The sequence below is a fragment of the Pelagibius sp. CAU 1746 genome (assembly GCF_039839785.1).
Classification (GTDB): Bacteria; Pseudomonadota; Alphaproteobacteria; order Kiloniellales; family Kiloniellaceae; genus Pelagibius.
In genome coordinates this window covers 1-112,224 of the sequence record NZ_JBDOQT010000001.1, presented here as the reverse complement: position 1 = coordinate 112,224, position 112,224 = coordinate 1, and the positions used below count along the sequence as shown (strand labels likewise).

Annotated in this window: 100 protein-coding genes, 1 tRNA gene and 1 pseudogene (1 of these 102 only partly in view); 57 read left to right on the top strand and 45 right to left on the bottom strand. The window is 68.2% G+C overall.

The genetic code is table 11. The features are described 5' to 3' along the window. The 7 genes from AAFN88_RS00510 to AAFN88_RS00480 all read right to left on the bottom strand — a co-directional run. Positions 1–21: the start of an ABC transporter permease subunit gene (locus AAFN88_RS00510; protein ID WP_347517540.1), read on the bottom strand. The gene continues 1,677 nt to the left of window position 1, outside the view; only the first 21 of its 1,698 coding nucleotides appear in the window; it begins with the start codon at positions 19–21; the stop codon falls past the left edge of the window. A 25-nt stretch (positions 22–46) separates the two neighbouring features. Further along, complete coding sequence (locus tag AAFN88_RS00505) at positions 47–1,276, bottom strand: ABC transporter substrate-binding protein (protein WP_347517539.1); 1,230 nt, start codon at positions 1,274–1,276, stop codon at positions 47–49. A 103-nt stretch (positions 1,277–1,379) separates the two neighbouring features. Next, entirely contained in the window at positions 1,380–2,768 is a 1,389-nt protein-coding gene (locus AAFN88_RS00500; RefSeq protein ID WP_347517538.1) for an ATP-binding protein, read from the bottom strand. Between the two features lie 17 nt (positions 2,769–2,785). Further along, entirely contained in the window at positions 2,786–3,463 is a 678-nt protein-coding gene (locus AAFN88_RS00495) for a response regulator transcription factor (RefSeq protein WP_347517537.1), read from the bottom strand. A 212-nt stretch (positions 3,464–3,675) separates the two neighbouring features. Further along, positions 3,676–5,181: a DegQ family serine endoprotease gene (locus tag AAFN88_RS00490; RefSeq protein WP_347517536.1), complete on the bottom strand. Its 1,506-nt coding sequence runs from the start codon at positions 5,179–5,181 to the stop codon at positions 3,676–3,678. A 131-nt stretch (positions 5,182–5,312) separates the two neighbouring features. Further along, entirely contained in the window at positions 5,313–5,930 is a 618-nt protein-coding gene (locus AAFN88_RS00485; RefSeq protein ID WP_347517535.1) for a cytochrome c, read from the bottom strand. Positions 5,931–6,035: 105 nt separating this feature from the next. Then, positions 6,036–7,004, bottom strand: coding sequence for an AEC family transporter (locus tag AAFN88_RS00480; RefSeq protein ID WP_347517534.1), 969 nt, complete (start codon positions 7,002–7,004; stop codon positions 6,036–6,038). A gap of 110 nt (positions 7,005–7,114) precedes the next feature. Between AAFN88_RS00480 and AAFN88_RS00475 the strand changes: the two genes are divergently transcribed. From AAFN88_RS00475 to AAFN88_RS00465, 3 genes are all read left to right on the top strand, one after another. Beyond that, a tRNA-Gly gene (locus AAFN88_RS00475) sits at positions 7,115–7,188 on the top strand. 189 nt (positions 7,189–7,377) lie between these two features. Further along, positions 7,378–10,890: a pyruvate carboxylase gene (locus AAFN88_RS00470; RefSeq protein ID WP_347517533.1), complete on the top strand. Its 3,513-nt coding sequence runs from the start codon at positions 7,378–7,380 to the stop codon at positions 10,888–10,890. Between the two features lie 294 nt (positions 10,891–11,184). After that, entirely contained in the window at positions 11,185–11,625 is a 441-nt protein-coding gene (locus tag AAFN88_RS00465) for a hypothetical protein (RefSeq protein ID WP_347517532.1), read from the top strand. 9 nt (positions 11,626–11,634) lie between these two features. Here AAFN88_RS00465 and AAFN88_RS00460 read toward each other — a convergent pair whose 3' ends face one another. The 4 genes from AAFN88_RS00460 to AAFN88_RS00445 form a co-directional block, all read right to left on the bottom strand. Next, positions 11,635–12,729 carry a GTP-binding protein gene (locus AAFN88_RS00460; RefSeq protein ID WP_347517531.1) on the bottom strand — a complete coding sequence of 365 codons (1,095 nt, stop codon included), beginning with the start codon at positions 12,727–12,729 and terminating at the stop codon, positions 11,635–11,637. Positions 12,730–12,733: 4 nt separating this feature from the next. Beyond that, positions 12,734–13,807: a COX15/CtaA family protein gene (locus AAFN88_RS00455; protein ID WP_347517530.1), complete on the bottom strand. Its 1,074-nt coding sequence runs from the start codon at positions 13,805–13,807 to the stop codon at positions 12,734–12,736. A 184-nt stretch (positions 13,808–13,991) separates the two neighbouring features. Next, a complete protein-coding gene (locus AAFN88_RS00450; protein ID WP_347517529.1) occupies positions 13,992–14,255 on the bottom strand; it encodes a Usg family protein in 264 nt (87 codons plus the stop codon). A 204-nt stretch (positions 14,256–14,459) separates the two neighbouring features. After that, complete coding sequence (locus AAFN88_RS00445) at positions 14,460–14,864, bottom strand: tellurite resistance TerB family protein (protein ID WP_347517528.1); 405 nt, start codon at positions 14,862–14,864, stop codon at positions 14,460–14,462. A 167-nt stretch (positions 14,865–15,031) separates the two neighbouring features. Between AAFN88_RS00445 and AAFN88_RS00440 the strand changes: the two genes are divergently transcribed. After that, the gene (locus AAFN88_RS00440) at positions 15,032–16,012 is read left to right on the top strand and encodes an AEC family transporter (protein WP_347517527.1); all 981 of its coding nucleotides are present in this window, start codon (positions 15,032–15,034) and stop codon (positions 16,010–16,012) included. Positions 16,013–16,073: 61 nt separating this feature from the next. Here the strand turns inward: AAFN88_RS00440 and AAFN88_RS00435 are convergent, their stop codons facing one another. Together AAFN88_RS00435 and AAFN88_RS00430 are read right to left on the bottom strand one after the other, a co-directional pair. Then, complete coding sequence (locus AAFN88_RS00435; protein WP_347517526.1) at positions 16,074–16,613, bottom strand: cytochrome b/b6 domain-containing protein; 540 nt, start codon at positions 16,611–16,613, stop codon at positions 16,074–16,076. A gap of 19 nt (positions 16,614–16,632) precedes the next feature. Continuing rightward, complete coding sequence (locus AAFN88_RS00430; protein ID WP_347517525.1) at positions 16,633–16,905, bottom strand: PepSY domain-containing protein; 273 nt, start codon at positions 16,903–16,905, stop codon at positions 16,633–16,635. A 220-nt stretch (positions 16,906–17,125) separates the two neighbouring features. Here AAFN88_RS00430 and AAFN88_RS00425 point away from each other — a divergent pair, with 220 nt between their 5' ends. Together AAFN88_RS00425 and AAFN88_RS00420 are read left to right on the top strand one after the other, a co-directional pair. Further along, on the top strand, positions 17,126–17,785 hold the full coding sequence (locus tag AAFN88_RS00425; RefSeq protein ID WP_347517524.1) for a response regulator: 660 nt from the start codon (positions 17,126–17,128) through the stop codon (positions 17,783–17,785). Continuing rightward, positions 17,785–19,224, top strand: coding sequence for a HAMP domain-containing sensor histidine kinase (locus AAFN88_RS00420; protein WP_347517523.1), 1,440 nt, complete (start codon positions 17,785–17,787; stop codon positions 19,222–19,224). The genes AAFN88_RS00425 and AAFN88_RS00420 overlap by 1 nt, the downstream gene beginning before the upstream one ends. Here the strand turns inward: AAFN88_RS00420 and AAFN88_RS00415 are convergent. Beyond that, on the bottom strand, positions 19,138–19,854 hold the full coding sequence (locus tag AAFN88_RS00415) for a helix-turn-helix domain-containing protein (RefSeq protein WP_347517522.1): 717 nt from the start codon (positions 19,852–19,854) through the stop codon (positions 19,138–19,140). The two genes, AAFN88_RS00420 and AAFN88_RS00415, sit on opposite strands and share 87 nt — an antisense overlap. A gap of 140 nt (positions 19,855–19,994) precedes the next feature. Between AAFN88_RS00415 and AAFN88_RS00410 the strand changes: the two genes are divergently transcribed. Further along, a complete protein-coding gene (locus AAFN88_RS00410; protein ID WP_347517521.1) occupies positions 19,995–20,795 on the top strand; it encodes a methyltransferase domain-containing protein in 801 nt (266 codons plus the stop codon). Between the two features lie 144 nt (positions 20,796–20,939). Here AAFN88_RS00410 and AAFN88_RS00405 read toward each other — a convergent pair whose 3' ends face one another. Then, positions 20,940–23,753 carry an ATP-dependent DNA helicase gene (locus AAFN88_RS00405; RefSeq protein ID WP_347517520.1) on the bottom strand — a complete coding sequence of 938 codons (2,814 nt, stop codon included), beginning with the start codon at positions 23,751–23,753 and terminating at the stop codon, positions 20,940–20,942. Between the two features lie 141 nt (positions 23,754–23,894). Here AAFN88_RS00405 and AAFN88_RS00400 point away from each other — a divergent pair, with 141 nt between their 5' ends. The 5 genes from AAFN88_RS00400 (at position 23,895) to AAFN88_RS00380 (ending at position 28,448) form a co-directional block, all read left to right on the top strand. Continuing rightward, a complete protein-coding gene (locus tag AAFN88_RS00400; protein WP_347517519.1) occupies positions 23,895–24,476 on the top strand; it encodes a sigma-70 family RNA polymerase sigma factor in 582 nt (193 codons plus the stop codon). Between the two features lie 64 nt (positions 24,477–24,540). Beyond that, the gene (locus AAFN88_RS00395; RefSeq protein ID WP_347517518.1) at positions 24,541–25,101 is read left to right on the top strand and encodes a hypothetical protein; all 561 of its coding nucleotides are present in this window, start codon (positions 24,541–24,543) and stop codon (positions 25,099–25,101) included. 22 nt (positions 25,102–25,123) lie between these two features. After that, complete coding sequence (locus AAFN88_RS00390) at positions 25,124–25,600, top strand: periplasmic heavy metal sensor (protein WP_347517517.1); 477 nt, start codon at positions 25,124–25,126, stop codon at positions 25,598–25,600. A 392-nt stretch (positions 25,601–25,992) separates the two neighbouring features. Beyond that, a complete protein-coding gene (locus AAFN88_RS00385) occupies positions 25,993–27,579 on the top strand; it encodes a lysine--tRNA ligase (protein WP_347517516.1) in 1,587 nt (528 codons plus the stop codon). A 263-nt stretch (positions 27,580–27,842) separates the two neighbouring features. After that, entirely contained in the window at positions 27,843–28,448 is a 606-nt protein-coding gene (locus tag AAFN88_RS00380) for an aspartyl/asparaginyl beta-hydroxylase domain-containing protein (protein ID WP_347517515.1), read from the top strand. 7 nt (positions 28,449–28,455) lie between these two features. Here the strand turns inward: AAFN88_RS00380 and AAFN88_RS00375 are convergent, their stop codons facing one another. Both AAFN88_RS00375 and AAFN88_RS00370 read right to left on the bottom strand, forming a co-directional pair. After that, the gene (locus AAFN88_RS00375; protein WP_347517514.1) at positions 28,456–29,298 is read right to left on the bottom strand and encodes a branched-chain amino acid aminotransferase; all 843 of its coding nucleotides are present in this window, start codon (positions 29,296–29,298) and stop codon (positions 28,456–28,458) included. A gap of 151 nt (positions 29,299–29,449) precedes the next feature. Next, positions 29,450–30,082, bottom strand: a complete 633-nt coding sequence (locus tag AAFN88_RS00370; RefSeq protein WP_347517513.1) for a helix-turn-helix transcriptional regulator — start codon at positions 30,080–30,082, stop codon at positions 29,450–29,452. 150 nt (positions 30,083–30,232) lie between these two features. Between AAFN88_RS00370 and AAFN88_RS00365 the strand changes: the two genes are divergently transcribed. Both AAFN88_RS00365 and AAFN88_RS00360 read left to right on the top strand, forming a co-directional pair. Beyond that, entirely contained in the window at positions 30,233–30,586 is a 354-nt protein-coding gene (locus tag AAFN88_RS00365; RefSeq protein WP_347517512.1) for a DUF952 domain-containing protein, read from the top strand. 9 nt (positions 30,587–30,595) lie between these two features. Next, on the top strand, positions 30,596–31,672 hold the full coding sequence (locus AAFN88_RS00360) for a quinone-dependent dihydroorotate dehydrogenase (RefSeq protein WP_347517511.1): 1,077 nt from the start codon (positions 30,596–30,598) through the stop codon (positions 31,670–31,672). 121 nt (positions 31,673–31,793) lie between these two features. Here AAFN88_RS00360 and arsC read toward each other — a convergent pair whose 3' ends face one another. Next, complete coding sequence (arsC, locus tag AAFN88_RS00355) at positions 31,794–32,141, bottom strand: arsenate reductase (glutaredoxin) (RefSeq protein WP_347517510.1); 348 nt, start codon at positions 32,139–32,141, stop codon at positions 31,794–31,796. Between the two features lie 162 nt (positions 32,142–32,303). Between arsC and AAFN88_RS00350 the strand changes: the two genes are divergently transcribed. Further along, positions 32,304–33,629, top strand: a complete 1,326-nt coding sequence (locus AAFN88_RS00350) for an EAL domain-containing protein (protein WP_347517509.1) — start codon at positions 32,304–32,306, stop codon at positions 33,627–33,629. A 27-nt stretch (positions 33,630–33,656) separates the two neighbouring features. Here the strand turns inward: AAFN88_RS00350 and AAFN88_RS00345 are convergent, their stop codons facing one another. Continuing rightward, positions 33,657–34,367: a DUF2927 domain-containing protein gene (locus AAFN88_RS00345; RefSeq protein ID WP_347517508.1), complete on the bottom strand. Its 711-nt coding sequence runs from the start codon at positions 34,365–34,367 to the stop codon at positions 33,657–33,659. 257 nt (positions 34,368–34,624) lie between these two features. On the opposite strand from AAFN88_RS00345, the gene AAFN88_RS00340 reads away from it, so the two are divergent. The 4 genes from AAFN88_RS00340 to AAFN88_RS00325 all read left to right on the top strand — a co-directional run bounded on the left by AAFN88_RS00340 (position 34,625) and on the right by AAFN88_RS00325 (position 39,335). After that, positions 34,625–35,521: a TIGR01459 family HAD-type hydrolase gene (locus tag AAFN88_RS00340; RefSeq protein ID WP_347517507.1), complete on the top strand. Its 897-nt coding sequence runs from the start codon at positions 34,625–34,627 to the stop codon at positions 35,519–35,521. A gap of 45 nt (positions 35,522–35,566) precedes the next feature. Further along, positions 35,567–37,363, top strand: a complete 1,797-nt coding sequence (locus AAFN88_RS00335) for an adenylate/guanylate cyclase domain-containing protein (RefSeq protein ID WP_347517506.1) — start codon at positions 35,567–35,569, stop codon at positions 37,361–37,363. Between the two features lie 96 nt (positions 37,364–37,459). Continuing rightward, positions 37,460–38,053 carry a histidine phosphatase family protein gene (locus AAFN88_RS00330; RefSeq protein ID WP_347517505.1) on the top strand — a complete coding sequence of 198 codons (594 nt, stop codon included), beginning with the start codon at positions 37,460–37,462 and terminating at the stop codon, positions 38,051–38,053. 76 nt (positions 38,054–38,129) lie between these two features. Then, positions 38,130–39,335: a YbfB/YjiJ family MFS transporter gene (locus AAFN88_RS00325; protein ID WP_347517504.1), complete on the top strand. Its 1,206-nt coding sequence runs from the start codon at positions 38,130–38,132 to the stop codon at positions 39,333–39,335. A gap of 111 nt (positions 39,336–39,446) precedes the next feature. Here AAFN88_RS00325 and AAFN88_RS00320 read toward each other — a convergent pair whose 3' ends face one another. From AAFN88_RS00320 to AAFN88_RS00305, 4 genes are all read right to left on the bottom strand, one after another. Continuing rightward, a complete protein-coding gene (locus tag AAFN88_RS00320; RefSeq protein WP_347517503.1) occupies positions 39,447–39,851 on the bottom strand; it encodes a hypothetical protein in 405 nt (134 codons plus the stop codon). A 142-nt stretch (positions 39,852–39,993) separates the two neighbouring features. Further along, complete coding sequence (locus AAFN88_RS00315; RefSeq protein WP_347517502.1) at positions 39,994–40,872, bottom strand: AraC family transcriptional regulator; 879 nt, start codon at positions 40,870–40,872, stop codon at positions 39,994–39,996. Between the two features lie 91 nt (positions 40,873–40,963). After that, on the bottom strand, positions 40,964–42,379 hold the full coding sequence (locus AAFN88_RS00310) for a HAMP domain-containing sensor histidine kinase (RefSeq protein ID WP_347517501.1): 1,416 nt from the start codon (positions 42,377–42,379) through the stop codon (positions 40,964–40,966). A gap of 187 nt (positions 42,380–42,566) precedes the next feature. Further along, on the bottom strand, positions 42,567–43,994 hold the full coding sequence (locus tag AAFN88_RS00305) for a HAMP domain-containing sensor histidine kinase (RefSeq protein WP_347517500.1): 1,428 nt from the start codon (positions 43,992–43,994) through the stop codon (positions 42,567–42,569). A gap of 319 nt (positions 43,995–44,313) precedes the next feature. Here AAFN88_RS00305 and scpA point away from each other — a divergent pair, with 319 nt between their 5' ends. Together scpA and AAFN88_RS00295 are read left to right on the top strand one after the other, a co-directional pair. Further along, positions 44,314–46,467, top strand: a complete 2,154-nt coding sequence (gene scpA / locus AAFN88_RS00300; RefSeq protein ID WP_347517499.1) for a methylmalonyl-CoA mutase — start codon at positions 44,314–44,316, stop codon at positions 46,465–46,467. Between the two features lie 419 nt (positions 46,468–46,886). Then, entirely contained in the window at positions 46,887–48,770 is a 1,884-nt protein-coding gene (locus AAFN88_RS00295) for an ABC transporter ATP-binding protein/permease (RefSeq protein WP_347517498.1), read from the top strand. Between the two features lie 283 nt (positions 48,771–49,053). Here the strand turns inward: AAFN88_RS00295 and AAFN88_RS00290 are convergent, their stop codons facing one another. Both AAFN88_RS00290 and AAFN88_RS00285 read right to left on the bottom strand, forming a co-directional pair. Then, positions 49,054–49,647: a LysE family transporter gene (locus tag AAFN88_RS00290; protein ID WP_347517497.1), complete on the bottom strand. Its 594-nt coding sequence runs from the start codon at positions 49,645–49,647 to the stop codon at positions 49,054–49,056. Then, complete coding sequence (locus AAFN88_RS00285; protein ID WP_347517496.1) at positions 49,644–50,027, bottom strand: hypothetical protein; 384 nt, start codon at positions 50,025–50,027, stop codon at positions 49,644–49,646. The genes AAFN88_RS00290 and AAFN88_RS00285 overlap by 4 nt, the downstream gene beginning before the upstream one ends. A gap of 155 nt (positions 50,028–50,182) precedes the next feature. Between AAFN88_RS00285 and AAFN88_RS00280 the strand changes: the two genes are divergently transcribed. The 4 genes from AAFN88_RS00280 to AAFN88_RS00265 all read left to right on the top strand — a co-directional run bounded on the left by AAFN88_RS00280 (position 50,183) and on the right by AAFN88_RS00265 (position 52,897). Continuing rightward, positions 50,183–50,614, top strand: a complete 432-nt coding sequence (locus AAFN88_RS00280) for a VOC family protein (protein ID WP_347517495.1) — start codon at positions 50,183–50,185, stop codon at positions 50,612–50,614. 216 nt (positions 50,615–50,830) lie between these two features. Continuing rightward, the gene (meaB, locus tag AAFN88_RS00275; protein WP_347517494.1) at positions 50,831–51,823 is read left to right on the top strand and encodes a methylmalonyl Co-A mutase-associated GTPase MeaB; all 993 of its coding nucleotides are present in this window, start codon (positions 50,831–50,833) and stop codon (positions 51,821–51,823) included. Between the two features lie 205 nt (positions 51,824–52,028). After that, a complete protein-coding gene (gene rpmB / locus AAFN88_RS00270) occupies positions 52,029–52,328 on the top strand; it encodes a 50S ribosomal protein L28 (protein WP_347517493.1) in 300 nt (99 codons plus the stop codon). A 200-nt stretch (positions 52,329–52,528) separates the two neighbouring features. Further along, positions 52,529–52,897, top strand: coding sequence for a nuclear transport factor 2 family protein (locus AAFN88_RS00265; protein ID WP_347517492.1), 369 nt, complete (start codon positions 52,529–52,531; stop codon positions 52,895–52,897). A 166-nt stretch (positions 52,898–53,063) separates the two neighbouring features. On the opposite strand, the gene AAFN88_RS00260 is transcribed toward AAFN88_RS00265, so the two are convergent. The 6 genes from AAFN88_RS00260 to AAFN88_RS00235 form a co-directional block, all read right to left on the bottom strand. Beyond that, positions 53,064–53,642, bottom strand: coding sequence for a cysteine dioxygenase family protein (locus AAFN88_RS00260; protein ID WP_347517491.1), 579 nt, complete (start codon positions 53,640–53,642; stop codon positions 53,064–53,066). A gap of 131 nt (positions 53,643–53,773) precedes the next feature. Then, the gene (locus AAFN88_RS00255) at positions 53,774–54,766 is read right to left on the bottom strand and encodes an esterase-like activity of phytase family protein (protein WP_347517490.1); all 993 of its coding nucleotides are present in this window, start codon (positions 54,764–54,766) and stop codon (positions 53,774–53,776) included. Positions 54,767–54,768: 2 nt separating this feature from the next. Continuing rightward, positions 54,769–56,640, bottom strand: a complete 1,872-nt coding sequence (gene cobT, locus AAFN88_RS00250; RefSeq protein WP_347517489.1) for a cobaltochelatase subunit CobT — start codon at positions 56,638–56,640, stop codon at positions 54,769–54,771. A gap of 17 nt (positions 56,641–56,657) precedes the next feature. Then, the gene (cobS, locus tag AAFN88_RS00245; protein WP_347517488.1) at positions 56,658–57,662 is read right to left on the bottom strand and encodes a cobaltochelatase subunit CobS; all 1,005 of its coding nucleotides are present in this window, start codon (positions 57,660–57,662) and stop codon (positions 56,658–56,660) included. A gap of 71 nt (positions 57,663–57,733) precedes the next feature. Next, positions 57,734–58,336: a DnaJ domain-containing protein gene (locus tag AAFN88_RS00240; RefSeq protein WP_347517487.1), complete on the bottom strand. Its 603-nt coding sequence runs from the start codon at positions 58,334–58,336 to the stop codon at positions 57,734–57,736. A 101-nt stretch (positions 58,337–58,437) separates the two neighbouring features. Continuing rightward, positions 58,438–59,394: a DMT family transporter gene (locus tag AAFN88_RS00235; protein WP_347517486.1), complete on the bottom strand. Its 957-nt coding sequence runs from the start codon at positions 59,392–59,394 to the stop codon at positions 58,438–58,440. Between the two features lie 149 nt (positions 59,395–59,543). On the opposite strand from AAFN88_RS00235, the gene AAFN88_RS00230 reads away from it, so the two are divergent. Next, complete coding sequence (locus tag AAFN88_RS00230; RefSeq protein WP_347517485.1) at positions 59,544–59,825, top strand: BolA family protein; 282 nt, start codon at positions 59,544–59,546, stop codon at positions 59,823–59,825. 85 nt (positions 59,826–59,910) lie between these two features. Further along, positions 59,911–60,582 (top strand): NnrU family protein, encoded by a 672-nt coding sequence (locus AAFN88_RS00225; protein WP_347517484.1) that lies wholly within the window; start codon positions 59,911–59,913, stop codon positions 60,580–60,582. Between the two features lie 33 nt (positions 60,583–60,615). Here the strand turns inward: AAFN88_RS00225 and AAFN88_RS00220 are convergent, their stop codons facing one another. From AAFN88_RS00220 to AAFN88_RS00200, 5 genes and pseudogenes are all read right to left on the bottom strand, one after another. Then, positions 60,616–61,167, bottom strand: coding sequence for a DUF2889 domain-containing protein (locus AAFN88_RS00220; RefSeq protein ID WP_347517483.1), 552 nt, complete (start codon positions 61,165–61,167; stop codon positions 60,616–60,618). Positions 61,168–61,303: 136 nt separating this feature from the next. Continuing rightward, positions 61,304–61,750 (bottom strand): CBS domain-containing protein, encoded by a 447-nt coding sequence (locus AAFN88_RS00215; protein ID WP_347517482.1) that lies wholly within the window; start codon positions 61,748–61,750, stop codon positions 61,304–61,306. 213 nt (positions 61,751–61,963) lie between these two features. Further along, positions 61,964–63,274: an HlyC/CorC family transporter gene (locus tag AAFN88_RS00210; protein ID WP_347517481.1), complete on the bottom strand. Its 1,311-nt coding sequence runs from the start codon at positions 63,272–63,274 to the stop codon at positions 61,964–61,966. 190 nt (positions 63,275–63,464) lie between these two features. After that, positions 63,465–64,538: pseudogene (gene aroB / locus AAFN88_RS00205) on the bottom strand (3-dehydroquinate synthase); the annotation flags it as partial. Then, complete coding sequence (locus AAFN88_RS00200) at positions 64,535–65,134, bottom strand: shikimate kinase (protein ID WP_347517480.1); 600 nt, start codon at positions 65,132–65,134, stop codon at positions 64,535–64,537. The gene AAFN88_RS00200 and the pseudogene aroB, both read right to left, overlap by 4 nt. 203 nt (positions 65,135–65,337) lie before the next feature. Between AAFN88_RS00200 and AAFN88_RS00195 the strand changes: the two genes are divergently transcribed. The 10 genes from AAFN88_RS00195 (at position 65,338) to AAFN88_RS00150 (ending at position 76,487) form a co-directional block, all read left to right on the top strand. Then, positions 65,338–65,478 (top strand): hypothetical protein, encoded by a 141-nt coding sequence (locus AAFN88_RS00195; RefSeq protein ID WP_347517479.1) that lies wholly within the window; start codon positions 65,338–65,340, stop codon positions 65,476–65,478. Then, positions 65,459–67,318: a hypothetical protein gene (locus AAFN88_RS00190; protein WP_347517478.1), complete on the top strand. Its 1,860-nt coding sequence runs from the start codon at positions 65,459–65,461 to the stop codon at positions 67,316–67,318. Before AAFN88_RS00195 ends, AAFN88_RS00190 begins: the two co-directional genes overlap by 20 nt. 9 nt (positions 67,319–67,327) lie before the next feature. After that, positions 67,328–68,287 carry a site-specific tyrosine recombinase XerD gene (xerD, locus tag AAFN88_RS00185; protein ID WP_347517477.1) on the top strand — a complete coding sequence of 320 codons (960 nt, stop codon included), beginning with the start codon at positions 67,328–67,330 and terminating at the stop codon, positions 68,285–68,287. Positions 68,288–68,499: 212 nt separating this feature from the next. Beyond that, the gene (locus AAFN88_RS00180) at positions 68,500–69,477 is read left to right on the top strand and encodes a CoA ester lyase (protein ID WP_347517476.1); all 978 of its coding nucleotides are present in this window, start codon (positions 68,500–68,502) and stop codon (positions 69,475–69,477) included. Positions 69,478–69,682: 205 nt separating this feature from the next. Then, entirely contained in the window at positions 69,683–70,639 is a 957-nt protein-coding gene (locus AAFN88_RS00175) for an acetyl-CoA carboxylase carboxyltransferase subunit alpha (protein WP_347517475.1), read from the top strand. Positions 70,640–70,936: 297 nt separating this feature from the next. After that, positions 70,937–72,520 (top strand): peptide ABC transporter substrate-binding protein, encoded by a 1,584-nt coding sequence (locus tag AAFN88_RS00170; RefSeq protein ID WP_347517474.1) that lies wholly within the window; start codon positions 70,937–70,939, stop codon positions 72,518–72,520. Between the two features lie 58 nt (positions 72,521–72,578). After that, entirely contained in the window at positions 72,579–73,502 is a 924-nt protein-coding gene (oppB, locus tag AAFN88_RS00165) for an oligopeptide ABC transporter permease OppB (RefSeq protein WP_347517473.1), read from the top strand. After that, positions 73,502–74,401: an ABC transporter permease subunit gene (locus AAFN88_RS00160; RefSeq protein WP_347517472.1), complete on the top strand. Its 900-nt coding sequence runs from the start codon at positions 73,502–73,504 to the stop codon at positions 74,399–74,401. Before oppB ends, AAFN88_RS00160 begins: the two co-directional genes overlap by 1 nt. Positions 74,402–74,517: 116 nt before the next feature. Continuing rightward, positions 74,518–75,501 (top strand): oligopeptide/dipeptide ABC transporter ATP-binding protein, encoded by a 984-nt coding sequence (locus AAFN88_RS00155; RefSeq protein ID WP_347517471.1) that lies wholly within the window; start codon positions 74,518–74,520, stop codon positions 75,499–75,501. Then, positions 75,498–76,487: a dipeptide ABC transporter ATP-binding protein gene (locus AAFN88_RS00150; protein ID WP_347517470.1), complete on the top strand. Its 990-nt coding sequence runs from the start codon at positions 75,498–75,500 to the stop codon at positions 76,485–76,487. The genes AAFN88_RS00155 and AAFN88_RS00150 overlap by 4 nt, the downstream gene beginning before the upstream one ends. A gap of 9 nt (positions 76,488–76,496) precedes the next feature. Here the strand turns inward: AAFN88_RS00150 and AAFN88_RS00145 are convergent, their stop codons facing one another. Beyond that, complete coding sequence (locus AAFN88_RS00145) at positions 76,497–76,838, bottom strand: GYD domain-containing protein (RefSeq protein WP_347517469.1); 342 nt, start codon at positions 76,836–76,838, stop codon at positions 76,497–76,499. Between the two features lie 197 nt (positions 76,839–77,035). Here AAFN88_RS00145 and acdA point away from each other — a divergent pair, with 197 nt between their 5' ends. Then, positions 77,036–78,244: a 3-sulfinopropanoyl-CoA desulfinase gene (acdA, locus tag AAFN88_RS00140; protein WP_347517468.1), complete on the top strand. Its 1,209-nt coding sequence runs from the start codon at positions 77,036–77,038 to the stop codon at positions 78,242–78,244. Positions 78,245–78,381: 137 nt separating this feature from the next. Here the strand turns inward: acdA and secA are convergent, their stop codons facing one another. Next, complete coding sequence (secA, locus tag AAFN88_RS00135; protein ID WP_347517467.1) at positions 78,382–81,117, bottom strand: preprotein translocase subunit SecA; 2,736 nt, start codon at positions 81,115–81,117, stop codon at positions 78,382–78,384. Positions 81,118–81,429: 312 nt separating this feature from the next. On the opposite strand from secA, the gene AAFN88_RS00130 reads away from it, so the two are divergent. The 5 genes from AAFN88_RS00130 (at position 81,430) to AAFN88_RS00110 (ending at position 85,701) form a co-directional block, all read left to right on the top strand. Further along, positions 81,430–82,404, top strand: coding sequence for a peptidylprolyl isomerase (locus AAFN88_RS00130; RefSeq protein WP_347517466.1), 975 nt, complete (start codon positions 81,430–81,432; stop codon positions 82,402–82,404). Positions 82,405–82,526: 122 nt separating this feature from the next. Further along, positions 82,527–83,486 (top strand): peptidylprolyl isomerase, encoded by a 960-nt coding sequence (locus AAFN88_RS00125; protein ID WP_347517465.1) that lies wholly within the window; start codon positions 82,527–82,529, stop codon positions 83,484–83,486. 116 nt (positions 83,487–83,602) lie between these two features. Further along, entirely contained in the window at positions 83,603–84,835 is a 1,233-nt protein-coding gene (gene argJ, locus AAFN88_RS00120) for a bifunctional glutamate N-acetyltransferase/amino-acid acetyltransferase ArgJ (protein WP_347517464.1), read from the top strand. A 5-nt stretch (positions 84,836–84,840) separates the two neighbouring features. Then, on the top strand, positions 84,841–85,299 hold the full coding sequence (gene mutT, locus AAFN88_RS00115; RefSeq protein WP_347517463.1) for an 8-oxo-dGTP diphosphatase MutT: 459 nt from the start codon (positions 84,841–84,843) through the stop codon (positions 85,297–85,299). Positions 85,300–85,419: 120 nt separating this feature from the next. Further along, positions 85,420–85,701 (top strand): ribbon-helix-helix domain-containing protein, encoded by a 282-nt coding sequence (locus tag AAFN88_RS00110; protein ID WP_347517462.1) that lies wholly within the window; start codon positions 85,420–85,422, stop codon positions 85,699–85,701. Between the two features lie 36 nt (positions 85,702–85,737). Here AAFN88_RS00110 and AAFN88_RS00105 read toward each other — a convergent pair whose 3' ends face one another. Further along, complete coding sequence (locus tag AAFN88_RS00105; RefSeq protein WP_347517461.1) at positions 85,738–86,682, bottom strand: methyltransferase domain-containing protein; 945 nt, start codon at positions 86,680–86,682, stop codon at positions 85,738–85,740. A gap of 144 nt (positions 86,683–86,826) precedes the next feature. Between AAFN88_RS00105 and AAFN88_RS00100 the strand changes: the two genes are divergently transcribed. Further along, positions 86,827–87,630, top strand: coding sequence for a ComF family protein (locus AAFN88_RS00100; protein WP_347517460.1), 804 nt, complete (start codon positions 86,827–86,829; stop codon positions 87,628–87,630). Positions 87,631–87,730: 100 nt separating this feature from the next. Continuing rightward, positions 87,731–87,994, top strand: coding sequence for a glutaredoxin 3 (gene grxC, locus AAFN88_RS00095; protein WP_347517459.1), 264 nt, complete (start codon positions 87,731–87,733; stop codon positions 87,992–87,994). A 9-nt stretch (positions 87,995–88,003) separates the two neighbouring features. Here the strand turns inward: grxC and AAFN88_RS00090 are convergent, their stop codons facing one another. After that, entirely contained in the window at positions 88,004–88,579 is a 576-nt protein-coding gene (locus AAFN88_RS00090; protein ID WP_347517458.1) for an SAM-dependent methyltransferase, read from the bottom strand. A 71-nt stretch (positions 88,580–88,650) separates the two neighbouring features. On the opposite strand from AAFN88_RS00090, the gene AAFN88_RS00085 reads away from it, so the two are divergent. Further along, positions 88,651–89,139 carry a DUF1178 family protein gene (locus AAFN88_RS00085; protein ID WP_347517457.1) on the top strand — a complete coding sequence of 163 codons (489 nt, stop codon included), beginning with the start codon at positions 88,651–88,653 and terminating at the stop codon, positions 89,137–89,139. Positions 89,140–89,175: 36 nt separating this feature from the next. Here the strand turns inward: AAFN88_RS00085 and ubiG are convergent, their stop codons facing one another. Further along, a complete protein-coding gene (gene ubiG, locus AAFN88_RS00080) occupies positions 89,176–89,970 on the bottom strand; it encodes a bifunctional 2-polyprenyl-6-hydroxyphenol methylase/3-demethylubiquinol 3-O-methyltransferase UbiG (RefSeq protein ID WP_347517456.1) in 795 nt (264 codons plus the stop codon). 233 nt (positions 89,971–90,203) lie between these two features. On the opposite strand from ubiG, the gene AAFN88_RS00075 reads away from it, so the two are divergent. The 9 genes from AAFN88_RS00075 (at position 90,204) to AAFN88_RS00035 (ending at position 102,185) form a co-directional block, all read left to right on the top strand. After that, entirely contained in the window at positions 90,204–91,424 is a 1,221-nt protein-coding gene (locus AAFN88_RS00075; RefSeq protein WP_347517455.1) for an aspartate kinase, read from the top strand. A 42-nt stretch (positions 91,425–91,466) separates the two neighbouring features. Beyond that, entirely contained in the window at positions 91,467–93,749 is a 2,283-nt protein-coding gene (ptsP, locus tag AAFN88_RS00070) for a phosphoenolpyruvate--protein phosphotransferase (protein WP_347517454.1), read from the top strand. 261 nt (positions 93,750–94,010) lie between these two features. Beyond that, positions 94,011–95,342, top strand: coding sequence for a RodZ domain-containing protein (locus AAFN88_RS00065; protein ID WP_347517453.1), 1,332 nt, complete (start codon positions 94,011–94,013; stop codon positions 95,340–95,342). A gap of 198 nt (positions 95,343–95,540) precedes the next feature. Continuing rightward, a complete protein-coding gene (ispG, locus tag AAFN88_RS00060; RefSeq protein ID WP_347517452.1) occupies positions 95,541–96,698 on the top strand; it encodes a flavodoxin-dependent (E)-4-hydroxy-3-methylbut-2-enyl-diphosphate synthase in 1,158 nt (385 codons plus the stop codon). A 20-nt stretch (positions 96,699–96,718) separates the two neighbouring features. Then, positions 96,719–97,990 (top strand): histidine--tRNA ligase, encoded by a 1,272-nt coding sequence (gene hisS / locus AAFN88_RS00055; RefSeq protein ID WP_347517451.1) that lies wholly within the window; start codon positions 96,719–96,721, stop codon positions 97,988–97,990. An 11-nt stretch (positions 97,991–98,001) separates the two neighbouring features. Next, positions 98,002–99,300, top strand: a complete 1,299-nt coding sequence (gene hemA, locus AAFN88_RS00050; RefSeq protein ID WP_347517450.1) for a glutamyl-tRNA reductase — start codon at positions 98,002–98,004, stop codon at positions 99,298–99,300. A gap of 10 nt (positions 99,301–99,310) precedes the next feature. After that, complete coding sequence (prfA, locus tag AAFN88_RS00045; protein WP_347517449.1) at positions 99,311–100,387, top strand: peptide chain release factor 1; 1,077 nt, start codon at positions 99,311–99,313, stop codon at positions 100,385–100,387. Between the two features lie 40 nt (positions 100,388–100,427). Next, the gene (gene prmC, locus AAFN88_RS00040) at positions 100,428–101,345 is read left to right on the top strand and encodes a peptide chain release factor N(5)-glutamine methyltransferase (protein ID WP_347517448.1); all 918 of its coding nucleotides are present in this window, start codon (positions 100,428–100,430) and stop codon (positions 101,343–101,345) included. Between the two features lie 195 nt (positions 101,346–101,540). Next, positions 101,541–102,185, top strand: a complete 645-nt coding sequence (locus tag AAFN88_RS00035; protein WP_347517447.1) for a DUF4167 domain-containing protein — start codon at positions 101,541–101,543, stop codon at positions 102,183–102,185. Positions 102,186–102,282: 97 nt separating this feature from the next. Here the strand turns inward: AAFN88_RS00035 and AAFN88_RS00030 are convergent, their stop codons facing one another. Next, entirely contained in the window at positions 102,283–103,017 is a 735-nt protein-coding gene (locus AAFN88_RS00030) for an MOSC domain-containing protein (protein ID WP_347517446.1), read from the bottom strand. A 579-nt stretch (positions 103,018–103,596) separates the two neighbouring features. Here AAFN88_RS00030 and clpB point away from each other — a divergent pair. Together clpB and AAFN88_RS00020 are read left to right on the top strand one after the other, a co-directional pair. Further along, positions 103,597–106,188, top strand: a complete 2,592-nt coding sequence (clpB, locus tag AAFN88_RS00025; RefSeq protein WP_347517445.1) for an ATP-dependent chaperone ClpB — start codon at positions 103,597–103,599, stop codon at positions 106,186–106,188. Between the two features lie 24 nt (positions 106,189–106,212). Next, complete coding sequence (locus AAFN88_RS00020; protein WP_347517444.1) at positions 106,213–106,869, top strand: flavin reductase family protein; 657 nt, start codon at positions 106,213–106,215, stop codon at positions 106,867–106,869. A gap of 39 nt (positions 106,870–106,908) precedes the next feature. Here the strand turns inward: AAFN88_RS00020 and AAFN88_RS00015 are convergent, their stop codons facing one another. The 3 genes from AAFN88_RS00015 to AAFN88_RS00005 all read right to left on the bottom strand — a co-directional run bounded on the left by AAFN88_RS00015 (position 106,909) and on the right by AAFN88_RS00005 (position 111,813). Continuing rightward, positions 106,909–109,182 carry a HAMP domain-containing methyl-accepting chemotaxis protein gene (locus AAFN88_RS00015; RefSeq protein ID WP_347517443.1) on the bottom strand — a complete coding sequence of 758 codons (2,274 nt, stop codon included), beginning with the start codon at positions 109,180–109,182 and terminating at the stop codon, positions 106,909–106,911. Positions 109,183–109,513: 331 nt separating this feature from the next. Next, the gene (locus AAFN88_RS00010) at positions 109,514–110,155 is read right to left on the bottom strand and encodes a LysE/ArgO family amino acid transporter (RefSeq protein ID WP_347517442.1); all 642 of its coding nucleotides are present in this window, start codon (positions 110,153–110,155) and stop codon (positions 109,514–109,516) included. A 122-nt stretch (positions 110,156–110,277) separates the two neighbouring features. Then, complete coding sequence (locus tag AAFN88_RS00005; protein WP_347517441.1) at positions 110,278–111,813, bottom strand: M23 family metallopeptidase; 1,536 nt, start codon at positions 111,811–111,813, stop codon at positions 110,278–110,280. Positions 111,814–112,224 lie beyond the last annotated feature (411 nt).

Genomic DNA, 112,224 nt, shown 5'->3' with positions numbered 1-112,224 from the left:
CAGCAGGCCGCGTCGGCGCATGGGCGGCAGTCCTCTCGGCCGGCGCTCAGCGCGCGTAGCGTTTCTGCCACTCGGCCTCGATGCGCGTCATCCAGGAGGGATGGGGCTCCAGCAGCGTCGGGCCGAGGTCTTCCGGCGACAGCGTGGCGAGGCCCAGCGGCAGGGTTTCGAAGAGATGGCGCTGGCCGTCGGAGAGTTTCGACATGGCCAGGACCGTCGGGTCGCCCCAGGCCTCCGGGTTCTGCTTCACTGCCTGGGCCTTGGGACTCATCAGAAAGTTGGCGACCACCATGGCGCCCTCGGCGGCCTTGGCGTTGAAGGGAATGGCGACGAAGTGGGTGTTGCCGATGGTGCCCTTGTCCAGGACGAAGGTGCGCACGGTTTCCGGCAGCAGTTTGTTGGCGATGGCCGAGGAGGCTTCTGCGGGGTTGAAGGAGAGGCTGATGTCGATCTCGCCGTCGTCGAGCAACTGGCGCTGCGCCGGGCCGCCGGAGGGGAAGGTTTCGCCGCCGCGCCAGAGATTGGGGTGCAGCCTGTCCAGGTATTCCCACAGCGGCCGGGTGAGCTGCTCGACCTGGGCGTCGTTCGCCACCGGCTGCTGCAGGAAAGCCGGGTCGGGCGCCAGCTCGATCAGCGCCTGCTTCAGGAAGGTGGAGCCCAGGAAGGCCGGCGGCGCCGGATAGGTGAAGCGCCCGGGGTGGGCTTCGGCCCAGTCGAGGAACTCGGGGATCGATCTCGGCGGGTTTTCCACGCGGGCGGAATCGTACGGGAAGTTCAGCTTGGCCATGCCCCAGGGAGCTTCTAGCCCGTCGGCCGGCACTGTGAAGTCCACCAGGGTGGAGGGTTTGTTCTCGAAGTCGACGAGGCGGAAGTTGGGCAGTGCCTGCGTGAAGGGGCCATAGAGCAGGTGCTGCTTCTTCATGGCGGCGAAGTTCTCGCCGTTGATCCAGATGAGGTCGACGGAGCCGTCTTCCTTCTTGCCCGCCGTGCGCTCGGCCAGCACCCGCGAGACCGCGTCGGCGGTATCGGCCAGCTTCACGTGCTTCAGGGTGACGTCGTATTCCTCGCGCATGTAGTCGCCGACCCAGGCGATGTAGGCGTTGATGCGCTCGTCGCCGCCCCAGGCGTTCCAGTAGACCGTCTGGCCCTTGGCGGCGGTGACGATCTCCTGCCAGGTCCGGGTCTCGGTGCCGCCCTCGGCCGGGCCGCTCAGCCCCAAAGCCGTGGCCAGGGCGGCGAGCAGCATGGAAAACAGCGGTAAGCGGCGGCGGATCATCTGCGGCAATCTCCAATGGGTCCCGGGTCCTTCGGGGACGGGAAAGAGCCTACAAGGCGCCCGGCGGGCTGTCACCCGCGGGCGGCGGCGGATCACGTGGTGTTTATTGCGGTTTTCGGCCGCCCGCCGGCAACCGCAGCCCTACGCGCAGGCCGGGATCGTTGTCCTCCAGCGTCAGTGCGCCGCCGTGCAGCTTGGCGACCGCGGCGACCAGGCTCAATCCCAGGCCGCTGCCCGGGGTGCCGCGGCTGGCGTCCAGGCGCACGAAGCGCTGCAGCACGCGCGCGCGGTCTTCGGCCGGGATGCCGGCGCCGCTGTCGGCGACGCTGAGCTCCGTGGCGCCGTCCTCCCTCTTCGCGAGACCGACGCGAATATGCCCGCCGGCCGGGCTGTACTTGACGGCGTTGTCCAGCAGGTTCGACAGGGCCTGGCCCAAGAGCTGCCGGTGACCCTTCACGGTGACGTCCGGTGCGATCGCGCCGTCCAGCTCCAGTCCCGCGTCCTCGGCGATGGGCTGGTAGACCTCCAGCAGGTCGCCGGCCAGGGCCGAGAGGTCGAGCGCTTCCAGGGTGAGGCGGTTGAGGCCCGCCTCGGCCTGGGCGATGTTGATGAGCGAGTCGAAGGTATGCTGGATGGTCTCCAGCTCTCCGGCGGTCTGCTCCAGGGCTTCGCGGTAGGCCTCGGCGTCCCCGCCGCGCTTGCGCAGCGCCGTCTCGATGGCGCTCTTTGCCCGGGTCAGCGGGCTGCGCAGGTCGTGCGCCAGGCTGTCGGTGACCAGGCGCATGCCGCCCATCAGCGTTTCGATGCGCTCCAGCATTTCGTTGATGGTGGCGGCCAGGCGGTCGAACTCGTCGCCGCTGCCGGTCAGCGGCACGCGGCGCGAGAGATCGCCGCTGACGATGTCCTGTCCCGTGGCGCGCACCGCGTCGACGCGCTTCAGGCTGTAGCGGCCGATGAGGGCGCCGCCGAGAAGGCCCAGCACCAGCGCCGGCAGCAGCGCCCAGGTCAAGGCCCCCAGGACGATGCCGCGGAAGTCGGCGCGCTCTACGGTGTCGCGGCCGACGAAGAGGTGATAGCCGCCGGCCAGGGTGAAGGCGCGCCCGCGCACGATGTGCTGGGCGCCGCTGGGGTCGTCGCGGCGGCCCAACGCCACCTCCACCCAGCCGTCTTCGTCGGTGACCTGTGCGGGCCAGGCGGAGAGGTTGCCGGCCAGGGGCTGCAGGCGCGGGCCGGTCAGCAGGTAGACGTTCTCCTCGCTGCCTTGCGGGCCGCTGCGCTCGCCGATCACTTCCATCAGGCGCGGCAGGCCCTCGTCGCGGTACTGCTCCGCCAGGCCGCGGATCTCCGCCTCCATGGTCTCCTCGGCCTGGCGCTCGATGAGCTGGGCGGTCGACCAGTAGACGAAGCCCATGAGCGCGCCCAGGGTGACGCCCAGCAGCAGCAGGTACAGCAGGGCGATGCGGAAGATCGAGGTGTGGAACAGTCTATCCATGCCCGCGGGATCGGCCCTCAGGGATCGGGGCTGATGCAATAGCCGCCGCCGCGGTGGGTGTGGATCAGCGGCTTGTCGAAACCCTTGTCGACCTTCTGGCGCAGGCGGCTGATGTGGACGTCGACCACGTTGGTCTGGGGATCGAAGTGGAAATCCCAGACACCTTCGAAGAGCATGGTGCGGGTCACCACCTTGCCGGAATGGCGCATCAGGTACTCCAGCAGCTTGAACTCCTGAGGGCGCAGGTCGATGGGCCGGCCGGCGCGGCTCACCTTGCGGGTCAGCAGGTCCATTTTCAGGTCGTCGACCTGCAACTCGGTCTGTTGGGCGATGTTGTGCGGCCGCCGCAGCAGCGCCTCCAGGCGCGCCAGCAGTTCGGAAAAGGCGAAGGGCTTGGAGAGGTAGTCGTCGCCGCCGGCGCGCAGGCCCGTCACCCGCTCGTCGACATGAGCCAGCGCGCTGAGGATCAGCACCGGCACCGGCAGTTCGGCGGCGCGCAGCGCCTTGACGATGGCCAGGCCGTCCAGCCCCGGCAGCATGCGGTCGACGATGATGGCGTCGTACTTGCCGCTGGTGGCCTGGTGCAGGCCGTCGCGGCCGTCCTCCGCCCAGTCGGTGGTGTAGCCGCACTCGGCCAGGCCCTTCAGGATGTAGTCGGCGGTCTTCTTGTCGTCCTCGATGACCAGAATACGCATCGCTTCGCTGCTCGCTGGGCGGTTCCGGGCGGCTGGCCGTGCGCGCTGCGCGGTTTGCCGCCGGTATCCCGCCCTATATGGGACTTCCCGCTGCTTCGGCAACAGACCGATTTTCCTCCCGGGGGTTCGCGAAAACAAGCGCAGGGCCGTCCGAAGCGCGCCGGACGGCCCTGCTCCCGGCATTTTCGGGTCCGGGCAGGAAGAACTCCGCCCTATGCGATGCCGAGCTTCAGGCCCAGGTAGAGGTCCTGGCCGTTGCGCTTGACGAGCATCAGCACCGCCTTCCGGTCCGCGGCCTTGGCCGCCTCGACCTTACTCTCGACTTGCTGAGGCTCGGTCACCGCGGCGCCGTCGATCTGTTGGATGACATCGCCGGAGCGCAGGCTCTGCTGGAAGACCGAGCCCTCCTCGATGTCGAGCACCAGGACGCCGCGCAGGCTCTTGTCCAGGCCGTACCTGGCGCGGAGCGCTGGCGTCAGGGCGGCGAGCCGTGCATCCAGCGCGGGCGCATGATAGCTGCCGTCCGGGGCCGCTTCGCCGTCCGCCGCGGCCATCTGCCGCCGGTCGGGCTGCAGGCCGGTCACGACGGCCAGGGTCTCCTCCGAACCCTTGCGCCAGATCTTCATCTCGGCCTCCGTTCCCGCCGGGTGCTGGGCGACGGTGCGGGCCAGGTCGCGGGTGCCGTCGATCTTCTCGCCGGCGAAGCTCAGGATTACGTCGCCGGACTTGAGGCCGGCCTTCTGCGCCGGGCTGTCCGGGGTGACCTCGGCGACGATGGCGCCGGTGGGCCCGCTCAGGCCCAGCGCCTCGGCCAGGTCCGGCGTCACCTTCTGGATCTGCACGCCCAGCCAGCCGCGCTCCACGCTGCCCTTCTCGCGCAGCTGGGCGACCACCGACTTCACCATGTTGGAGGGAATGGCGAAGCCGATGCCGACGCTGCCGCCGTTGGGCGAATAGATGGCGGTGTTCACGCCGACGACGTTGCCGTCCAGATCGAACAGCGGGCCGCCGGAGTTGCCGCGGTTGATGGAGGCGTCGATCTGCAGGAAGTCGTCATAGGGGCCGGCTTGGATGTTGCGGCCGCGCGCCGAGATGATGCCGGCGGTCACGGTGCCGCCCAGGCCGAAGGGGTTGCCCACGGCCATGACCCAGTCGCCGACCTCGGCCTGGTCGGAATCGCCCAGGGTCAGAGCGGGCAGCGGCTTGCCGGCGTCGATTTTCAGCAGCGCCAGGTCGGTCTGCGGATCGACGCCGATGACCTTGGCGGGATAGACGCTCTCGTCGGTCAGGCGGATGGTCACCTCGCTGGCGTGGTCGACCACGTGGTTGTTGGTCACCACGTAGCCGGCCGGATCGACGATGAAGCCGGAGCCCAGCGCGGTGGCGTGCCGCGGGGCCGCCTGCGGTTGGCCGTGCTCACCGAACTGTTGGCGGAACTGCTTGAAGAAGTCCTCGAAGGGCGAACCGGGGAAGTCGAAGGGCATGCCCTGCATGTTGCCTTCCGGCGCCTGGATCTCCTGGGTCGAGGCGATGTTGACCACCGCCGGACTGACCTTCTTGGCCAGGTCGGCGAAGCTCTCCGGCGCCTGGGCCGCGGCGGCGATGCCGCTCCACACGATGATGGAGGCTGCGACTGAGGTTGCGGCCAGTCCGGCGCCCCGGCATCGAAGGGGCCGCCCAGGGCCTGCGGGCCCGCGTGCGACTGCGATCTGCGACATGGTTGGGTTCTCCCTTGGCTGTGCAAATCCGCTGGGCGCGGAATGCTGCCCGCGCCTTTGCATGCAAGATGGGGAGACGCCGCTGACCGCGCGACTACAGGCGGATTAACTTGCTGTCATCGTCCGGGAAATCAGGGCTGGGCCGGCGGCAATCCGGCGCGCAGGTAGGAGATCACCTGCCAGGTCTGGTCCTCGTTGAGGCGGTCCTTGAAGGCCGGCATGGCGGTGCCGAACGGCTGGCCGCCCTCGGCGACGGTCCACAGCAGGTACTCGTCGGCGGCGCCCTGGTCCTTGCTCAGCTCGGTCAGCAGCGCCGGCGAGGGGATGAGGTCGAGCCCGGCGTCGCCGTCGCCCCGGCCGCGCGGGCCGTGGCAGGACTTGCAGTTGGCTTCGTAGACCTCGCGTCCGGCATCGATGGCCTTGGTCACGTTGGGATAGGGGTTGCGCTGGCTGCGGTATTCGACGGGCACGCCGGCCTGGAGGAACTCGATGTGGCGCTGGCCGCGGGCCTTCAACTGCGGCGGGGCATTGCGCGGGTCCCATTTGGGGCCGCCGCGGATTTCCACGTTCCAGGGGTCGAGCCCCGGCATGCGCGGCTCCACGTCGTCCTGCGCCTGGGCCACCTCCTCTGCCGGCGCCGGGCCTGCCAGCCACGACAGCGCCGCCAGCGCGAGGCCGCCGGCCAGCGCCATGCGGCACAGGCTCGCGGCAGGGCGGGGCCCGGCCTTTTGGTGGGTCGTCGCTTTCATGGCCAGGCTTCCTCCCGATATCGCTCGCGCCCGGCGCCGCCGGGGCTTCAGGCTTAGGGCCGCAGGGTCGCAGGGACCATGAGGTAAATCAAGGTGCCGGGGCGTTCAGCCCAGGAAATGGGCGGCCAGGGCCATGGTGAGCGGCAGGGTGACGAAGGCGAGGCCGGTCTGCAGCGTGACGATGGCGGCCATCAGCGGCGCATCGCCGCCCAGTTGGCGGGCCAGGGTGTAGGCGGAAGAGGCCGTGGGCACCGCACCGAACAGCAGGGCCACCAGGGTCTCGGTCTGGCTCAGGTCCATGACCTGGGCCAGGGCGACGATGGCCAGCGGGAAGACCGCCAGCTTGCCGAGGCTGGAGAGCAGCAGCGGCAGGGCCGAGGCGGCCATGGCGCGGATGTGGATGTTGGCGCCGACGCAGAGCAGCACCACCGGCAGGGCGGCGCCGCCCAGCAGGCGCGTTACGTCGTGGACCACCGGGATCGGGCCGTTTCCGAGGATGTTCCAGGCGACCCCCAGGCCGACCGAGAGGATGAGCGGATTGCGCGCCAGGTCGCGCAGGATGGAAGTGAGGATGCGCTTTTCGTCCGGCCCGCGCACCAGGCTGACCATGAGGGTCACCATGGTGACGTTGGTGGTGGGGATCAGCAGCGAGGTGGCCACGGCGGCGATGGCCAGGCCCTCGGTGCCGTACAGCCGCTCGGCCACCGCCAGGGCGATGAAGGTGTTGTGCCGCGCCGCGCCCTGCAGGATCGAGGAGGCGACCGGCCCCGGCAGCCCGGCGGCCTTGGAGGCCAGCAGGCCGAAAACCGTGGCCGCCGCGAAGGCGCCCAGGATCACCACCGCGTAGGCGCCGACGACCGAGGGCGCCAGCACGATGGTCGAGGTCTTGTTGAACAGCAGCGCCGGCATCAGCACCCAGTAGACCAGCCGGTCGTTCAGGTTCCAGAACTCCAGGCTGGGAATGCCGCCGCGCCGCAGCAGGTGCCCCAGCACGATCAGCACGAAGATCGGGGCGATGGACAGCAGGATGTGCAGCACGGGGCGGTGTCCGGGAGGGCGGCGGCGGAGCGTCATCTTGGGGCGCGCCGGGCAGCTTGAAAACCCCCTTGCATCGGGCGGGGACGCTGACTAATCCTAACGCCAGCGCAAGGCGGCCCCGGCTGCGTCTTGGGGCCGCGCCTTGGGCGGGTATGATGTAATGGTAGCCTGTCAGCTTCCCAAGCTGAACGCGCGGGTTCGATTCCCGCTACCCGCTCCAACGCCGTCTCCCCGATATCGCTGATTATGGCTGCGGCCGCCGGGCCTAAGCCCTTGAAGTGGCACGCTTTGCAGACCGCGCTGGCGCCCGCGCGGCCCCGAAGTCGAGTATGGCCGTGGGGCTCCCCTTCATCTATACTGCAATGCAACAAACAAGATTGCTTCACGCAAAATCTGGGGGAACAACGACTTGAGTCCGATTCAAGCCGGCGGCCGCCTTACGCGTTCGGGGACGCCGCCCTTCCGCAAGCTGCTGGTCGCCAACCGCAGCGAGATCGCCATCCGCGTGCTGCGCGCCGCCAGCGAGCTGGGTATCCGCACCGTGGCGATCTTCTCCCACGAGGACCGCTTCGCGCTGCACCGCTTCAAGGCGGACCAGTCCTTCCTGGTCGGCAAGGGCAAGGAGCCGGTGGCGGCCTACCTGGACATCGACGACATCCTGCGCGTGGCCCACGACGCAAAGGTCGACGCCATCCATCCCGGCTACGGTTTCCTTTCCGAGAACCCGGACTTCGCGGAGGCCTGCGCCAAGGCCGGCATCACCTTCATCGGGCCGAAGCCGGAGACCATGCGCGGCTTCGGCTCCAAGGTCGCGGCGCGCGCCCTGGCCGAGCAGGCGGGTATCCCGGTCATGCCGGCGACCGGCGCGCTGCCTTACGACGAAAAGGAAGTCGAGGCGCTGGCCGAGCAGGTCGGCTATCCGATCATGGCCAAGGCGAGCTGGGGCGGCGGCGGGCGCGGCATGCGCGTCATCGAGGGGCCGGAGGAACTGCACGAGCAGATCGCCGCCGGGCGGCGCGAGTCCAAGGCCGCCTTCGGCAACGACGAGATCTTCCTGGAGAAACTGGTGCGCCAGGCGCGCCACGTCGAGGTGCAGGTCCTGGGCGACAGCCACGGCAACGTCATCCACCTCTTCGAGCGCGACTGCTCCATGCAGCGGCGCAACCAGAAGATCGTCGAGCGCGCGCCCGCGCCCTACCTCAGCGAGGCCAAGCGCGCCGAGCTCTGCGACGCCGCCGTGCGCCTGGCGCAGACCGCGAAGTACGAATGCGCCGGCACGGTCGAGTTCCTCATGGATGCCGAGACCGACAAGATCTACTTCATCGAGGTGAACCCGCGCATCCAGGTGGAGCACACGGTGACCGAGGAGGTGACCGGCGTCGACCTGGTGAAGGCGCAGATCCGCATCGCCGCGGGGGCGCGCATCGGCGAGCCGGAGAGCGGCGTGCCGCCGCAGCATCAACTGCAGCTGCGCGGCCATGCCCTGCAGTGCCGCATCACCACCGAAGACCCGCTGAACAAGTTCATCCCCGACTACGGGCGCATCACCGCCTACCGCGGCGCCACCGGCTTCGGGATCAGGCTGGACGGCGGCACCGCCTATTCCGGCGCCCTCATCACGCCCTTCTACGATTCTCTGCTGGAGAAGGTGACGGCCTGGGGCGCGACGCCGGAGGAGGCCATCGCGCGCATGGACCGCGCGCTGCGCGAGTTCCGCATTCGCGGCGTGGCGACGAACCTCTGGTTCCTGGAGGCGGTCATCGGCCATCCCAAGTTCCAGAGCGGCGAGGCGACCACCCGCTTCATCGACGAGACGCCGGAGCTCTTCCAGTTCCACCGCCGCCGCGACCGCGCCACGCGCCTGCTGACCTACATCGGCGACGTCATCGTCAACGGCAACCCCGAGGTCGAGGGGCGGCCTGATCCCGGGCCCCAGGTGCGCCAGGGAGTGCCGGCCGCCGTGCTGCCGGACATTCCAGCCGCCGCGATGGCCAAGGACCCGCCGCCGGGCACGAAGCAGAAACTCGACGAACTGGGGCCGGAGAAGTTCGCCCGGTGGATGCTGGAGCGCAAGGAACTGCTGCTCACCGACACCACCATGCGCGACGCACATCAGTCGCTCTTCGCCACGCGCATGCGCAGCTACGACATCACCGCCGTCGCGCCTCACTACGCGCGCCTGCTGCCCAACCTCTTCTCGCTGGAGTGCTGGGGCGGGGCCACTTTCGACGTCTCCATGCGGTTTCTCATGGAAGACCCCTGGGAGCGCCTGGCGACGCTGCGCGAAGCGCTGCCCAACGTGCTGCTGCAGATGCTGACGCGCGGCTCCAACGGCGTCGGCTATTCGAACTATCCGGACAACGTGGTGAAGCACTTCATCGCCCAGGCCGCGGCGGCGGGCATGGACATCTTCCGCGTCTTCGATTCGCTGAACTGGATGGAGAACATGCGCGTCTCCATCGACGCCATCCGCGAGGCGGGCAAGCTCTGCGAGGCGGCGATCTGCTACACCGGCGACCTCTCCAGCCCGCATGAGACGAAGTACACGCTGAAGTACTACGTGGATCTGGCCAAGGAGATGGAGGCCGCCGGTGCTCACATCCTGGGCATCAAGGACATGGGCGGTCTCTGCAAGCCCGCCGCCGCGCGCCTGCTGGTGGAAACGCTGAAGCAGGAAATCGGCCTGCCGATCCACTTCCACACCCATGACACCTCGGGCATCTCCGCGGCCTCGGTGCTGGCGGCGGCGGAAGCCGGGGTCGATGCCGCCGACGCGGCCATGGACGCCATGAGCGGCCTCACCTCGCAGCCCAACCTGGGCTCCATCGCCGCGGCCTTGGAGGGAAGCGAGCGCGACCCGGGCCTGGACCATGCGAATCTGCGCCAGATCTCCACTTACTGGGAGGGCGCGCGGCGCTACTACCGTGCTTTCGAGAGCGAGATGCGCTCGGGCGCTTCCTCGGTCTACGACCACGGCATGCCCGGCGGCCAGTTCACCAACCTGCAGGAGCAGGCGCGCTCCCTGGGTCTCGCTCAGCGGTGGCCGGAGGTGGAGAAGGCCTATGCCCAGGTGAACAGGCTGTTCGGCGACATCGTCAAGGTGACGCCGACATCGAAGGTGGTGGGCGACCTGGCGCTCTACATGGTCTCCAACGGTCTGACGCCGGAGGACATCGAGGATCCCAAGAAGGAGATCGCCTTCCCCGCCTCGGTCATCGCCCTCTTCAGGGGCGAGGTGGGCCAGCCCTACGGCGGTTTCCCCGAAGCCCTGCAGAAGAAGATCCTGAAGGGCGAGGCGCCCTTGACCGAACGGCGCGGCGCGCTGCTGCCGCCGGCCGACCTGGCGGCGGCGCGCAAGGAGGCCGAGAAAAAGGCCCGCCGCCACATCAGCGAGACGGAGCTGTCCTCCTACCTCATGTATCCGGAAGTCTTCGTCGACTACGCGACCCACCGCCGCGCCTACTCGAACACCGCGGTGCTGCCGACGCCGGTCTACTTCTACGGCATGGAGCCGGGCCAGGAGGTGGCGGTGGAGATCGAGCGGGGCAAGACCCTGATCATCACCTTCCTGGCCACGAGCGATCCCGACGACGAGGGCCAGCGCACGGTCTTCTTCGAGCTGAACGGCCAGCCGCGCACCGTGAAGGTGCTGGACAAGGCCCTGGCCGCCTCCGGCAAGGTGCGCCGCAAGGCCGACGACGCCGACCCGGCCCAGGTCGGCGCGCCCATGCCGGGGATGATCGTCAACGTCTGCGACGCCGGCAGCAAGGTGAAGCAGGGCGACCGCCTCTTCACCATCGAGGCCATGAAGATGGAGACCGCGGTCTACGCCGACATGGACGGCAAGGTCGCCGAGGTGGTTGCCCACACCGGCCAGCGCGTCGAACCCCACGACCTGGTGGTGGTGCTGGAGCCGGTTTAGGGGCGGCACAGCAAGTGATCGCCGGGTCCGCGTCTGTGGCCCCACCTCCCTCCTGACCTCCCCCCATCAAGGGGGGAGGGATATCAATCGGCGTTTCAGTAAAGAAGTTCCCTCCCCCTTGGATGGGGGAGGGTTAGGATGGGGGTGACGCTCTTTCCGCGGCAAGCCGGCCACCGGGATCAGCGATTTTGCTCTCTTGCCCAATCGCATTTCCCTCAAATCCCGGATTTAAATTTTCCTAAAGGCGCGACCGCTATTCGATATGCCGGTGTGGTGTATACGAGGTGTGTGACCATGCGTGCAAAGGCTGCTTCTGCCGCTTTGGCGCTGCTTTTCCCTGTGGTTTTCGCCGGCCCCGCCGGGGCCGCTTCGCCGCTGGCCGAGGACCAACAGGCCACGGCGCGCGCGCAGATCGCGCACATCACCACTGAGGGTTTCGAGGCGATGCTGGCCGCCTCGGTGGAGGACCAGGGCGGCATCGAGACCGAAGAGGGCGATACCCTGCGCGTGGAGCTGCGCGACGAGGCCAAGGTGCTGTTCTTCACCCGGCCCGGCCACCGCGCCCACCCGGGCGTCGTCGAGGTCAGGATCGTCGAGGAGGAAAACGGCCCCGGCGTCGACACCGCCGGCTGGTGGGCCGGCGACGGCCAGGCCTTCGAAGCCTGGTTCCGCGTCTTCAAGCGCCGCAACGACCGCCTCCGCCGCCAGTGGCAGATGGAGGCGGGCCCCTTCTGAGGATTCCCGTCAGGCTGAGGCCAGCGGCGCCGAGGAGTCTTCATTGAAGGCCTTCAGGGTGTGCTCGAACATCTCCGGCTTCAGGTCGCGCACGATGAAGACGATGCGCGAGGCGCGCTGCTCGTCAGGCCAGGCTTCCAGGCGCACCGGCGGGTGGAAGACGTGCTGCACGCCGTGGATGACGATCGGCTCATCCGCGCCCTCGACGTTCAGGATGCCCTTGATGCGCAGGATGTCGGCGCCGTAGAGAGTGATCAGCATCTCGACCCAGGAATTGAAACGGTCCCAGTCCAGCGGCCGGTCGTAGGTCAGGCAGAAGGCGCGGATCGACGCGTCGTGCCGGTTCGGGTCGTGCGCGTGGTGGTGGCCGTGATGGCTATGACCGTGGTGGTGATCGCCATGCTCTTCGTAGGCCTCGGCCTTGAGCCAGCGCTGCACGTCGGTGGTCTTGGTCGTGGGGTCGTAGAGCCCGGCGTTGAACAGTTCGGCCGGTGCGATCTCGCCCTGCACCACGCGCAGGATCGGCGCCGCCGGGTTCAGTTCGCGCAGGCGCTCTTCCAGGGTTTCCAGGGTCCCGGGTTCCGCCAGGTCGCTCTTGGTGACGAGGATGCGGTCGGCGACGGCGGCCTGCTTCACCGATTCGATGTGGCGGTCCAGCGTCGCCCCGCCGTTGACGGCATCGACCGTGGCGATGACCCCGTCCAGACGGAAGCGCTCCGACAGCAGCGGATCGCTCATGACGGTCTGCAGGATGGGCGCCGGGTCGGCCAGGCCGGTGGTCTCGATGACGAGGCGTTGGAAGGGCGGCACCTCGCGCTTCACCCGCCGCCTGAAGAGGTCGCGCATGCCGGTGACGAGGTCGCCGCGCACGGTGCAGCACAGACAGCCGCTGTTCAGCAGCACGGTGTCCTCGGTGGCCTTCTCGATCAGATGGTGGTCCAGGCCGATCTCGCCGAACTCGTTGACGATGACCGCCGTCTCCTCCATGCCCGGATGTGCGAGCAGGTGGCGCAGCAGCGTGGTCTTGCCGCTGCCCAGGAAGCCGGTGAGGATGGAGGCCGCCAGCGGCTCCTCGGGGATGGCGAGGTCGTCCTCTGCGGTCATCGGATCACAGTCCCCGCCGGCAGCGCAGGTGGTAGAAGGTCCAGAGCGTCGCCGTCAGCACCAGGATGGCGCCGGCCTGATGCAGCGCGCCGAGCGCCACCGGCACCACCAGCAGCAGGGTGATGATGCCCAGGGCCAGTTGGATGAGGGCCAGGATGGCCAGGGCGGCGAAACCGCCATGGGCGGCCGGTGCGATGTCGCGGCTCAGCGACCAGAACCACAGGGCCAGCGCCAGCGCCACCGTGGTCACGGCCAGCAGACGATGATTGAACTGCACCGCGGCGATGTTCTCGAAGAGGTTCGCGATCCAGGGCGAGAGGTCGCCGTACCCCAGGGGAATCAGCTCGCCGTCCATCAGCGGGAAGGTGTTGTAGCTGAGCCCGGCATTGAGCCCGGCGACGAAGCCGCCGGAGGCGATGGTGAGGGCGACCAGGGCGATCAGCGCCAGCAGGGCGCGGCGCAGTGTTGCGACGGCAGGGTCGTGGCTGCGCTCCGGCCGCGGCCAGAGCACGCCCAGCGCCAGCCAGAAGAGGTAGCCGTAGATGACCAGCGCCAGGGCCAGGTGGGCGGTCAGGCGGTACTGGCTGACGTCGGTCCGGTCGGCGAAGCCCGAGGCCACCATGAACCAGCCGAGCCCGCCCTGGGCCGCGCCCAGCGCCAGGGCGATCAGCAACTGTTTTCCCAGCGCCCGGTCGATGCGTCCGCGCCACCAGAACCAGGCCAGCGGCAGGGCGAAGACCACGCCGATGAGCCGGCCCCAGAGGCGGTGGATGTATTCCCACCAGAAGATGGTCTTGAACTCCGCCAGGCTCATGCCGGCGTTGACCTGTTGATACTCGGGGATCTGCCTGTAGAGCGCGAAGACGCGTTCCCACTCGGCCTGGCTCAGCGGCGGCAGGGCGCCGGTGAGCGGGGCCCATTCCATGATCGAGAGGCCGGATTCGGTCAGGCGCGTGATGGCGCCGATGACGGCCATGGCCAGGACCATGGCGGCGCAGCCCAGCAGCCAGATGCCGACGGCCAGCCGGGGGCTGGAATCGGTCTCGCTGTTGAAGCTTCCTGAGGTGGTGGCGGACATGAAGGAGCCCAGGTTTCGGTCGCTGCCCCGCTTGGGGGACTGCCGACAACCTACTGGGCGCAAAGGGGCCCGCCAAGCCCCTGCGACATCGTGGCCGCCGCGGCGTCTCCGGCGCCCGGCGGCGAGATCCCTGCGCGACGGACCGGGACCTGCCCGGCGGCGCTTCGCCGGCGGGCGGCCGGCCTCAGTGCAGCGTCAGATAGGCGTCCGCGAAGCGGGTTTCGGCCGGCTTGATGATGGGAATGTTGGCCACCTTCACCGAATGCAGCGGGCCGTCCAGGTGCTTTTCCCAGAAATCCAGGAACTTGCGCAGCTCGGGATAGCGCGGGGCCAGGTCGTATTCCTGCCAGATATAGCTTTGCAGCAGCGCGGGATGATCCGGCAGGTGGTAGAGAATCTCGGCCGTGGTCAGCCGGTAATCGTTCAACTGACGAACAAAATCGCTCATCGTCCCTCCTCTCCATCCGTCCCAGGGCCGCGAAAGACCCTTTGGACCCCGATAGGGACCAAGATTGCCCACCTGTTGGAAAAATCTCAACAGGATAAGCTTAATAAAACAATAACTTAGCAGCCTATGTCTGGGAGTGCTGCCAATCTTCGCGGGCCCTCGAGAAGGCCCGCTCCGGGAGAGGAGGGAACGGAAGGGCGGCGCTCAGAGCCGGGTGTAGCGGGCCCGCGCGCCGCGTTCGATGGCGGCGGCCGGCAGGCGGCCGACAGCCAGGCGGTGGCGCAGCATCTCCAGCAGGCGCAGCTCTTCCTGGCTGGCCTTGCCGTCGGCGGCGGCCACGTCCAGGGCGACCGCGTAGGCGGTTTCCTTCAGTTTTTCCGGCAGGCCGGCGACGATCTGGCTCAGCACCTTCTCCAGGCCGTTGTCCTCGGAAATCAGCTCGGCGCAGGCCTGGGCCTCCTTGGGCAGCTTTTCCAGGTCGTAGTCGGCGAAAACCGGCAGGTGCGAGACGATCTCGCCGATGGTCTTCAACTCGGCGTCGGTCATGTCGCGGTCGGCCGCGGAAACCAGGACCATGGTGTGGACGAGGGCCGTGTGATGCTGGGACATTGCGTCTTGCTTCTCGCTGTACAGGTTGGGGCGGGCACGATGGGCCCTCAATGGACTGCCCGGGGGCGGCAGAGACTAGTCAGGCCGCGCCCGCAAGGTCAAGGCCCGGCGGCCCCGCGTGCGTCTCGCGCAGCCCCTTGCACGGAACGCAGAGGGGCCTGCGGTCTTTGCGCTCGACAGCCGCCTGCCCGGTGGGCAATGTCCGCGCCATGGGCCCGATCCTCAACGTCGTCTTCCCGATCTTCGCCATCATGGCGGCGGGCTACGCCGCCGGCTATTTCCGCATTCTCGGCGCGGCGAGCAGCGAGGCGCTGAACCGCTTCGTCTATTTCATCGCGCTGCCGGCGCTGTTCTTCGTTTCCATGGCGCGGGTCTCGCTGCAGGACGTCTTCAACCTGCCCTTTCTCGGCGCCTACGGCGGCGGCGCGGCGGCGACCTTCCTGCTCGCCGTGGCGGTGGCGAAGTTCGCCTTTCCCAACCGCCTCGGCGCGCTGGGCCTGGCCGGGCTCTCGGCCAACTTCGCCAACACCGGCTATATGGGCATCCCGCTGCTGATGCTGGCCTTCGGCGAGGCGGGGATGCTGCCGGCCATCATCTCGACCATCCTCAACGGCGCCGTCATCATGGCCTTCGGCATCGTGCTGCTGGAACTGGACGTGCACCGGGGCAAGGGCGGCCTGGTGGTGGTGAAGAGCGCGCTGCGCGGCGTCGCGCGCTCGCCACTGGTGCTCTCCGCCGCCGGCGGCCTGCTGGTCTCCGGCCTCGGCATTCCGCTGCCCCAGGCGATCGCCGCTTTCTGCGACATCCTCGGCGCCTCGGCAGGCCCCTGCGCGCTCTTCGCCATCGGCCTCTTCATGGTCGGCAAGTCGCCCACCGCCGGCATGACCGAAGTGTCCTGGCTGGTTTTCCTGAAGCTGCTGTTCCAGCCGCTGGTCACCTGGTGGCTGGCCTTCCACGTTTTCACCATGGAGCCGATCTGGGCCGCCGGCGCCCTCATCCAGTCGGCGCTGCCGACCGGCGCGCTGGTCTTCGTGCTGGCCCAGCAGTACGACATCTACGTACAGCGCTCGACCGCCGTCATCCTGCTGTCGACGGTGGCCTCGCTGGTCACGCTCTCGGCGCTCTTCGTCTGGTTGGGGATCGGCTGAGGCTTGGGGAGGAAGATGCCGGCGGGCGCAAGGGGTCGCCCGCCGGCCGGCCCAGGCGCCTTTAGGCTTCGTCGCCTGCCGCTGGGGCTCTCTTGCGGCCGGTGAACATAGCCCGCACCAGGTTCTCGTGGTGCTTCAGGCTGGCCAGGGCCACGCCGGCCACATGCAGGCCGACGAGAACCAATAGAACGTTGGCCAGGACCTCGTGGACTTCCTCGACCCAGTCATCGCCCCAAAACATGTCCAGGGTGGTCATCCAGCCCGTCAGGCAGAGCGCCGCAAGGCTGAGGATGAGAGCCAGGATCATTGCCCCGCCGGCCGGATTGTGGCCGAGGTAGCGGCGCTCCCGGCCGCTCATCAGGTCCCTCAGGTAGGCGGCGACGGTTCCGGGCGCGCGCAGGAACTGGGTGAAGCGGGCGTAACGCGGCCCGACAAGCCCCCAGGCCAGGCGGAAGGCGATGAGCGCCGCCGCCGTGTAGCCCGCCCAGATGTGCAGGTCATCCCACTCGTCGGCCGTGATCCAGGCCACCGCGAAGGAGGCGACCAGGGACCAGTGGAAGATCCGGACCAGGGGGTCCCAGACTTTAACCGTCTCCGCCATGGTCTCGGCTCCCGCGATCTCAGCTCTTGGTCTTCACGACCGCGAAGGTCTTGGGATCGAAGTAGACCTCCATCCGCTTGCCCTCGGCATCGGTGCCGTAGACCTCGTAGCAGCCGTCGTCGACCTTGACCTTCTTCACCTTCCAGCCCTCGCCTTCCAGCTTCTGCTGCAGGGCCTCCTGCGGCTGCCAGTCGGCCTTCGGCACGCTGCACTTGTCGCTGGCGACGGCGGCGCCGGAAGCCAGCGTGGCGACGGCGGCGGCCAGCGCGGCGGAGATAACCATGGACTTCATCGCAATACCTCGTGATGGATTGGGGTTCGGGGTTTGAACGGCGTCAGTTCTGGCCCGCCGCGCTGACGGGAAACTGAAGTGGACGGAAAGAGTTGTTCAGCTTGGCGTAAGCTTGCTATGGGAAGTCCGCAGAACCCCTGGGCCGGCCCCTACTTGGTCCTTTTTTTGGCCGTTCTTTGCCCCTGCCGGCGGGTGGCCGGCGCAGCAATGCAGGCAGTCGATGCGCGTTCTCTTGATCGAAGACGAGCCGGTTCTCGGCCAGGCGGTGCAGGAACAGGTCGCCGCCGACGGACATGCCGTCGACTGGGTGACCCGCCTGGACGAGGCCGACGCCGCCCTGCGCGCGGTCGATTACGGTCTGGTGCTGCTGGATCTGCATCTGCCCGACGGGCGCGGTCTGGACCTGCTGAAAACCCTGCGGCGCGGCGGCGACCGGCGCCCCGTCATCATCCTCACCGCGCGCGACCAGATCAGCGACCGTATCGAGGGGTTGAACGCCGGCGCCGACGACTATCTGGTGAAGCCCTTCGACCTGGACGAGCTCAGCGCGCGGGTCATGGCCGTCTCGCGGCGCTACGCCGGCAATCCCAATCCGCTGGTCGCCGTCGGCGAGCTGAAGATCGACAAGGCGGCACGGCGCGTGTGGCGCGGCGAGGAGGCCATCGATCTCACCAAGCGGGAGTGGGCGATTCTCGATCTGCTGACCCAGCGGGCGACGGCGGTGATCTCCAAGGAGCAGATGGAAGAGGCGCTCTACGACTTCGGATCGGAGATCGAGAGCAACACCGTGGAGGTGCACATCAGCCGCCTGCGCAAGAAGCTCGGGCGCGACGCCATTCATACCGTGCGCGGCGTCGGCTATCGCCTGGGCAGCGATTGATGGGCGGCACCCCAAGGCGGTGGAGCATCTCGCGGCGGCTGATTTCCAGCCTGACCGCGGCGTTGAGTCTGCTCTGGCTGCTTGCCGCCGGGGTGGCCGCCGGCATCGTCAACCACGAGGTCAACGAGGTCTTCGACAGCGCCCTGCAGGAAACCGCGCAGCGCCTGGCGCCGCTGGTGGTCAACGGCTTCACGCTGCGAGGGAACGAAGACGATGACGACGACGATGATGATGACGACGACGACGACAAAGACAAAGACGACGACTCCTATGAAGCCCGCGTGATCTCGGAGAGCCTGGAGTTCGCCGCGCACGAGGAATACCTGGTCTATCAGGTCCGCGACGCCCGTGGCCGCGTCCTGCTGCGTTCTCACGATGCGCCGGTGGAAGCCTTCCCCGTGGCGTTGCAGCGCGGCCACGCGGAGGTCGAAGGCTGGCGCTTCTTCACCGAGCGCGTGCCGAAGGAGGGGATCTTCATCACCGTCGGCGAGTTGATGGCCCACCGCCGTGAAGCGGTTTACGAAACCCTGGGGGGCGTGGCGGCGCCGCTGGGCGTGCTCATCCCCCTGGCGGGCTTCGTCATCTTCTGGACCGTGCGCCGCGGCCTGGCGCCGGTGGCCGAAGTGCGCTCCGCCCTGGCTGCCCGCGGCGGCGGCGATCTGTCGCCGATCCCCTACGAGGCCATGCCGGAGGAGCTGGCGCCCATCATCGAGGACGTCAACGGCCTGCTGGCACGCCTTGGACGGGTGCTGGAGAGCGAACGCGCCTTCGCCGCCAACTCGGCCCACGAATTGCGCACGCCGGTGGCCGCGGCCCTGGCCCAGACCCAGCGCCTGGCGGTCGAACTGCGCGGCGCGCCGCAGCAGGCGCGCATCGACCAGATCGCCGCGACCCTGCATCGCCTCGGCGACCTAGTGGAGAAACTCCTGCAACTCGCCCGCGCCGAGTCGGGCATCGCCCTCAGTCGCGCTCCCGTGGACGTCATGCCGGCCTTCCGCCTGGTGGTGGAGGAGTTCATGCGGCGCGGCGGCAGTGCCGGGCGGCTGCACTTCGATGACGGCGGCCGGTCGCGGCTGGTGGCGCGCATCGACATCGACGCCTTCGCCATCGTCCTGCGCAACCTCATCGACAACGCCCTGCATCACGGCCGCGAGGGCGGGCCGGTGGTGGTCCATATCGAAAGCGACGGTTCCATTCACGTGGTCAACGGCGGGCCGCTGGTGCCGCCGCAGCGCCTCGCCACCCTGACCCGCCGGTTCGAGCGCGGCGCGGCCGAGACGCCGGGCGCCGGCCTGGGCCTCGCCATCGTCGAGACCATCCTCGCCCAGTCCGGCGGCAGCCTGGAACTGCTGTCACCGGCGCGCGGGCGCAGCGACGGCTTCGAGGCGGTTCTGCGGCTTGACCTTCGTGAGGGGGCCGAGGTTCAGCCAGGCGCGTAGCGCGCGGCGGGCCCGCGCGCTGCCGATCGCTTCCAGCCGCCCGCAGTTGAGTGCCTTCGTCAAAGGCAGGTCGCCGCGCACGATGTAGATCATGTCCGGCAAGGTGCAGGCGAGGTAGAGATCGACCTCGAAGCCCGGGTCCTCCAGGCAGAGTTCGCAGTTGTCCTCCCGGTTGATGAACCACCAGAGGCGCTTGTCCCTGGGCTGGTCGGTGAACTCCACCTGCACCAGGGACTGGCGCTTGCCGAAGGCGGTGGCGTCGGCGCCGCGCTCCAGCGACCAGACCAGCAGACCCAGGTCGATCTCGCCCTCCACCAATTGACGGCGCGACCAGCGCTGGCCCCAGGTGCCCAGTGCGACCACCAGGGGGATGAACTCGCGCCCCGGCGCGGTCAGGTGGTAGGTCTTGCCGCGCCCGCCCTTTTGCGGGCGGGTCTCGACGATGCCTTCGGCCTCCAATTGCTTCAGGCGCTTCGACAGCAGGGTCGGCGACATCAGCGGTACGCCGCGCTGCAGCTCGGAAAATCGCGTCGCGCCGGCCGCCAGGTCGCGCACGATCAGCGGCGTCCAGCGCTCGCAGAACAGCTCGGAGGCTTTGGCGACGGGGCAGAACTGGCCGTAGCTCTTCATGGCTTCCTCCTTTGTGCCCGGCGCGAAGCTTAACACCCCCTTTTTGACCCGGCGAACTACACTTTGTGGACTATCCCGGCGGCGGCTTGCCCTGCCAGCCTTCTCGCAGTGATCCGCGACGAAAACATTGGAGGTCGATGATGCAGGCAAGCCAAGCCATGGAAAGCGGCCAGCTCACCAAGACGGCGGCCGAGGTCTACGAGGAGTTCTTCGTCCCCGCCCTTTTCGGCGAATGGGCGTCGCGGACCTGCGAAGCCGCCGGGATCGCCGCAGGGCGTCGCCTGCTCGACGTCGCCTGCGGCACCGGTTGCGTCGCCCGCGAGGCGGCGCGGCGCGGCGCGGATGTCACCGGACTGGACCCCAATGAAGGCATGTTGGCGGTGGCCCGGCGTCTCGCCCCAAAAATCGACTGGCGTGAGGGCGCCGCCGAAGCGCTTCCCTTTGGCGACGGCGCTTTCGACGCCGTCACCTGCCAGTTCGGCCTCATGTTCTTCGAGGACCGGGTGATGGCGCTGGCGGAAATGTGGCGCGTCGTGAAGCCCGGCGGCCGCCTCGTCGTCGCCACCTGGGACGCGCTGGAGCGCACGCCGGGCTATGCCGCCATGGTCGCGCTGCTGCAGCGGCTCTTCGGCGACGAGGTTGCGGATGGCTTGCGAGCACCCTTCGTGCTGGGCGATCCGGCGGAGCTGCTGGGTCTCTTCGAGGCCGCCGGCATTCCCGGCGCGACGCTCGACATCCAGGTCGGCACCGCGCGCTTTCCCTCCCTCGCCGACTGGGTCCACACCGACGTGAAGGGCTGGACGCTGGCCGACGTCCTCGACGACGCGCAGTACGAGCTGTTGCAGGAGGAAGCGCAGCAGGAACTGAAGCGCTTCGCCACGGCGGAGGGAACCGTGCGCTTCGACTCGCCCGCGCACATCGTCACGGCGGTGAAGGGGTGAGCTCGTCTCTCCCCGTATCCTCCCTCGTCACCCTCGGGACAAGCCCGAGCATGACAATAGAGGGATTGCGACCGCGCCGGCTCACTCCTTCCCCTCTCCCCTGAGTGGGAGAGAGAGGGTGAGGGGGATAAGCGCAGCGGCGCTTCAGTCCCTTCCCACAAACTCCCGCACCGCCGCCACGGCATCGGCCAGGCCCACGCGCTCGGCCGTCACTTCCGGCGGGAAGGCGTCGAGCAGGCGGGAGGGCAGGGGGTCGAGCAGCACGAAGACGCCGCGGTCGTCGGCGCGGCGGATGAGGCGGCCGTAGGCCTGGCGCAGTTTCAGGCGGGTCAGGCGCTCGTCGTAGGCGCGGCCCCCGAAGACCTCGCGCCTGGCCTTGTGGATGATGTCGGGGCGCGGCCAGGGCACGCGGTCGAAGGCGATGAGGCGCAGGGCGCGGCCCGGCACGTCGACGCCGTCGCGCACCGCATCGGTGCCCAAGAGGCAGGAGTCCTCCTCGGCGCGAAAGATGTCGACCAGGGTGCCGGTGTCGAGGCCGTCGACATGCTGGCTGTAGAGCGTCAACCCTTCGTCGGCCAGCGGTTGGGCGATCTGTCTCTGCACCGCGCGCAGCCGGGCGATGGCGGTGAAGAGGCCGAGCCCGCCGCCGCCCGCGGCCAGGAACAGCTCGCGGTAGGCGCTGGCGAGCTGGCTGAGATCGCCGCGCTTCAGGTCGTGGACGATGAGGATGCGCGTCTGCTGCGCGTAGTCGAAAGGCGAGGGCAGGGAGAGGCGCGCCACGTTCGCCATGAGGTGGTTGATGCCGAGGCGCGCTTCGGCCGCCTGCCAGGCATCGGCGGAGTGCACATCTTCGCCGTTGGCATGCTTCCCGCTGTCGTCGGTCAGCGTCGCCGAGGTGATGAGCAGGCCGTGGGCGCTCTGGCCCAGGCTGGCGGCGAAGGGGCGGCTGGGGTCGACCCAGTGGCGGTAGAGCCCGACGTCGATGTCGCGGCCCTCGATGCGCTCCACGGCGAACCAGTCGCAGAATTCCGGCGGCGTCTCCTCCTCCAGCGCCTTCAGCATCTCGCGCCAGGCGGCGATGGGCCCGATCGCGCGGGTCTCCAGGCCGCGCACCGCCGCCTCGACGCGCCGCCGGCTGTCGCTGTCCAGGCTGTCGGCCTCGTCGTCCAGGCGCAGCACCAGCAGCTTGCGCAGCTTGGCCAAGGGGCTGGCCAGGGCCCCCAGGTCGTCGGCCAGGACTTCGGCCGCCTCCAGCAGACCCTCGACCGGCGGGTGGGCCGGGGCCTCCAGGCTGTAGGGCTGGTCCTGTCCGCCGGCGCGGGCGTAGACCTGGCGCCCGGCGAGCAGCAGGAAGCCTTCGGTGGCGCCTTCGGGGCGGCCTTCCTCGACGCGCTGGCGCCAGCCCTCGCCGGCCAGCACCTTGGCCGCCTTCAGGGTCTCTTCCAGGGCCTCCAGCGCCTGCGCATCGTCGCCGATCAGGTCCTCCAGGCGGCGCTGCAGGCCGCGCATCCGGCTGGTTCCGCGCCGTCCGCCCTCGGCCCCCAGGATCCAGCGGCGCAGCTCGCGGGACTCCAGGCCGCTCAGGTGCGCGGCGAAGGCGCTGTCGGCGGCGTCGAAGAGCTGGTGGCCCTCGTCGAAGACGTAGCGCGTCGGCAACTGGCCGTCGTCGCCGCCGCCCATGGCCGCCTGGATCAGCACCAGGGCGTGGTTGGCGATGACGATCTCCGCCTGGCGGGCCGAGCGCACCGAGCGCTCGATGAAGCACTTCTTGTAGTGCTGGCAGGCTGAGTAGATGCACTCGCCGCGGCGGTCGGCGAGGCCCAGGGTGCGCAGGGGGCCGAAGAGATCGGGGAACCAGCCGGGGAAGTCGCCGCCCACCATGTCGCCGTTCCTCGTGCGCGCCGCCCAGCGCGCCATGAGGCCCAGGACCACGCCGTCCTGCGGGCGCGCCTGGGCCACGGCTTCGGCGAGGTTCAAGAGGCAGAGGTAGTTCTCCCGCCCCTTGCGGATCACCACCTTGCGGGCGCGCTCGCCCGGTTCGGGAAGAAGCCGCGCCAGCTCGTCGTCGACCTGGCCCTGCAGGTTGCGGGTGTAGGTCGAGATCCAGACGGCGGCCTTGTTGCGCTCGGCCCAGAGCGAAGCCGGAGCGAGGTAGCCCAGGGTCTTGCCGGTGCCGGTGCCGGCCTCGGCCAGCACCACCTGCGGTTCGCCCTCGTTCTCCCGCGGGGCGAAGGCGGCGGCCGCCGCCGCGGCGTAGTCGGCCTGCTGCGGGCGCGGCTCCGCATCCTCGTCAAGCAGGTCGGAGAGGCGGCGGCGGGCCTCCTCGGCGTTCACCGGTGCCGTGCCGGGGGCGCCGCGCGGCGGGCGCTCCTCCCACTCCGGCAGGCGCTCCCAGACCCGGAAGCCCAGGCTGCGCTTGGGCAGCGGGGCGCCGCCGTCGCCGAAACCGAGCGCCGCCACCACGTAGGGTCCCCAGAGCCAGCCGGCCTGGGCCATGAGCCAGGCGATCCCTGGGGCGTCGCGGTCGCCACCCAGTTCCGAGGCCCCCCGCGCCGCCAGCTCGGTCAGCAGGGCCTGGGCGAGGCCGGGCAGGGCGATGGCGGCGGCCTCCCGGTCTTCCGGCTTGGGTCGGCCCAGGGCCTGGGCCAGGCCGTGCGGCGTCGGCGCGCAGAAGCTGGCCGGACGCACGAAGGCGAAGAGCTCCAGCAGGTCGAAGGCCGGGAAGGGGTCGCTTTCCAGGCGCCGCGCAGTGGCCTTCGCGTGGCACAGCAGCGGCGCGCTCTGCCGGGCCCGCCGGGCCGCCTCGGCGGGCTTCAGGCTCAGGACCTCGCCTTCCTCCGGGTCGATCCACACCGCCCGGCCGATGCCGGCCAGCAGCACCGGGGCCGCCGGCAGGCGCAGGCCGGGGGCGGTGACGGCGGGTGGGGATATTTCCGAAGGAAGCGACGTAGAACTCATCGCTGGACTATAACGGGAACAACTGGGCCGCGCATGTGGATATGCCGGTGGTCTGGCACTCCCGGGGTGGAATCGGTCTATGCTGGCGGGCCGGCGGGGCGAAAGCTCCGGCGCCGGCAGAGGTCCGGTCGAAGGAGTGGGATGAGTTTTGCCGTTGCGGTGGAAGGCGAGACCGTGAGCGGGGGCGATGCCGATCTGGCTGCCCTGCTGGACGGGAACAAGGCGGCCTGGGATCGCTTCGTGGCGCGCCACGCGGCGGTAATCTTTGCCGCGGTGCGCCGCCGGCTGGTGCCGGCCGGGCGTACCTCGGACGCGGAGGATGTGGTGCAGGACGTCTTCGTAAAGCTGTGCCAGCACGATTTCAGGCTGCTGCGCGGCTACGACGAATCGCGGGCCAAGATCACGACCTGGCTAACGGTGGTGGCCAATTCGGCGGCGATCGACCACCTGCGGCGCCTGCGCCGGCGTACCGAGGACATCGAGGCGCAGCCGGAGGCGGTGCTGGCGGTCGATCCGGTGATCCCGGAGAAGGTGAAGATCCCCGACGGTCTGCTCTCCCCGCGCCAGGCCCTGGTGCTGGAGCTGCTGTACCGGCGCGACATGACACCGGGCGAGGCGGCGGAGGTGATCGGCATCGACCCGCAGACCGTGCGCTCCATGCATCACAAGGCGCTGGTGAAGCTGCGCGGGCATTTTCAGGCGGAAATGGGGGAAGACCGCTAGGCGCGGGGATATTTCCCGCCCTGGCGGCGTAAGACGGTTCAAGGGGTTAGAGGTTGAGAGAGACATGAGGGAAGACAAGACCAAGACGAAAGAGGGCGCGGCCCTCTGGCGCCGGGCCCGCGAGGCCGGGGCGCCTCCGGGAACGCTCCGGGACGCGGAGCGTGGGGCGCCCGAGGCGCTGTGGCTGGCCGCCTACCTGGACGGCAGCCTGGCGGAGGACGAGGCGGCGCGCCTGGAGGCGCGGCTGGCCGGCGACCCGGCCCTGCTGGACGAAGTCCTGGCCCTGCGCGAGACGCTGGCGGCCGGGCCCGAGGCGGCTCCGGCTGCGGTGGTGACGCGCGCCCAGGCCCTGCGGCCGCGGCCGCAGGACGCCCGGCGGTTCCCGCAAGAGGCCTGGCGGGCGGCGCCGGAGGGGAGAGGCGCCTGGATTGGGCACCTCCTTGCCGGCTGGCTGCGCCCGGCGGTGCCGGCCTTCGCCACGGTGGCCCTGGTGCTGGCCTGTGCCGGCGCCTTCGAACTGGGCCGCTATCAGGGCGAACAGCTGGACGTCGCCCAGTCCGCCCAGTCCGCCGAGGTTGCCGGCGGCGACCTGCCGGTCGACCTGCTGCTGGAAGACCTGATCTAGTTTTTTGGAAAGCAAGACTGCGATGCGTAGCAAACTTCCCTGGCTCCTGCTGGCGGCTTCCGTGGCGTTGAACGTCTTCTTCGTCGCAGGAGTGATTTTCCCCCGCTTCATGGGTGATCCGGCACCGCCGTCCAGACCGGACCCGGTTGTCGCGGCGGTGCAGGATTTCAATCTCGACGACCGCCAAGCCGCCGCCCTGGAGGCCCTGCGCCAGAGGATCGCCGAGCGCCGCGCGGAGGGCCGCGAAAACCGGCAGAGCTTCCGCGCCATCATCATCGACGCCCTGGAGCAGCCGGCTTTCGATCGGGCCGCGCTGGCTCTCGCGCTGCAGGCGCGCCGCGAGAGCGGTGGGAACATGGTTCTGGACATGGCGGAGGATCTCCACAGCTTCCTCGCCGGGCTGCCGGAGGAAACCAAGGCCGCCTTTCTGGCACGCGCCTCCGCGGACCGCGACTTCCTGCGCCGCCTGCTGTTTCCCCCCCGCCGCGACCGCGATTGAGCCCTGCCGCGGCCGCCGGTTCGGCGCGATTGACGCCCCGCCGCGCTGGGCCGAGAGCCTTGTCCGGCTAGTATGAACCACTCTGCCGGAGCAGAATTGTGCCAAGTTCAAGGGGTTTGGCGCAGGCCATAGTGGTGATATGGCCAAGCCGAAGCCTGCCGAAGCTGGTGCAAAGTTGCCCGGCCCGAGGGGTTTTCGAGCGGCGGGCGCCCGGGGAGTCGTAAGGCTTGCCCGATGCCCCGCATCGCGCTGGCCTTCCTCCTGCCGGTCGCCTCTCCGTTCGAAAACGGAATTGCTTCAAACCAGCCGGACAATGCTCTAGTGTCCGCCCCACTTGAACGGGGCGGCAGGAGGCCGTGCCCGGGGATCTATCCCGTCGGACGAGCGGAACCATGAGCAACGAGAGAGACCTGGCCGAGGGCGCGCGCGCCTGGCCCTTCGAAGAGGCAAGACGAGTCGTAAAGCGCATCGCCGGGAAAACCCCGGAGAAAGGCTATGTCCTCTTCGAAACGGGCTACGGCCCCTCGGGGCTGCCGCACATCGGCACCTTCGGCGAGGTGGCGCGCACGACCATGGTGCGCCAGGCCTTCCAGCGCCTCTCCGACGTGCCGACGCGCCTCTTCTGCTTCTCCGACGACATGGACGGCCTGCGCAAGGTGCCGGACAACATCCCGAACAAGGAGATGGTGGCCGAGCATCTCGGCAAGCCGCTGACGCAGATCCCCGATCCTTTCGAGACGCACGAGAGCTTCGGGCATCACAACAACGCGCGCCTGCGCGGTTTCCTCGACACTTTCGGCTTCGAGTACGAGTTCCAGTCGGCGACCGACTGGTACACCTCGGGCCGCTTCGACGAGGCGCTGTTGCAGGTGCTGCGCCACTACGACGAGGTGAAGAACGTGGTGCTGCCGACCCTCGGGCCGGAGCGCCGCGAGACCTACAGCCCCTTCCTGCCGCTCTGCCCCAAGACGGGCCGCGTGCTGCAGGTGCCGGTACTGGAGGTGAACGCCGAGGCCGGCACCATCGTCTACGAGGACGAGGACGGCGCCAAGGTCGAGGTGCCGGTCACCGGCGGCCAGTGCAAGCTGCAGTGGAAGGCGGACTGGGCCATGCGCTGGTACGCGCTGGGCGTCGACTACGAGATGTCGGGCAAGGACCTCATCGACTCGGTGAAGCTCGGCTCGCAGATCTGCAAGATCCTCGGCGGCCGCCCGCCGGAGGGCTTCAACTACGAGCTCTTCCTGGACGAGGAGGCCAAGAAGATCTCCAAGTCCAAGGGCAACGGCCTCAGCGCCGAGGAGTGGCTGACCTACGGTCCGACCGAGAGTCTTTCGCTCTTCATGTTCCAGAAGCCCAAGGCGGCCAAGCGGCTCTACTTCGACGTGATCCCGCGGGCGGTGGACGACTACCTCTCGCACCTCGCGGCTTATGACGGGCAGGACGAGAAGCGCCTGGAGAACCCCGTGTGGCACATCCACGGCGGCCAGCCGCCGGTGCCGGGCACCAAGCTCTCCTTCGCCATGCTGCTGAACCTGGCGTCCGTGTGCAACACGGAGGACAAGGCGGTGCTGTGGGGTTTCATCTCGCGCTACGCGCCGGAAGCCTCGCCGGAAAGCGATCCCTTCCTCGACCGCCTGGTCGGCTTCGCCCTGCGCTACTACCAGGATTTCGTGAAGCCGAAGAAGTCCTACCGCGCGCCGAGCGACAAGGAGCGCGCGGCGCTGGAGGATCTGGCCGCACGGCTGCGCGCCCTGCCGCAGGATGCCGACGGCGAGACCATCCAGAACGAGGTCTACGCGGTCGGCAAGGAGCACGGCTTCGAGAACCTGCGCGACTGGTTCAAGGCGCTCTACGAGACCCTGCTGGGCCAGGACCAGGGCCCGCGCATGGGCTCCTTCATGGCGCTCTACGGCCTGGAGGAGAGCCTCGCCCTCATCGACTCCGTGCTGGCTGGCGAGAGCCTGCAGGCGTCTTCCTGATCAAGGCTGCTCCTGTCACCCTCGGGCCTGCCTGCGCGAAGCCGAAGCGGCTTTGCTTCGGCGAAGGCAGGCTTGTCCCGAGGGTGCAGGGTTGCCAGGCCGTCGCCTGCCCTGGACGCTCGGAACAAGTCCGAGCATGACGGTGGCGCGGCGGCGGTGCCCAAGCACGCCTTTCTCGGCCCAAAGCTAATCTTAATCAAACGGTCAGATTTGTCGGGCAGTCATATAGGCTCGCTGGACTGTCTGAGTTGGAGGGGATCGCCGTGCAGTTCTTCCGCCGCATTAAAGCGGGCATCGACCCGCAGCCCTTCCTTGACGAGATCGCGTCGAACGAGGGGGCCTGGGAGGCCGCGACAGGCCGTCAGGCCAAGATCGCGGTGCAGCGCGAGGCCCTGGCGATCCCGCTGCGCGGCCTGCGTAAGTCGGCCATCGGCGAGCGCAAGCGCCGCGACGTGCACGAAAGCCGCTGGACCACGGGCTCCAAGCTCTATCCCGCCGCACGGCGTTTCTTGAAGGATGTCGCGCGCGAGCAGGGCGCTCTGCTGAGCCGGGCCAAGATCGTCTGCCTGCGGGCGGGCCGGCGCGTCTATCCGCACGTCGACCGCGGCGAGTACTACGCGGTCCGCGACCGCTACCACATGGTGCTCCGCTCGGCCCAGGGCTCCTGGCTGAAGTCCGGCGACGAAGAAGTGCGGATGCGCGAAGGCGAGCTCTGGTGGTTCGACAACAAGCAGATGCACGAGGCCTTCAACGACGGCGGCCAGGACCGCATCCACATGATCTTCGACCTGCTGCCGCGTGAGCGGGCGGTCGACGTCTTCGGCGAGAATGTGAAACTCGGCCGCTATACCGTGCGCGCCGGCGCGTGACGTTACCTCAGCCGTGCGCCCAGTCCCAGTAGGCTTCGCGGGCGGTGGTGTAGACCGGACCGGGCTGCAGGTTGCGGTCCTCGACCTTGGTGATCGGCACCACCTTGCCGTAGTTGCCGGTGGAGAAGACCTCGTCGGCCTCCAGCACGTCCTGCCAGGTGACGCGGCCCTCGTGCACCCTTATTCCCCTTTCCTGGAGAAGCTGCATGATCCTCTGGCGGGTGACGCCGTTCAGGAAGGTGCCGTTGGGCACCGGGGTGATGGCGGCGCCGTCCTTGGCGATCCAGATGTTGGCGGTGGCCAGCTCGGCGACGTTGCCGATGGCGTCCAGCACCACCGCGTTGTCGAAGCCGCGCTGCCCGGCCTCGGTCAGCGCGCGCGCCGAGTTGGGATAGAGGCAGGAGGCCTTGGCGTCGGTCGGCGCCATGTTCGGCGCCGGGCGGCGATAGCTGGACAGGCAGACGGAAAAGCCATCGGCGGGCGGCAGCGGCGCCTCGTAGAGGGTGAAGCAGAAGCGCGTCGACTCCGGGTCGGCGGCGACGAAGCCGCTCTCCGCGAAGAACATGGGCCTGAGATACAGCGCCGCGTCGTCGTCGAAATGCCTCAGGCCGTCCTGGGCGATCTCCAGCATCTCGCCGGCGGAATGGAGCGCCTTCAGGCCGAAGGTATTGGCGGAGTTGACCAGGCGCTCGCAGTGCCTGTCCAGGTCCGGCGTGACGCCCTCGAAGGCGCGCGCGCCGTCGAAGACGACCGAGGCCATCCAGGCGGCGTGGGTCATGGGACCCATGATCGGCGGGTTGCCTTCGACCCACTCACCATCCAGGAAATGCACGGCCTTGGGAGCTGTCATGACGGTGTCTCTCTAGCTGCTGTTGCGGCGCCGGAAAGAGCCTAGCCGGTCGCCCGGATCAGGGAAAGCTTGCCCGCGCGCAGAATCGCCGGGCGCTGCGCTGGGCAGCTATGCGTTGGAATTGTAGCGGTGACAATCGCCGGGCGGCGTCTCAGTGCCCGGACCAGGAGATTCGCGACACCCATTGCACCTGGGCCAGCGGCAGCTCGCGCACCACGTGCTCGCGGCTGAAAGCCTTGAGGCGCAGCACCCCGCCGCTGTTCTCCAGCAGTTCGGCGATCAGCAGTTCGCCTTGCTGGCTGCGCAGCAGCACGCGGTCGCCCGCGCGCACCTCGGCGCTGGGCGAGACGACCACCAGATCGCCGTTGCGGTAGACCGGCAGCAGGCCGTCGCCGGAAATCTCCAGGGCGAAGGCATGGGGGTCGGGCACGCCGGGGAAGGGGGCTTCCTCCCAGTGGCTGCGCAGCGGCCGGCCTTCGCTGTCGAAGTAACCGGGCTGGGCCGCCAGGACGAAGCGCAGCTTCGGCAGGCGGCGGAAGTTCGTCGGATGGCCCTGATCCTCGATCAGGCTGATGAACTCGCTGAGCGACGCGCCGGTGGCGTTCAGCACCTTGGCCAGCGACTCGGTGCTGGGCCAGCGCTGCTTGCCTTCCTTGGTGATGCGTTTGCTCTTGTTGAATGTCGTGGGGTCAAGGCCTGCCTGCCGGGCAAGCCCGGAGGGGGAGAGATTGTATCTCGCGGCAAGACGGTCGATCGCCCGCCATACGGCCTCGTGCTCCAACATGGGAACATTGTCTTATATGTTGCCTCTGAATGCAGCAAGAACATAGTCACAGGCCCCAAGCCCGAGGCAAAACAATGATTTGTAATGTTTTGGCGGGTTTTGGCCGCCGGGTCTTGTTCGCGCTGTTTACTCTCGATTACTTTGGCGCCCATGAATCGGGAACTGATCTATCACATCTGCCGCCGCGAAGAATGGGCCGCCGCCGAGGACTCCGGCAGCTACGCGGGCTCCTCCCAGGACCGTGCCGACGGCTTCATCCACTTTTCCGGCGCCGGCCAGGTCCGCGCCTCGGCGGCCAAGCACCGCGCCGGCCAGGACGGCCTGGTCCTGCTGACGGTCGAGGCCGCGGCGCTGGGCGAGGCGCTGAAGTGGGAGCCCTCGCGGGGCGGCGCCCTCTTCCCCCACCTCTACGGCGCGCTGCCGGCGGCGGCGGTGCGGCGCGTCGACGAGTTGCCGCTCGGCGCCGACGGCGCCCACGTTTTCCCGCCGCATTTTCAGGACTGAGACCGACCTTTGGACAGCTTTTCCCTGATCGGCCCGGCGCTCCGGCGGCTGGACCCGGAGACCGCGCACAACCTCACCCTCTGGGCCCTGGAGCACGGCCTGGCGCCGCGCCGGCCGGCGCCGGAGGATCCGGTCCTCGCCTGCGAGGTCTGGGGCCGGCGCTTTCCCAACCCCCTGGGGTTGTCGGCGGGCTTCGACAAGGATGCCCGGGTGATGGGCGCCATGCTGGGGCTCGGCCTCGGCTTCGTGGAGGTGGGCTCGATCACGCCGCGCCCGCAGCCGGGCAATCCCAGGCCGCGCATCTTCCGCCTGCCCGAGGACGGCGCGGTGATCAACCGGCTGGGATTCAACAACGGCGGTCTGGAGGCGGCCCGGACGCGCCTGGAAGCTTTCCGCAGCACCGGGCGGGGCGGCCCAGGTAAGAATGGCATTGTCGGGGTGAACCTGGGCAAGAACAAGGACACCGTGGAGGCCGCCGGCGACTACGTGCTGGGGGCCGCGGCACTGGGCCCCCTGGCGGACTATCTGGTGGTCAACGTCTCCTCGCCCAACACGCCGGGCCTGCGCGCCCTGCAGGGGCGCGGCGAGCTGGAGGCCTTGCTGGGCCGGGTGCTGGACGTGCTGGCGGATCCGGCGCCGCCGCTGCTGCTGAAGATCGCGCCGGACCTGACCGAAGAGGACAAGGCGGACATCGCCGCCGTCTGCCTGGATCTTGGCGTCTCCGGCATCATCGCCACCAACACCACCATCGCCCGCCCCGAGACCCTGAAGGGCGCGGCGAAAGGGGAGGCGGGAGGGCTCTCCGGGCGGCCGCTGTTCGAGCCCTCGACGGCGGTGCTGCGCGATCTCTATCGCCTGACCGAGGGCAAGCTGCCGCTGATCGGCGTCGGCGGCGTGTCGTCGGGGGCGGAGGCCTACCGCAAGATCCGCGCCGGCGCCTCGCTGGTGCAGCTCTACACGGCGCTGATCTACGGCGGCCCGGCGCTGGTCGCGCGGATCAAGACCGAACTGGCGCGGCTGCTGCGCGAGGACGGCTTCGCCTCTGTCGCCGCCGCCGTCGGCGCAGACCACCGCTATTCGGGATAGCGAGGCACATGCTTCGAGACGGCCCTGGCGGGCCTCCTCAGCATGAGGCCGGAGTTTGACCTCACCCTGAGGAGCAGCGCCCGTGCTCCTTGGGGGTGCGTCTCGAAGGATGTGCCACCGCTCAGAGGATATCCAGCACGCTCTCCGGCGGCCGGCCGAGGGCGACCTTCTCGCCCTTGACCACGATGGGACGTTCGATCAGCACCGGGTGCTCGACCATGGCGGCGATCAGGGCCTCGCGGCTGAGGCCCGGGTCGTCGAGGCCCAGATCCTTGTAGGGGGCTTCCTTGCGGCGCATCAGTTCGCGCGGCTCCATGTCCAGCTTCTTCAGGAAGCCGTCCAGGGTCGCCGCGTCCGGGGTGTCATTCAGGTACTCGATGACCCTGGGATCTTCGCCCTGTTCCTGCAGCAGCGCCAGGGTCTGGCGGGATTTGCTGCAGCGGGGGTTGTGATAGATGGTCACGGCCATCGCTTGCCTCCTTCTGAAATGGCACATTTTTAGCGGCAAAGAAGCGCCGCCGGCCGGGATTCGTCAAGGTCTCCTCAAGACTCCATTAACTATCTTTCAAGCCTCTTGGGGGAAAGTGCCTGACAAGGTCCGGTACAGCACTTTTTCAATCCCGGCAGGCGGATGCTGAAACACCTAGCGATTTTCCTCTGCTACGCGGGCGGCGCGGTGGCGCTGGCCCTCTTCGCGCCCCTGTGGCTGCCGCTTGCCGGCCGCGAGGCCGCCATCGGCCTGGGCCTGGCGGCGCTGATCGGCGGCGGGCTGCTGCACGAGGTCTATGCCCGGCTGGGCCGCGAGTCCTTCCTGGTGGAAAAGCTGATCGGCCTGCGCCACGCCCAGAGCGAGGCGATGGAGGAGCTGAGCTGGACGCGCCGCGAGTTGGCCATCCTGCGCGAGGCGCTGGAATCCGCCGGCAGCCTCAGCCGCTCGGGCAAGAGCGTCGACGAAGTCATTTCCGAGGTGAAGGTGCTGCAGTCGCTGATCGCCCGCCTCGCCAAGTCCTCCAAGGCGCCGGTCCCTGCTGCGGATGGCCCGAAGGCCGGCGCCCAGGCCATGGGCGATCCGGCGCGCCGCCCGGACGGGCAGGCCAAGCCGGCCGAGGGAACCAAGGCCCTGGCGCGCGACGACGCGAAGTCCTTTGACGGGGGCAACAAGATCGCCGTCATGCCGGCCAACGCCAACCAGAAGCCGGGAGTGCTGCCGCCGGTGGCCGAGGGGCTGGACGAGTCGGCGGTGCTGGACGTGGCCCGCCAGGCGCTGCGCGACGACCGCATCGACCTGGTGCTGCAGCCCATCGTGCTGCTGCCGCAGCGCAAGCGGCGCTACTACGAGTGTTTCTCGCGGCTGCGCACCAGCGACGGCTATATGATCCTGCCCGAGCAGTACATCGGCCTGGCCGAGCGCGAGGGCATCGTCGCGGCCATCGACAACATGCTGCTGATCCGCTGCATTCAACTGGTCCGCAAGATCCAGTACCGCAGCGAGAAGCTCGACTTCTTCTGCAACATCTCCAGCCACACCCTGGGCGACGACGCCTTCTTCGCCGACTTCGTGGACTTCCTGGAGAGCAACGGCGACCTGGCCAAGCACCTGATCTTCGAGTTCTCGCAGTCCGACTACGAAGCCTGGGACACAGGCGCCGCGGTCTACCTGCGCCGCCTCGCGGATCTGGGCTGCCGCTTCTCCCTGGACGGCGTGCACCACCTCAACGTTGACGGCGAGATACTGGCCCGGCGCAACTTCCACTTCGTGAAGGTCCATGCCGAGCTGCTGCTGGCCGACGCCGCCGCCGGCGAGGCCCTGGTCAACGACCTGAAGGAACACGGCGTACGCCTGGTGGTGGAGAAGGTCGAGGACGAGGACGCCCTGGTCGAGGTCATGGACCTGGGCGTCGACTGCGCCCAGGGCTACCTCTTCGGCGAACCCCGCCTGGCCAAGCCGGCGGCGTGAAGACGCGATCGCGCGTGCGCGTCGGCGCTAGGGCTTCTTGAACCGCTCTTTCATCACGTCTTGCATCGCCTCGTTCATGACCGGCTGAACTTCGGCGACCGTCATGCCGGGCTTCACCCGCTTGTCGTACCAGACTTTCAGCAGGATGATTTGGATGCCTGTGGCCGCTTTGGCGGAAGTGTCGGGCCTTGGGGCTTGGTTGTTCGAAAGCGATTTGGTTCCGGAGGTCCCCAGGGCCGTTACCAGCAGACGACTGATGCAGCTGCTTGTTTGCGCGCCGCCCAGTCCCGCCGGTATCGCTCCGGCCGCGTAGACGATTTCATGGCGGTTCTCGGTACTCATGCCCCGTTTCGCGCGGCAGAGATCCTCTTCCCCGTCGTCTTGCAGGTCGGCGGCCATAGCCGCTTCGTTGCTGTACAGTGGCGCATAGACCTCGGCATGCCGCCCGAGGGTCGCCTTCGGCGTTTCTGTGCCGAACACGAGCCATAGGTCGCCATTGTCGCCTTCCGCCATGGCGATTGGATGCCCGGTGACGCTGCGCAGCGCTGCCGCCCACTCTGCGACGTGGCCGCGATGCTCTTCAGCGCCTTCTCCCGCCAAGGATATGCGGACCGGCCGCACCCACTTGTCGATGCGCCCGCCGTCGTCGGTCAGGGTGTCGATGGGCAGGATCGCCGGTCGGGGGCTTTCCGCCGCTTCCTCGGTGACGCAGCCGTTCAATGCCAGGCTCGCCACCACGGCGGCGAAAGAACCTGCTACGGCCCTGTAACACGCTCTCATTTTCCCCACCCCCACCCCGTCTTTAGCTTGAGTTTCTACGCCAAACGTTGCGAGATATGAAATAGCATGGCTAGCGTCCCGGTTGAACCGCTTCTGCCGATTGTCCCTGCCGGACCGATCCCGCATCCTCCTTTGCATGAGGCGGCAGCCTGTGGCAGAAGAGGCGCGCAACCGTAATCTTTCGCCTTGAAACGGCCCGGAGACCCCGGAATTCCATGACATCCGCCACCCTCACGACCGAGGTGCCCATCTACCCCGGCCTCTCGGCCCTGGCCGAGCGCTACGACGCCTTCATCATCGATCTCTGGGGGGTCATGCACGACGGGCTGAATGCCTACCCGGCGGCGGTGGAGGCGCTCGGGCAACTGCGCGCGGCCGGCAAGAAGTCGATCTTCCTTTCGAACGCGCCGCGCCGCGCCGGCGTCATTGCCAGGCGCAATGCGGAGATGGGTATTCCGGAAGACCTGCCCGACCACCTGCTGAGCTCCGGCGAGGACGCCTGGCAGCACCTGAAGACCCGTGCCGACGCCTGGTACCGGGCGCTCGGGACCCGCTGCTACCACCTGGGTCCGGAGCGCGACTACGGCATGCGCGAGGGCCTGGAGGGCGTCGACTTCGTCGAGGCCCTGTCGGAGGCGGAGTTCATCCTCAATACCGGCATTCTCAACGACCACGACGTGGTGGAGACCTATCGCGCCTTCCTGGATGCCGGGCTGGAACGCAAGCTGCCGATGATCTGCGCCAATCCCGACCTCATCGTCATGCGCGGCGACGAGATGGAGATCTGCGCCGGGGCCCTGGCCCTGGACTACGAGCAGAAGGGCGGCGAGGTGCGCTGGCACGGCAAGCCGCATCCGGAGGTCTACCGCAGCTGCTTTGCCCTGCTGGAGGGCATCGACCCGTCGCGCATCGCCGCCATCGGCGATTCCCTGCGCACCGATGTGGCCGGGGCCCAGGCCTCGGGCATTTCCAGTATTTTCATCGCCGGAGGGATCCACGGCGAGGAATTGGGCGTAGATAGTGAGGGATTGATCGACCCCGAGGCCTACGCCGCCTTCATCTCGGCGGCCGAATGGAAGCCCACCGCGGTGCTGCCCTTCATGCGCTGGTAGGGGCCAGCCCGGGCTAACATCTCGCGGTCGGCCGGAACGGAAGTCATGGCTGAACCGCAAAGCCGTAGTTTTCACTGGCGTTTCGAGAATCCGCCGCAGGCCATCTGGCCGCTGCTGGCCGACACCGTGCGCTTCAACGAGGCCGCGGGACTGCCGCGCTACGAGGTCACGGAATCCCTGCAGGATGACGGCACGGTGCTCTACGAGGGCCGGCTGCGGCGCGGGCCGCTGACCGTCACCTGGCGCGAGATCCCGGTGAACTGGGTGGCCAACCGCTGGTTCGAGCATCGCCGCGAATTCCGCGGCGGCCCGTTGAAGGACCTTACCGCCCGCTTTGCCCTAACGGCCGAACCCGGCGGCGGCTGCCGCGGCGACTACACCTTGAGCGCCACACCGGCCAACCTGCTGGGCCGCCTGGTCCTCCGGACCGGTTTCTTTGAGCGCACCGCCAAGACCTTCGCCGCCCTGGCCGCCGATGCCGACCGCTTTGCCGCCGGCGCCGCGGCGCTGCCCTTCACCTTCAAGGCGCCGCGCCCCGACCCGGAGCGGAAGGCGCGGGTCGAGGCCCAGGTGGCGGAGATCGAGGCCAGCGGCCACGGCCACGGCCTGGCGGCGCGCCTGGCCGACCACCTGCTGAGCGCCCAGGAGGCCGACCTGGGGCACATCCGCCCGCTGGTCCTGGCGCGCGACTGGGGCGCCCAGCCGCGCGAGGTCATCGAGCTTTGCCTGCAGGCGGTGCGCAGTGGCCTTCTGACCATGCGCTGGGACCTGCTCTGCCCGCGCTGCCGCGTCGCCAAGGCCGCCGTGCAGGCCCTCGACCAGCTGCCCAAGGGGGCGCACTGCGCGACCTGCAACATCGACTACGACCGCGACTTCTCGCGCAATGTGGAATTGAGCTTCGCCCCGGCCCCGGCGGTGCGCGCCTTGGGCACGGGCGAGCACTGCCTCTTCGGGCCCATGTCGACTCCGCACATCTGGGTGCAGCGGACCCTTCAGCCGGGCGAGACCCTGACCGAGGCCTGCGAGCTGCCCGCCGGCAGCTACCGCCTGCGCACCCTGGAAGCGGGACCGGAAGAGGAGGCGGTGCTGGCCGAGGGCGAGGTCCTGCCCGAAATGGTGGTGGATGACGCGGCCGTGCGCCTTGGCGGGCCGGGCGAAGCCGGACGGGTGCGGCTGCGCAATGCCGCCACCGGCCCCCTGACCGTCATCATCGAGGAACGCCGCTGGGCGCGCGACGCGCTGACCGCCGACCGGGTGACCGCGCTGCAGGCCTTCCGCGATCTTTTCTCCGACCAGGTGCTCAGGCCCGGCGACGAGGTGGCGGTGGCGCGGGTGGCGCTGCTCTTCACCGACCTGAAGCGCTCCACCGATCTCTACGGCAGCATCGGCGATGCTGCCGCCTATCACTTGGTGCGCGATCACTTCGCCTTCCTGGGCGCCATCGTGCGGCGTCACAACGGCGCGCTGGTGAAGACCATCGGCGACGCCATCATGGCCGCCTTCGCCGCGCCCGGCGACGCCCTGGCCGCCGCCCTCGACATCCAGCGCGAACTCGCCGGCTTCAACAAATCGGAAGCGCGGGCGCTGGCCATCAAGGTCGGCCTGCACGAAGGCCCCTGCATCGCCGTCACCCTGAACGGGCGTCTCGACTACTTCGGCACCACGGTCAACATGGCCGCGCGCCTGCAAGGGCAGAGCGACGGCGGCGACATCGTGCTGTCGGAGGTGCTGGCGGAAGACCCGGCGGTGGCGGCCCTGCTGCCGGGCCTGGACTGCAGGACCGAGACCACGGCCCTGAAGGGCTTCGACGCCCCGGTCGCCTTCCGCCGTATCCGCGTCTGACCCGCTGCAACTTTCGATCGCTGGAGCCGCCGCCCGGCTGGGCTATGATGCGCGCCATTGCGAAAGACCTAATGTGAAACACCTTGGGGGGATTCGATGAAACGGGGAACGCGGCGCGGCTTGGCGCGTCTGCTGCTGCTGGCGGGGCTGCTGGCCATGGTGCTGCCGGCGGCGGCGCCTGCGGAAGCGGGGGACTTCGATCTGACAAAACTGAAGGACGGCGGCTACGTGGTGTTGCTGCGCCACGTGAAGGCGGGCGGCGTCGACGCCGACGACTTCGACCTGAAGGACTGCCGCACCCAGCGCCAGGTCGGCGCGGCCGGGCGCGCCCAGGGCGCGGTCCTGGCCGAACGCTTCCGCGCGGCGGGCATCGCCGGGGCGACGGTGCTGAGCAGTCAGTTTTGCCGCGCCCGGCAGACCGCGGAGCTGCTCGGCCTCGGCCCGGTGCGCGACGAGCCCGCGCTCAATTATTTCCATTGGACCGTCGGAGGCGAAGACGAGATGAACGCGGCGGTCCGCCGTTTGCTCGCTGAGATGAAACCGCCCGCCGGGCCGCTGGTGCTGGTGACCCACAGCCACGCCTTCGTCGCGCTGGGCCAGGAAAAGCCGCCTTCGGGCGGCGGCCTGGTGTTCAGGCCCAACGGCACCGACAGGCCGGAGGTCGCCGGGACCATCACCGCGCCGGAATAGCCACCCCGCGGCAGCGGGACTCTGCTGAGCGGGATTTGCAGATCTGCGGCGCAGGGCGCGTGCTAGCCTTGCCGGCATGACGGGAGAGTCCGAAGCCCCTTGTCCGGCGGCCGAGCCGGTGCCGGCGGGCAGCGTCGCGGCCGTGGCGCTGGGCGGTTGCCTGGCGCTGGCCGCGGCCATGGGCATCGGGCGCTTCGTCTATACCCCCATCCTGCCCTTTATGGTGGAGCGGCTGGGCCTGACCCAGGCTGAAGCCGGCGTCATCGCCTCGGCCAACTTCCTCGGCTACCTCCTGGGCGCGCTGGCTGCGGCCAAGGCCAGCCTGCCCGGCGGTCGGCGGCGCTGGTTCCTCTTTTCCCTCGGCATCTCCGCGGCGACCACCGCGGCCATGGCGATCGAGGCCTCGGTGCCGCTGTTCCTCTTCCTGCGCTTCGCGTCGGGCGTCGCCAGCGCCTTCGTGCTGGTCTTTGCCTCTGCCCTGGTGCTGGACCGCCTGGCCGCGGCGGGACGCCCCGCCCTCTCGGCGCTGCACTTCGCCGGGGTGGGGGTCGGCATCGCCGGCTCGGCGGTGCTGGTGGCGGGCCTGGCCGCCGGCGGCGTCGGCTGGCGCGGGCTGTGGCTGGCCAGCGGCGCCCTGGCCCTGCTGGCGCTGCTCGCCGTGCTGCGCCTGGTGCCGGCCGAGCCGGAACCGCCGCCGGCACACCGCCGCGCCGGCCGGGCGCGGCCCGACCCGCGGCTCATCGCGCTGATCCTCGCCTACGGCTTTTTCGGCTTCGGCTACGTGATCACGGCGACCTTCATCTCGACGCTGGTGCGCCTGACCCCGGCGCTGCAGTGGCTCGAGCCCTATGTCTGGCTGACCGTCGGGCTGGCGGGAATCCCTTCGGTGGCCGTCTGGGGCTGGGTCGCCAAGCGGATCGGCAACGGGCGCGCCTTCGCCGTCGCCTGTCTTGTGGAAAGTATCGGGGTCGCCTTTTCGGTGCTGGGCGAGGGCGCCGTGGCGGTGCTGCTGGCCGCGGCGCTGCTGGGCGGTACCATCATGGGCATCACCGCTCTGGGCCTGGTCCATGCGCGCAGCCTCTCCACGGGCGATCCGCGCCGCTCCATGGCGCTGATGACCGCGGCCTTCGGACTGGGCCAGATGATCGGCCCCAGCTTCGCCGGCTTCGCCTACGGTATCGGCCAGTCTTTCACCCTGCCGACGCTGGTCGCCTCCGCGGCGCTGCTGCTGGCTTTCTTTCTCACCATGGAATGGCGCCCGCCTAGATCGGATCGCGATTAGGCGGAACCACGGGGCGGTTCCGCCGAAACGTGTGAACCGGATCTGTTTCAAAGGCATAGAGCGGATTCACAGAGCCGTCCCGCGGGCGATTCCAGCCGGCCCTGATCTGCTCTAGAAGGTGAGCCCCGCCGTCGGCGCGGCGAGGTAGCCGACGAAACAGAGCCAAGCCCCCAGCGCCGCGACGAGCAGGGCCATCGCCGGCAAGGCGGCGGGTGACAGGACCGGGCCGGCCAGGCGGCTGCCCGCCTGCGGGAAGAGCAGGCGCACCACGCCCTTCGCAACCGAGAGCCAGCCGACGAGCGTGATGACGACGCGCCAGTCGGCGGTCCAGATGTTGTGGAAGGTCACGATGGCGAGTCCGGCGACGAGCGCCAGGGCGCCGGAGAAGTAATAGAGCGCCGGATCGTTCAGAAAGCTCTCCAGCATCCGGCGGTAGTGTGCCCGGTTCAGCAGCAGGCCCAGTCCGGCGATGAGGAACAGCGGGCCCAGCAGCCGGGCCAGGATGAGGGAAGCCATGAATTGCACCTCGCTTTCGGCGGTTGCCCTGCGGGCAGGGCGTCGACATGCCGCACAAGGACCGAGGCGGCCGCGGGGGCGGCCGGTCACGCTGGACAGGCTGCCCCCTATCGCCGCCTCGGGTCAATGACGCTACGGCGCGTCAGGCTTTCAGGGGCAGATGGATCTCGGTGACGTTCTCCGCCGCCGGCACTTCGCGCGGGTTGGTCAGGTAGTCCTCGAAGCAGGCGGCATCCGCCGGCTCCCGCCCGCTCTGCGGCAGCCAGGTGCCATAGAGCCAGCGGTAGGCGCCGTCCAGCTCCGCGTAGGGACCTTTGAAGCGCAGGACGGCATGGGGGCCGCCCGGCAGTTCGACCAGCGTGATGGGATCTTCGACCTCGGTATCCGGCGGCACCACCAGGCCGGCGTCGGCGCGCAGTTCGGCCCGGGGGACCTGGTCGGGATCGTCGTAGTAGACGCCGATCATGCGCGGCGGACCCTGCAGCGGACCCTTGCCCAGGGCTCCTTTTGCGGCGAAGTGAGCCATGACGCGGTTGAAGGTCTTTTCGATTTCCATGTAGTCGCCCAGATGATGCGCGGCGGCGAGGGTCAGGGGCTCGGTGTCTTCGATACGTACTTCGAACATGCGAAGGTCTCCTTCAGGTTTCTGGTTGATCGACAGGGGCGGCGATATCCGGCCCGCGGCGCGATACGCGGCGGGCGGCCGCCCATAGGCGCGGGCGAAGGCCCGTGTGAAAGCGGCGGCGGACCCATAGCCGGCTCTCCGGCCGATGGTCTCCACGGCCGTGTCGTCGCGGAGGAGTTCCCCCGCTGCGCGGTGCAGCCGCAGGCGGGTCACCATCTGCGCCAGGGTTTCGCCGGTGAAGGCGAGCCAGCAGCGCTGGAAATGGTAGGGGGACAGGCAAGCGATTTCCGCCAGGCGGATCAGGTCGAGCGGCGCGTCGAGGTTGTCGGCGACGTGGTCGGCGACACGGGTGAAGCGGCCCAGCCAGGCCTGATAGGTCGATTCACGCTTGCTCATGGGAAGGCTCCTGGTGTTGATGACCAGGTATTGACCTACCCGAGGCGGGCTTGATCTGTCTTGCGGTTTTGCCGTCGGCGCTTTGGCGCGGTCAGGTCCCGGCGGCGCCCCTCATGTCCTGGGACCGGGACCCTGCAAGCGGCAGGCTGAGGCGGAATATGGTGCCCCTCTCGCCCGCGCGCGCGACCTCGACCGCGCCGCCCTGGGCCGCGACATAGGAGCGCGCGATGGTCAGGCCCAGGCCGACCCCCTTGTTTTCGGCCAGGAAGTTGTTGCCCTCCTGCCAGAAGGGATCGAAGGCTTTGGCGATCCCCTTGTCGTCGATGCCGATGCCGTTGTCTTCGACGGTGACCACCGCCATCTCGCCGTCGCGTTCGACACGGCAGGTAATCTCGCCGCGCCGCTGCGTGAACTTCACTGCATTCGACAGGCCGTTGATCAAGGCCTGTTTCGTCAGGCGGTAGTCGCATCGCACCGGGCAGGGCGGGCCGGAAAGGCCCGAGACGGTGATTTCCTTGTCGTTGGCCAGCGGGCCGATGAGGCGCAGGCAGTCGTTCAGGATCTGGCCCAGATCGCAGGCTTCGTCCTTCAATTGCAGCGCCCCTGCCTCGACGCGGGAGATATCCAGGATGTCGTCGATGATGAGCCGCAAGCCGCTGGCCGCTTCATGGATGTGGCCGGCATAGCGGGTCATCTCCTTCAGGGCCCGTTCCCGCGGCAGGACGATCAGCATCTCGGAGAAACCGAGCACGGCATTGAGCGGCGTCCGCAGTTCGTGGCTCATGTTGGCGAGGAACTGGGATTTGGCGGCGTTCGCGGCTTCGGCTTCTCTGCGGGCCTGGGCATACTCCGTGTTTCTCCATTCCAGGTCCTGCATCAGGGACTCGGTCCTTCGATAGGCTTCGGCCAGTTCCTGCTCTCTATCCTTCAGTTCGCGATAGGTCTTGGCGAAGCCGGCGATCAGCATGGCGATTCCGCCGCACAAGACGACCAGTTGGTTGGCCGCCAGGCCGTAGGGCGCGAAGGCGGTGCCGATCCACATCGAGAAGGTAAAGGCGTTGACCGAACGGTAAGCGAAGGTCGCCGCGATGAAGTAGTTGAGCGCGCGCCCCTCGATGATGAAGAGAACGGTGGCCGCGACATGGCCCAGGGCGATCGAGGAGGTGAGGTAGAAGACGCCGTAGCGCGTGCCGAAGACCGCGGCGATGATGTTGATCGGCAGTACGATCGCCAGGGCCAGCAGGGCGAAGACGTAGGGTGGCGGCTGACGCTGCCGCCGGTAGCCCAGCACGCCGGCGAGCAGGATCGGGACGCCCAGGGCTACCGCGATGGAAGAGGCGAGCAGATTGTTCGAAAAGAAGATGCTCGCCGCGAGCGAGAATTCGTAAACGCTCCAATGGAGCAGAAAGGCGCGGCCCTTCGAGATTCGCCAAAAGACCAGGAGCGCACAGCCGATCACCAGAAACATGGCGAGGTTGAGCAGCTTGATCAGCTCCGAAGGGTCCATGCGCGACGTCCCAAATCCCGATCGTCGTTGCCCGGGGAGCCGCGCCCCGGACCGCCTGTCTTAGGCGACGAGATTATAGTCCAATCGCTTAAATTTGTTGCCCAGAGGTTTCCGGAAGAATGCGGATAAGCGCCTTTTCAGCGCAAAAATCTTCGCCGGACAAGGTGTTGTTCGCTGGGAGGTAGCGCTAGGAGACGGCGGATTTCGGAGGGGTTGCGTGTGTGAATTCAGTCTTGGCAATCTTCGCGGGCAAATACAGCCGGAAGACCGTGCCGCCTGCCGCAGCGCGCTTGATCTCGATCTTGCCGTCCTGGGCCTGGGCATAGGAGCGGGCGATCGTCAGGCCCAGTCCGACGCCCTGGTTCTCGGCCAGGAAGTTGTTGCCCTCCTGCCAGAACGGTTCGAAGACCTTGGCGATTCGTTCGTCGTCGATGCCGATACCGTTGTCTTCGACCGTCGCTACGGCCCAGGGGCCGTCGATGTCCGTGCGGCAGACCACACGGCCGCCGCGCTGGGTGTACTTGATGGCATTGGACAGGCCGTTGATCAGGATCTGCCGGGTCAGGCGCTCGTCGCAGAGCCCGAGGCAGGCATCCCCGCTTTCGATGACCAGAGAAATCTGCTTTTCGTCGGCCAAGGGCCGGAGAATGCGCTGCAGGTCGGCGAACATGCCGGAGAGGTCGCATTCGCCCCGCTGAACGTCCAGCGCCCCCGCCTCGACGCGGGATAGATTGAGAATGTCGCTGATGATGGCCTGCAGGCCGCTGGCGGCTTCGTGGATGTTGCGCGCATAGTCGGCCATCTTGTGGATGGCCTGTTCTCTCGGCAGCACCGCCAGAACCTCCGAGAAGCCGAGGATGGCGTTCAGCGGCGTGCGCAGTTCATGGCTCATGTTGGCGAGGAACTGGGATTTCGCGGTGTTGGCGGCCTCGGCGTTCTGGCGCGCTTCCAGGTATTCCTGGTTACGCCGCTCCAGGCGCAGCATGAGCTCTTCGCTGTTGTTGTAGGACTGGATCAGCTCCTGCTCGTGCTTCTTCAAGGCGTTGTAGGCCTTCGCGAAGCCCGCCATCAGCATGCCGACGCCGGCGGCAAGGGTGAAGACCTGCCCGATGGCATAAGCGGCATAGACCATGCCGAAGGCTTCCCACAGGGGGTAGAGCAGGATGGAGGCGGTGCGGCCGAGGAAGGCGCCGGCGATGAGCATGTTGAGGCCGCCGCCCTCGCGGATGAACATCGCGGCGGCGGCGAGGTAGCCGGCGGCGATGCAGGCGCTCAGATAGACGTAGCCTTCGGTCTTGCCCAGCACTTCGGCCAGGCCATAGCCGGGCAGGGCGATGGCGGCGAAGAGCAGCAGGAAGGTGTAGCGCGGCGGCCGGACCTTCTTGCGGTAGCCGAAGATGCCGAGCAGCAGCAGCGGCACGGCCACGCCCACCGCCAGGGAGGCCGGCAGCATGTTGCGGTCGACGATGACCGCCACCGCCAGGGCGAACTCGTAGGCGCTCCAGTGCAGCAGCCAGGGCGTGCGGTCGGCCGAGCGCCAGAACCCGAAGAGTGCGCCGCCGATGATCACCAGCACGGCGACGTTCAGCGCCTTGATGATGAGGAAGGGATCCATGGCCCGAAGCTTTCCTCCCGTGCGCGCCGCGCCCCCTCGGCACGGCCACACGGCACGAGAATTAATCTAAACGTTTGTATAGACTAAATGATTTAACGGGGCCTTAAGTCGGGAGAACGCGGCGGAAGTCAATCAGCGGGGGGTTGTGACCTCTGCCGCAGAGCCTTCGCGGCGCGGCCTCGCTGGGGGGCGTTGCCGCCGCTTCCTACTTCCCCCGCCATCCTCGGCGCGCTTATACTGCACCTGCGAAATAGGGCGCCGCCCGGGCCAACCCGGGCCGAAGGACGCCGGGAAACCCGGGGAGCAGAGGGCAGAGACCATGAGCGATGGGCCGGACAAGAGCGTGGAAGACTGGCGCGCCCTGGCGTCGAAGGAGCTGAAGGGCGCCGAGCCGGAGAGCCTCACCTGGCAGACGCCGGAGGGCATCGCCGTCAAGCCGCTCTACACCGCCGAGGACCTGGAAGGCCTGGAGACGGTCGGGAGCCTGCCCGGCTTCGCGCCCTTCACCCGCGGCCCCCGCGCCACCATGTACGCCGGCCGCCCCTGGACGCTGCGCCAGTACGCCGGCTTCTCCACCGCCGAGGAGTCCAACGCCTTCTACCGCGCCAATCTGGCCGGCGGGCAGAAGGGCCTTTCCGTGGCCTTCGACCTGGCGACTCACCGCGGCTACGACTCCGACCACCCGCGCGTGGTCGGCGACGTCGGCAAGGCGGGCGTCGCCATCGATTCCGTGGAGGACATGAAGATCCTCTTCGACGGCATCCCCCTGGAAGAGATGTCCGTCTCCATGACCATGAACGGCGCAGTGCTGCCGGTGCTGGCCGGCTACATCGTCGCCGCCGAGGAACAGGGCGTCGGGCCGGAGAAGCTCTCCGGCACCATCCAGAACGACATCCTGAAGGAGTTCATGGTCCGCAACACCTACATCTATCCGCCCGAGCCCTCGATGCGGATCGTCGCCGACATCATCGGCTACACCTCGCAGCACATGCCGCGCTTCAACTCCATCTCGATCTCCGGCTATCATATGCAGGAGGCCGGGGCGACCTGCGTGCAGGAGTTGGCCTTCACCCTGGCCGACGGCATCGAATACGTGCGCGCCGCCCAGTCCAAGGGCCTGGACGTCGACGCCTTCGCGCCGCGCCTATCGTTCTTCTTCGCCATCGGCATGAACTTCTTCATGGAGATCGCCAAGCTGCGCGCCGCACGCTTCCTCTGGGCCGAGCTGATGGAACAGCACTTCCAGCCCAAGGACCCGCGCTCGCTGATGCTGCGCACGCACTGTCAGACCTCCGGCGTCTCGCTGACCGAGCAGTCGCCCTACAACAACGTGGTGCGCACGGCGGTGGAGGCCCTGGCCGCGGCCCTGGGCGGCACCCAATCGCTGCACACCAACGCCCTGGACGAGGCCGTCGCCCTGCCGACGCCGTTTTCGGCGCGCATCGCCCGCAACACGCAGCTGATCCTGCAGGAGGAGACGGGCATCACCAAGGTGGTCGACCCGCTGGCCGGCAGCTACTACGTGGAGAGCCTGACGGCTTCGCTGGTCGAGGAGGCGCGCAAGCTGATCGGCGAGGTCGAGGAGCTGGGCGGCATGACCAAGGCCGTGGAGTCCGGCATGCCGAAGCTGCGCATCGAGGAGTCCGCCGCGCGGCGTCAGGCCCGCATCGACCGCGGCGAGGAAGTCATCGTCGGCGTCAACAAATACGTCAGCAAGGAAGAGGAGCCGGTCGAGATCCTCGACATCGACAACACCTCGGTGCGCGAGCAGCAGGTCAAGCGCCTGGAAAAGATCCGCGCCGGGCGCGACGGCGCGGCGGTGACGCAGGCGCTGGCGGAGTTGACGGCCGCGGCGCAGGACGGCAGCGGCAACCTGCTGGACCTGGCGGTCAAGGCGACGCGGGTGCGCGCGACCGTGGGGGAGATCTCCGATGCGCTTGAGAAGGTCTACACCCGCCACCGCGCCATCATCCGCTCGGTGACCGGCATCTACGGCTCGGCCTACGAGGGCGACGAGGGCTTCCAGCGCATCCAGTCGGAGGTTCTGGCCTTCGAGGCCGAGGAAGGCCGCCGTCCGCGCATGCTGGTGGTGAAGCTGGGCCAGGACGGCCACGACCGCGGCGCCAAGGTGATCGCCACGGCCTTCGCCGACATCGGCTTCGACGTCGACGTCGGCCCGCTGTTCCAGACCCCGGAGGAGGCCGCGCGCCAGGCCGTCGAGAACGATGTCCACATCATCGGCGTCTCCAGCCAGGCCGCCGGCCACAAGACCCTGGTCCCGCAGCTCCTCGAAGCGCTGAAGACCCAGGGCGCCGACGACATCATCGTGGTCTGCGGCGGCGTCATCCCGCCCCAGGACTACGATATGCTGCTGAAGGCCGGCGTCTCGGCCATCTACGGCCCGGGCAGCAACATCCCCCACGCCGCCAGCGAGATCCTGGGTATCGTGAAACAGCGCCGCAAGGCGGCCTGAAGAGGGGATCCTTTATCCTTCGAGACATCCCTTCGGGGCTCCTCAGGATGAGGATTGAGTAAGGCCTCACCCTGAGGAGCGCGCGAAGCGCGCGTCTCGAAGGGCGAGGCCGATGCAGCTTCTTCAATTGTCATGCTCGGGCTTGACCCGAGCATCCATGGACGTGCCGCAGGGCATGGACGTGCCGCAGGGAAGGTGCTGTGGAGAAATGGACCCTCGGGTCAAGCCCGAGGGCGACAGTGGGGGGGCGAGGGAAGGGCTTGCCTCGCCCCCACCCTACCCCGGCAAGGGAGAGGGAAAAGAAATGACGCCGCTGCCGTTCCCTCCCCCCTTGCGGGGGAGGGCTAGGGTGGGGGTGCGCCGTGCCCCCCAAGAGAATGATTGGCCCCGAACCCCGCTGTCCCTATATCCTCTGTTAGATGCGTCCCACCACCCTCGATCGTGACCAGCAGGTCGGCCTCGGCCAGCTCAAGGTCCTGACCAACCTGCTGCCCTATCTCTGGCCGGCCGGGCGGACCGACCTGAAGGCCCGCGTGGTAGCGGCCCTGGTGCTGCTGGTCTGCGCCAAGCTGGCCATCGTCACCGTGCCCCTGGTGTTGAAGGCCGCGGTCGATGCCCTGACGCCGGCGGGCTTGGGGGCGGGCTTGGGGGAGGGGGCCGGGCAGAGCGTGGCCACCGCGGCCGTGGCGTTGCCGCTGGGTCTGCTGCTGGCCTACGGCGCGGTGCGGGTCGCGGCACTCGGCTTCGGCGAATTGCGCGATACCCTGTTCTCCCGCGTCTCCCAGAACGCGGTGCGCCGGGTGGCCCTGGCGACCTTCCGCCACCTGCACGCGCTCTCCCTGCGCTTCCACCTGGAACGCCAGACCGGCGGCCTCAGCCGCGCCATCGACCGCGGCACCAAGGGCATCGAGTTCCTGCTGCACTTCACCGCCATGTCGGTGATCCCGACGCTGATCGAGGTCGGGTTGGCCTGCGGCATCCTCTGGGTCATTTTCGATTGGCGTTTCGCGCTCATTCCTTTCGCCACCATCGCCGGCTACGTGGTCTTCACCTTCAAGGTGACGGAGTGGCGCATCGAGATCCGCAAGCAGATGAACGACGCGGACAACGACGCCAGCACCAAGGCCATCGACAGCCTGTTGAACTTCGAGACGGTGAAGTACTTCGGCAACGAGGATCACGAGGCCCGGCGCTTCGATAGCGCGCTGGCCAACTACGAGCGCGCGGCGGTGAGGAGCCGCTCCAGCCTCTCGGTCCTGAACACCGGGCAGTCGCTGATCATCGCCGTCGGCATCACCCTGCTGATGGTGCTGGCGGCCCAAGGCGTGGTGGCCGGCACCATGACCGTCGGCGACTTCGTCATGGTCAACGCCTACCTCTTGCAGCTCGCCATGCCGCTGAACTTCCTGGGCACGGTCTACCGCGAGATCAAGCAGTCGCTGATCGACCTGGAGACCATGTTCAAGCTGCTGCACTCGGATGCCGAGGTGCGCGACCGGGAAGGCGCGCCGGAAATCGACCTCAAGAAGGGCGAGGTGATCTTCGAGAACGTCTCTTTCGGCTACGACCCGCGCCGGCCGATCCTGAAGGACGTCAGCTTCACGGTGAAGGCCGGCAACACGGTCGCCATCGTCGGGCCCTCCGGCGCCGGCAAGTCGACCATTTCGCGCATCCTCTTCCGCTTCTACGATGTGCTGGACGGCGCGGTGAAGATCGACGGCCAGGACCTGCGCGAGGTGACGCAGGCCTCCCTGCGCGCGGCCATCGGCATCGTCCCGCAGGACACCGTGCTGTTCAACGACACCGTCGGCTACAACATCCGCTACGGCCGTCCTTCGGCCAGCGAAGAGGAAATGCGCGAAGCCGCGCGCCTGGCGCAGATCGACGGTTTCGTCGCGGGCCTGCCCGACGGCTACGGCACCATGGTGGGCGAGCGCGGCCTGAAGCTGTCGGGTGGCGAGAAGCAGCGCGTCGCCATCGCGCGGACCATCCTCAAGGCCCCCAAGATCCTGCTGTTCGACGAGGCGACCTCCGCCCTCGACACCAAGACCGAGCGCGAGATCCAGAACAACCTGCGCGAAGTCTCGCGCGGCCGCACGACGCTGGTCATCGCCCACCGCCTCTCCACCGTGGTGGAGGCCGACGAGATCCTGGTGCTGGAGGCCGGCCGCATCGTCGAGCGCGGCCGCCACGACGCGCTGCTGGTGCGCGGCGGCGTCTACGCCCAGATGTGGGCGCGCCAGCAGGCCGCAGTGGAAGAAGAGCCCAAACCCGCCGCCGTCCCCGGCAGCGCGGCGGAGTAAACCGTCAACTCGCTTCGATTCGCACACCGCCGTCGTCCCGGGGCTTGACCCCGGGACCCACTGGCGCCGGTGCCGGACGACGGCCTGCGCCCCTTTGCGCTCGATTGATGGGATGGCCAGGGCATTGGGTCCCGGCAACAAGTGCCGGGATGACACACGGTTTGCGGCGATGCGGTGCCGCTACGCCTCCTGCCACCCTCTGGTTTGTCCCGAGGGTTCAGGGCAACCGCCTGAGCACCCGCCCCTGGATGCTCGAGTCGAGTCCGAGCATGACGTTTGGGGTTTAGAGCAGCGCCAGCGCCACGGACGCGACCAGCAGCACCGCGAAGGCGATGTTGGTGATCCGCGCCTTCCTGGGGTCGTGCAGCAGGGCGGCGATCATCGAGCCGAAGACCAGCCAGGTCGAATTCACCAGCACGATAACGAGGCTGAGCGCCGCGACCTTCACCACCGCGTCCGTGGCGAGGTCGCCCTCGATCACGCTGTGCCTGGCGTAGACCGCGCCGAGGACGGCGAAGGCCTTCGGATTGGCGATGGCCAGGAAGAAACCGCCGGGGAAGGCTGGCGCCTTGGCTTCCGCGGTGTCCTTCGACAGCGGCGGCGCCGTGGCGATGCGCCAGGCGAGGTAGAGGGTGTAGGCGGCGGCCAGGGTGATGGCGGTGGCGAGTGCCGGCACGGCGAGGATCGCCGCCGTCACGCCGGTGGCGATGAGCAGCAGCACGTCCGCCGTGCCCGCGATGATGCCAGCCAGGTAGGGCAGGCCGCGGCGCGGCCCGAAGCTTGAGCCGACGGCGGCGGTGCTGAGTGTGGCCGGTCCCGGGCTGCCCATCAGCGGCAGGGCGGCCAGCCACAGCAGGCCGAGATCACCGAGCATCATTTGTACTTTACGCTGAACCAGATCGCGCGGACCTTGTCCTCTTCATCATGAACGATCGAGATGCTGAGGCTCGCCCGCAGAAAGTTGCGGGAGCCGATGTTGTCGAGAGTGGCGTAGAAGGAGTTGCTGTACTCCAGCCACCCGCTGTCTGGGGGGAGGTAGGTATAGCTGATCTCCCAGCGTTTCAGATAAGTCTCGACGTCTTGCTTGGTGGTTCCCACCGGCAGGTCGCGGAGGAGCTGCTTTTCGAAGGCATCGAGATTTTCGAGTGTAACCTCCCTCGGCAAGATGCGCCCATCTGCATTGCCTTTCTGAACCTCGTCACTCCCTAGCGCGAGCCACAGAGCCAAGAGCCCGGCGCAGCCAAGGCCCGGCAGCAAGAGCAGGAGTGTTCTCGAACCAAGGCGTGTCCCATGCATCGATCATTCGACCCCAATTGGAAGCCGATCCTTTCTACCACAGGTCGCCACGATCGCTGCGCGAAGCAAGTCCCTATACCCTTTGTTTCAGTTCCGGACGGCGTTAGCCTTTCTCCATGACTCCCGCCTTCACCCACCTGGCGCTGCACGTGCGCGACCTGGAGGCCTGCCTGGCTTTCTACCGGGACTACTGCGGCATGAAGGTGGTGCATGAGCGCAACGACGCCAATGCCGAAAGGGGCGCGCGCGTGGTCTGGCTGGCCGAGCCGGGGAAAGAGAAGGACTTCATCATCGTCATGCTGCCCGGCGGGCCGGGCCGCGACCAGGCGGAAGGCGACTTCAGCCACCTGGGCTTTGCCTTGGAGAGCAAGGACGCCGTCGACGCCATCGCCGCTCGGGCCGAGGCCGCCGGCTGCCTCGTCTGGGCGCCAAGGCAGGAGGCCTATCCCGTCGGCTACTACTGCGGCCTGCGCGATCCCGACGGCAACTTCGTCGAGTTCAGCTACGGCCAGCCGCTGGGGCCTGGGGCCGAAGGCGCGGAGAGCTAGGGATAACCAAAATCACCCCCACCCCAACCCTCCCCCATCAAGGGGGAGGGAGCTGTTTGGCGCGGCTGCCAACGTTGTATCCCCTCCTCATCAAGGGAGAGGGGGGCGGCGGATGCGGCTGCTGTCCCCTCCCCCCTTGTGGGGGAGGGCTAGGGAGGGGGTGTTGCCGGACAAAGGGGCTTGCCAGCATCGGCGCCTTCGGCCCATAAGCGGGGCATGACGAAACCGGGGGTATCAGATCAGGCGGCCCTGGCCGAAAAGGTGACGGCGGGCGACCGCCGCGCGCTGGCGCGGGCCATCACCCTCATCGAATCCACCAAGCCCGAACACGCCGGCGAGGCCGAGGCCCTGCTGGAGGCCCTGCTGCCGGCCAGCGGCAACTCCGTGCGCATCGGCATTTCGGGCGTGCCCGGCGTCGGCAAGTCCACCTTCATCGAGCGTTTCGGCCTGCACTTGGTCGAGGCCGGCCACCAGGTGGCGGTGCTGGCGGTCGATCCGTCCTCCAAGGTCTCCGGCGGCTCGATCCTGGGCGACAAGACCCGCATGGAGGAGCTGTCGCGCCATCCCCGGGCCTTCATCCGCCCTTCGCCCACCGGCGGCACCCTGGGCGGCGTCGCCCGGCGCACCCGCGAGGCCATGCTGGTCTGCGAGGCCGCGGGCTTCGACGTGGTGATCGTCGAGACCGTCGGTGTCGGCCAGTCGGAGACGGCGGTGGCGGAGATGGTCGACATCTTCCTGCTGCTGCTGCTGCCCGGCGGCGGCGACGAGCTGCAGGGCATCAAGAAGGGCATCGTCGAGCTGGCCGACGCGGTCATCGTCAACAAGGCCGACGGCGATATGGTACCGGCGGCCGACCGGGCGGTGGCGGAATACTACGGCGCCCTGGGCCTGCTGCGCGCGCCCAACCCGGACTGGCGCCCGCCGGTGCTGAAATGCTCGGCCCTGCTGGATCAGGGCATCGGGGAGGTCTGGGAGACGGTGGTCAAGCACCGGCAGGTCATGGAGGCCAGCGGCGCCCGTGCGGCCAAGCGCGCCGCCCAGGCCGGGGCCTGGATGTGGGCCGAGATCTCCGACGGCCTCATGCGCCGCTTCAAGGCCCAGCCGGAGGTCGCCCGCGAGCTCCAGGGCCTGGAGCGGGAGGTCCGGGCCGGCAAGACCACTCCGACGGCCGCCGCCCGCCGCCTGGTGGGGCTGTTTATCGGGAATTAACTCTATTTTTGGGAAACTTTCCCCGCATCCCAGGCTAGCCGGGAGCCCGCCCGGAAAGCGCCCGGAATCGGCTTGACGGGGCCCCGCCGCTGCCTTAGAAACCAGCCCGCACCGGGTGGCTCGCCGCCCGGTAACCTTTTTCAATGGATGCCTGCCAGCCCCTAGGGATATCGGGGCGCGGGCCACAGACCTGGGATTTGCGATCATGGCACGACGTTGCGACTTCACCGGCAAGGGCGTTCAGACCGGCAACAACGTGAGCCACGCCAACAACCGCACCCGCCGGCGCTTCCTGCCGAACCTGCAGGACGTCAGCCTGATGAGCGACGTGCTGGGCACCACCGTGCAGCTGCGCCTCTCGACCCGCGCCATCCGCACCGTGGAGAAGCGCGGCGGCATCGACGCCTACCTGCTGTCGACCTCCTCGGAGAAGCTCGGCCAGAAGGCCCGCGAGCTGAAGCGCCGGATCAAGAAAGCGACCGAGAAGCAGGCCGCCGCCGCCTGAGCTTCTAAAGGCTCATAGAGTTTCCGAAAGGCCCGCCTCCGAGCGGGCCTTTTGCTTTTCGGGGGCGAAGGTTCGCTCGCGCTGCCAGGGCAACCTGCAACCCTAAGGGCGCCCGGCGATCCGGTAATCGCGTTCGGGCGAGGAGGCTTTCGCGTGATAGGCTCGGCTTGCCTTGGCAACACTCTTCGAAGGGGAAGCCCATGAGCAAAGCCGATCACCTGGCCGCCTATGCGGAAGGCTGGACTACAGGGAACAGCGACAAGATCCTCTCGGCACTGTCCGACAGTTACGTACTGGACGATCCGAACCACGGCCGCGTGGCCAAGGGCGACATGGCCGCCTATCTCGACGGGATGAAGGCGACGGTCGAGGAACTGAGAGGCGGCAAGGCGGAAGCCCATTTCCTGTCGCTGACCGAGGTGCTGACCGCCGAAGCGGACGGCGAACTGACCGCCTGGTGCTGGTGGACGGCGCCCGGCACCGGCATCGCGGGCAGCGGCCTGATCAAGGTGGCGGACGACGGCGTCGTCTCGGAGCGCCTGACCTACTACACGGCGCTGTCAGCCTAGATCGGATCACGATGAGACGGAGCCACGATGTGGTCCCGTCTCATCGTGTGAATCCGATCTACTTCATAGGTATTGAGCAGATTCACAGGGCCGGTGGATCGCCTTCGGCGATTCCAGCCGACCCTGATCTGCTCTAGCGCGGACTTCGCGCCGTTCAGGCCGGGCCTCATTCCACCTGCACCTTGAAGTCCTTTTTCTCGCCGGTCTCCAGATCGAACTGCGAGCGTTCGGTGAAGTTGGGATGCGTGCCATAGGTGTGCAGCGACAGCGTGACGTCGCTGCCGTCGTTGTGGACGGAGTGGATGCCGCCGGTCTTCATGCAGATCAGCTCGCCGGCATCGGCATTGATCTCGTGCTTCACTTCCAATTCGGCGCGATCGGGACGGCTGCGGTCGTCGACACGGGCGTAGCGCGTGTTGCGCTCCACGCCGTCGACGCCGGAGATCACCGCCCAGGTGCCGTGATCGTGCGGCGGCGCGCCGCGGCCGGGCAGCCAGTTCACGGCGAGAACGGCCAGCGAATGGTCCGGTTCCTCGTGCAGCAGGAAGGCGTTGAAGCCCTGCTCGCCGTTGGTCTGGTAGTACTTGTCCTGAAGCCAGCTCTTGTCGACGGCGAGGCGCTGGGCCAGCGGGCCGACGCGGCGGATGATCTCGTCCTCCTCGTCGGTTTCCGCGGTGATGCGCCGCAGGTCGGCGACATAGTTTTCCAGGGTGTAAGGCCGATCTTTGGCTTGCGGCGCGGGCATGCTGCTTCCCCCCGTTTATCTGTCCAGGCGGACAGCTTAGGCGAAACCGCGATGCGGAGGGAACGCGAAGAGTGTTCGCACCCAATTCTGCGCTGCGTTGATCCCCGTCAAGTTGTCCGCAGCGGCGAGGCTCAACCGCCTTGCAGCAGATCGAACTGCACGAGGAGGGTGCGCTGCAGGGGGCTGAAATTGTCGTCGGAAACGAGGGTGATCCGCGTCGTGCCGTCGCCCAGCCGATGGACCGCTACGCCCTCGAAGTTGTCGAGGGTGAGCGGAGGTCTCAGCTCGGCGATCTCGCTGCCGTCCAGCAGGGCGCCCGGCTGGATCGCGGCGAGCGGGAGGCGCCGCAGGCGCGCGCTGACGCCGCCCAGCAGGGTGAAGCGCCGCTCCAGCAGGATCACATCGCCGGAGGGAAGCTGCGCCGCCCCGGTCGGGTGGAAGAGGCCCTTGGGTTTCAGGGCCAGGCCCTGCCACAGGCCCGCGCCGTCGCGCAGATAGACCGCGTAGCTGTCGCCTCCCGCTAGACCGCCAACTTTCTGGCCCTCGGTGAAGGCGAGCAGGCGGTCGCCGGCCAGCGCCACCAGGGCCTCGATGCCGCTGTTGCCGGCGGCGGCGGCGAGGCTTGCGGGGGCGGCGATCTCCACCGGCGGTTTGGTGAGGTCGCCGCCGGGGAAGCGCCGCAGGCGGTGGCGGCGCTCGAAGGCGACCGCGAAGCTGCCGTCGTCCAGCCGGGTCAGGGCCTCGGCGTCCTGTCTGGCCTTTCCGGTCAGCAGCAGGCCCCCGGCGCCGCGCAGCGCGCCCCAGCGTCCCTCGGCGACGCCCGCGAGGTGGCCGTTCCGGTCGTAGGTGAGGCGCGCGGTGATCCAGCGCCCGGCATCGGTAATGGCGGTGATGCGCGTGCCGTCCGGCGAGATCGCCAGGTCCGAGAGGCCGCCGAAGCGCGGGTCGTCGGCGCTGAGCAGCAGGCCGCCGCGCCAGCGCAAGTCGCCGGCGGTGACCTGGGTCTTGTCCTCGGCATTGAAGCGCAGCGGGGTGGCGCGGATCTCGAGCGGTGTCTGTGCCGCGGCGGGCGCGGCGAGCAGCAGCAGGCAGTAAAGGAGGGCGGTGAGGCGCGCCGTCCGCAAGATCAGTGGACGCGGGCGCCGCGGCGCGGACCTTGCGGGGCCAAACCTCCGTGCTCTTCCTCGAAGAGTTCGGCCAGCTTCTCCATCACCGTGCCGCCGAGCTGTTCTGCGTCGACGATGGTGACCGCACGGCGGTAGTAGCGGGTCACGTCGTGGCCGATGCCGATGGCCAGAAGCTCCACCGGAGAGCGGTTCTCGATGTAGGCGATGACGTCGCGCAGGTGGCGTTCCAGGTAGTTGCCCGGGTTGACCGAGAGAGTCGAGTCGTCGACCGGCGCGCCGTCGGAGATCACCATGAGGATGCGGCGCTGCTCGGTACGCCCGATCAGGCGGTTGTGCGCCCACAACAGGGCCTCGCCGTCGATGTTCTCCTTCAAGATGCCCTCGCGCAGCATCAGGCCCAGGTTCTTGCGCGCACGCCGCCAGGGGGCATCGGCGGACTTGTAGACGATATGGCGCAGGTCGTTGAGGCGGCCCGGGCTGGGCGGCTTGCCGGCGCCGATCCAGCGTTCGCGCGCCTGACCGCCCTTCCACATGCGCGTGGTGAAGCCCAGGATCTCCACCTTCACGCCGCAGCGCTCCAGGGTGCGCGCCAGGATGTCGGCGCTCATCGCCGCCACCGTGATCGGGCGGCCGCGCATGGAGCCGGAGTTGTCGATCAGCAGCGTCACCACGGTGTCGCGGAACTCGGTATCGCGCTCCTGCTTGTAGGTCAGCGAGTGCATCGGGTTGACGATGACGCGGGCCAGGCGCGCGGTGTCCAGCAGGCCTTCGTCCAGGTTGAAGTCCCAGGCGCGGGTCTGCATCGCCAGCAGGCGGCGCTGCAGGCGGTTGGCGAGGCGCGCGATGACGCCCTGCAGGTGGGCGAGCTGCTGGTCCAGCATCTGGCGCAGGCGCGTCAGCTCGTCGGGATCGCAGAGCTCTTCCGCCTCGATGATCTCGTCGAATTCCGTGGTGAAGGCGTGATAGGGCTCGCTGTCGCGGGCGTTGTGGCCGAACAGCTCGGGAAGCTGTCCGGGGCGGCCGGGGTCTTCCTCGCCCGCGCCTTCCATCATCTCGCTGTCGGCCTCGGCGGCCTGCGGCTCCGCGCCCTCGGACTCGTCGCCCTCGCTGTCCTCGCCTTCCATGGTGGTCGGCGTCTCGGCGCTCTCGTCGCCGTCGGTCTGGCTGCTGCTGTTGTCGTCCTCGGACTCGTCCTGCTGCTGGTCCTGCTCGTCCTCGTCCTGCTCGAGGTCGTCTTCCAGGCCGATGTCGATGTCCAGGTGCTGCAGCATGTCGCGCACCGTCTCGGCGAAAAGCGCCTGGTCCTCGGCGCGCCGGCCCAGTTCCTTGATGTCCTGCAGGATCTCCTGGCCCAGGATCGGGCGCCAGAGGTCGATGACGCCCTTGGCGCTGGCCGGCGTCGTCGCGCCGGTCATGGCCTCGCGGGCCAGCAGGCGCAGGGCCTCCGACAGCGGCACGTCCTCGCGGCTCTGGGCGCGGTTCAGGCCGCGCACCCGGTACTGTTCCTCCAGGGCCGCATCCAGGTTCTGCGCCACACCGGCCATGCGCCGCATGCCCAGCGCCTCGCAGCGCGCCTGTTCGATGGCGTCGAAGATCTCGCGCGCCTCCTGGGAGCGCGGGCGCGCGTGAGCGTGCAGGCTGCCGTCGTGGTGGCGCAGGCGCAGGGCCGCGGCGTCGGCTTCGCCGCGCACCAGCGCGGCTTCCTCCGCCGGCAGATTGCGCGCCGGCAGCGTTACCTTCACTTCCTTGCCGACCAGCCCCTGGCCGCGCGGCGCATAGGTGACGTTGATATCGTCACGCTCGGCGATGGCGCGCACCGTCGCGGCGGTTGTCCGCCGGAAGACGTCGAGCGGGTTTTCGGGCTGGCTCATCTAGAGGCGTCCCGGGCTCAGGTGATGTGCGCCTTGACGCCGGACTCCGGCAGCTCGCTGCCGAAGCAGCGCTGGTAGTACTCCGCCACGACGGGGCGCTCGATCTCGTCGCACTTGTTGAGGAACGTGACCCGGAAGGCGAAGCCGACGTCGCCGAAGATGGTGGCGTTCTCCGCCCAGGTCATCACCGTGCGCGGGCTCATCACGGTGGAGATGTCGCCGTTGATGAAGCCGCTGCGCGTCAGGTCGGCCAGGGCGACCATGGCGGAGACCCGCTCGCGGCCCTCGGCGCTGTCGTATTCCGGCGACTTGGCGAGGATGATCTCCACCTCGGCGTCGTGTTCCAGGTAGTTCAGCGTGGCGACGATGTTCCAGCGGTCCATCTGCGCCTGGTTGATCTGCTGGGTGCCGTGGTAGAGCCCCGTGGTGTCGCCCAGGCCGATGGTGTTGGTGGTGGAGAAGAGTCGGAAGGCCGGATGCGGGCGGATGACCCGGTTCTGGTCCAGCAGGGTCAGCTTGCCGTCGACTTCCAGCACCCGCTGGATGACGAACATCACGTCCGGGCGGCCGGCGTCGTATTCGTCGAAGACCAGGGCCGTCGGGCGCTGCAGCGCCCAGGGCAGCAGGCCCTCGCGGAATTCGGTGACCTGCTTGCCGTCCTTCAGCACGATGGCGTCCTTGCCCACCAGGTCGATACGGCTGATGTGGCTGTCCAGGTTGACGCGGATGCACGGCCAGTTGAGGCGCGCGGAGACCTGCTCGATATGCGTCGACTTGCCGGTGCCGTGATAGCCCTGGATCATCACGCGGCGGTTATGGGCGAAGCCGGCCAGGATGGCGAGGGTGGTGTCGTGGTCGAAGCGGTAGGTTTCGTCGACCTCGGGCACGTAGTCGTTGGCCTGGCTGAACGCCGGCACCTGCATGTCGCAGTCGAGGCCGAAGGTCTGGCGCACCGAAACTTCGATATCGGGGCCGCTCGTCGGCATCTCGCCGTCGGTGGCCGTGGGGTCTGCTGTCGCCATGAAGTAGGAATTCCGTCGTTTGAATTTAGAGTTTTAACCCGGCACGTCGAAGGGCCTGAGCCTGTTGAACATCAGTCGAAGGCCGCCTTCAAGTCCGAATACGCCAAGTTGATGATTTTCAGCCGCTCTTCGGAGCGTCCGTCGCCGCCGGTAATGTCAGGGTGCAATTCCTTGACCAGCGACTTATAGCGCGCTTTGACCTCGGCCAGGGTGGCGTTGGGCGCCAGTTCCAGGGTCTTGAGCGCCTTGGCCTGGCGGGACGTGGGCGGAAAGCGGCCTTTGTGCTGCTCCCGGTCGGCGGCTTCCTCGGTGAAGAAGCCGAAGCCGTCGCGCAAGGGTCTGCTGTGCGGACCAGTCTTGCGTCCGCCGAGGCCGCCGTTGAGGGGCCAGGTCGGGCGCTGCCATACCGCGTCGCCGCGGCGGATCCGCTCGATGTCGTCCTCGTCCAGGTCCTTGAAATAGTCCCAGGCCAGGTTGTATTCGCGCACATGCTCGAGGCAGAACCAGTAGTAGCTGGTGAGGTCGTCGCGCGAGCGCGGCGCCCGGTGCAGTCCTTCCGCCGTGCAGCCCGGCCGCTCGCAGCGGCGCAGGCCCGCGTCCGACCCGGCGTCGCCGGTGCGGTAGGGGCCTTCATGGAAGGGGTCGCCGTGAGGCTTCTGGGGGGAACCGGACATCTTTGAATTATGTGGGAAGGGGCCCTCCGGGCGCAAGGGCGGCAGGCCGTAAAACCGCGCGATTCCGGGCTGTTAGTCGCCCCTGTTCGTCTTCGGCAGTCTCAGTCGTTGGGAGTCGGCGGCGCGTCCCGCCCCCCGGCGGCGCGCCCGCCGCGCAGGTCGGCCAGGTTCACCAGCACCGTACCGCAGAGGATGAGGGCCAGGCCGCCCAGCAGGGTCGGGGTCGTCGGCTCGCCCAGGAAAAGCGCCGAGGCCAGGACACCGGCCACCGGCACCGCCAGCAGGCTGAGGGAGGTGGTGGTGGCCGGCAGCGCCCGGTTGACGCTGACCACCGCCCAGAAGCAGAAGGCCGTCGCCAGGGGGCCGTTGTAGGCCAGGATCGCGCCCAGCCCGCCGGACCAGGCGATCGCCGACCAGTCCTCGGTGAACCAGGAGAGGGCCGCCAGCGGCGGCGCCGCCAGCACCATCTGCCAGGGCGCGAGCTGCAGGGGCGAGGACTCCCACTCGTGAACGCGGACATGCAGGATCGCCAGCGACCAGGAAAAGGCGGCGGCCAGCAGCAGCGCGTTGCCGGTCAGGGCCGCGCGGCTGGTCCAATCGAAGCCCAGGGGGTTGAACAGCACGGCCACGCCGCCGAGGCCCAGGCAGAGACCCAGCAGTTTCCGCCGGTTCATGGTCTCGCCCAGGAACAGGACGGCGGCCGGCGTCACCCACAGCGGCGTGGTGTAGGCCAGCACCGCCGAGCGTCCGGCCCCGACGTGCTCCAGGGCGAAGTTCACCAGCACCAGGAAGGCGGCCATCTGCAGTCCCCCGACGGTGAAGACGACCGCCAGGTCGCGGCGCGTCGGCAGCTTCAGGCGGCCCAGGACGGCCAGCACGGCGAAGAGGCTGGCCGCCCCCAGGGTCATGCGCGCGGCGGCGAACCACACCGGCGGCATGGACTGCAGGCCGACCTTCATGACCGGCCAGTTGACGCCCCAGAGGACCACCACGCCGACCAGCAGCAGCCGCGCGGCGGCGGGGCTGAGGGCGGTGGAGGGCGCAGTGTTGGATGACATGAAGGCGATCCCTGGTGGCCTGCCTCCGGGCAGGATTGAGGCGTTGTCGGGCGGGGCCCGCCAGGTCGGCGTTGACAGGCCCGGACGGGCGACCCACCTTCTGGACGCGCCCGTCAGGCGCAGCAGATCGTCGGTGAAGGAGCAGTGCCGTGGCAGTCGCGCAGACCATCGAACAGAAACTGACCGAGGCCCTCGCGCCGCAACGCCTTAAGGTCGTTGATGATTCGGAAAAGCACAAGGGGCATGCCGGCTACCGCGAAGGCGGCGAGACCCATTTCAGCGTCGAAGTGGTCTCGGCGGCCTTCGCCGGCCAGAGCCGCGTCGCCCGCCAGCGCCGGGTCTACGAGATCCTGGCCGAAGAACTGGCCGCCGGCGTCCACGCCCTGCAGCTCAAGACCCTGACCCCGGAAGAAGAGGTCGGAGCCGGCTGATCGGGCGGCGCCGAGGCAGGTCCGGGACCTGCCGGCGGGAACCGGAGGAGGTTGAGGTGTCGGCGCCGGGGCGCTATCCAGCAGCATGATCGAATTCTTCGCCGCCATTGCCGTCTTCCTGGCCGCCCACGTCCTGCCGGCGGCGACCGGCCTGCGTGTCCTGCTGATCGAGAAGCTGGGCCGGCCGGCCTATCTGGCGGTCTATTCGCTGGTCTCCCTGGCGACCATCGCCTGGGTGATCGCCGCGGCCCTGGCCGCCCCCTACATCGAGCTCTGGGCGCCCAGCCGGGCCACGGCGCTGGTGCCGCTGGCCGCCATGCTGCCCGCCAGCATCCTGCTCGCCGGGGCGCTGTGGCAGCCCAGCCCGCTGTCGGTCTCCTTCCGCGGCGGCCTCGCCGATCCGCGCCGCGCCGGCCTGGCGGCACAGTTCCGCCACCCCGTTCTTTGGGCCTTCTTCCTCTGGGCCGCCGCCCACCTCGTGGCCAACGGCGACCTGGTGAGCCTCATCCTCTTCGGCAGTCTGGCGGGCTTCAGCCTGGCCGGCATGAAACGCATGGAGCGGCGTGCGCGCGCGCGGCTTTCGGAGGCCGACTACGCGGCGGCCGCCGCTCAGACGGATGGCGGACCGGCCGCGCGGCTGCGGCGGGTGGTGCCGCTTTGCGGCGTGATCGATCTGCTGGCGGGCCTGCTGCTCTACGCGGCGCTGCTGCACCTGCATGGGCCGGTCATCGGGCTCGACCCCTTGGCTTGGCTTTAGGGGGCTTGGCTTTAGGGGGCCTGGCTTTAGGGGCTACTCCTCGCCGGTATAGAAGTCCGGCCAGGAGCGCTTGACGATGGGGCTGTCGCTGGCGAAGGCGTGGCAGGTCTCCAGCAGGCCCGGCCGCTGGCCGGGCGGGCGTTTGGCGGCCGTGGCGGCGCGCACCGGATAGAGGGTCTGAAAGGCGACCGTCGCCATGGCGATCAGCAGGTCGACCAGGTGGGTGCAGCCTTCGACGCCGCCCAGTTGCCGGCGTACCTGCTGGGTCCAGCCGGTCTTGATCTCGGCGCCGATCATGCGCTTGAAGTTCGGCGTGATGTCCGGGCAAAGGCGGAAGGGGCTGAAGTCGGTCACCGCCTCGATGTCGTGAACCTTGAAGTCCTCGTCGATGGTCAGGCGGATCGACATGTCGTGCAGCGCCTCGCCGGCCGGGATCTCGCCGCGGTCCTGGTTGGCGAAGGCATAGGTCTTGGTGTCGACGATGCGCCCCTCGATGTCCCACAGGCCGTCGGCGCGCTGGTAGCCTTGAAAGTCGTATTTCCGATTGTGCAGACAGGTTCGCTCGACAGGGGGCGAGAGGGGCATGGCCGGGTACCGCGTGGTTCTCGAACAGGGAACCCGCGACTATAGGACCCCGCGGCCGCCCGTCAACCAAGCGCAGCGGCCGAGGCCCCGGGAAGCCCGCCGTTCTCCCAGGGGCCCGCGGTGCTCCTTGGGGAGATCAGCCGGTGCCGTAGCCGGTGTCGAAGATGAAGGCTTCGCGCTGCTGCAGGTCCTCCTCCAACTCGCGCTTGGCCGCCGCGTAGAGGTCGCGCAGCGAGACGATGCCGACAACCTCGCCGTCCTCGACCACCGGGACGTGGCGGTAGCCGGAGGAGCGCATCCGTTCCAGGGCCAGGGAGGCCAGATCGTCGGGCCCCACGGTGTCGGGATTGGCGGTCATGACCGCGCTCAGGGGCGTGCTGTCGGGATCGAGTCCGCGCGCCACGACGCGGATCAGCAGGTCCCGCTCGGTGAAGATGCCTTCCAGCCGCCCGCCGCTGCCGACGAGGGCCGCGCCGATATGGCGCTCCGCCATATTGCGGACGGCATCGCGGACGGTGGTGCTGCCGGGCAAGAGCTCGATCTTCTGCTGATCGACGATATCCGGTACAACTCTACGCTGCATATGGGGTCCTCCCGCGCGGAAGGGCTCTTGTGCGAATCTTAAGAGATTCAAGGCCCTATGCTTCAATAAGAGGCGCCATAGAGGGCGCGGCCGCTTGCAGGGAGATTCTTCCCGCCCCCTGCTTGCAACCGATTGTGCAGGGCATCGGAATCGCGGTCAAGCGGCGCTGGGCGGCGGCCTTTCAATCTTTACGCGAATAACGCGTCGATGAAATCAGCCTTGTGCCGCCTCTTCGTCCTCCGGCTCCTCGGCCGGCCCGCTGTCGCTGGGGCAGATCCGCACCGAGGTGATCTGGTTGCGCTTGCGCCCCAGGATCTCGAACTTGAAGCCGTGGAAGGTGAAGATCTGGCCGGCGTCGGGAATGCAGCGCGCCTCGTGCAGGATGAGGCCGGCGATGGTCGAGGCCTCCTCGTCGGGCAGGCGCCATTCGAAGCGCCGGTTGAGGTCGCGCAGGGTGACCTTGCCGTCGACGATCATGGTTCCGTCGCGTTGCTGTTGCACACCCTCGATATCCACGTCGTGCTCGTCGGAGATGTCGCCCACGATCTCTTCCAGGATGTCTTCCAGGGTGACGATGCCCAGCATCTCGCCATACTCGTCGACCACGATGGCGAAGTGTTCGTGGCGGCGGCGGAAGGCCTGGAGCTGCGACAGCAGGTCGGTGGTCTCGGGAATGAACCAGGGCGCGGCGGCAATGGCCCTGACGTCCAGCTTGTCCAGGTCGGTGCTGGCCGCCTGTACCGCGCGCAGCAAGGCCTTGGCGTGCAGCACGGCGACGATGTTGTCGGGATCCTCCTGCCATAGCGGAATTCGGGTGAAGGGGCTGGCCAGAACCGCCTCGACGATCTGCGCCGCCGGCAGGTCGACGTCGATGGCCACCACGTCCTTGCGGTGGATCATGATCTCCTCCACCCAGACGTCGCCGAGATCCAGGATCGAGCGCAGCATCTCGCGCTCGTGGCGCTCTTCCTCGCCTTCGCCCTGGTGCAGGTCGATGGCGCCGCGCAGCTGTTCCTCGGAGGCCTCGGCGGAGAGCGTGTGGCGCACTTCGATGCCGAAGCCGGACAGCGCCGCGCGTACGATCATCTGGATGACCAGCGAGAAGGGCTTCAGCAGGGCGACGATGATGCGCATCACCGGCGCCACGGCCAGGGCGGCGCGGTCGGCGTTCTGCAGGGCGTAGGTCTTGGGCAGCACCTCGGCGAAGACCAGCACCAGGACGGTCATGGCCAGGGTCGCGTAGGCCACGCCGGCGTCGCCGAAAAGGGTGATGAGGGCGCTGGTGGCCAGCGCCGAGGCCAGGATATTGACCAGGTTGTTGCCCAGCAGGATGGCGCCGATCAGGTGCTCCTTTTCGTGCCAGAGGTCGTTGACCACGTTGGCGCGGTGGTCGCCGGACTGGGCCAGGTTGTGCAGGCGCGGGCGCGAGGCCGCAGTCAGCGCCGTTTCCGAGCCGGAGAAGAATGCCGAGAAGACCAGCAGCACCAGGATGGCGCCGAGGATGATGGCGAGGTCGATTTCCATGGTCGATCTATTCAGGTTGCTGAAAAGGCATCGTGTCTTGCGGGCGGCTCCCAAGGCGGAGCGTGGCGGGACGGTCTCTCGGCGTTCAACTGCCGAGCGTGGCCCGCGTCGTTATGCCCGAGGCTTCGTTCTCCCGGGCGAGCTGGTCGGCGTCGTTCAAGGCGGCGGTCAAGAGCGCGCGCACCTCGTCCAACTCTACGGTCCTGTCCAGATAGGCCTCGCCGATGCCGCGCACAAGGACGAAGGTAATGCGCCCGCCGCTCACCTTCTTGTCGCGCGACATATGTCCGACAAGGCGCTCCACGTCCCAGTGGCGCGGCGCCAGGTCGGCGAATCCGGTCGGCAGGCCGACGGCGGCCAGATGGCGGCGCACCCGGTCGGCGGCCTCCGGCGGGCAGTGGCCGCGCTGCACCGACAGGTCGAAGGCCATGACCATGCCCACGGCGACGCCTTCGCCGTGCAGCAGTTCGTCGCCGTACCCGGTCTCGGCCTCCAGGGCATGTCCGAAGGTGTGCCCTAGGTTCAACAGCGCGCGCTGGCCGCTCTCGCGTTCGTCGGCGGCCACGACCTCGGCCTTGGCGCGGCAGCTTTCCAGCACGCCGTGCTGCAGTTCGGCGCGCTCGCCCTGGACCAGGTCGGCGCCGTGCGCCTCCAGCCAGTGGAAGAACGCGGCGTCGCGGATCAGGCCGTACTTCACGATCTCGGCGTAGCCCGCCAGCATCTCGCGGCGTGGCAGGGTGGTCAGGATCGAGGTGTCGGCCAGCACCAGGCGCGGCTGGTGGAAGGCGCCGATCAGGTTCTTGCCCTGCGGGGCGTTGATGCCGGTCTTGCCGCCGACGGAGCTGTCGACCTGGGCCAGCAGGCTGGTGGGGATCTGCACGAAATCGATGCCGCGCAGGGTCACCGCCGCGGCGAAGCCGGCGAGGTCGCCGATCATCCCGCCGCCCAGGGCCACCAGGGTGGTCGAGCGCTCGACCTTCATGTCCAGCAGCTTGCCGACCAGAACGCCCAGCTGGTCCAGGCTCTTGGTGGCGTCGCCGGGCGGCATGACGATGCTGTCGTGCCGCAGTCCGGCGTCGTCGAGGGCGCGCTGCAGGCGCGCCAGGTGCAGCGCGGCGACGTTGGCGTCGGTGATGACGACGACCCGGTCGCTCTTCAGCACGGGACGCATCAGCTTGCCGGCCTCGGCCATCACGGTGGTGCCGATCAGAATGTCGTAGCTGCGCTCGCCCAGCTCAACGCGCAGGGGCTGGTGCGGGCTCATTGTCCGGCCTTTCCGGGGGCTGCGCCGTGTTTCCTTATATGGTGCTGCAGTCCTTTCACGACGCGGGCCAGCGTCGTCTCTGGCGGACCGTCGACGGAATCGACCACCACGTCGGCCTCGGCGTAGACCGGATAGCGCAACGCGATCAGTTCGCTGAGAATCTGGCGCGGGTCGCCGCGCTTCAGCAGCGGCCGGTTGTTGCGCCGGGCCGTGCGGCGCAGCAGCAGGTCGACATCGGCGCGCAGCCACACGGAGATGGCGCGCTCGCGGATCAGCCGGCGCGTTTCGGGGTCCATGAAGGCGCCGCCGCCGGTGGCCAGCACCATCTTCGGTTCGTCGAGCAGGCGGGCGATCACCCGGCGTTCTCCGTCACGGAAAGCCGCTTCGCCGTGGGCGGAGAAGATGTCCTCGATGGAGCAGCCGGCGGCGGTCTCGATTTCCTTGTCGGCATCGACGAAGGGCAGGTCGAGCGAGGCGGCAAGCAGGCGACCGATGCAGGACTTGCCGGCGCCCATCAGCCCCACCAGGGCAATGGTGCGGGGCACGGCCAGGGAAATGCTCCCGGCGTCCGCCACCTCTTCGCTTGTATGAACCACCGAAACTCGCCTGCTGATCGTTGCAACGATGAAAGACCCTAGGTAAACTGCCGCATTCGCGCCAGATTCGGACCTTATCATAAAACCATCTTGACGGCACAAGTAGACAGTGTTGCCCGACCAGCGGCCGGCGCCGGCCCGGAACAGCGTAACACTGCTGCCGATCCCGTTCACGCAGTCCTCAGCCGCACGCGATTTATTTTATGAAAAAGACCACCCTCGTTGCTCTTGTCGTTCTCGCCGGTCTCATCGTCTCCGGCGGCTTCTTTCTGTTGACCTGGGACATCCCGCCGCCCTCGGCGCCGGTCGAGAAGGCGCTGCCCGATGAACGCTTCCCCCGCTAGCCGCCAGCCCCGCCTGCCAGCGCGCGCCGCCGTCTTGTGCTGCGCAAGCGCCCTCTGCGTCGCCCTCTGGGCCGCCGCACCGGGGGCCGTGGCGCAGGACGCGCCGATCTCCCTCTTCCCGCCGACGGTGGCGCCGGAGCGGCCGGCGGCCGCGGCGGGCGACCAGCCGTCCCTGCCGTCCGAGCGCGCCGCCGAGACGCCGCAGGTGGAGGGCGAAGGGGCCGAGGGCATCGAGATCGACCGCCTGGGCGAACTGGATCCGGAGGCCCTGGGCATTCTCGACCTGGGCAGCGGCGGGTTCGGCCCGCGCGTCTGGGCCGGCAGCCCGCGCCCATTGGTTGAGTCGCTGCTGGCCGGGCTGCCCGCCGGCATCACTTCGCCGACCCTGCACAGTCTGGCCACGCGGCTGCTGCTGACCAGCGCGCCGCCGCCCGGCGGCGGCCCAGCGGACCCGGCGGGTCCGACCGTTGCCGACGCCCTGGCCACGGTCCAGAAGGCCGCGGCGGGGGAGAGCGGCTTCCTGCGCTTGCGCGCTGAGCGGCTCTACGCCTTGGGCGCGCTGGCCGGCCTCAACCGTCTGCTGGCCCTGGTGCCGCAGCGGGTCGAGGACCCCTGGCTGGCCCGGACCAAGGTCGACGGTCTGCTGCTGGCCGGCAAGGACAGCCAAGCCTGCGGCGAGGTGCCTGCCGGCCTGGCGCGCTATCCGCGCGATCTCTATTGGGCCAAGGCGCAGATCTATTGCCAGTTCCTGGCCGAACAAGGCGACCAGGCGATGTTGGGGCTCGACCTGCTGCGCGAGCAGGCCCCTGACGGCGACCCCGCGTTCTTCGTTCTGGCCGACGGCTTCATCAGCGGCACGCCCGGCAGGGTCGGCGGCGAGGGGCTAACTCCCCTCAATCTGGCGATCCTGCGCAGGACCGGCGGCGCGGTCTCGGCCGAGACCGTGGCGGGCGCCGGCCCGCCGCTGCTGCACGGCATCGCGCAGCTCGCCGGCGGCGACCACGCCGTTCACGCGGCGGCGGTGGAGCGTCTGGCCGAGGTCGGCGCCCTGCCGGGCGAACGCCTGGCCGGTGCCTACGCCGCCTTCGAGTTCACCGAGGCCGATCTGGCCGACGCCCTGGCTCAGGCAGAGCGGGAGGGCGGCGTGAGCGGCCGGGCTCTGCTGTACCGGGCCGCCAACCGCGAGAGCCTGGCGGCGACCAAGGCGGAAATCCTGCGCGCGGCGCTGCTCTCGGCCGAGGCGGACGGCAGGTCCAACGCTGTGGCCCGTGCCCTGAAGCCGGTTTTGACCGGGCTGGCGCCGAGCCCGGAGCTGGCGTGGTTCGCCCCTCAGGCGGCACGCGCCCTGTTCCGCCTCGGCCAGTTCGAGCGCGCCGGCGGCTGGCTCTCGGTGCTGCGCATCGACGGCTTGAAGGATCCGGAATCGCAAGCGGCCTACGACGAGCTGACGCCGCTGCGCCGCCTTGCCGGCGCGGCCGAGCCCCTGAGTGCCGAAAGTACGGCGGAGAGCCCTGCGGCTGCCGAGCGGCGCCTGCTCATGCTGATGCTGTCCCGCGCGCTGGGGCAGGAAGAGCCGCTGAGCTGGGCCCAGCTCGCGCAAGACGGGGCGGCGGCCCGGCCCCTGGAGCGTTTGCCGAGCCTTCTGGCGCTGGGCGACGCGGCCGCCGAAGGCAAGCGCGGCGAGAGCGTTCTGCTGGCGGTGGACGCGCTGGGCGTGGCGGCGCCGGCCGATAGTCATCCCCTGGCGCTGGGCTACGCCGTCTCTGCGCTGGCCGCCGTCGGCCTCGGCAACGAGGCCCGGGCCCTAGCCATCGAGGCGGCGCTGGCCGCCCGGCCCTAGGCCGCCCTCATGGGTGACGGGCCCAACAGCCCCCAGATCGAGCCGTTCCTGGAGATGCTGGCCGCCGAGCGCGGCGCCGCCGCCAACACCCTGGAGGCCTATCGCCGCGATCTGCAGGCCTTTACCGAGTTTCTCGGTCGGCGCCGGGCCCTGGAGGCGGCCACGGCCGACGATATCCGTGCCTTCCTGGGCGCTCTCGCCCGGGCCGGCATGGCGCCGCGCACCGCCGCGCGCCGCCTTTCGGCGCTGCGCCAGTTCTACCGTTTCCTGCTGAGCGAGACTCTGCGTGGCGACGATCCCAGCGCCGAGGTCGACAGCCCGCGTCAGGGCCGCGCCCTGCCGAAGATCCTGAGCGAGGACGAGGTCGGCGCCCTGCTGGACGCGGCCCAGGCGGGCGAGGGGCCCGAGGCGCTGCGGCTGGCGGCGCTGGTGGAACTGCTCTATGCCACCGGCCTGCGCATTTCGGAACTGGTCGGCCTGCGCCTCGCCGCCGCCCAGCGCGACCAGCGCCTGCTCATCGTCCAGGGCAAGGGGGGCAAGGAGCGTATGGTGCCGCTCAGCCCGGCGGCGCGCGAAAGCCTCTCGGCCTATCTCGCCGCGCGCGATCATTTCCTCCCCGGCCCGGGCAAGGGAGCCAAGGCGCCGACGGCCGTCAAGGCCGCCTCGCCGTGGCTTTTCCCGTCGCGCGGCGCCGAAGGCCACATCACCCGCCACCGGGTCGCGCAGTTGCTGAAGGACCTGGCGCGCCGGACCGGGATCGATCCGGCCAGGGTCTCGCCTCACGTGCTGCGTCACGCCTTCGCCAGTCACCTGCTGGACCACGGAGCAGACCTGCGCGCCCTGCAGAAGATGCTGGGCCACGCCGACATATCGACGACGCAGATCTATACGCATGTGCTCGGCGAGCGCCTGAAATCCCTGGTTCAGGATCATCATCCTCTGGCGCGCGGCCGGACGGGGCCGCGTTGAGCCTGCGGCCGGATTCTTCCGGTTGACAAGACCCACTGGGGTGACCAGTTTCCGCAGCTGAGTTGGCTGGGTGTTAGCCCGGATTTCTCAAGCTATGCCTGTCGGCAAATTCGCCGCCGTGACGCCCACCATAGCTTGAAAAATTCGGGCTGGCCCCCCGGGCAGGCCGACGTACATCGACTAGCGCACTCTGAGACAGCAGGGGTACTTCCATGAGCTTTACCATCGTCGAGCAGGCTCCCGCGCGCCTGAACCGCAGCGAACTGGCCGTGCCGGGCAGCAACCCGAAACTCTTCAAGAAGGCGGCGGAATCCGATGCGGACGTCGTGTTCCTCGATCTTGAGGACGCGGTGGCGCCGGACGACAAGCCGCAGGCCCGCAAGAACATCATCAAGGCCTTGAACGAGATCGACTGGGGCAACAAGACCATGTCGGTGCGCATCAACGGTCTCGACACGCACTACATGTACCGCGACGTCATCGACATCATCGAGCAGGGCGGCGAGCGTCTGGACCTGATCATGATCCCCAAGGCCGGCACCGCGGCGGACATCTACGCCGTCGACATGCTGGTGACCCAGGCCGAGGAGGCCGTCGGCCGCAAGAAGAAGATCGGCTTCGAGATGATCATCGAGACGGCGTTGGGCATGGCCAACGTCGACGAGATCGCCAAGGCCTCGCCGCGCAACGAGAGCCTGCACTTCGGCGTCGCCGACTATGCCGCCTCCACCAAGGCGCGCACCACCGTCATCGGCGGCCCGAACGAGATGTACGGCGTGCTGACCGATCCGGACGACAAGGGTGAGCGCCTCTATCACTGGGGCGACATGTGGCACTACGCCGTCGCGCGCATGGTGGTCGCCGCCCGCGCCGCCGGCCTGCGCCCCATCGACGGCCCCTTCGGCGACTTCTCCGACCCCGAGGGCTTCCGCGCCCAGGCGCGCCGCGCCGCGGTGCTGGGCTGCGAGGGCAAGTGGGCCATCCACCCGAGCCAGATCGGCCTGGCCAACGAGGAGAACAGCCCCTCCAAGGCCGAGGTCGACAAGGCCAAGCGCATCCTCAAGGCCATGCGTCAGGCCCAGAAGGAAGGCAAGGGCGCGGTCTCCCTGGACGGCCGCCTCATCGACATCGCCTCCATCAAGCAGGCCGAGGTGATGGTCAAGAAGGCGCGCCAGATCGCCAAGGGCTGATCCGCACCGTTTTGGAGCTTACCGAGCCGGCGGCTCCCTCTTCTGCGGGGGGGGCGCCGGCTTTGCCGTTCCGGGCGCCGTGGTTCGGCCTCCCTTGATTCCGGCGGGAATTTGCGGCAAAGGGTTCCGCCAGCCGTTTCGCCCCTTCCTTTTCGGGCGACGGTTAGGCGTGCCACTCGCGAAATGCTGTGTTAGATAGAAGCCCATGCACAATTTTCTCGACTTCGAAAAGCCGATCGCCGAACTGGAAGGCAAGATCGAAGAACTGCGGCACCTCTCCGACGACGGGGAGATCAATATCGCCGACGAGGTCGAGAAGCTGCAGGGCAAGGTCGACCGCCTGCTGCGCCAGACCTACGGCAAGCTTTCGGCCTGGCAGAAGACCCAGGTGGCCCGCCATCCCGACCGTCCGCACTTCCAGCACTACATCTCGGCCCTGGTCGAGGATTTCACGCCGATGGCCGGCGACCGCCTGTTCGGCGAGGACCATGCCATCGTCGGCGGTCTCGGCCGCTTCCGCGGCTATTCGGTCATGGTCATCGGCCACGAGAAGGGCGCCGATCTCAACTCGCGCGTGAAGCACAACTTCGGCATGGCCCGGCCCGAGGGCTACCGCAAGGCACAGCGCCTGATGCGCATGGCCGAGCGTTTCGGCCTGCCGGTCATCACCCTGGTCGACACCGCCGGCGCCTATCCCGGCATCGGCGCCGAGGAGCGCGGCCAGGCCGAGGCCATCGCCCGCTCCATCGAGGTCTGCCTGGACGTCGAGGTGCCGCTGCTGTCGGTGATCATCGGCGAGGGCGGCTCCGGCGGCGCCATCGCGCTGGCCGCGGCCAACCGCGTCTACATGCTGGAGCACTCGATCTACTCGGTGATCTCGCCGGAAGGCTGCGCCTCGATCCTCTGGCGCTCCGGCGAGCAGGCGCAGGAGGCCGCCGAGGCCCTGCGGCTGACGGCCCAGGATCTGCTGCGCCTGGGGGTCATCGACGACATCATCCCGGAGCCCCTGGGCGGCGCCCACCGGGCGGCCAAGATGACCATCAAGGGCGTCGGCGACAAGCTGGAGGCGGGCCTGCGCGATCTGGTCCGTGACAGCGGCCTGCAACTGAAGCAGGCCCGCCGTCAGAAGTTCCTGGAGATGGGCCAGAAGGGCCTTTCCTGATCCGGCTGTCCCGGCCCGGGCCGCCGCGGACCCTCCCGCATAGTCTTCCCCCATAGTCTTCTCCTCGCGGGGCTGAATTCGCCGCTCGGTTGAGTACCGATCGGGCGACAGGGTCATTTTCTTGCGGAACCTGGAGCAAGAACGCAACCGACCGCTGCAAATTCGCGGTGATGGCCCTTGAAACACGCAGCCGTTAGGGGACTAATATGCGGACCACCTGCGCCACAAGACCGGGATACGGCAGCGAGACCGCGGGTGAGGGAGGGGTTTTCATAACGGAATGGGAGAACTCAAAAGATGCTTCTCAAGAACTTTAGGCGCGCGGCGCTGGGTTTCGGCCTGGCGGTGGCGCTCACCGGCGGCGCGCAGGCCGAAAAGGTCCTGCGGGTCGGAAACATGGGCGAACCGGAATCCCTCGACCCGCATTTCGTTCAGGGCGTCTGGGAGAATCGCATCGTCGGCAACATGTTCCTGGGGCTGACCACCGAGGACGCGTCGGCCACGCCGATCCCGGGGGCCGCGGAAAGCTGGACGATCAGCGACGACGGCAAGACCTATACCTTCAAGCTGCGCGACCATAGCTGGTCGGACGGCACGCCGGTCACCGCCGGCGACTTCGTCTACTCCCTGCGCCGGATTCTGCTGCCCGAAACCGCGGCGGAATATGCCTCGCTGCTTTTCCCGATCGAGAACGCCCAGCAGGTCAACTCCGGCGAGGTGCCGGCGGACAAGCTCAGCGTGCGGGCGGTCGACGACAAGACCCTGGAAGTGAAGCTGGTCGGGCCGACGCCGTTCTTCCTGGAGCAGCTGACCCACTACACCGCCTTCCCGGTACCCCGGCATCTGATCGAGAAGCACGGCCAGGCTTGGACCAAGCCGGAGAACATCGCCGTCAACGGCCCCTACACCCTGAAAAATTGGGTGCCCAACGATCAGATAACCTTGATCCGCAACGACAAGTTCTATGACGCGGCCAACGTGAAGATCGATACGGTGGTCTACTACCCGCAGGAAGACCGCACGGCCGTGCAGAAGCGGTTCCGCGCCGGCGAGATCGACTGGGCGGCGGACTTCGCTTCCGATCAGTTCGAATGGCTGAAGTCGAACCTGTCGGATGAAACCCGCGTGGCGCCGTACCTCGGCATCTACTACTACCCGATGAACTTGCGCAAGCCGCCGTTCGACGACAAGCGCGTGCGCCAGGCGCTGTCCATGGCCATCGATCGCGAGATCATCACCGACAAGGTCCTGAAGACCGGCGAACTCCCCGCCTACAGCTTCGTTCCCCCCGGCGCCGGCGGCTACGGCAATCCGTCCATGGTCAGTTGGATGGACGAGCCCTACAGCGCGCGCCTGGAGAAGGCCAAGGCCTTGCTGGCCGAGGCCGGCTACGGTCCCGGCAACCCGCTGAAGTTCACGCTGTCCTACAACACCTCCGAAAATCACAAGCGTATCGCCATCGCCATCGCTTCCATGTGGAAACAGCACCTCGGAGTCGAGACCGAGCTGTTCAACTCGGAGGTCAAGGTCCACTACCGCGCCCTCAACAGCGCCGATTTCTCGATCGCGCGCGCCGGCTGGATCGCCGACTACAACGACGCCCAGAACTTCCTCTATCTGCTTGAGACGCGTACCGGACCGAACAACTATTCGGGGTTCTCTAACTCCGAGTTCGACAAGCTGATGGTCGAGGCGGGCACGACTGGTGACATGGATATGCGTTCCTCGCTCATGGCCAAGGCGGAAGCCATTGCCATGGAGGAGCAGCCGGTCATTCCGATCTACTACTACGTATCCAAGAACCTGGTCTCCGACAGGCTGACCGGTTGGGAACCCAATGCCAAGGACGTGCATCGGGTTCGCTACATGGATCTGAAGTAGGCTTTGCGAGGCGGGGCGGCGGTGCGATGGCGCCGCCGCCCCGCGCCGCTTGAGCGACATGATTGCTTTTCTGATTCGCCGCCTCGCCAGCGCCATCCCCACGCTGTTGGTCATTATCACCGTCGCGTTCTTCATGATGCGCGTGGCGCCGGGCGGCCCCTTCGATGAAGATCGCGCTTTAGCACCTGACATCGAAGCCAACATCCTGCGCGCCTACAACCTCGACAAGCCGCTGGTCGAGCAATACTTCGACTACGTCGGCAACCTGCTGAGGGGCGACTTCGGCCCCTCCTACAAGATCCGCGATTTCGACGTCAACGACCTGATCCTCGCCGGCTTTCCCGCAAGTCTCCAACTCGGCGGAACGGCGATTCTGTTGGCGGTGATCCTGGGAATTTCCTTCGGCACCCTGGCGGCGCTGCGGCAGAACCAGGCCAGCGACTACGCGATCATGACCGTGGCGATGATCGGCATCGCCGTGCCCAACTTCGTCATGGCGCCGCTGTTGACGCTGGTCTTCGGGGTCTACTTGTCGCTCCTGCCGGTCGCCGGCTGGGGAGGCGGGGCGTTGGAGAACAAGCTCCTGCCGGTGATCGCCTTGGCCTTGCCGCAAGTCGCCTACATTGCGCGGTTGACCCGGGGCTCGATGGTCGAGGTGTTGAGCGCCAACTACGTGCGCACGGCGCGGGCCAAGGGGCTGCGCGAGCAGGTCGTGGTCTTGCGCCACGCCCTGAAAGGGGCGTTGCTGCCGGTGGTGTCCTACCTGGGCCCGGCGACCGCGGGGCTGGTGACCGGTTCCGTGGTCATCGAGACGATCTTCGATATCCCGGGCATCGGGCGCTACTTCGTGCAGGGGGCCTTGAACAGGGACTACACGCTGGTGATGGGCGTGATGATTTTCTATGCCGTCCTGATCATCGCGCTCAATCTGCTCGTCGACATGATTTACGGCTTTCTCGATCCCAAAGTGAGGCACGGCTGATGATCAACCTGACCGCTGCCTCCGACGGCCTGGCCTCCGTCGAGGAATTCGAGGGCCGTAGCCTCTGGCAGGACGCCCGCAACCGCCTGCTGCGCAACAAGGCGGCCGTCGCCTCGATGATCGTGCTGGCTAGCTTCGCCCTCCTGGCGCTGGTGGCGCCGCTGCTCAGCCCCCATGCCTACGACCAGGTCTACTGGGACCGCATCCAGGCGCCGCCGGATTTCGCCAACGCCCATTGGTTCGGCACCGACGGCAACGGCCGCGACCTCTTCGTGCGCACGCTCTATGGCGCCCGGGTGTCGTTGATGGTCGGACTGCTGGCCACCGGCGTGAGTCTCCTGATCGGCGTCACCTACGGGGCGGTGGCGGGCTTCGTCGGCGGGCGCATCGATAACCTGATGATGCGCTTCGTCGACGTCATGTACTCGCTGCCCTTCATGTTCTTCGTCATCCTGTTGATGGTGATCTTCGGCCGCAACATCTTCCTGATCTTCGTCGCCCTGGGTGCGGTGGAGTGGCTGACCATGGCGCGCATCGTGCGCGGTCAAACCCTGTCGGTGAAGCGCAAGGAGTTCATCGAGGCCGCCTATGCCGGGGGCGTCTCGCGGTTCCGCATCATCTTCCGCCACATCATCCCCAACGTGCTGGGCCCGGTGATCGTTTATGTCACCCTGACGGTGCCGCAGGTGATCCTCACGGAATCCTTCCTGTCCTTCCTGGGGCTTGGCGTGCAGGAACCCTTGACCTCCTGGGGCGTGCTGATTTCCGAGGGGGCCAGGGTGATGGAAGTCGCGCCGTGGATGCTGATCTTTCCGGCGAGTTCCCTGGCGGTGACCCTCTTCGCCTTCAATTTCATCGGCGACGGCTTGCGCGACGCCCTCGATCCGAAGGATCGATGAGTATGAAAAAGTGGCCGAAGGATCGATGAGTATGAAAAAGTGGCCGAAGGATCGATGAGTATGAAAAAGTGGCCGAAGGATCGATGAGTATGAAAAAGTGGCCGAAGGATCGCTAGATGACCGCTGTACTCGACGTGAAGAACCTCGATACCCGCTTCGCCACGCCGGAGGGTGAGGTCCACGCGGTCAACGACGTCTCCTTCCACATCGAGGCGGGGGAGAGCGTCGGCGTGGTCGGCGAGTCCGGCTCCGGCAAGACGCAGATCTTTCTCTCCATTATGGGCCTGCTGGCCAAGAACGGGCAGGCCACGGGGTCCGTGCGCTACCGCGGCAAGGAGATTCTGGGCCTGCCGTCGCGCGAGCTGAACAAGGTGCGCGGCGTCACCCTGTCGATGATCTTCCAGGATCCCATGACCTCGCTGAACCCCTACCTGCGCATCTCCCGCCAGATGACCGAGGTGCTGGTCGAGCACAAGGGCAGCAGCGAGGCCGAGGCGCGGCGCCGCGCCATCGAGATGCTGGACCGGGTCGGCATCCCCTCGGCCGGGGAGCGCGTCGACCTCTATCCGCACGAGTTCTCCGGCGGCATGCGCCAGCGGGTGATGATCGCCATGGCGCTGCTCTGCGAGCCGGACCTGCTGATCGCCGACGAGCCGACCACCGCCCTGGACGTCACCATCCAGGCGCAGATCCTGGACCTCATGGCCGACCTGAAGCGCGACTTCAACACCGCCATCATCATGATCACCCACGACCTGGGCGTGGTCGCGGGGCTCTGCGACCGGGTCATGGTGATGTACGCCGGCCGGGTGGTGGAGACCGGCGGAGTACGCGACATCTTCTACCGTCCGCAGCACCCCTACAGTCTGGGCCTGCTGCGTTCCATGCCGCGTCTCGACGAGGCCGGAGTTACCCGGCTCGCCACCATCCCCGGCCAGCCGCCGAACCTGCAGGCCCTGCCGCCCGGCTGCGCCTACCAGGAACGCTGCCCCTACGTCTTCGAGGCCTGCCGCAGCCAAGAGCCCGCCTTGCAGGCCGCCGGGGAAGGCCGGGCCAAGGCCTGCCATCTGGAACGCCTGGAAGAGAGGGAGCCGGCATGAGCGAGGCCCTGCTGTCGGTCGAGAACCTGAAGGTTCACTTCCAATTGCGCGTCGGCGGCGTCTTGGTCGGGCGCTACTTGCCGCTGAAGGCGGTGGACGGGGTGAGCTTCGAGCTCCAGGCCGGGGAGACTCTGGGGATCGTCGGGGAGTCCGGCTGCGGCAAGTCGACCCTGGGCCGCGCCATCCTGCGCCTCATCGAGCCCACCGCCGGGCGCGCCGTCTGGCTGGGCGATGATCTCGCCGCGCTGGACCCCAAGGCGATGCGGGCCCGGCGCCAGGACATGCAGATCATCTTCCAGGACCCCCTGGCCAGCCTCAATCCCCGCATGACGGTGGGCGAGATCGTCGCCGAACCGCTGCGCACCTTCGAGCCCGAGCTGAGCCGCGAGGCGCTGAAGGACCGGGTGAAGGACATGATGGCCAAGGTCGGCCTGTTGCCGCAGATGATCAACCGCTACCCGCACGAGTTCTCCGGCGGCCAGTGCCAGCGCATCGGCATCGCCCGGGCCATGGTGCTGGGGCCGAAGCTGATCGTCTGCGACGAGCCGGTCTCGGCCCTCGACGTCTCCATCCAGGCGCAGATCGTGAATCTCTTGATGCGCCTGCAGCAGGAGTTCGGCCTGACGCTAATCTTCATCAGCCATGACCTCTCCGTGGTGCGCCACATCAGCCACCGCATCATGGTGCTCTATCTGGGCAAGGTGATGGAAATCGCCGACCGCGAGGCGATCTACTCGCGCGCCCGCCACCCCTACACCCAGGCGCTCATCTCCGCCGTGCCGATCCCCGACCCGGACAAGGAGCAGCAGAAGCAGCGCCTGGTGCTGCAGGGCGACCTGCCCTCGCCGCTGGCGCCGCCTTCCGGCTGCGTCTTCCGCACCCGCTGCCCCAAGGCGACGGCGCTCTGCGCCGAGCAGGCGCCGCCGCTGGAGGAAGACGGCACGGGCGACCTCCACAAGGTCGCCTGCCACCACTGGCGCGAGTGACCGGCCTTTTCAGGCCGCTTGTCCCGCGGCCTTGAAGCCGCTCTGGATCTTCTTGGCCTGCTTCATGGCCTTGGTCGCTTCCTTCGAGGTCACCGCGACCGTCGTGTGCAGATCGGTGACACCGCCGGTCGCCGCCGCCACGAAGAGGACCGACATGAGGTCGGTGAGGTTCTTGTCGCTCTCCATGACCACCAGGAAATCGTACTCGCCGAAGGTGACGTAGTAGTTGAGCAGCTTGCCGCCCGCCGCCTTGACCAGATCGGCGACGGCCTCTGCCCTGTCCTCGGGTTTCGCGACCATGCCCCTGATCGCTTCTCGGCTGTAATGGCCTTGCGTGATGTAGATCGTCATCCGTTCTCTCCCTTCCATGACCTCGTAAGATCCAGTTGGCCAGCGAACCGACGATTCCAGCGTAGCACCGGACCGACGCCGCCCACAGCGGAAACCGCCGTGCCTGGGCCGAAGCCTGGCACCGGGCGGCCCCAGCTTGACCCGCCCCCGCTCCGGCCCGGATACTTCCGGCAAGGAACAGGGAGGAGATGGTTCAGATGACACGGCTGACGGAACGACAAGAAGGCATTCGGGAGAAGGCGCGGGAGCTGGCCGAGGCGGTCATCGCCCCGCGCGCCGCCGAGGTCGACCGCCGGGAAGAGTATCCCTGGGACAACTGCCGCGCCCTGCGCGAGGCCGGCTTCTTCGGCATGACCATCCCGAAAGACTACGGCGGGCCGGGCCTCGGCTTCCTGGAGGTGGCGCTGGTCATCGAGGAGATGGCGCGGGTCTGCGGCGTCACCGGGCGCATCGCCGTGGAGGCCAACATGGGCGCGGTCAGCGCCATCATGGCCTACGGCAGCGAAGCGCAGAAGCAGATCGCGGCGAAACAGGTGCTCTCCGGCGACAAGCCGGCGATCTGCATCACCGAGCCGGGGGCGGGTAGCGCCGCCACCGAGATGACCACGCGGGCCGACAAGCAGGGCGACCGCTACATCCTGAACGGCGGCAAGCACTGGATCACCGGCGGCGGCGTCTCGCAGTTGCACCTGATCTTCGCCCGCGTCTTCGAGGACGGGGTGGAGCAGGGCATCGGCGGCTTCATCGCGCTGCGCGACCCGGAAAAGGATACGCCCAAGGGTCTGCGCATCGGTAAGCGCGAGCCCACCATGGGCCTGCGCGGCATCCCGGAGACCGAGATTCTCTTCGAGGACCTGGAGATCCCCGAGGACAGGCTGCTCATGCCGCCGCAGGGCCTCAGGCGCGGCTTCGGCGCCCTCATGTCCGCCTACAACGCCCAGCGCGTCGGCGCGGCCACCGTCGCCCTCGGCATCGCCCAGGGCGCCTACGAGGAGGCCCTGGCCTACGCCGGAAAGCGCGAGCAGTTCGGCCGCCCGATCGCCGAGTTCCAGGGGCTGCAGTGGATGCTGGCCGACATGGCGACGCAGCTCGCCGCGGCGCGTGCGCTGATCCACAAGGCCGCCGACAGCGGCAAGGGTTTTCCCGACGTGCTGGAAGCGGCGCAGGCCAAGGTCTTCGCCTCGGAAATGGCGATCAAGGTGACCAACGACGCCTTGCAGGTCTTCGGCGCCGCCGGCTACTCGCGCAACAACCCGCTGGAGCGCATGGTGCGCGACGCGCGCATGTTCACCATCGGCGGCGGCACCGCGCAGATCCTGCGCACGGTCATCGCCTCGCGCATCCTGGACAGGAAGCTGCCGCAGACCCGCGACGGCTATCTGAACCTGCAGAGGGCGGGGGAGTAGCCGCATAAGCCGTCATGCTCGGGCTTGACCCGAGCATCCATCTTCATGACGGGCCGGTTCGTGCGGGCGGCACCATGGACCCTCGGGTCAAGCCCGAGGGTGACAATCATACTTGGGAATGAGGGCAGGCGAGGGTCTCAGCCCAGCTTGCCGTGGCAGTGCTTGTATTTCTTGCCGGAGCCGCAGGGGCAGGCGGCGTTGCGCGAGACCTTGCCCCAGGTGCCGGGGTCGTTGGGGTCGATCTCGGCGGCGGCGGCGCGGCTGGTGGCCGGCTGGGCCACGGCGCGCGGCTGCGGCGTTTCCGCGGGCTCGGCCCCGGCACCCGCCGTCGCCATGGCAACGTCCTGGCGGCCTTCGTGCATGACCTGCTGCGGGCGCGGCACGTCGATGGGCTCCTGCGGGCGCAGCTCGACGCGGCTGAGCAGGCTTATGGTTTCCTCGCGCACCTCGGCCAGCATGTTCTCGAAGAGGTCGAAAGCCTCGCGCTTGTACTCGATCAGCGGGTCGCGCTGGCCGTAGGCCCGAAGCTGCACGCCCTGGCGCAGGTGGTCGAGGGACAGCAGGTGGTCCTTCCACTGGCGGTCCAGCACCAGCAGCAGGATCTGCTTTTCCAGGCCGCGCATGACTTCGGGGCCGAAGTTGGCGGTCTTGGCCGCCATGCGCTGCTTCACCGCGGCGGCGATGCGCTCCTTGATCTCCTGGTCGGCGATGCCCTCTTCCTTGGCCCACTCGGCGATCGGCAGGTCGAGGTTGAAGAGCCGCAACACCTCCTCGTGCAGCGAGGAAACCTGCCACTGCTCGGAATAGGCCTGGGCCGGGATGAAGCGGCCAACCAGGGCGTCGATGACGTCGGCGCGCATCTCCTCGACGGTCTCCTGCACGTCGTCCGCGCGCATCAGGTCCTTGCGCTGCTCGAAGACCACCTTGCGCTGGTCGTTCATGACGTCGTCGTACTTCAGCAGGTACTTGCGGCCCTCGAAGTGGCGGGCCTCGACCTTCTGCTGCGCCTTCTCCAGGGCCTTGTTGACCCAGGGATGGACGATGGCCTCGCCTTCCTCCAGGCCCAGCTTCTGCAGCATGGAGTCCATGCGCTCGGAGCCGAAGATGCGCATCAGGTCATCTTCCAGGGAGAGGAAGAACTTGGAGGCGCCGGGGTCGCCCTGGCGGCCGGCGCGGCCGCGAAGCTGGTTGTCGATGCGCCGGCTCTCGTGGCGTTCGCTGCCGACGATGTAGAGGCCGCCGGCGGCCAGCGCCTGCTGGCGGGCGGCGGCGATCTCGGTCTCGATCTCGGCGGTCTTCTTCTCGCGGGCCGCCTCGTCCTCGATGGGCGCGGCTTCCTGCGCGATGCGCATATCCAGGTTGCCGCCCAACTGGATGTCGGTGCCGCGGCCGGCCATGTTGGTGGCGATGGTGACGGCGCCGGGCACGCCGGCCTGGGCGATGATGAAGGCTTCCTGCTCGTGGAAGCGGGCGTTGAGCACCTGGTGCTTGATGCCGGCCTTCTTCAGCAGCTCCGAGAGCAGCTCCGATTTCTCGATGGAGACCGTGCCGACCAGGATCGGCTGGCCGCGCTCCTGGCAGTCGCGGATCTGCTCCAGCATCGCCTGGTACTTTTCCTTGGCGGTGCGGTAGACCTCGTCGTCGGCGTCCTCGCGGACGACCTCGACGTTGGTCGGGATCTCGATGACCTCCAGGTCGTAGGTCTCCAGGAACTCGCCGGCCTCGGTCATGGCCGTTCCGGTCATGCCGGCCAGCTTGGGATAGAGGCGGAAGTAGTTCTGGAAGGTGATGGAGGCCAGCGTCTGGTTTTCCTGCTGGATGGTCACGCCTTCCTTGGCCTCCAGGGCCTGGTGCAGGCCCTCGGAGTAGCGGCGGCCCTCCATCATGCGTCCGGTGAACTCGTCGATGATGACGACCTTGTCGTCCTTGACGATGTAGTCGGTATCGCGGCTGAACAGCTTGTGGGCGCGCAGCGCCTGGTTGGCGTGATGCAGCAGGCTGACGTTCTGGATGTCGAAGAGGCCGCCTTCTTCGATATGTCCGGCCTCGCGCAGCAGCTCTTCCATGTGCTCGGCGCCGGCCTCGGTGAAGGTCACCGAACGCGCCTTCTCGTCCTTCTCGAAGTCTTCCTCCGTCAGGCTGGGGATCAGCTTGTTGACGGCGATGTAGGCTTCCGAGGAGTCCTCGGCCGGGCCTGAGATGATCAGCGGCGTACGCGCCTCGTCGATCAGGATCGAGTCGACCTCGTCGACGATGGCGAAGTTGAAGTCGCGCTGGACCAGGTCCTCCAGGCGGAACTTCATGTTGTCGCGCAGATAGTCGAAGCCGAATTCGTTGTTGGTGCCGTAGGTCACGTCGGCGGCGTAGGCGGCGCGGCGCTCGTCCTCGCTCAGGCCGTGCACGATGCAGCCGGTGCTGAGGCCCAGGAAGCGGTAGATCTGGCCCATCCACTCGGCGTCGCGCTTGGCCAGGTAGTCGTTCACCGTGACCACGTGGACGCCTTTGCCGGACAGCGCGTTCAGGTAGACCGCCAGGGTGGCGACCAGGGTCTTGCCTTCGCCGGTCTTCATCTCGGCGATCTTGCCCTGGTGCAGCACCATGCCGCCGATCATCTGGACGTCGTAGTGGCGCTGGCCGAGGGTCCGCTTGGCGGCCTCGCGCACCGTGGCGAAGGCGTCGACCAGGATGTCGTCCAGGCTCTCGCCCTGGGCGAGGCGGCCGCGCAGCTCGGCGGTGCGGGCGCGCAGGGCCTCGTCGCTCAGTTCCTGGAGCTGCGGCTCCAGGGCGTTGATCGCCGTCACCGTCGGGTTCAGGCTCTTCAGAAATCGGTCGTTCGCAGACCCAAAGAGCCGCTTGGCGAGCACGCCGAACATGCGAGATCCTTACGATTTGGTGAGTGGCGGCCGGAGCCCCCTTTTTTACGTGGTGTGACACATAGGGCCCCCGCTTCGGGCTGTCAACGATGCTCCCCGAGGTGTGACCCGGGGGCGTCGGCCCTCTGCCCGCGGCCGGCGGTACAGGGGGGCCGGCCGGTGCCCGCGGCCGCGCTTTGCGGACCCTTGTGATATGGCCCGCGCCGTGCATGATGCGTAGCCATGGCGCGTCGCACACTCCAAGAAGTCCTCCTTTTTGCGCAAGGGGCCGGGATTCCCGGCTTTTTGCGTCGTCCCGGGCCTGTGCCGCGCGTGCCGGGGAGGCCGGCCGCGGCCTGGGTGCTGGCGGCGCTGCTGGCGGGGGGCGTGACCCAGCCCCTGCAGGCTCAGGACGCGGGCGATCCTCTGCCCTTGAACCTGCCGGAACCCGCGCCGGGCGGCGGCGGGGCCGAGCTGACCCGCCTGAAGGATGCGCTGCGGGAAATGGACGCGCACAACCCCGTGGTGGCGCGGGTCAACGGATACCCCATCCGCTGGGCGGAGGTGGTGGCCTCGGCTGAGGATCTGCCGCAGCGCTACCGCGACCAGATCGAATCGGTCTTCCCGGCCCTGCTCGACCGCCTGGTCGATCTGCGCCTGCTGGCCGAGGCGGCGCGGGCCGAAGGGCTGCGCGACGACCCCGTGGTGCGGGAGCGCCTGGTGAGCTTCGAGGACCGGGTGCTGTCCAGCGTTCTCCTGGAGCGCTATCTGAACGAGAAAGTCACGACCGCGGCCCTGCGGGCACGCTATGACGCCCTGGTCGCGGCCCGCCGCGGCGACCGCGAGATCCGGGCCCGGCATATCCTGGTCGACAGCGAGGCGGCGGCCGAGGCGGCCATCGCCCGCCTGGACGAGGGCGCGGTCTTCATCTCGCTGGCCAAGGAGTTGTCCACCGGAGCCTCGGCCGCGCGCGGCGGCGATCTGGGCTATTTCCACCCCAGCCGCATGGCGCCGGCCTTCGCCAAGGCCGCCCTGGCGCTGGAGCCGGGCGAATTCACGCGCGAACCGGTGAAGACCGAATTCGGCTGGCACGTCATCCTGCTGGTCGACCGGCGCGCCGACAACATTCCTTCCTTCCTGGACATGCAGGACAAACTGCGCGTGGAAGCCAGGAAGGAAGCGGTCGACCGGCTGGTCGTCAGCCTGCGCCGCGAGGCGTCGGTAGAGATGTTTCCCGAAGATGCCCTGGAGAGTTCCACCGGGGAGAGTTCAACTGGGGAAACTGCGACTGGGGAAAGCGCCCAATGAGCCGCCGTCCTCCGGTCTGCGAGAGAGCATTCGAGCCCGTGGAAGCTTCCGCGGAAAAATAATTGTCGGGCCGTTGTTGAACGGGTCACCGGGGTGCGTGGCCCATCAAGGAGAATTTCTTCATGTCTAAATCGTTAAGCGTCGTCGCCGTGGTGGTTGCCCTTCTGGTAGGGGCCGCCGGTGGCTATGGCCTTCAGACCTATCTGACCCAGTCGGGTATGAACGGGTCGGGTATGATCGGGTCTTCCACGAGCGAGCCGCAGGCTGCCGCCGAGGGCGAAGCCGGCGCCGACCAAGGCGACCCCATCGCCATCGTCAATGGCCAGAACCTCTACGAGTCCGACCTCGTCGCCTTCCTGCAGCGGCTGCCCCCGCAGCTTCAGGCCCAGGCTCAGTTGTTGATGCCGCAGATTCTCGAGCAGGTGGTCAACAACGAGCTGGCGACCCAGGCCGGCCACAACGCCGGTCTGGCCAAGGATGCCGAGGTGGTGAGCCAGCTCGGCAAGGTCGAGGACCTCATCGTCGGCCAGACCTACCTGCAGCGCGCCATCGACGAGCGGGTGACCGACGACAAGCTGGAGACGGCCTATCAGAAGTACCTGGAGGAGAACCCGCCGCAGCGTGAGCTGAAGGCGCGCCACATCCTCGTTGAAAGCGAGGACGAGGCCAAGGCGGTGATCGTCGAACTGGACGGCGGCGCCGACTTCGCGGAGCTGGCCAAGGAGAAGTCGACCGGGCCGAGCGGCGCCAACGGCGGCGATCTGCCGCCTTTCCAGGAAGGCCAGATGGTGCCGGAGTTCTCCGACGCCGCCTTCGCCATGGAGGTCGGTACCTACTCCAAGGAGCCGGTGAAGACCCAGTTCGGCTACCACGTCATCCTGTTGGAAGAGAGCTCCATGACCGAGCCGCCGACCAAGGAAGCGGTCGAGGGCGAACTGCGCGATCAACTCTCCCAGGAGGCCGCGGAAGCGGTCATCGCCGAGCTGCGTGAGGGCGCGGAGATCGAGATCCTCTTCGGCCAGCAGGAGGGCGAGGCGGCGCCGGAGGGCGGCGAGGCCGCACCTGCGCCCGAGAACAACTAAGGGACCGGGCGGGCCGGCCGGCGCGACAACCGCCAGCCCGCCCAACCGACCGCCGGTCCGTCCAACCAATCGAGGGTATTGAAGATGCCTGCGTCGATCTGCCGGGAGGCTTTGTCATGGCTCTAGAGGTCTCTCCCCTTGCGCCTGCGCGCTTTCCGACCCTGCCGGCCATCGCCGGGGTGCAGTTTGCGACCGCCGCCTGCGGCGTGAAGTACAAGGGGCGGCCGGACGTCTGCCTGATGGTGCTGGACCCTGGCAGCACCGTCGCCGGCGTCCTGACCCGCTCGAAGACCGCTTCCGCGCCGGTGGAGTGGTGCCGGGCTCAGTTGCCCCACGGCCGGGCCCGCGCGGTCATCGTCAACTCCGGCAACGCCAACGCCTTTACCGGCAAGACCGGAGAAACCTCGGTCAAGCGGGTGGTCCAGGCGGTCGCCGAGTCGCTCGGCTGCCGGCCGCAGGACGTGCTGGCCGCCTCGACCGGCGTCATCGGCGAGCCCTTGCCCACCGAGCGGATCGTCAAGACCGTGAAGGGCTTGCCCAAGAAGCTGAAACCCGGCGGCTGGAAGGCGGCGGCCAAGGCGATCATGACCACCGATACCTATCCCAAGGGCGCGCTGCGCAAGGCCGAGATCGGCGGCAAGCCGGTCATGCTGGCGGGCATCGCCAAGGGATCCGGCATGATCGCGCCGGACATGGGGACCATGCTCTCCTTTGCCTTCACCGATGCGCGGCTGCCGGCCCCCGTGCTGCAGGCCCTGCTGCGCCAGGCGGCGGACAAGACCTTCAACTGCATCACCGTCGACGGCGATACATCGACCAGCGACACCCTGCTCATGGGTGCCACCGGCAAGGCGACGCATCCGCGTATCAGCGATCCGCGCGACCCGCGCCTGGCCGACTTCCGCCGGGCCTTGGAGGAACTGCTGCGCGATCTCGCCCAACAGGTGGTGCGCGACGGCGAGGGCGCCCGCAAGTTCATCACCATACGGGTGCTCGGCGCCGCCTCGCAGGGGGCGGCCCGGCGAATCGGTCTGGCGATCGGCAATTCACCGCTGGTGAAGACGGCCATCGCCGGCGAGGACGCCAACTGGGGACGCATCGTCATGGCGGTGGGCAAGTCCGGCGAGCGCGCCGACCGCGACCGCCTGGCCATCGCCATCGGCGGCGTGCAGGTCGCCGAGGCCGGCGAGGTGGTGCCCGGTTACGACGAAGCCCCGGTGGCCCGGCACATGAAGGGCAGCAGCATCGACATCGAGGTGGACATCGGCATCGGCCGCGGCCGGGCCACGGTCTGGACCTGCGACCTGACGCACGGCTACATCTCCATCAACGCCGATTACCGGAGCTGAAGGGCGTGGGCGGCGCGGCGGAAGATGCGGGCTGCTGGCAGGCCGATGAGCGTGCGGCCCCGGCCAGGCCGGTCCTGCTGGTCGCCGCCGCGGCGCTGGTCGACATCGACGGCCGGGTGCTGATTGCCCGGCGCCCCGAGGGCCGGTCCATGGCGGGGTTATGGGAGTTTCCCGGCGGCAAGGTGGCCGAGGGGGAGACGCCGGAGGCCGCGCTGGTGCGTGAACTGCACGAAGAGCTGGGGATCGATACGCGGCAAAGCTGCCTGGCGCCGATTGCTTTTGCTTCGCATTCCTATGACGATTTTCATCTGCTGATGCCGCTTTTCGCCTGCCGCAGATGGGAAGGGCAGCCGCAGGGCCGCGAGGGACAGAAACTGGCGTGGGTGAGGCCGGCGCGCCTCACCGACTACAAAATGCCGCCGGCCGACGTGCCGCTGGTCGCCCTGCTGCGCGACCTGCTGTAACACAATGCTGCGACATTCCCGTGAGCGAAACGAGAAAACTTGCTACTGGTGGTTGCTGATGCCTAAAATGTCCGGTGCAAGCTTCAGCGCCATATTCTTTTATGATTGCTCCAATATCTCGTGTCTACGCTCATTAGCCGCAACGTTACACTCGCGGATCGGCGGACGAGTATCCGCCTGGAACCGGAGATGTGGGACGCCCTGACCGAGATCTGCGCTCGGGAAGGACGCAGCCTGCACGACATCTGTGCCCAGGTGGACAAAGAGCGCGATCAATCCGGCCTCACCGCCGGCGTGCGGGTGTTCATCCTCAGATATTTCCGCGAAGCGGCGACCGAGGAAGGTCATGTTCTGGCCTCGCAGCGCCGCACCGACGGTGGCGGCCACGACGGACAGGCCTGACGGCGGCAGCGCTGTTGGGGGATCAGCTTTCGGGAATCAGCCTTCGGGGGCGGCCTTGCCGCCGCCGGACTGTTCCCCGCCGTCCAGCGCTTCGGCCAGCCGCACCTTGGCGCTGCCCGGAGCGAGGGGGCGCTGCTGGGAGGCGTGGGGCGTCCAGCCGGTCAGATAGAGGATGTCGAAGGTCGCGGGAATCCGTCCCTCGCTGTCGGCGTGGCGCTCCTGGTACAGCGCGGCGGCGCGCAGCAGGGTCTCGCGCCGGCTGAAGCCGCGCCGCCGGTTGCGGTCGGCGCCGCTTTCCCCCATGCCGCGCAGGTCGCCCATCAGCTTCAGGGCTGAGGGATAGGTCACGGTGATGCTGTCCACGTCGGCCACCGGCAGGGCAAAGCCGGCGCGCTGCAGCAGGCCGCCCAGGTCGCGTAGGTCCGCGAAGGGCGAGACGCGTGGCGACGCGCCGCCCTCGACCTCGCTTTCGGCCTGCAGCAGCGCGGCGCGCAGCTCCTTCAGGCTCTCGCCGCCGATCATCGCGGCGAGGAACAGGCCGTCCGGCTTCAGCACGCGGGCGATCTGCAGCAGTGTCCCGGGCAGGTCGTTGACCCAGTGCAGGCTGAGCACCGAGAGCACGAGGTCCAGGGATCCCGCGGCGAAGGGCAAGGCTTCCTCGTCGGCCGCCAGGGCCGGCGCGCGCGCGCCGGCGAGACGGGCCATGGCCGGGGAGAGGTCGGCCTGGACCAGGGTCTCGATGCCGCCCAGGCCCGCGGGGTGTTCGGCCAGCAACTCGGCGACGACGCCGTGGTGGCAACCCAGGTCCAGCGCCAGGGGAAAGCTCCGTCGGATGTCCTGCAGCCGGTCGAGCAGGCGTTCCGCAACTTCGCGGATCAGGAAGTCGTGCTCGGCGATCGCCCCCGCGGCGCGCTCCCGGTGGCGGCGCAGGCAGCGGCGGTCGAAGATCTCCGGGATGTCGGAGCCGGTCTGGTTGCTCATGACCGCACTATGGCGCGCGAGGACGGCTGCGAAAAGGCCTCGGGAGGTGCGGCGCTGAGTAAGCGTTGCAGGGCCCGCAATTGACCGCCGCCGGGACCTCCGCCACCATCGCCGCAGTAGCGGAGCGCGGCGGGGGGCGTGCGGATGGCGGAGACGGGAACCAGGGGAGATGGGCGGCCGGTGGCGAGCCTGCTGCGCCCCCTGGCGCGTGTCCTCGACCTGGTGCTGCCGCCGCGCTGTCTCGGCTGCGGCATTCTGGTGGAAGCCCAGGGCGCGCTCTGCCCGGCCTGCTGGTCGGGCGTCACCTTCCTGGCCGAACCGCTGTGCCGGTGCTGCGGCCTGCCCTTCGCCTACGACGAGACGGCGGGTAGCCGGGTGGCGGGCGCGGAGCTGGAGTGTGGCGCCTGCCTGGCGGAGCCACCGCCCTTTGCGCGGGCGCGCGCGGTGATGCGCTATGACGACGGCAGCCGGCCGCTGCTGTTAGGCTTCAAGCACGGCGACCGCACCGAGGCGGCGGCGCCCTATGCCGACTGGATGGCGCGCAGCGGCCGCGAGCTGCTGGCGGCGGCAGAGGTCGTCGCACCGGTGCCGCTGCATTGGCGCCGGCTGTTTTCCCGGCGCTACAACCAGGCGGCGCTGCTGGCGCGGGCCCTGGCGCGGTCCGCGACCCCGCCCGATGGCGGCCTGACGGAGGTGCCGGACCTGCTGCTGCGCCGCCGGGCCACGCCCAGCCAGGGGCGTCTCACCCGCAGCGAGCGCCAGCGCAACGTCGCCGGCGCCTTCGCCGTCAACCCGCGCCGCGCGGCCCTGCTGCAGGGCCGCCGCCTGCTGCTGGTCGACGACGTCATGACCACCGGCGCCACCGTGGCCGCCTGCAGCCGTGCCGCGCTTAAGGCCGGGGCGGCGGCCGTCGACGTGCTGGTGCTGGCCCGGGCGCTGCGGGATTGAGCCGGCGCCCTGGACAACCTTGGCCACCGACACCATCTTCTCCTCTTGGGCCCCGCCGTAGGGGCCGGTTTTGTCGATGGGATATGGGCAGCAACACACCATGGCGAAGGTTGAGATCTATTCGAGCATGCTTTGCGGCTTCTGCTACCGGGCCAAGAAGCTGCTGGAGCAGAAGGGCGTGGACTTCACCGAGATCGACGTGATGGTGAACCCCAAGCGCCGCTCCGAGATGGTCGAGCGCAGCGGCGGGCGCACCTCGGTGCCGCAGATCTTCATCGACGACCGCCACATCGGCGGCTGCGACGAGCTCTATGCGCTGGAGGCCAGCCGCAAGCTGGACCCCTTGCTGCAGCCCGGCGCCTGACCCCCCTATCTATTTCCCTTTTTGCGCCCCTTTCGCAGGGGCTTGCGCGCAGAGGCGCTGCACCGCCGCGGGCTTGGGCCGTTCGACGACCATGTTTTCGTAGGCGATGACGTCCAGGCGGCCCTGGAAGGCTTCCAGCAGTTCACCGGCGTACAGCAGGAAGTGCGGATTGCTCGGCTTGCCGAAGCGCTCGTTGCCCGCGGCGAAGGTTTCGTAGATCAGGACGCCGCCGGGGGCGAGCGCCGTCGCGATGGGCGCGAAGAGCGGCCGGTAGAGGTAGTTGGTGACTACGATGCCGCCGAACCTGCGCTCGAAGAAGCCGGGAAGCGGCCCTCCCTCCAGGTCGCAGGCCAGAGCCTCCAGGCGCGGGTTCTCCCGCATATCGCCGAGCCAAGAGAGGTCGCGGTCGACCGCCAGTACCGGGTGGCCGCGTTCCAGGAACAGACGGCTGTGCCGACCGCCGCCGCAGGCCAGGTCGAGGACCGGGGCTCCGGCGGGTACCAGAGGGGCGAAACGCCGTACCCAGGGCGAGGGATCGCCGCTCCCGGGGGCTTTCGTGGTGCTTTGACTATCGGCCTGTTTCACCCTATTTCTTTCCTGTAACGGTTCTAGAATGGTCCGCAGGACGGACCTGTGATGGGAACTTTTGGACCACGATGATCGTCTACGACCTCAAGTGCCGTAAAGACCACGTCTTCGAGGCATGGTTTCCCGACAGCGCCAGCTTCACCGCCCAAGCCGAGGCGGGCAAGGTCGTTTGCCCGGTCTGCGGCAGCAAGAAGGTGACCAAGGCGCTGATGGCGCCGGCGGTGGTGACGGCCCGGCGCGGGGTGCCGGAAAAGGCCGGCCCTGCCCCGGAAGCCGGGCAGCAGGCGTCCCGGGAAGCCGGGGCTTCGGCCGCCGCCATGGCCGACGGCGAAAAGGCCGGCGAGTTGCGCCGCATGTTGCGGGAACTGCGCGATCACGTGGAGAAGAACTGCGACTACGTCGGCGGCAATTTCGCCGAGGAAGCGCGCAAGATCCACTATGGCGAAAGCGACCCGCGCGGCATCTACGGCGAATCCTCCGATGCCGAGGCCGAGGAACTGCGGGACGAGGGCATCGAAGTGGCGCGGGTGCCCTGGCTGCCCCGGGAAAACTCCTAGGGCGACCCTTCCCGTTGGCCGGGGGCTCCCGGCGCCTCAGCTTCCGCCGGCGTCCGGCGAACGGGTTGCGACCAGCATGTAGTTCACGTCCAGATCGCGCGGCGCCAGCCGCCAGCCGTCGGTCAGCGGGTTGTAGGCGACGCCGGTCATCTCCGTGACGTCCATGCCGGCCTGGCGCAGCGCGCGGGCCAGTTCGGAGGGGCGCAGGAAGCGCCGCCAGTCGTGGGTGCCGCGCGGCAGCCAGCGCAGCAGGTACTCGGCCCCGACGATGGCCAGCAGGAAGGCCTTCGGCGTGCGGTTCAGGGTGGCCATGATCATCAGGCCGCCGGGGCGCACCAGGGCGGCCGAGGCGGCGAGGAAGGAGTCCACGTCGGCGACGTGCTCCACCACCTCCATGTTCAGGACCGCATCGAAATGCGTCTCGCTGCCAGCCTGGATGCCGGCGGCCAGAGCCTCGACGCTGCCGTGGCGGTAGTCGATTTCGAGGCCGGTGTCCTCGGCGTGCAGCGCGGCGATGCGGATGTTCTTCTCGGCCGCGTCCAGGCCGGTGACCTCCGCGCCCAGGCGGGCCAGCGGCTCCGACAGCAGCCCGCCGCCGCAGCCCACGTCGAGCAGCTTCAGCCCTTTGAGGGGCGTGTCGGCCAGGGGGTCCCGCCCGAAATGGGCGCAGAGCCGGTCGCGGATGAAGGCCAGGCGCACCGGGTTGAAGCGGTGCAGCGGGCGGAACTTGCCGTTGGGGTCCCACCAGGCCTCGGCCATGGCGGAGAACTTGGCGATCTCCTCCGCATCGATACTGGCGCCGCCGGCCGTCCGTGCTTCGCTCTGTTCCATAGCTCCTTCGCCTCGATCCTGCGTTTTGCGCCTGCGGCGTGTGGCCGCGGCCCGCCTTGCTCTTGCACTGCGGCATCGCTGCGAGTATGGATAGCCGCCGCTTCCCGGGCAACCGCCAAGGCCTGGTACCAACGTCCGGACGGGGGCGCTGTGATCCATTCTGTCCACAGGATCTATCGCGCAGTATTTCATCTATCGCGCAGTATTTCTGGGGCAAGACGGCTGGGACGACCATGGCCCGTATTGTGATGAAATTCGGGGGCACTTCGGTTGCCGATCTGGAGCGCATCCGCCGCGCGGCGGCGCGCGTGAAGGTGGAGGTCGAGCGCGGCAACGAGGTCGCGGTGGTGGTCTCGGCCATGGCCGGCGTGACCAATTCCATGGTCAAGCTGGTCCGCGACGCCGCCAATCTGGCCGATCTGCGCGAATACGATGTGGTGGTTTCCTCGGGCGAGCAGGTGACGTCGGGCCTCATGGCCATCGTGCTGCAGTCCATGGGGGTGCCGGCGCGCTCCTGGATGGGCTGGCAGATCCCGATCCGCAGCGACGATGCGCATGGTTCCGCGCGCATCGAGGAAATCGACGTACAGGACATGGTGCGCCGCTTCGGCGAGGGACAGGTCGCCGTGGTCGCGGGCTTCCAGGGCATCGACCCCCAGGGGCGCATCACGACCCTGGGCCGCGGCGGCTCCGACACTTCGGCGGTGGCGCTGGCGGCGGCCCTGCAGGCCGAGCGCTGCGACATCTACACCGACGTGGACGGCGTCTACACGACCGATCCGCGTATCGTTGCCAAGGCGCGCAAGCTGGATAGAATCACCTACGAGGAGATGCTGGAAATGGCCTCCCAGGGGGCCAAGGTCCTGCAGACGCGCTCGGTCGAGATGGCCATGAAGCACCACGTTCGCGTGCAGGTACTGTCCAGCTTCGAAGAGTCTCCCGGAACCCTAGTCGTCGACGAGGATGAGATCGTGGAACAAGCCCTTGTGTCCGGCATCGCCTACAGCCGCGACGAAGCCAAGATCACGCTGCTGCGCGTGCCGGACCAGCCGGGTGTCGCCGCCAAGATTTTCGGCCCGTTGTCGCAGGCGGCCATCAACGTTGATATGATCGTGCAGAACGTCTCGGCCGAGACCGAGCGCACCGATCTGACCTTCACCGTCAGCCGGGCCGATTTGGAGCGCGCCGAACAGGTGCTGCGCGAGCGTCAGGCGGAGCTTGGCTTCGACGAGATCCTGTCCGACCCCAACGTGGTGAAGGTCTCGGTCATCGGCGTGGGCATGCGCAGCCATGCGGGCGTCGCCCAGCAGATGTTCACCGCGCTGGCCGAACGGGGCATCAACATCCAGGTGATCTCCACCTCCGAAATCAAGGTCTCGGTGCTGATCGCCGAGGAGTACACCGAACTGGCGTTGCGCGGACTTCATACCGCCTACGGCCTGGATGCAGCCTAGGGTCTCTGACACCAGGCGGGCAGCCCGCCGGAGGACCGGGCCATGACGGGCCCGTCGGGCACGGATCACGGCTGGGCGGGCTCGCGCCGCCTGCTGCGGCTGCTGCGCGACCTGATGAAGGGCAGCGGCTCCAGCCAGACGCGCCTGGACAAGGTCGTCGATCTGATCGCCCAGGACATCGTCGCCGAGGTCTGCTCGATCTACGTCATGCGCGCCGGCAGCGTGCTGGAGCTTTTCGCCACCAAGGGCCTGAAGCCCGCCGCCGTGCACAAGTTGCGGATCCGGGTCAATCAGGGCCTGGTCGGCCTCATCGCCGCGCAGGCCCGGCCGGTCGCCCTGGCCGACGCCCAGAGCCATCCCAACTTCGCCTACTTCCCGGAAACCGGCGAGGAGGTCTACCAGTCCCTCATGGGCGTGCCGATCATGCGCGGCGGGCGGGTGCTGGGCGTGCTGGTGGTGCAGAACCGCACCCAGCGCAACTACACCGAGGAAGAGGTCGAGGTCCTGGAAACCGTCGCCATGGTTCTGGCCGAACTGCTGGCCGGCGACCGACTGTTGGACCTGACCGCCGGGACGCCGGGCGGCGAGGGCGGCGTCATGCCCGGGCGGCTCAGCGGCATGGTGCTGAACGAGGGCCTGGCCATCGGCACCGCGGTGCCGCACCAGCGCGGCATCGTCATCACCCAGGTGGTGGCCGAGGATCCCGACGCCGAGCTGGCGCGCCTTGACGGGGCGCTGGGCGAGATGCGCGACGCCCTGGACGTCATGCTGGCGCGCAGCGAAGTGGCGCGCGACGGCGAACACCGCGAGGTGCTGGAGACCTATCGCATGTTTGCCGACGACCGCGGCTGGCTCAGGCGCATGCACGATGCGGTTCGCGGCGGCCTGACGGCCGAGGCGGCGGTCCAGAAGATCCAGAACGAAACCCGCGCGCGCATGGCCGCCATCAAGGATCCCTATCTGCGCGCCCGCCTGGCGGACCTCGACGATCTGGGCAACCGGCTGCTGCACCACCTGCTGCGGCTCGACGAGCGCAAGCGCGACGAAGATCTGCCGGCGGACATGGTGCTGATCGCCGCCGATTTGGGGCCGGCGGAGCTGCTGGACTACGACCCGGGCCGCCTGCGCGCGGTGGTCCTGGAACACGGGGCGCCGACCTCTCACGTCGCCATCGTCGCCCGCGCCCTGCAGATTCCCATGATCGGGCGCTGCGCGGGCATCACCACCGAGGTGCGCGAGGGCGACCAGGTGATCGTCGACGGCGAGACCGGGCAGGTTCTGCTGCGCCCCAGCGAGGCGGTCTGCGCCGGTTTCGTCGAGAGCATGGCCGCCAAGGAGCGCCAGAAGGAAGCCTTCCGCGCGGTGCGCGATCTGCCCGCGGTGTCGCGCGACGGCGTGGATGTAACGCTGCTGATCAATGCCGGCCTGATGATCGACCTGCCGCACCTGGAGGAGGGCGGCGCCGAAGGGATCGGGCTCTACCGCACCGAAGTGCCTTTCATGATCCGCGATTCCTTTCCCGACGTGCAGACCCAGACCGACATCTACAGCCGCATCCTGGACGCGGCGGCGGGCAAGACCGTGGTCTTCCGGACCCTCGATGTCGGCGGCGACAAGGTGTTGCCCTACTGGGGCGGTCACGACGAGGAGAATCCGGCCATGGGGTGGCGCGCCATCCGCATCGGCCTGGACCGTCCGGCCCTGCTGCGCCGCCAGTTGCGCGCCCTGCTGCACGCGGCGGCCGGGCGCAGCCTCTCGGTCATGTTTCCGATGGTCAGCGACGTCGCCGAATTCGACGCCGCCCGGGAGTTGCTGCAACGCGAGATCGACCGCGAGCGGGCTTTCGGCGACCGGCTGCCGGCGGATATCCGGGTGGGGGCCATGCTCGAAGTGCCGGCGCTGGCCCTGCAGTTGCCTCAGCTTCTGCCGCGCTGCGATTTCGTCTCTCTGGGCACCAACGACTTGGTGCAGTTCCTCTTCGCAGCCGACCGCAACAACCCGCGCCTGGCCCGGCGCTATGACAGCCTGTCGCCCGCGGTACTGACCTTTGTGCGCGACATCGCCCGGCAGGCGGCCGAGCACGGCGTGCCGCTGACCGCCTGCGGCGAGATGGCCGGCCATCCGGTGGAGGCCATGGCGCTGGTCGGCTGCGGCGTGCGCCGTCTTTCCATGGCGCCCCAGGCCATCGACCAGGTCAAAAGCATGGTGCGCGCCCTGGAAGTGGCGCCGCTGCAGGACTCCATAAAGCAATTATTAACTTTGCCGGATCACAGTATTCGTGAACAGTTAAGGTCTTACGCATCGGATCGCGACATCCCGATCTAACGCGTTGCTGCGGCAGAGCGAATATTGTTAATGTCCAGGCATGCAGTGCCGGCGAAGACGACTGCCAAGCACGTTGCGGTCTCGACGCGCCACAAAATACGGCGCCTGATCACAGATTTGGCGCAGTCCCCAGTCCGGAACTTGTGAGAACCCGTGGCACACCCGTTGAAGAAGAGCGAACGCAAGCGCGAAGAGCCAAAGCTCGGCGAAGCGAAGCAGGACCAATCTAAAAACGACGAACCCAAGTTGGGGGAACCCAAATTGGTCGAGCCGGAAGGCGCGCCCGAGATCGCCATCGCGCAGGAACTGCAGGGCGAAAGCGTCTCCGACACGCTGATCCGCGCCCGCCAGCAGGTCGGCCAGGATCTCCGCTCCATCGCCGAAGTGCTCTGTATCCGCTATTCCTATCTCGACGCCATCGAGCGCGGTCAGTACGAGAACCTGCCCGGCGCCACCTATGCGGTCGGCTTCGTGCGCACCTATGCCGAGTACCTCGGCCTTGACGGCGAGCAGGTCGTCGAACGCTTCAAGAGCGAAGTCGAGGGTCTGGACAACCAGACGAAGCTGCACTTCCCGACCCCGGCGCCCGAGGGCAAGATGCCCGGCGGCGCGGTTTTCCTGGTGGCGGCTCTGCTGTTTGCCGGAGCCTACGGCGTATGGTTCTACCTCTCCAACAACGGCGAAAGCCTGGGCGACCTGGTCGCCCCGGTGCCCGAGCGCCTGCAGGAACTGGTCGACGGCGAGGCGCCCGGCGCCACGGCGCAGAGTGGCGCCGCCGCCGAAGCGACTCCGGCCCCCGCGGCTGCGGAGGCGGAAACCGCCCCGCCTCCCGCGGCCCCGGCGGCCCCGGCCCCGGCCCAGAGCGCCGCTCTGCCGGCTGTGGAGCCGGCCCCCGCGGTGGCGGACGCGGCCGAAGCGGCTGCCCCGGTTGAGGATGCACCGGCTCCGGTGGAGCCGGAGAGTGCCGTCCAGGCCTCCGAAACGGCCATGACGCCTGCCCAAGACGGGCCGTCTGTCGCGAGCGCCGCCGAAGGCGAGGCCCCGGCTGCGGCGGAAAGCGCGGAAAGCCAGCCGGCTGTCCCCCAAACCCTCCCCCAGGCGGCTGAGGTTTCCGGAGTCGCCGCGGAGAGCGCGCCGCAGGCGGCCGCTACGCCCTCTGTGCCGGCCGAAACTCCGCCGGCCGAAACTCCGGCGGCCGAAACTCCGGCGGCGGAGGCTCCGGCGCGCAGCGACGCCTACGCGATTCCGGCGGCGCCGGACAGCAACACCCCGGCGACGGCCTTTCTGACCAATCACCAGCCGCAGGTTTACGGCGAGGAAAACGCCGATGCCCGCATCGTCCTCCGGGCCACTCAGGACGCCTGGGTGCAGGTCCGCGACCGCCAGGGCACCCTGCTGCTGACCCGCGTGCTGCGGGTGGGCGACACCTATCGGGTGCCCAACCAGGACGACTTGACCCTGCTGACCGGGAATGCCGGCGGCCTGGAGATCACCGTCGACGGCCGCGCTCTGGCCCCGCTGGGCCCAGTCGGCGCGGTCCGCCGCAACATCCCGCTGACCCCGGACTCGCTGCTGGGCGGCGCAAGCCGCTGACAGCCGCCGCCTTCGGGCGGACCCAAGGACCCGAGGCCGGTCCCCGAGACGGGGGCCGGCCTCTGTCATTTCCGGCTGCCGCCTTGAAGTTTCCGGCGTTTCGGCGCATGTTGCGCCCAGGTGCTCGGCGGGGTGCCAATCGGGGCGCCGCGGCCTCCGCAGCCGCCCCGCCCGTGTTAGATTTTTGGGACAGCAGGCATGAGCGTTCGCCCCTATCGCGATATTCTGCGGCGCAAGTCGCGCCAGATTCACGTCGGCAAGGTGCCGGTCGGGGGCGATGCGCCGATCACCGTCCAGTCCATGACCAACACGCTCACCAGCGACGTCCAGGCGACCATCGAGCAGGTGCGCGCGCTGGAGATGGCCGGCGCCGACATCGTGCGGATTTCCTGCCCCGACGAGGACTCCACCGCGGCGCTCAAGAAGATCATCCCGGAGGTGACGGTCCCCATCGTCGCCGACATCCACTTCCATTACCGCCGCGGTATCGAGGCGGCGGAGGCCGGCGCCGCCTGCCTGCGCATCAACCCGGGCAACATCGGCTCGCGCGACCGGGTGCGCGAGGTGATCAAGGCGGCGCGTGACAACAACTGCTCCATGCGTATCGGCGTCAACGCCGGCTCCCTGGAAAAGGAATTGCTGGAGCGCTATGGCGAGCCCTGTCCGGAGGCCATGGTGGAGAGCGCGCTGAATCACGCGCGCATCCTGGAGGACGAGGACTTCTTCGAGTTCAAGATCTCCTGCAAGGCCTCCGACGTCTTCCTGTCGGTGGCCGCCTATATGGCGCTGGCCGAGGCCTGCGACTATCCGCTGCATCTGGGCGTGACCGAAGCCGGCGGCCTGCGCAGCGGCACCATCAAGTCGTCGATCGGCATCGGCAACCTGCTGTGGGCCGGCATCGGCGACACCATCCGCGTGTCGCTCTCCGCCGACCCGGTGGAGGAGATCAAGGTCGGTTTCGACATTTTGAAGGCGCTGAACCTGCGCCACCGCGGCGTCAACGTGATCTCCTGCCCGTCTTGCGCGCGCCAGCAGTTCCAGGTCATCAAAACCGTCGAGGTGCTGGAGCAGCGCCTCGCCCACATCACCACGCCGATGACCGTCTCGGTGATCGGCTGCGTGGTCAATGGGCCCGGCGAGGCGCTGATGACCGACGTCGGCTTCACCGGCGGCGGGCGCGGCACCCATCAGGTCTACATCAACGGGCTGCCCGACCATCGGCTGAAGGACGGCGACATCGTCGACCATCTGGTGGAACTTGTCGAAGCCAAGGCGGCGGAGATCGAAGCGGTGAAAGCCGTCGAGGATGCCGAGGCGGAAACCGGTTCCAAGACCCCGGCCGCGGCCGCCTCTTAGCCCTTTCCGGAGCAGATCGCTTGAGCAGCCTGCAGCCCGTAAGGGGCACCCACGACCTTTTGCCCGAGGCCATGCGCCGCCACCGCAAGGTGGTCGACGGTGCGCGCGACGTCGCCGCGCTCTACGGCTTCCACGAAATGGCGACGCCGATCTTCGAGTTCACCGAGGTCTTCAAGCGCACCCTGGGCGACACCTCCGACATCGTGACCAAGGAGATGTACACCTTCGCGATGGGATCGGGGAAAGGCAGCGCCAAGGACGAGGTCGACGCCACCATCACCCTGCGTCCGGAAAACACCGCCGGCGTGGCGCGCGCCTTCATCTCCGGCGGCCTGGCCCAGCAGGTGCCGCTGAAGGTCTTCTATGCCGGGCCGATGTTCCGTCACGAACGCCCGCAGAAGGGCCGCCAGCGTCAGTTCCACCAGATCGGCGTCGAACTGATCGGCGTGCCGCAGCCCTTGGCCGACGTGGAAGTCATCGCCTGCGGGGCGCAGATCCTGGAGTCCCTGGGCCTGAAGGATGCGGTCACGCTGGAACTGAACACGCTGGGCGACCCGGAGAGCCGCGCCGCCTATCGTGAAGCCCTGGTGGCCTACTTCTCCGCGCACATCGACGCGCTGTCGGAGGACAGCCGCGACCGCCTTACCCGCAACCCGCTGCGCATCCTCGATTCCAAGGACGCGGGCGACCGCGAACTGGTGGAAGGCGCGCCGCTGTTCGAGGACTACCTCAACAGCGAGAGCCGCGACTTCTTCGCCGCGGTGCTGGAGGGGCTCGACGCCCTGGGCATCGCCTACAGCCTGAACCCGCGGCTGGTGCGCGGCCTCGACTACTACTGCCACACGGCCTTCGAGTTCACCACGGACCGGCTGGGCGCGCAGAGCGCGGTCATGGCCGGCGGGCGCTACGACGGCCTGATCAAGACCATGGGCGGGCCGCAGACGCCGGGCGTCGGCTGGGCCTCGGGCGTGGAGCGCCTGGCCATGCTGCTGGAGGCGGACATCCCCGCGCCGCGCCCCGTCGCGGTGGTGCCGGTGGGCGAGGCGGCGCAGGCGACGGCGCTGAAGGTGGCCCAGGACCTGCGCCATGCCGGCTTCGTCGTGGAACTCGGCTATTCGGGCAACTTGAAGAAGCGCCTGCAGCGCGCCAACAAGATGAACGCCCGCGCCGCCTTGCTGTTCGGTGACGAAGAGCTGGCGGCGAACAGCGCCACGCTGCGCGACCTCGATTCGGGGGAGCAGGAACTCGTCCCGCTGAACAGCTTGGCCGAGCGCCTGTCCCGCCTGTCTTAGCGGAGGGCGTCATGGCCTTCCCGCTGCCGGAGTCCGCGGAAGATCCCCTGAACCGTCTGCTGCTGTTCGGCGTCAACGCCCGCACCGTGATGCCGCCGCTGCGCGACGCGCTCTTCGCCGAGGACCCGGACCAGGCCAGCCTTCTCGCCGCGCTGAAGGACCTGGACTGCGAGGAGGGGCTGGTGCTGGCCACCTGCGAGCGCATCGAGTTCCTGGTGGTGCCGAAGCCGGGCCAGCGGGTCGCCGGCGCGCTGCTGCAGCTCATCGCCGCGGCCGCCGGCTGCGCCCCGGCCGACCTGGCCGGGCAAAGCTACAGCCACATGGGGGCCGACGCCCTGCGCCATCTGCTGGGCGTCGCCGGCTCGCTGGACAGCCAGGTGCTGGGCGAGCCGCAGATCCTGGGCCAGGTGAAGCAGTGCTACCGCGCCGCCCAGCAGGCCGGGACCGCCGGCCCCTTCCTGGCCGCCGCCGCCCAGGCCGCCTTCGCCGCGGCCAAACGGGTGCGCAGGGAAACCCCGGTCGGCCAGCAGGCCAGCTCCATGACCCTGGCCGCGACCCAGGTGGCGCGCGACCTCTTCGGCCGCTTCGACGGGCTGAACCTGCTGTGGCTGGGGCTCGGCGAGATGGGCGAGATGCTGAGCGACGACTTCGCCGCCGCCGGGGTGACCCAGCGCCTGCTCATGCACCCTTCGCCGCACCGCGCCGAGGCCATGGCGCGGCGCCTGGGCTGCAACTTCGCGCCCTGGGAGGAGCTTGAACAGCACATCGCCGATGCCGATATCGTCATCTCGGATGCCGGCACCGGGCGCTTCACCCTGGGCCGCGAGCAGGTTGCGGCGGCCCTGAAGCGGCGCCGGCACCGTCCGGTGCTGCTGATCGACGCCGGGGTGCCCGCCGACATCGAGCCGGGCACAGGTGAGCTGGAAGACGCCTTCGTCTACGACCTGGACGACCTGGAGCGCCTGGCCAGCCGCCAGTCGGGCGGCCGCGCCGCCGCCAGCGCCATGGCCTGGGGCATCATCGAGGACGAGCTCGCTGCCTTCCTGCGCGCCCAGGCCGAACGCCCGGCCATCCCCTCGGTGGTGGCGCTGCGCCGCCACTTCGAGGCGGTGCGCCAGGACGTGCTGGACAGCGGCGAGAGCGACCCCGAGGCGGCGACGCGCCTGCTGGTCAACAAGCTGCTGCACGATCCTTCGGAAGCCCTGCGCCGGGCGGTGGCGGAAGACCCCGCCCTGGCCGCGCAACTGGAAGACATGATCCGCCGCCTCTTCGACCTGCCGCAAGGTGGGGACGCGGCGGACAAAGAGTAGGTGTAGACCCTTGAACCTGGACGACAGCCTGAACCGCGTGCTCAGCCGCTACGACGAGCTGCAGGAGCTGGTGGCGAGCCACCCCAACCCCGGCTCGGCCGCTCACACGGCCATGCTGAAGGAATACTCCGACCTCACTCCGGTGGTGCAGGGCATTGAGGAACTGCGCGGCGCCCAGCACGAGATGGCCGACCTGGCCGAGCTGATCGCCGATCCCGAATCCGACGCCGAGATGCGCGGCCTGGCGGAAAGCGAGTTCCACGAGCTGAAGGCCAAGCTGCCCGACCTGGAGCACAAGCTGAAGATCCTGCTGCTGCCCAAGGACGAGGCCGACGAACGCAACGCCATCCTGGAGGTGCGCGCCGGCACCGGCGGTGACGAAGCGGCGCTCTTTGCCGCCGACCTCCTGCGTATGTACCAGCGCTACGCCGAGCTGAAGGGCTGGCGCTTCGAGATGATGGACGCCTCGGAGAACGAGATCGGCGGCTACAAGGAAGCCAGCGCGCAGATCTCCGGCCCCGGCGTCTTCGCGCGCCTGAAGTTCGAATCCGGCGCCCACCGCGTGCAGCGCGTGCCGGTGACGGAATCGGGCGGGCGCATCCACACCTCGGCGGCCACCGTCGCCGTGCTGCCGGAGGCCGAGGAGGTCGACGTGCACATCGAGGAAAAGGACTTGCGTGTCGATACCTACCGTTCGCAGGGCGCCGGCGGCCAGCACGTGAACACCACCGACTCGGCGGTGCGCATCACCCACCTGCCGAGCGGCGTCGTGGTGCAGTGCCAGGACGAGAAGTCGCAGCACAAGAACCGCGCCAAGGCCATGAAGGTGCTGCGCGCGCGCCTCTACGAAGTGCAGCGCCAGCAGCAGATCGACGAGCGCGCGGCCAGCCGCAAGAGCCAGGTCGGCTCGGGCGACAGGTCGGAGCGTATCCGCACCTATAATTTTCCCCAGGGCCGCGTCACCGACCACCGCATCAACGCGACGCTCTACAAGCTGGACAAGGTGCTGACCGGCGAGGCGCTGGACGACCTGATCGACCCGCTGATCGCCGCCGACCAGGCCGAGAAGCTGGCCGAACTGCAATGAGCCAAGCTGCAAGGAACCGGGTCGCGGCGAGGAGGCCGTGGTGACTCTCGCCGAGGCCGTCGGCGCGGCGCGCGACCGCCTGGCCGCGGCCGGCATCGAGGAGGCGCAGCGCGACGCCCGCTTGCTGGTCTGCCGTCTCTTGGGCGGCGGCCCGGAGCTGCTGCTGGGGTCGCCGGAGCGCCAACTGACGGCCGAGGAGGCCGGCAAGGTCGAGGCGGCGGTGGACCGCCGTGCCGCCCGCGAGCCGGTGTCGCGCATCCTGGGGGAGCGGGAATTCTGGAGCCTGCCCTTCGCGCTCAACGCGGCGACGCTCGACCCGCGGCCGGACAGCGAGACCCTGGTGGAGGCCGTGTTGGCCCAGACAGCCGCGCGCGGTGCCGCCTTGCGGCTGCTCGATCTCGGCACCGGCAGCGGCTGCCTGCTGCTGGCGCTGTTGAGCGAACTGCCGAAGGCGACGGGCTGCGGCATTGACGTCAGTGCCGAGGCGGTCGCCCAGGCCGCGGCCAATGCCCAGCGTCTCGGCCTGGCGGCGCGGGCGCGCTTCCTGCGGCATTCCTGGGACGACGGCCTGTCCTTGGCCGGCGGCTCCTGGGACATCATCGTCAGCAACCCGCCCTACATCGTCAGCGCCGAGATCGCGGCCCTTGCGCCGGAGGTCGCCGGCTACGATCCGGCCGCGGCACTGGACGGCGGCGCCGACGGTTTGGCGGCCTATCGAAGCCTGATTCCCGCCGCTGCGGCGGTCCTGGCGCCCGGCGGATTGCTGGCCCTGGAGATCGGCCGGGGGCAGGCGGGGGCGGTGGAGGAACTGCTCGTCGCGGCGGGGCTCAAGCCGCTGCGCCGGGCGCGCGATCTGGCGGGAATCGAACGCTGCCTGCTGGCCGTCGCGTCGGACTGTGGCCGAGGCGCCAAAGCGCGGAAAAATGCGGCTTCCAAGGCCGAAGAGAGCCGTGGATAAATGAAAAAAAGAGTTGGAAAGCCGGGCAAAGCCCTCTACGTTGAATGGGCCGAGCCGAATGGCTCCCGCGTCTCGGGGAGACGCAACACCACCCAAAATTAACTTGTGTGTGGTTTAGAGCTCGCGGAATCGCCATGTGAGCAATTCCGCAGGGCGCGAGTGGCAAGACATCCATTCTGAAGCAAAAAGCGAACGATGAGACAAGGTTCCAATAGCGGACGTCGGCCGCGTGGTCGTACAAATCGCAAACAGCACGGTGGTGGCGGCGGCGGACAGTCCCGGACCCACACTTTCGACAGCAACGGCCCCGATGGCCGGGTCCGCGGCAACGCCCGACAGGTCTACGAGAAGTACCTGACCCTGGCGCGGGACGCGACTTCTGCCGGCGACCGGGTCGCGGCCGAAGCCTATTACCAGCACGCGGAGCATTACTTCCGCATCCTCAGCGACAGCACCGATCCGCAGGCCGGTGGCCGGCGCCAGGAAGAGCGCCAGCCGCAGCAGTCCTATAACGGTGCCGACGGCGAGGAAGCCAACGGCAATGCCGTGGCGGCCGCTGAGGACGCGGCGAAGAACAATGGCGCGGTGCTGGAAGCGCAGCAGCCGGCAGCCGAGCGGCCCGGTGCCGAACAGCCCGAGGTCAGCCAGCCGGGTGCGGAGCAGCCCGAGATCGGGGGCGCGCCGGCTCCCGTGGCAGCGGCCGACGGTCAGAACGGCGAGGGCGAAGCCCCGCAGAAGCCGCGCCGCAGCCGTGCCCGCAAGCCGCGGGCCAGCGAAGACGGCAAGCCGCGCAAGAAAGAAGCCTCTTCCGAAAGCGAGAACGACCCGGCCGTTCCCTGAAGGCTGGGTCTCTGAACGTCGGTTTCCTGAGTTTGCGGCCGGAGATCCGCTCCGGCCGGCTGCGTGACGCCGCGCCGCGGCGGTCCCTGCGCGCTTTTTAGACTTCGCTTACCGGGTCGCCGGTCTTTATCTCGCCGCCGTCCACGATCTCCGCATAGACCCCCATGTCCATATGACCGAAGCCCTTGCGCAGGGTCAGCGGAACGTTCATGTCGCGCTCCGCGGTTTCCGGGTTCACGTTGGTGGCCGCGCAGCGCTCTATGCGCTCGATGATTTTCAGCCTGACGGTGCCGATGCGGATCTCCCGGTTCAGCCAGGCGAACTCGCTCCAGGCCGGCAGGCCGTCGATCAGGATGTTGGCGCGGAAGCGGCGCGGGTCGACCGGCTGGCGCGCCACCCGCTCGAAGTCGCGCAGGCTGGCCAGGTTCAGGATGGAGACGGGCCGCGGCCGCGCCGCCGCCTGGTCCGCCCCCGCCATGTCGCGGAACGACGGCGTGCCGCGCCGGGATCCGGCCAGGAAGCCGGCGAAGAACTGGTTGAGCAGCACCTGCCCGGTCGGATCGCTGGGATTGGCCGTCACGACCTGGCGGCCCTGGCGGCTGACCGTGAGGGTCGGTCCCGCGGGGTCGTAGGCGATGCGCAGTTGGGCCAGCCGCTCCTCTTCCGTCAGTTCGAAGAAACCGGGCTTGGCGCCGGTGCCGCGGCCGTAGGCGATGACGTAGCGGCGGTCTTCGGGAAGCCCGCCGCCGGGCAGCAGCGAGGTCCCTGCCAGGGACTCGCCGTTCAACCCCTTCACGGGGTAGCGGCAGATCTGTTGCACGGTGGTCGCCATCGGGCCTGAACTTCCCTTCTCGGCCCGGACAAGGGCGCACGCGGTCGTTTCGGTTATGCTGCGGTGCAGTTCATCGCGCCGCCCGCCGCCCTGTCAAGCCACACCCCGTCTCCGCGGCGGTCCACCCGCTCCGGCGGCCTGCCAGGCAGGCCGGAGGGCCCTCCCGGCCGGGCGCGGCGGTCCGAAAACCCAACCGAATCCGGCTGCCAATGCTGCTATTGATAATCATTTGCATTTAAGAGCGAATCGCCTTAGGGTCTCCCTCATGCTCTTCGCTGCCGTGCTCAAGGGACGTCCTCAAGCAGGATCACCGGGAGGTTCGGCGGGGTAAGCATTGATCTCTCCTGATCCTACTTTTGGGCAATGACCCGCCCCGGCCCCGCGACAGCGGCGCCGGGGCTCTTTTTTGGGCGCTCCTGGGCCTTGTGCCTTTTTTGCAACACCCCATATCTCCTAAGGAAGCCGGGCCGTTGCGGCCGGCTTCGGCGGCCGCGTGCCACTGGGATGGGCGCGACCGCTGCAGTAGTATCGATCTGGTTACCTGCATGCCGCTCATCGGGTGCGGGAAAGGGGATATAGATGGATCTCAATCGCTATACCGAACGCTCGCGCGGCTTCCTCCAGGCCGCGCAAACTCTCGCCAGCCGCAAACACCACCAACGCCTGACCCCGGAACACTTGCTGAAGGTTCTGCTCGACGACGAGGAGGGCTTGGCGCGTAACCTGATCCGCCAGGCCGGCGGCAAGCCGGAGGCGGCGGTCAAGTCCGTCGACGAGGCGCTGGCCAAGCAGCCCAAGGTCGAAGGCGCCGGCGCCGGCCAGCTCTACCTGGCGCAGGAAACCAACGACCTCTTCGGCCAAGCCGAGAAGCTCTCGGAGGAGGCTGGCGATTCCTACGTCACCGCCGAGCGTATCCTCTTGGCCATCGCCATGCTGCCGGGCACCACCGCCGCCAAGGCGCTGGCCGCTGCCGGGGTGACGCCGCAGTCGCTCAATCAGGCGATCAACACCATGCGCAAGGGCCGGCGCGCCGATACGGCCACCGCCGAGGACCAGTACGAGGCGCTGAACAAGTACGCCCGCGACCTCACCGAGGTGGCGCGCGAAGGCAAGCTCGACCCGGTCATCGGCCGCGACGAGGAGATCCGCCGCACCGTGCAGGTGCTCTCGCGGCGCACCAAGAACAACCCCGTGCTGATCGGCGAGCCCGGCGTCGGCAAGACCGCCATCGTCGAGGGCCTGGCCCAACGCATCGTCAACGGCGACGTGCCCGACAACCTCAAGAACAAGCGCCTCATGTCGCTCGACCTCGGTGCCATGGTCGCCGGCGCTAAGTTCCGCGGCGAGTTCGAGGAGCGCCTGAAGGCCGTGCTGCAGGAAATCGCCGATGCCGGCGGTGAGATCATCGTCTTCATCGACGAGCTTCACACCCTGGTCGGCGCCGGCAAGGCCGAAGGCACCATGGACGCCTCCAACATGCTGAAGCCTGCGCTGGCGCGCGGCGACCTGCACTGCGTCGGCGCCACCACGCTGGACGAATACCGCAAGTATATCGAGAAGGACGCCGCCCTGGCGCGGCGCTTCCAGCCGGTCTTCGTGCCCGAGCCGAGCGTCGAGGAAACCGTCTCGATCCTGCGCGGTCTGAAGGAGAAGTACGAGGTGCACCACGGCGTGCGCATCACCGATGCCGCCATCGTCGCGGCGGCGACACTGTCCAACCGCTACATCTCCGACCGCTTCCTGCCCGACAAGGCGATCGACCTGGTCGACGAGTCCGCCAGCCGCCTGCGCATGGTGGTGGATTCCAAGCCGGAGGAGATCGATGAGCTCGACCGCCGCCTGGTGCAGATGAAGATCGAAGAGAACGCCTTGCAGAAGGAAAGCGATAAGGCCTCTAAGGAGCGCCTGGAAAAGCTTTCGGGTGAGATCAAGGAACTGGAAGCAAAGACCGAAGATCTGACCGCCCGGTGGCAGGCTGAGAAGGACAAGCTGGCCGGTGCCCAGAAGCTGAAGGAACAGCTCGACCATGCGCGCAGCGACCTGGAGATCGCGCAGCGCGAGGGCGACCTCAACAAGGCCAGCGAGCTGAAGTACGGCGTGATCCCGGGCCTGGAAAAGCAGCTCTCCGAGGCCGAGTCGGCCCAGGAGCACCAGATGCTGAACGAGGAGGTGACGGAGGACGACATCGCCGCGGTGGTGTCGCGCTGGACCGGCATTCCCGTCGACAAGATGCTGGAGGGCGAGCGCGAGAAGCTGCTCGCCATGGAAGACGCCCTGCGCGAGAGCGTGATCGGCCAGGAGGACGCCATCGTGTCGATCTCCAACGCCGTGCGCCGCGCGCGCGCCGGCCTGCAGGACCCCAACCGACCGATCGGTTCCTTCCTCTTCCTCGGCCCCACCGGCGTCGGCAAGACCGAGCTGACCAAGGCGCTGGCCCGCTTTCTCTTCGACGACGAGACGGCCATGGTTCGCCTCGACATGTCGGAGTACATGGAAAAACACGCGGTGGCGCGCATGATCGGCGCTCCGCCGGGCTATGTCGGTTACGAGGAGGGCGGCGCGCTGACCGAAGCGGTGCGGCGCCGGCCCTACCAGGTCGTGCTCTTCGACGAGGTGGAAAAGGCGCATCCCGACGTCTTCAACATCCTGCTGCAGGTGTTGGACGACGGCCGCCTGACCGACGGCCAGGGCCGCACCATCGACTTCCGCAACACCATGATCATCCTGACCTCCAACCTGGGCGCCGATATCCTGGCCGCCCAGCCGGAGGGCGAGGACAGCGACGCGGTGCGCGGCCAAGTCATGGAGGTGGTGCGCCAGGCCTTCCGGCCCGAGTTCCTCAACCGCCTGGACGAGGTGCTGCTGTTCCACCGCCTGACGCGCCCGCAGATGAGCGGTATCGTCGATATCCAGCTTGTCCGCCTGCACAAGATGCTGGAAGACCGCAAGATCGCGCTGGAACTGGACGAGGCGGCCAAGACCTGGCTGGCCGACAAGGGCTACGATCCGGTCTACGGCGCCCGCCCGCTGAAGCGGGTGATCCAGCGGGAGCTTCAGAACCCCTTGGCCAGCATGATCCTGGAAGGCAAGATCGGCGACGGCGACAAGGTGAGCGTCAGCGCCGGGCCCGAGGGGCTGGCCATCAATGGGGAAATGGTCGCGGCGGCCTGAGCGCCGTTCTTGAGGGAGAGGTTTATGTTCTACGACACGCGGACCGGCGACCACGGTCTGCCGCGCAATCCCTTCAAGGCTTGTGTGGTGCCGCGGCCGATCGGCTGGATCACCACTTTGAACGAAGCGGGGCGGGTGAACCTGGCGCCCTACAGCTTCTTCAACGGCGTCGCCGGCGATCCGCCCGTGGTGATGTTCGCCGCCGGCGGGCGCAAGGCCGACGGGCCGCCCGACGGCTCCAAGGACTCGCTGGCCAATGCCGAGCGCACCAAGGAATTCGTCTGCAACGTGGTGACCTGGGATCTGCGCGAGCAGATGAACATGACTTCGGCCTCCGCGCCGGCCGGCACCAGCGAGGCGGAGATCGCCGGGCTGGAGCTGGTGCCCTCCGAACTGGTGAAGCCGCCGCGGGTCGCGGCCTCGCCGATCCACCTGGAATGCAGCTACCTGCAGACCGTCGATCTGCCCTCCGACATTCCCGACTCCCGCAACGCGGTGGTCTTCGGGCAGGTCATCGGCATCCACATCGACGACTCGGTGCTGACCGACGGCCTGGTCGACATGGCCAAGGTGAAGCCCATCGCGCGCCTCGGCTACATGGACTACTGCCTGGTCGAGGAGGTCTTCACCATTCACCGGCCGGACTGGCTGGCAAAGAAGCCGAGCGCGGCCGCCGAATAATACCGCGGCCGGGCTTCCGGCCTCGCGCTGCGGGAGCGGCTAGGCGGCGCTCTTCAGGTGCCCCTGGTTCTGCAGGAAGTCCGTCAGGCGTTCCTGCTGCTCCGGGGTGTTCAGGAAGCACAGGTGCGTGCGGTCCTGGCCGGTGTTGACGACCTGGGCCGCGATTTCGCCGGTGAGGCCTTCCAAGGTCATGGAGATCTGCGTTTTCACGGCCAGCCCCAGGTCCTCTCCGACCAGCGCGTCTTCGAGCGAAAGGTCCAGGAGGCGGGTGTCGAAAGTCATGCCGTCGGCCTGGATCGCCGTCTTCCAATCGCCTTTGAATCGAGGGCTTCTGCGGCGGTCACCGACCGCCGATTCCCGGAGATCCTTCAGGATTTCACCCATGCGCTGATGGAGGTTTTCGATTTTCTCGGAGGTCTGCTGGGCGTTCTCCAGGACTTGGCCCGAGATGTCGCCGACCTGCTCGGTTTCGCCGGCGAGTCCTTCGACCTGGGACGTGACGTCGGCGGTGCTTGCGACGGTGTCCTGAACGCTGTGGCTGATTTCCTGGGTGGCTGCGGACTGCTGCTCCACCGCCCCTGAAATGCTTCCGGCGATCGCGCTGATCTCGTTAATCGTATTGACGATGGAGCCGATGGCCTCGACGGCATCCCGGGTCTCCGAGCGGATGGCGCCGACCTGGTTGCCGATTTCCTGCGTCGCCCGCGCCGTTTGCGTGGCCAAGGCCTTGACCTCGTTGGCGACGACGGCAAAGCCTTTACCCGCCTCGCCGGCCCGTGCGGCCTCGATCGTGGCGTTGAGGGCCAGAAGGTTCGTTTGCTCGGCGATTTCCTGGATCAGGTTGATGACGTCGCCGATCTTTTCCGCCGCGCCCGCCAACTTGGTGACCGTCTGGTTCGTGCGTTGCGCGTCGTCCACGGCTTTCGAGGTGATGCTGTTGGACTGCTCCATCTGGCGGCCGATCTCGCTGATCGAGGAACTCAGCTCTTCGGCTGCGGAGGCGACGGTCTGTATGCGGTCGCTCGTGAGGCCGGAGCTCTTGGCGACGCTTTCGGTCCGGCCGCCCAGGTTGGCGACGATGCGGTTCATCCCTGCGGAGGCGTTTTTCAGCAAGTCGGCCTTCTCGTTCATCTCTTCGACGACCGCCTTGATTTCCCGATCCAAAGCGTCGGCGATGGCCAGCATCTGGGTCTTCATCTTGGCGTCTTGCGCTTCCTTGCGGGCTTCTTCCTCGGCGCGCATTCGTTCCATTTCCACGGCGTTGTCTTTGAAGACCTGAACGGCGCGGGCCATGTTGCCGACCTCGTCCTTGCGCTCGCCGCCGACGACTTCGGCGGTGGTGTCGCCGCCGGCCAAGGCGGTCATGGCATCGGTTATCAGCTTCAGGGGCCGTGTGATGCTGCGGGTGATGATCGGCCCCAAGAAGCCACTGCAGAGCAGCAGGGCTCCCGCGACGCCGTAGATCAGGAATTCGCTGATGTCGCGCGTGCGGTGCAGGCGCTCTGCCGAATCCGCCATCCCCTTTTCGGCGGCCAGGGCGACTGTGTCGAAGTGGGGGGCGATTCGGGCGAAGATCTCGCTCAGCTTACTTGTTTCGATCTGCACCTGCAGGCTTGCCTCGGCCCAGGCCCGGAAGCCGGAGACGTAGGCGGAAAGAAGCCCCTCGATTTCCTGCTTGGAAGCGAAGGTGAGAGGGGCGGCCGCCAAGAGCCTCTCGAACTCGACGCGCCGCTCCTCGATGCGCTCGATGTATTTTTGCTCGCCACGCAGCATGAAGTCCTTCTCATGCCGGCGCATCATCAGCATCTTGATCGTGAGGTCCGGAAGATCGGATTCCTTAAGCCGTTCTTCGATATCGTGGACGGCCTTTCGAAGCTGCCCCTGCAGGCCGGAGGTCTCATCCAGCCCCAGGCGTTGCAGCAGTTCGACCAGCTTGGCGAACTGGGCCCTGTGTTCGGCGACACCGGCGTGCAGGGCCGCGACCGCCGTCTCGACCTCCGCCGCGCTGTCCGGCAGATGCAGGGCGTCGAGCGACTCGATCACCCGCGCGGCGTCACGGTCGTACTTGTCGACATACTGCAGCTCGCCGCGCAGCAGGAAATCCTTTTCCCGGCGGCGCATGTTCAGGGTGCCGATCTCGACGGCCGCGACCAGTTGCTTGACCTCGACCAGGGATTCCGTTGTCGTCATGGCTTGGCGCAGGCGCACGTCGCTGACGAAGTATGTGCCGCTTAGGGCCAGCAGTCCGCCGGCGGCCAGGACCGCGAGTATGCAGATGCGGGTGCGGATTTTGAGGGAATTCAGGAAACGCAAAGCATCCTCCACGCGGATCTCGGCCTCTCGGCACGGTCTGGGTAAGCCTGATCTTCTATCGGCAGGCGTCGTGTAATCGAATTGGTATAAATATTATGCCTAAAGATGTAGGTATAGTTGTGTAGAAATGATTAATTCCTACTTTTGGTAAGCATTCTCGGGCGATAGATCGTGTCCGTTTCGCCGCCAGGTGGTCGCGGCGTCCACCGGGCGCGTGTCGGAGGGAAGGCGGGGGCTCTAGGGCAGATCAGGGTCGGCTGGAATCGCCAAAGGCGATCTACCGGCCCTCTGAATCTGCTCTATGCCTTTGAAATATATCGGATTCGCACGATTAGGCTTGCAACTGGCCGAGGATGAGGCCGGCGGCCAGGCTCGCCATCAGGCAGCCGACGAAGCCGTCCAGCAGCCGCCAGGCCGCGGGCTTGGCAAAGAGCGGGGCCAATCGCCGCGCCCCGTAGCCGAGGCCGTAGAACCACAGCCCGGAGGCCGCCATGGCCCCGAGGGCGAAGGCCAGACGTTGGGCGCCGGGGTACTGGGCGGCGAGGCCGCCGAGCAGTACGACCGTATCCAGATAGACGTGCGGATTGAGCAGGCTCAAGGCCACGGCCGTCGCCAGGGCGGCCTTGAGACCGGCGCCGCCCGGGGGCGTGCCGTCGGCCCTCAGGCTGCCGGGATGCAGCGCCGCGGCGAAGGCGCGCAGGCTGTAGCCGGCGAGGAACAGCGCGCCGCCCCAGGCGGCGATGCCGGGCAGCTTCGGTACGGCGTTCAGCAGGCTGGCGAAGCCGCCGGCGCCGAGGGCGATCAGGGCGCAGTCGATGAGGAAGCAGAGGCTGGCCACGGCGAAGACGTGCTGTTTCAGCAAGCCCTGGCGCAGCACGTAGGCGTTCTGGGCGCCGATGGCGATGATCAGGCCGGCGCCAAGGCCGAAGCCTTCCAGCGCCGCCGAGGTGCCGGGAAATGCGGCCGCAAACATATCTGGAAATCTCCGCTCAGGAAGTCGGGCGAGGCAAGCGTGAAGCGGCGTTCCGCTAGCCTCGGCGGCGCGAGCGTTTTTCCAGATAGTCGGCGACGATGAGGGTCATGGGATGGGGCGGCTCAGCAGTCCTTGTCGACGGCCGAGCCCTGTTCCACCACCTCGGCCTGCGGCCCGCAGGCGCGCTGCACCATCATGATGCCGCCCTGGGCGAGGGCGATCTGCCGCTCGATCTCGCTGCGGCTCTCGGCGAAGTCGGCCATCTCGGATTGTTTCAGTTTCTCGCCGCGCGGCATGGCGACCTTCAGCGGATTGACCTGCTTGCCGTCCAGGTGCACCTCGTAGTGCAGGTGCGGGCCCGTGGAGCGGCCGGTGGAGCCGACGTAGCCGATGACTTGGCCCTGCTTCACGCGGGCGCCCTTTTTGATGCCCTTGGCGAAGCCTTTCATGTGGGCATAGGCCGTCTTGTAGCTGCCGCCGTGGCGGATGCGGACGTAGTTGCCGTAGCCGCCTTTGCGCCCGGCATGCTCGATGACGCCGTTGCCGGCCGCATAGATCGGCGTGCCGCGCGGGGCGGCGAAGTCGGTGCCGCGGTGCATGCGCGAGTAGCCGAGGACCGGGTGCTTGCGCATGCCGAAGTGAGAGGAGAGGCGGGCGCCGTCGATCGGCGTGCGCATCAGGGAGCGGCGCACCGAAGAGCCGTCGGCGGCATAGAAGTCGGCGCTGCCGTCCGCGCGTTCATAGTAGTAGAGCTCGGTGCGGCTGCCCGACAGAGTCATGGCGGCGAAGAGCAATTCGCCGGTGCGCACCAGGGCGCCTTCTTCGTCGACGAAGATCTCGTAGAGGAACTCGAAGGAGTCGCCCTTCTGGATTTCACGCTGGAAGTCGACATCGTAGCTGTAGGCGCGGATCGCTTCGACCAGCACCTGGTTGGGCACCCGCTTCTCCGAGGCGGCGACCGACAGGCTGCTGGAGATCGAGCCCTCGGCGTAGGCCAACTGGCGGGCCACGGGGCGGTCGATGGACTCGGCGAAGAACTCGTCGCTGTCGCTGGAGCGGCTGATCTCGATGTCGCGCTCGCGGTTGGGGCTGAAGCTGATGGACAGCAGCGCGCCGGGTCCCGCCGCGCCGCTGTCGGCGAAGGCGACCTCGATCTCCTGGCCCGGCATCAGGTGCCGGGCGCTGTAGACGGGCTCCATGGCGGTGACCGCCTGGTGCGCCTGGGCACGCTCGGCGCCGGCCTTGACCAGCAGGTTCATCAGGGTGTCGCCCGGGGCCACGGTGATCTCACGGATGATCGTGGCGGGCTCCGGCTCGACCTCTTCGACCGCCCGGGCCTCTTCGGCCGCTTCATCGGCGGCGGGCAGGGCGGCCTGCTGCAGCGCGGCGGGCGCGGCGGGGGCCATGGACGTCGGGCCCGGAGTCTCGCGTCCGATCTCGCCTTCGGCGGAGGTTTCCACTGGAGGGTCGTCGGCCGCGAAGGGCGCCGCCACGGGGGCGGGCGCGCCGGCCGGCTCGATTTCCGCCTGGGCGGTCTCCGCCGTCGACCACGAGGCGGCGACGGCTCCACCGATGAGAGGAATGGCTAAGATTGCGGGAAAACTGACTTTTTTGGCGAATCGAATCAGCGATTCGGCCTCGAAATTACGACTCGTCACGACCAACAATAGCTCCGTGGCTCGACGGGTTGGATGGCTGCCCCCCTAGGCAGAACGGTTTGGCGGTAAATGTTCTACCATCAAATCGTTAACCAATTTTTGAAAATGGCTGGTCATACAAGGGCTTGTCAACCTTAAAGGCGGTTAACAGGGGGCTCGGAGCGTGCCGAATCAGCTTTCTGCAGCGGTAACGTAAAAAAGTTTTCATAAAGGGTTTGACAGTCCCCCTGGGGCGGCCCTATAACCCGGCCTCCCGGCAGCAAACGGCCCCGGCCGAGCGCTGCCGCTCTGCTGTTTGACATTGTAGATTTGGAAGGGATACGCGGGCGGCGGATTGTGTCGTTTGGCATGATCCGGGGGTTTCCGGTTAGGCACTGGGGCCTTTTGGTTGACCGCGTATTTAGACGGATC

What these genes read in the sequence shown, in the direction of transcription:
- AAFN88_RS00495 (WP_347517537.1), bottom strand. Translation starts at nt 3,463, where the DNA reads ATGCGTATTCTGGTCATCGAGGACGACAAGAAGACCGCCGACTACATC.
- hemA (WP_347517450.1), top strand. Translation starts at nt 98,002, where the DNA reads ATGGCCTTCCCGCTGCCGGAGTCCGCGGAAGATCCCCTGAACCGTCTG.
- AAFN88_RS00085 (WP_347517457.1), top strand. Translation starts at nt 88,651, where the DNA reads ATGATCGTCTACGACCTCAAGTGCCGTAAAGACCACGTCTTCGAGGCA.
- AAFN88_RS00390 (WP_347517517.1), top strand. Translation starts at nt 25,124, where the DNA reads ATGCGTAGCAAACTTCCCTGGCTCCTGCTGGCGGCTTCCGTGGCGTTG.
- AAFN88_RS00490 (WP_347517536.1), bottom strand. Translation starts at nt 5,181, where the DNA reads ATGTCGCAGATCGCAGTCGCACGCGGGCCCGCAGGCCCTGGGCGGCCC.
- AAFN88_RS00350 (WP_347517509.1), top strand. Translation starts at nt 32,304, where the DNA reads ATGCTGAAACACCTAGCGATTTTCCTCTGCTACGCGGGCGGCGCGGTG.
- AAFN88_RS00075 (WP_347517455.1), top strand. Translation starts at nt 90,204, where the DNA reads ATGGCCCGTATTGTGATGAAATTCGGGGGCACTTCGGTTGCCGATCTG.
- AAFN88_RS00325 (WP_347517504.1), top strand. Translation starts at nt 38,130, where the DNA reads ATGACGGGAGAGTCCGAAGCCCCTTGTCCGGCGGCCGAGCCGGTGCCG.
- xerD (WP_347517477.1), top strand. Translation starts at nt 67,328, where the DNA reads ATGGGTGACGGGCCCAACAGCCCCCAGATCGAGCCGTTCCTGGAGATG.
- AAFN88_RS00160 (WP_347517472.1), top strand. Translation starts at nt 73,502, where the DNA reads ATGATCAACCTGACCGCTGCCTCCGACGGCCTGGCCTCCGTCGAGGAA.
- AAFN88_RS00125 (WP_347517465.1), top strand. Translation starts at nt 82,527, where the DNA reads ATGTCTAAATCGTTAAGCGTCGTCGCCGTGGTGGTTGCCCTTCTGGTA.
- rpmB (WP_347517493.1), top strand. Translation starts at nt 52,029, where the DNA reads ATGGCACGACGTTGCGACTTCACCGGCAAGGGCGTTCAGACCGGCAAC.
- AAFN88_RS00105 (WP_347517461.1), bottom strand. Translation starts at nt 86,682, where the DNA reads ATGAGCAACCAGACCGGCTCCGACATCCCGGAGATCTTCGACCGCCGC.
- ubiG (WP_347517456.1), bottom strand. Translation starts at nt 89,970, where the DNA reads ATGGAACAGAGCGAAGCACGGACGGCCGGCGGCGCCAGTATCGATGCG.
- ptsP (WP_347517454.1), top strand. Translation starts at nt 91,467, where the DNA reads ATGACGGGCCCGTCGGGCACGGATCACGGCTGGGCGGGCTCGCGCCGC.
- AAFN88_RS00460 (WP_347517531.1), bottom strand. Translation starts at nt 12,729, where the DNA reads ATGACCGCAGAGGACGACCTCGCCATCCCCGAGGAGCCGCTGGCGGCC.
- AAFN88_RS00485 (WP_347517535.1), bottom strand. Translation starts at nt 5,930, where the DNA reads ATGAAAGCGACGACCCACCAAAAGGCCGGGCCCCGCCCTGCCGCGAGC.
- AAFN88_RS00450 (WP_347517529.1), bottom strand. Translation starts at nt 14,255, where the DNA reads ATGAGCGATTTTGTTCGTCAGTTGAACGATTACCGGCTGACCACGGCC.
- AAFN88_RS00410 (WP_347517521.1), top strand. Translation starts at nt 19,995, where the DNA reads ATGCAGGCAAGCCAAGCCATGGAAAGCGGCCAGCTCACCAAGACGGCG.
- AAFN88_RS00315 (WP_347517502.1), bottom strand. Translation starts at nt 40,872, where the DNA reads ATGAGCAAGCGTGAATCGACCTATCAGGCCTGGCTGGGCCGCTTCACC.
- AAFN88_RS00170 (WP_347517474.1), top strand. Translation starts at nt 70,937, where the DNA reads ATGCTTCTCAAGAACTTTAGGCGCGCGGCGCTGGGTTTCGGCCTGGCG.
- clpB (WP_347517445.1), top strand. Translation starts at nt 103,597, where the DNA reads ATGGATCTCAATCGCTATACCGAACGCTCGCGCGGCTTCCTCCAGGCC.
- AAFN88_RS00210 (WP_347517481.1), bottom strand. Translation starts at nt 63,274, where the DNA reads ATGGAAATCGACCTCGCCATCATCCTCGGCGCCATCCTGGTGCTGCTG.
- AAFN88_RS00195 (WP_347517479.1), top strand. Translation starts at nt 65,338, where the DNA reads ATGAAAAAGACCACCCTCGTTGCTCTTGTCGTTCTCGCCGGTCTCATC.
- AAFN88_RS00405 (WP_347517520.1), bottom strand. Translation starts at nt 23,753, where the DNA reads ATGAGTTCTACGTCGCTTCCTTCGGAAATATCCCCACCCGCCGTCACC.
- AAFN88_RS00305 (WP_347517500.1), bottom strand. Translation starts at nt 43,994, where the DNA reads ATGGATCCCTTCCTCATCATCAAGGCGCTGAACGTCGCCGTGCTGGTG.
- AAFN88_RS00400 (WP_347517519.1), top strand. Translation starts at nt 23,895, where the DNA reads ATGAGTTTTGCCGTTGCGGTGGAAGGCGAGACCGTGAGCGGGGGCGAT.
- AAFN88_RS00455 (WP_347517530.1), bottom strand. Translation starts at nt 13,807, where the DNA reads ATGTCCGCCACCACCTCAGGAAGCTTCAACAGCGAGACCGATTCCAGC.
- AAFN88_RS00340 (WP_347517507.1), top strand. Translation starts at nt 34,625, where the DNA reads ATGACATCCGCCACCCTCACGACCGAGGTGCCCATCTACCCCGGCCTC.
- AAFN88_RS00220 (WP_347517483.1), bottom strand. Translation starts at nt 61,167, where the DNA reads ATGCCCCTCTCGCCCCCTGTCGAGCGAACCTGTCTGCACAATCGGAAA.
- AAFN88_RS00235 (WP_347517486.1), bottom strand. Translation starts at nt 59,394, where the DNA reads ATGTCATCCAACACTGCGCCCTCCACCGCCCTCAGCCCCGCCGCCGCG.
- AAFN88_RS00320 (WP_347517503.1), bottom strand. Translation starts at nt 39,851, where the DNA reads ATGGCTTCCCTCATCCTGGCCCGGCTGCTGGGCCCGCTGTTCCTCATC.
- AAFN88_RS00295 (WP_347517498.1), top strand. Translation starts at nt 46,887, where the DNA reads ATGCGTCCCACCACCCTCGATCGTGACCAGCAGGTCGGCCTCGGCCAG.
- acdA (WP_347517468.1), top strand. Translation starts at nt 77,036, where the DNA reads ATGACACGGCTGACGGAACGACAAGAAGGCATTCGGGAGAAGGCGCGG.
- AAFN88_RS00175 (WP_347517475.1), top strand. Translation starts at nt 69,683, where the DNA reads ATGCACAATTTTCTCGACTTCGAAAAGCCGATCGCCGAACTGGAAGGC.
- AAFN88_RS00375 (WP_347517514.1), bottom strand. Translation starts at nt 29,298, where the DNA reads ATGACAGCTCCCAAGGCCGTGCATTTCCTGGATGGTGAGTGGGTCGAA.
- AAFN88_RS00395 (WP_347517518.1), top strand. Translation starts at nt 24,541, where the DNA reads ATGAGGGAAGACAAGACCAAGACGAAAGAGGGCGCGGCCCTCTGGCGC.
- cobT (WP_347517489.1), bottom strand. Translation starts at nt 56,640, where the DNA reads ATGAGCCAGCCCGAAAACCCGCTCGACGTCTTCCGGCGGACAACCGCC.
- AAFN88_RS00425 (WP_347517524.1), top strand. Translation starts at nt 17,126, where the DNA reads ATGCGCGTTCTCTTGATCGAAGACGAGCCGGTTCTCGGCCAGGCGGTG.
- grxC (WP_347517459.1), top strand. Translation starts at nt 87,731, where the DNA reads ATGGCGAAGGTTGAGATCTATTCGAGCATGCTTTGCGGCTTCTGCTAC.
- AAFN88_RS00480 (WP_347517534.1), bottom strand. Translation starts at nt 7,004, where the DNA reads ATGACGCTCCGCCGCCGCCCTCCCGGACACCGCCCCGTGCTGCACATC.
- AAFN88_RS00430 (WP_347517525.1), bottom strand. Translation starts at nt 16,905, where the DNA reads ATGAAGTCCATGGTTATCTCCGCCGCGCTGGCCGCCGCCGTCGCCACG.
- arsC (WP_347517510.1), bottom strand. Translation starts at nt 32,141, where the DNA reads ATGGCCGTGACCATCTATCACAACCCCCGCTGCAGCAAATCCCGCCAG.
- AAFN88_RS00500 (WP_347517538.1), bottom strand. Translation starts at nt 2,768, where the DNA reads ATGGATAGACTGTTCCACACCTCGATCTTCCGCATCGCCCTGCTGTAC.
- AAFN88_RS00035 (WP_347517447.1), top strand. Translation starts at nt 101,541, where the DNA reads ATGAGACAAGGTTCCAATAGCGGACGTCGGCCGCGTGGTCGTACAAAT.
- AAFN88_RS00420 (WP_347517523.1), top strand. Translation starts at nt 17,785, where the DNA reads ATGGGCGGCACCCCAAGGCGGTGGAGCATCTCGCGGCGGCTGATTTCC.
- AAFN88_RS00335 (WP_347517506.1), top strand. Translation starts at nt 35,567, where the DNA reads ATGGCTGAACCGCAAAGCCGTAGTTTTCACTGGCGTTTCGAGAATCCG.
- AAFN88_RS00435 (WP_347517526.1), bottom strand. Translation starts at nt 16,613, where the DNA reads ATGGCGGAGACGGTTAAAGTCTGGGACCCCCTGGTCCGGATCTTCCAC.
- AAFN88_RS00505 (WP_347517539.1), bottom strand. Translation starts at nt 1,276, where the DNA reads ATGATCCGCCGCCGCTTACCGCTGTTTTCCATGCTGCTCGCCGCCCTG.
- AAFN88_RS00020 (WP_347517444.1), top strand. Translation starts at nt 106,213, where the DNA reads ATGTTCTACGACACGCGGACCGGCGACCACGGTCTGCCGCGCAATCCC.
- AAFN88_RS00150 (WP_347517470.1), top strand. Translation starts at nt 75,498, where the DNA reads ATGAGCGAGGCCCTGCTGTCGGTCGAGAACCTGAAGGTTCACTTCCAA.
- scpA (WP_347517499.1), top strand. Translation starts at nt 44,314, where the DNA reads ATGAGCGATGGGCCGGACAAGAGCGTGGAAGACTGGCGCGCCCTGGCG.
- secA (WP_347517467.1), bottom strand. Translation starts at nt 81,117, where the DNA reads ATGTTCGGCGTGCTCGCCAAGCGGCTCTTTGGGTCTGCGAACGACCGA.
- AAFN88_RS00240 (WP_347517487.1), bottom strand. Translation starts at nt 58,336, where the DNA reads ATGTCCGGTTCCCCCCAGAAGCCTCACGGCGACCCCTTCCATGAAGGC.
- AAFN88_RS00280 (WP_347517495.1), top strand. Translation starts at nt 50,183, where the DNA reads ATGACTCCCGCCTTCACCCACCTGGCGCTGCACGTGCGCGACCTGGAG.
- AAFN88_RS00445 (WP_347517528.1), bottom strand. Translation starts at nt 14,864, where the DNA reads ATGTCCCAGCATCACACGGCCCTCGTCCACACCATGGTCCTGGTTTCC.
- cobS (WP_347517488.1), bottom strand. Translation starts at nt 57,662, where the DNA reads ATGGCGACAGCAGACCCCACGGCCACCGACGGCGAGATGCCGACGAGC.
- AAFN88_RS00145 (WP_347517469.1), bottom strand. Translation starts at nt 76,838, where the DNA reads ATGACGATCTACATCACGCAAGGCCATTACAGCCGAGAAGCGATCAGG.
- AAFN88_RS00190 (WP_347517478.1), top strand. Translation starts at nt 65,459, where the DNA reads ATGAACGCTTCCCCCGCTAGCCGCCAGCCCCGCCTGCCAGCGCGCGCC.
- meaB (WP_347517494.1), top strand. Translation starts at nt 50,831, where the DNA reads ATGACGAAACCGGGGGTATCAGATCAGGCGGCCCTGGCCGAAAAGGTG.
- AAFN88_RS00310 (WP_347517501.1), bottom strand. Translation starts at nt 42,379, where the DNA reads ATGGACCCTTCGGAGCTGATCAAGCTGCTCAACCTCGCCATGTTTCTG.
- AAFN88_RS00365 (WP_347517512.1), top strand. Translation starts at nt 30,233, where the DNA reads ATGAATCGGGAACTGATCTATCACATCTGCCGCCGCGAAGAATGGGCC.
- AAFN88_RS00265 (WP_347517492.1), top strand. Translation starts at nt 52,529, where the DNA reads ATGAGCAAAGCCGATCACCTGGCCGCCTATGCGGAAGGCTGGACTACA.
- AAFN88_RS00370 (WP_347517513.1), bottom strand. Translation starts at nt 30,082, where the DNA reads ATGTTGGAGCACGAGGCCGTATGGCGGGCGATCGACCGTCTTGCCGCG.
- AAFN88_RS00385 (WP_347517516.1), top strand. Translation starts at nt 25,993, where the DNA reads ATGAGCAACGAGAGAGACCTGGCCGAGGGCGCGCGCGCCTGGCCCTTC.
- AAFN88_RS00330 (WP_347517505.1), top strand. Translation starts at nt 37,460, where the DNA reads ATGAAACGGGGAACGCGGCGCGGCTTGGCGCGTCTGCTGCTGCTGGCG.
- AAFN88_RS00030 (WP_347517446.1), bottom strand. Translation starts at nt 103,017, where the DNA reads ATGGCGACCACCGTGCAACAGATCTGCCGCTACCCCGTGAAGGGGTTG.
- AAFN88_RS00290 (WP_347517497.1), bottom strand. Translation starts at nt 49,647, where the DNA reads ATGATGCTCGGTGATCTCGGCCTGCTGTGGCTGGCCGCCCTGCCGCTG.
- AAFN88_RS00465 (WP_347517532.1), top strand. Translation starts at nt 11,185, where the DNA reads ATGCGTGCAAAGGCTGCTTCTGCCGCTTTGGCGCTGCTTTTCCCTGTG.
- AAFN88_RS00010 (WP_347517442.1), bottom strand. Translation starts at nt 110,155, where the DNA reads ATGTTTGCGGCCGCATTTCCCGGCACCTCGGCGGCGCTGGAAGGCTTC.
- AAFN88_RS00260 (WP_347517491.1), bottom strand. Translation starts at nt 53,642, where the DNA reads ATGCCCGCGCCGCAAGCCAAAGATCGGCCTTACACCCTGGAAAACTAT.
- AAFN88_RS00225 (WP_347517484.1), top strand. Translation starts at nt 59,911, where the DNA reads ATGATCGAATTCTTCGCCGCCATTGCCGTCTTCCTGGCCGCCCACGTC.
- AAFN88_RS00215 (WP_347517482.1), bottom strand. Translation starts at nt 61,750, where the DNA reads ATGCAGCGTAGAGTTGTACCGGATATCGTCGATCAGCAGAAGATCGAG.
- AAFN88_RS00415 (WP_347517522.1), bottom strand. Translation starts at nt 19,854, where the DNA reads ATGAAGAGCTACGGCCAGTTCTGCCCCGTCGCCAAAGCCTCCGAGCTG.
- AAFN88_RS00180 (WP_347517476.1), top strand. Translation starts at nt 68,500, where the DNA reads ATGAGCTTTACCATCGTCGAGCAGGCTCCCGCGCGCCTGAACCGCAGC.
- AAFN88_RS00155 (WP_347517471.1), top strand. Translation starts at nt 74,518, where the DNA reads ATGACCGCTGTACTCGACGTGAAGAACCTCGATACCCGCTTCGCCACG.
- ispG (WP_347517452.1), top strand. Translation starts at nt 95,541, where the DNA reads ATGAGCGTTCGCCCCTATCGCGATATTCTGCGGCGCAAGTCGCGCCAG.
- AAFN88_RS00100 (WP_347517460.1), top strand. Translation starts at nt 86,827, where the DNA reads ATGGCGGAGACGGGAACCAGGGGAGATGGGCGGCCGGTGGCGAGCCTG.
- argJ (WP_347517464.1), top strand. Translation starts at nt 83,603, where the DNA reads ATGGCTCTAGAGGTCTCTCCCCTTGCGCCTGCGCGCTTTCCGACCCTG.
- oppB (WP_347517473.1), top strand. Translation starts at nt 72,579, where the DNA reads ATGATTGCTTTTCTGATTCGCCGCCTCGCCAGCGCCATCCCCACGCTG.